This is a genomic window from Streptomyces sp. CG 926, assembly GCF_003148825.1.
In the GTDB taxonomy this organism is placed as follows: domain Bacteria; phylum Actinomycetota; class Actinomycetes; order Streptomycetales; family Streptomycetaceae; genus Streptomyces.
On the sequence record NZ_QGGZ01000008.1, the window covers coordinates 336,353 to 429,152 of the forward strand.

Genomic DNA, 92,800 nt, shown 5'->3' on the forward strand with positions numbered 1-92,800 from the left:
GTCACCGGCTCCTCCGATATGTGCGGTCACATCGTGACACGAGTGGGGGGACAGGCCTTCTCTCTCCCCAGGTGTCGGTCCGATAACGGACGCGGCACCCGCTCATTAGACCCTTGACACCCCTAAAGGTCTAGGCCAAGCTCCAGCTACTGGTCTAAACCAATATGGATCAGATCCCGGCCCCACGGCAGTACTTCGCGTATGTCACCGCGGCGGGCGAGGGAAGTGCAGGCAGGCATCCCTGAGGAGGGTGGCGTGAAGCGCAAGCTCATCGCGGCGGTCAGTGTCGCGGGCATGATGGTCGGAGTCGCGGCGTGCGGCAACGGCAGCGACGACAAGGCCAAGACCGACGCGGGTGGCGCCAAGGAGATCACCGTCTGGGTGATGGACGGCTCCGCTCCCAAGGCCTGGATCGACGAGGTCAACAAGGAGTTCTCGGCCAAGCACCCCGGTGTCACGGTCAAGGTCGAAGAGCAGAAGTGGACCGGCATCCAGGAGAAGGTCACCACGGCCCTCTCCGAGAACAACCCGCCGGACGTCCTGGAGCTCGGCAACACCCAGACCGCCGGCTACGCGGTCACCGGCGGCCTCGCCGACCTGACCAAGGACAAGGCCACGCTCGGCGCCGACGCCTGGCAGAAGAGCATGCTCGCCTCGGCCGAGATCGACGGCAAGCTCTACTCCGCCCCGTGGTACGCCGCCAACCGCGTCGTGGTCTACGACAAGAAGGCCTACGAGAAGGCCGGCGTCACCCCGCCGAAGACCCGCGACGAGTGGATCGCCGGTCTGGAGAAGCTGAAGGCGGCCGACCCGGCCTCGCAGCCGATCTACCTGCCCGGCCAGAGCTGGTACGTCCTCGCCGGCTTCATCTGGGACGAGGGCGGCGACCTCGCCGTCAAGGACGGCGCCAAGTGGAAGGGCGGACTGGCCACCCCGCAGGCCGCTTCCGCCGTGGAGTTCTACAAGAAGCTCCAGTCCTTCTCCACCGCCCCCAAGGACAAGGACGAGGCCACCCCGCAGCAGTCCACCGACATCGTTCCCAAGGGTGGCGTCGCCTCCTGGATCGGTCTCGGCTGGGAGGCCGGCGGCGCCGAGAAGGCGCTGAAGGAGGCGGGCAAGGAGGCCGACTTCGGCTACTTCCCGATCCCGGGCAAGACCGCGGACAAGACCGGCACCGTCTTCCTCGGCGGCTCGAACCTCGCGATCGCCGAGCGCTCCAAGAACAAGGAGCTCGCCAAGGAGTGGCTGGCCCTCGCCGCCGGCAAGGACCAGATGACCAAGTACGCCGCCGAGACCAAGGGCGCCCTGCTGCCCAACCAGGTCGGCGCGAACTTCACCCCGGCCGCCGGTTCCTTCGCCGAGGCCATGGGCAAGGCCGGCCTCAACGGCAAGATCACCCCGGTCACCGCGGGCTGGGCGAACGTCGAGACCGAGCCGAACCCCATCAAGGAGTTCATGACCAAGGTCCTGAACGGTGAGGACGCCGCCAAGGCGGGCGCGGACGCGGACAAGGAAATCGCGAACCGCATCAACAAGTAGCCCCACCCCGCAGTTCCCGCACCACCCAGCAGTGTGATCGCACCGGGGGCACGGCAGGCGCCATGCCGCATGCCGTGCCCCCGGTGGCGTATTTGACTCCACAGTCAACCGCGAGGAAGCCACGCCATGACCGTGCACTCCCAGGGAGCGATGACCGCCGCTCCACAGGACGCACCACACAAGCCCGCCGGACGGCCCGAGAGGACCGCGTCGCCGACCGGTCCCGGTCCCACGTCTCCTCGCGGGGGCAGAAAGTCGCTCCCCTCGGGGTGGCTGCCCTATCTGCTGGTCGCGCCGGCGGTGCTCGCCCTCGCGACACTGCTGCTGTACCCGCTGATCAAGAACGTGATCCTGTCCTTCCAGGACATCAACAAGATCGAGTTCATCCAGCGGAAGTACCCCTTCGCGGGGTTCTCCAACTACACCGAGCTGATCGGTGACGCGGACTTCTGGACCGTGGTCGCCCGCAGCTTCGCCTTCACCGCGGCCAACGTCGCGCTGATCATGGTGCTCGGCAGCCTCATCGGCATCCTGCTGAACCGGCTCGGCAAGAAGATGCGGCTGGTCCTGTCGATGGCGCTGGTGATGGCCTGGGCCATGCCGATCGTCGCCTCGGTACAGGTCTTCAAGTGGCTGTTCGACGAGCAGTTCGGCGTCATGAACTGGGTGATGCGCAGCGCCGGCTTCGCCGGATACGAACAGCACAACTGGATGCAGACCGGCCTGTCGACCCTGACGATCGTCACCGTCCTGGTGGTCTGGGGCTCCATCCCCTTCGTCGCCCTCAACATGTACGCCGGACTGACCACGGTCGGCGCCGAGCTGTACGAGGCCGCCCGGATGGACGGCGCCAACGGCTGGCAGACCTTCTGGAAGATCGTCTTCCCGAACCTCCGGCCGTTCTTCCTCATCACCACGTTCCTCGAAGTGATCTGGGTCTTCAAGGCCTTCACCCAGGTCTACGCGATGAACAAGGGCGGCCCCGACCGCGCCTCCGAGATCCTCCCGGTCTTCGCCTACGTCGAGGGCCAGAGCCAGGCCCACTACGGCCTCGCCGCCGCGATCTCCGTCCTGACGATCCTGATCCTCGTGGTCGTCATGTCCTTCTACTTCCGCCTGATCCTGAAGCAGGAGGAGGAGCAGTGAGCAGCACCACCACCACCGCGCCGAAGCCCGCGCAGCAGCTCCGCAAGCGCCGGCCGGTCCGCCCCGCCGCCGTGGTCAAGAACCTCGGCGCGCTCCTCCTCGCCCTGGTCTTCGTCTTCCCCGTGTACTGGATGTTCTCCTCGGCCCTCAAGCCGTCGAGCCAGATGCTCACGAAGGACCCGGTCTTCGTCTTCACCCCGACGCTCGACAACTTCACCAAGGCCACCGGGGTCTCCAACTTCTGGACGTACGTCACCAACAGCGTCCTGGTCACCGTCGGCGCCGTCGCGCTGGCCCTGCTCGTCGCCCTCGCCGCGAGCTTCGCCATCGCCCGGATGAGGTTCAAGGGGCGCAAGGGCCTCGTCCTCACCGTGATGATGGCCCAGATGGCCCCCTGGGAGGTCATGGTCATCGCGATGTACATGATCGCCCGCGACGGCGAGATGCTGAACAGCCTCCCGCTGCTCACCGCGATCTACTTCGTGATGATCCTCCCCTTCACCATCTGGACCCTGCGCGGCTTCATCGCCGCCGTCCCGGTGACCCTGGAGGAGGCGGCCCAGATCGACGGCTGCACCCGCGGCCAGGCCTTCCGCAAGGTGATCTTCCCGCTGCTGGCCCCCGGCCTGATGTCCACCTCGCTCTTCGGCTTCATCACGGCCTGGAACGAGTTCGCCATGGTCCTGATCCTGAACAAGGACAAGAGCGCGCAGACGCTGCCGCTGTGGCTGACCGAGTTCATGTCGGCCTTCGGCAACGACTGGGGCGCCACCATGGCCGCGTCCTCGCTCTTCGCGGTCCCGGTTCTGCTCATCTTCATCTTCCTCCAGCGCAAGGCCGTCGGCGGGATGACCGCCGGCGCCGTGAAGGGATAACGGCCGCCATGACTGTCCTTGCGCACCGCACCGATACGGTCACCCGCGACGCCCTCGCCGTCCTCCAGCCCGGCTTCGAGGGCACCACCGCCCCCGACTGGCTGCTCCGGCAGGTCGGCGAAGGCCTCACCGCCGTCGGCCTGTTCGGCCGCAACATCACCTCGCCCGAGCAGCTCGCCGCGCTGACCGCGCAGCTGCGTACCGAGCGCGACGACGTCCTGGTCGCCATCGACGAGGAGGGCGGCGACGTCACCCGCCTGGAGGTCCGCGGCGGTTCCTCCTTCCCCGGCAACCTGGCCCTCGGCGCCGTCGACGACACCGACCTCACCCGCGGCGTCGCCCGCGAGCTGGGCCGCCGACTCGCCGAGTGCGGGGTCAACCTCAACTGGGCCCCGTCCGCCGACGTCAACTCCAACCCGGACAACCCGGTGATCGGCGTACGGTCCTTCGGTGCCGACACCCACCTCGCCGCCCGGCACACCGCCGCCTACGTCCAGGGCCTCCAGGCCGCCGGCGTGGCCGCCTGCACCAAGCACTTCCCGGGCCACGGCGACACCAACGTCGACTCGCACCACGCCCTGCCGCGCATCGACGTGGACCTGGACACCCTCCAGGCCCGCGAACTCATCCCCTTCAAAGCGGCGATCGAGGCCGGCACCAAGGCCGTGATGAGCGCGCACATCCTGGTACCCGCCCTCGACCCGACCCGCCCGGCCACCCTCAGCCCGCAGATCCTGACCGGTCTGCTGCGGGGGGAGCTCGGCTACGAGGGCCTCATCGTCACCGACGGCATGGAGATGCACGCCATCGCCGGGACGTACGGGATCGAGCGCGGCTCGGTCCTGGCCATCGCGGCCGGCGCCGACGCCATCTGCGTCGGCGGCGGACTCGCCGACGAAGCCACCGTCCTGCGGCTGCGCGACGCGCTGGTCGCGGCCGTCCGCGAGGGGGCACTGCCCGAGGAGCGCCTCGCCGACGCCGCCGCCCGCGTCCGCGCGCTCGCCGCATGGACCCGCGAAGCCCGGCCGGACGCGCAGCCGGAGGGGAGCCGCGCGTCCGGCATCGGGCAGACGGCCGCCCGCCGCGCCGTGCTCGTCACCGGTTCGGCGAAGCCGCTCACCGCGCCCTACGTCGCCACGCTCGCGCCCGTCGCGAACATCGCGGTGGGGGACGAGACCCCGTGGGGCGTGGCGGCGGAACTCGCCGAACTGCTTCCGGGTACCGAGGCGGGCGTCTTCCCCGAGGGCTCCCGCGCCGGCGACGTACTGGCGGCCGCGGGGGACCGTACCGTCGTCGCGGTGGTCCGCGACGCGCACCGCCACCCCTGGATGGCGCAGGCACTCGACGCGCTGGTCGAGGCCCGGCCGGACACGGTCGTCGTCGAGATGGGCCTGCCGCGTGCCCGGCCGCGCGGCGCCCTGCACATCGCCACGCACGGCGCCTCGCGCGTCTGCGGCCGCGCCGCCGCCGAGGTGATCGCGGGAGTCTGATCCCGCCCCGAACCCCTGACCAGGGCGACAGCCCCCGCTCCGGCCACCTCCGGGGCGGGGGCTGTCGAATACCGGCCGCCGGATCTCGGGCGGGCGCCGCACGACGAAGGGCCGGACCGCCCCTGACGGGGAAGTCCGGCCCTTCGTGCGCGCGTGCGGCCGAGGCCTACAGCCCCTGCCAGGAGGGCTTTTCGGCGTAGGTGTGGCGGAAGTAGTCGGCCAGCTTCAGCTTCGAGGCGGCGGCCTCGTCCACGATCACGGTGGCGTGCCGGTGCAGTTGCAGCGCGGAGGCCGGCACCAGCGCGGACAGCGGGCCCTCGACGGTCTGCGCGACGGCCTCGGCCTTGCCCTCGCCGGTGGCCAGGAGGACCAGGTGGCGGGCGTCGAGGATGGTGCCGATGCCCTGGGTGATGACGTGGTGCGGTACCTGCTCCAGGTCGTCGTCGAAGAAGCGCGCGTTGTCCACGCGGGTCTGCTCCGTCAGCGTCTTGATCCGGGTGCGGGAAGCGAGGGAGGAACAGGGCTCGTTGAAGCCGATGTGGCCGTCCGTGCCGATGCCCAGCAGCTGGAGGTCGACGCCGCCGGCCTCGGCCAGGGCGCGGTCGTAGGCCTCGCACGCGCCGACGATGTCCTCGGCCGAACCGTCGGGGCCCATGAAGGAGGCCTCGGACAGACCCAGGGGCTCGACGACCTCCCGGAGCACGACCGCGCGGTAGGACTCGGGGTGCCCGGCCGGCAGGCCTACGTACTCGTCGAGCTGGCAGATCCGGGCCCGGGAGGCGTCGACCTGTCCGGCCTTCACCTTGGCGGCGAGGGCCTCGTAGACGGGCAGCGGGGTAGAGCCGGTCGCCACGCCGAGCAGGGCGTCGGGCTTGCGCCGCACCAGGGCGGCCATGGCCTCCGCGATGAGCTCGCCGCCTGCCTTGGCGTCCGGGACGATGACAACTTCCACGCGGGGCCTGCCGATCTGGAGTGGGTCGGGTGGTATAGACCAATCTACCAGAGGCCGCCGTCCATGACAGGGTCTCGTCGTCATCCATGGTGATCCGGATCCGGAGGTCCGGCCTCCTGTGACGGCGGGAGAACCTTCAACCTTTTGGTTGCCCTGTCTACAACTCCACGAGCGATTAGGGTGGTTTTGGGGAGTAAATCATGGTATGCGAGATTGGAGTGGTCGTCATGGGAAGGCACACCACCTACGCCTTCGAGACCTACAGAGCTGTCGCGGATGCCGGTCGCGCCGAGCTGCTCGCCGCGACCACCTCCCCGTTCCAGATCGAGGTGCGGTTCGTCGGCGGGCTGACGAGCAACCAGCGGAACGTCTTCGGCCAGGCCGCCGAACGCTGGGCCAGGGTCATCGTCGGCGACCTGGAGACCGCGATCCTGCGCGACTTCACGGGCGACGTCGTCATCGACGACCTGTTGATCGATGCCGAAGGCGTGGCGATCGACGGGGTCTTCGGCACGCTCGGGGAGGCGGGACCGATCCGCTTCCGGCGGGAGACGGCGGCCGCCGGAGCGCGCCTGCCCGCCACGGGCATCATGCGGTTCGACAAGGCCGACCTGGGACAGATGGAGGACGACGGTTCGCTGCTGGACGTCATCACGCACGAGATGGGCCATGTGCTGGGGATCGGGACGATCTGGGACACCTTCGGTCTGCTGAAGGACTTCCCCGGACCCAATCCCACCTTCGTCGGTCCCGGCGCCATGAAGGAGTTCGGCGCGCTCATCGGGGCCGGGCAGCCCACTCCCGTACCGGTCGCCAATGTCGGCGGCGCGGGCAGCGCGGGAGGCCACTGGCGGGAACGGGTCTTCGGCACCGAGCTGATGTCGCCCACGATCGGCGGCCCCGGCAACCCCCTGAGCCGGCTGACCGTGGCGAGCCTCGGGGACCTCGGCTACCAGGTCGACCTCGACGCGGCGGAGCCCTACGCACTCCCCGACCCCTTCGTCATCGCGATGGGCGGCGGCGGGGAGCCCGCACCGACCAGGGGCGTCATGCTCCCGACCGTCCCCAGCAGCATCCCCGCCGACCGGCCCTAGACCAGCGCGAGCTGCAGACCGCCCGTCGCGTCCATGTGTTGGCCCGTCACCCAGCGGGAGTCGGGCGAGGCCAGGAAGGCCACCACGTCGGCGACCTCCTGTGCCGTGCCCACCCGATGGAAGACGGAGCGGGCGGCCAGATGGGCCCGTGTCGCCCCGTCCGCGAGGAGGTCGGCGTTCAGGTCGGTCTCGGTGATGCCGGGACCGACCGAGTTCACGGTGATCCCGCGCGGGGCCAGTTCGGCGGCCAGCGACCGGGTCAGCGCGTTCGCCGCACCCTTGGCCATGACCGTGGCCAGGATGGCCGGCAGGGCGATCTTCGGGGTGCCGGTCACGTTCACGATCCGGCCCCCGTCGCGCAGCCGCTCCAGCCCGTACTTGATCACGAAGAACGGCGCCTTGGCGTTGAGCGCGTGCGCCCGGTCGTACATCTCCTCGTCGGTGTCCCCGATCCCCGCGAAGGTCGCCGCCCCGGCATTGTTCACCAGGATGTCCACCTCCTCGGTGTGGTCGGGATGGGCCGCGTACGCCGCCCACAGGGCCCGCGCGTCGCCCGGGACGCCCAGTTCGGCGTTGATCGCGAAGGCCCGTCCACCGGCCGCCGCGATGGCCGCGACCGTCGCGCCCGCCGCCGCCTCGTCGCGTCCGTAGTGCACCGCGACGAGTGCGCCGTCCCGCGCCAGTCGCTCGGCCACGGCCCGTCCGATGCCCCGACCGCCGCCGGTGACCAGTGCCGTCTTTCCCTCGAGCACGCCCATGACGCGCCCCCCTCCGGTAATCGCTAGTGGTCGCTACAGAAAGGAACGTATCAGATTCCCTAGCGCCCGCTATAGAATGCGGCCATGGTGACCGGACAGCGCGGCAGGCCCCGTTCCTTCGACCGCGACGCCGCCCTCGACAAGGCGATGCTCGCCTTCTGGGAGCGCGGGTACGAGGCGACCTCCATCGCCGACCTGACCGCCTCGCTCGGCATCGGCGCGCCCAGCCTCTACGCGGCCTTCGGCGACAAGCGCAAGCTCTTCGACGAGGTCGTGGTGGTCTACGGGAGCCGGTACGGGGACTTCGCGAGCGTGGCGCTGGCCGAGGAGCCCACCTCCGGGGCGGCCGTCGCCCGCATCCTGCGCGAGGCGGCCCACATCTACACCGACCCGGCCCACCCGCGGGGCTGCATGGTGATCAGCGCCGCGATCAACACCACCTCGCAGGAGGTGGCGCAGGCGCTGCGCGAGCGCCGCAATGCCAACCTGGCGATGTTCGAGAGTCGGATCCGGGCCGACGTGGCCGCGGGGGCGCTGCCCGCCGACACGGACGCGCGGGCGCTGGCCCGGTACGCCGGAGCGGTGCTGCAGGGGATGTCCCAGCAGTCGCGCGACGGCGCGAGCCGGGAAGAGCTGGAGGCGGTGGCGGAGCGGGCCCTGCTGGCCTGGCCCGCCGCGTAGGCGGCCGGCCACGTTCGGCTCGGCATGTCCGCGCGATGTCCGCGCAGGAATTCCTCTGGGCCACGGTGCAGGACGGGACCCTCGACCCGCCCGGCACCGTAGCCCGGAGTACTTACGGCCGACAGGTGTGCGGTTCCCGACGGCCGGTGGAGGTGCCTGCGCGGTCAGGGCAGAGCGCGCGGCTTACCTCGATCCGTCCTCCTGTGCGGGGAGGGCGGAGGTTGTGAAATCAATTGTGGACTAGACCATTCTGTTCTGTCCATCCAATGACAGTGCCTGGAAACCCGTCACTTCCTCCAACAGTACGCGGCCCGTGCCCCCCTTGGATACTCCTGAGTACCGCCGTGGGGAAAGTCATGGCACGTACCCGGGGTACGCTCGCAAGGTGCCCTCCATGAACGACCTCGTACGCCAGCACACCGCTCTCGGTGAAACCGACCTGGAGTGGCTCCACCTGCTGGTCTCGGAGTGGCAGCTGCTCTCCGACCTGTCCTTCGCCGACCTCGTCCTGTGGGTGCCCACCCTCGACGGGACGCGGTACGTCTCGGTCGCCCAGATGCGCCCGAACACCGGTCCCACCTCGTACCAGGACGACATGGTCGGCCACCTGGTGCCGCGTGGCCGCCGCCCGCTGCTGGACGCCGCGCTCGACGAGGGCCGGATCGTGCGCGAGGGCGACCCCGAGTGGCGCGAGGAGGTGCCGGTCCGCGTCGAGTCGATCCCCGTCCGCCGCGAGGGCCGGGTACTGGGAGTGATCGCCCGCAACACCAACCTGCTCACTGTGCGTACACCGAGCCGGCTGGAGCTGACCTACCTCCAGTCCGCCTCCGACCTCGCCCAGATGATCGCGGCGGGCTCCTTCCCGTTCCCCGGCCAGCAGGTCGACATGGACGCCTCCCCGCGGGTCGGGGACGGCCTGATCCGCCTCGACGCCGACGGCGTGGTCACCTACGCCTCCCCGAACGCGCTCTCCGCCTACCACCGACTCGGGCTCGCCTCCGACCTCGTCGGCCAGCACCTGGGCAACACCACGGCCGAACTGGCCCCCTCCCGCGGTCCGGTGGACGAGGCCCTGGTCAAGCTGGCCAGCGGCTGGGCCCCCCGGGAGACCGAGGTCGACGGCAACGGCGGGGTCATCCAGCTCCGCGCGATCCCGCTCAAGCCGAAGGGCACCCGGATCGGCTCCCTGGTGCTGTGCCGCGACGTCACGGAACTGCGTCGTCGCGAACGTGAATTGATCACCAAGGACGCCACCATCCGGGAGATCCACCACCGGGTGAAGAACAACCTGCAGACCGTGGCCGCGCTCTTGCGGCTCCAGTCCCGCCGGATGGATTCGGCGCAGGGTCGCGAGGCGCTGAACGAGGCCGTCCGCCGGGTCGGATCGATCGCGATCGTGCACGAGACGCTGTCTCAGAACCTCGACGAGCGGGTGGAGTTCGACGAGATCGCCGACCGCGTCATCGCGATGGTCTCGGAGATCTCCCCGGGCAAGGTGGACTGCCGACGCACCGGCAGGTTCGGGATCCTGGACGCGGAGGTCGCCACCCCGCTGTCGATGGTGCTGACGGAGATCCTGCAGAACGCCCTGGAGCACGCCTTCACCCAGGGGGAGCGGGGCACCGTGGAGGTGGCCGCGATCCGCACCGGAACCGGTCGTACCGACGGCCGGCTGCTGATCACCGTGCTCGACGACGGCCGCGGCCTGCCCGAGGGGTTCGACCCCCAGCGGGCCGGCAATCTCGGGCTGCAGATCGTACGGACCCTCGTGGAGGGGGAGCTCGGCGGCACGTTCGACATGCTCCGGGCCGAGCCGCGCGGCACCAAGGTCGTCCTCGACATCCCGTCCAGCCCGCAGAAGTAGCGCGAAAGCAGCAGCGATGCCGTGACTCAGCGTGACGTTCCGGCCGTCGCCCGGTCGAGACTGCTGTCACCGGCCGTCACATGGCCGGCACCCGTTTTTCGGTCCACCGGTCGGAATCGGACCCCGAACAGCACTGAGCCCCGGACCGAATGATTCGGTCCGGGGCCCAAGAGCACGGTGCTGAGCGCTTGTTCGGTACTACGCGCTGCGCGTCGAGGCTCGAAAGTCGTTTGTCAGGCGCTGGCGTTGCGCGCCCGGTTGCGAGCGGCGCGGCGCTTCATGGCGCGGCGCTCGTCCTCGCTGAGACCGCCCCAGACGCCGGAGTCCTGACCGGACTCGAGCGCCCACTGCAGGCACTGCTCCATGACGGGGCAGCGGCGGCAGACGGCCTTGGCTTCCTCGATCTGCAGCAGCGCAGGACCGGTGTTGCCGATGGGGAAGAAGAGTTCCGGGTCTTCCTCACGACAAACGGCGTTGTGACGCCAGTCCATGGCTGCTCCATCTCCTTGTATTGCGAACAGGTTGCTTGTGAATGTGAACGCTTTCACGAATCCCCCCGTGAGGGAAGCGCGACCGCCCGGTTTCACGCGGGTGATCAATCAGAGATTCGTGGAGGGGTTCTGGCGGTCTGTGTGGGTGCCGGGTGTTGCGGGCTGTCCCGATCGCCATGAAGAGATTCGCAAACCTCGGACGGGGATACAACCCCTTCCGGAAAGTTTTTTTTGATTCGTCGGTGTCTACTAGGTCACAGCCCTACATCGTGAGGGTGGACCGGCGTGTAAACGTTCGAGTGAAAGGCCTCAGGGCCCTTCTACTCACACAATCACACGCAGTGCCCGGCGTACGCCTGTGAACCGAACGCTGGTCCGCAGTCCGAGGTGATCGCCGTCCATCTGGAAGGGAAGCGGAACCTTCGAATGCAAGGTGAAGTCGGTCAGATCGTGCAGAGACACCGCATGCTTGCCGTGCGGACCTCGCTCAGGAGTGGAGGTCAGGAGCTGTGTCGCGTACCGCGCGACCGCCGGAGTTGACAAACGGTTCAGTGCCAATACGTCAAGCGCAGTATCGAACGAGGCTTCGGGAGAGGCGTAAAGGGGACGATTCCCCAGATACGTCCACGGTGACGTATTGCACACTATGGACAGCACCAGATCGGTCACCGGGTCCGCGCCGGGGCGCTCCAGCGTGACCGTCCCGTGATGCCGGTTCGGCTCCTCCCAGAACTGGCGCATCAGCTGTCGCACGTACAGGGCGTGCGTCGAACGCTTGCCGCGTTCGCGCTGCTGCTCCACCCGGCCCACCACACCCGCGTCGAAGCCGAAGCCCGCGCAGAAGGTGAACCAGCGGGCCGGGACCGACTCGTCCTCCGTACCCGGGGTGCCGGCCGCCAGACCCAGACCCACCGTCCGCTCGCGCTGCTCCCGCAGCGCGTCCAGCAGGGCGCCGGTCGCCTCGACCGCGTCGTTGGGCAGTCCCAGGGCGCGCGCGAACACATTGGTGGAGCCGCCGGGGACCACCGCCAGCCGCGGCAGCCGATCCGGATCGGGACCGTTGTGCAGGAGTCCGTTGACCACTTCGTTGACCGTGCCGTCACCGCCGAGGGCGACGACGAGGTCGAGCCCCTCGTGAGCGGCCTTGCGCCCCAGGTCCCGGGCGTGCCCGCGGTACTCGGTGGTGACCGCCTCCAGCTTCATCTCGCTGGCCAGGGCGTGGGTCAGGACGTCGCGCGTGCGCGCACTGGTGGTGGTCGCTGCTGGGTTGGCCACGAGAAGTGCACGCATGAGCGCCAGACTACCCACCCCTTCACATGCCGACCCTACTGCCCGTCCCCTCCGGGGTCCGGTGCGCGCGGCTACCCTGCTGGAGTGAGTAAGAAGCAGCCCGCGAATGCCCCCGCCCCCGCCGCCGACGTCCCGACCGCCGCGCTGCCCGGCCGGCTGACCGCGGCCGCCGCGCTCACCGCCCTGGAGGGCCTGGCTCTGGCCGGCCTCGGGCTCTACATGCTCTTCGTGGGGATCGCCGGTGACCCCGACTCCCCGCAGCAGGCCGAGACGGGTGGGATCACCCTGCTCGCGCTCGCCGCGCTGCCGTTGGTCGCTGCCCGTGGGCTGCGCCTGGGGCGCCGCTGGAGCCGCGGCCCGGCCCTGATCACCCAGCTGATGGCGCTGCCGGTGGCCTGGACCCTGTACAACACCGGCGGTGCGATGATCGCCGCCGCCGTGGCGCTGGCCGTGGCCGCGGTGGCCGTCGGGGCGCTCCTGGTGAATCCGACGGCGGCCGAGGCGCTGGGTATCGGGCCCGGGGAACAGGCCCGATAACCGGCCGTCCGGTTCTTCTCGCGCTCGCCTACTCCTCGACGAGGAGCTTCTCGCGGAGCTGGGCCAGGGTGCGGGCCAGCAGCCGGGAGACGTGCATCTGGGAGATGCCGACCTCCTGGGCGATCTGCGACTGGGTCATGTTGCCGAAGAAGCGGAGCAGCAGGATCCGCTTCTCCCTGGGCGGCAGCCCCTCCAGCAGCGGCTTGAGGGACTCGCGGTACTCGACGCCCTCCAGGGCCTCGTCCTCCGAGCCCAGGGTGTCCGCGACCGCCGGCGACTCGTCGTCGGTGTCCGGGACGTCCAGGGAGAGCGTGCTGTAGGCATTGGCCGATTCCAGCCCCTCCAGCACCTCCTCCTCGGAGATCCCCAGCCGTTCGGCCAGTTCGTGCACCGTCGGGGAGCGGCCGTGCTGCTGGGACAGTTCGGCGGTCGCCGTGGTCAGCGAGAGCCGCAGCTCCTGCAGACGGCGCGGCACCCGCACCGCCCAGCCCTTGTCACGGAAGTGGCGCTTGATCTCGCCGACCACCGTGGGCGTGGCGTACGTGGAGAACTCGACCCCGCGGTCCGGATCGAACCGGTCCACCGACTTGATGAGGCCGATCGTCGCGACCTGGGTCAGGTCGTCGAGTGGCTCACCGCGGTTGCGGAAGCGCCGCGCCAGGTGTTCCACCAGTGGCAGGTGCATCCGTACCAGCCGGTTGCGCAGCTCGGCCTTCTCCGTCGAACCGTCGGGCAGCGCCCGCAGTTCGATGAACAGGGCCCGTGCTCCGCTGCGGTCGCGCGGATCCGGCAGCGCCGCGGTCGCGGCGAACACCGGTGCCGGCGCCGGCGGCACCACGGGGGCCGTGGCCTCGGCCTCGGCTCCCGTCCCGGTCGGTCCGTCTGGTTGTGGTTGTTCCTGCTGGTTCTCGCTCATAGGGCCCGCCCGTCGCTCCGCCGAGTCCAAAAAGCCGTCTTCCGCATCCGCGTCAGCCGGGTGCGGCCGGGCGTGCTGCTGCTCCGGGATGCCGCCGTCGACCTCGTGCCGTACCCGGGGCCGATCCCCGCCCCGCACCGGGATCTCCCCGCCGCTCACGCCGGGCCTGGTCCCGCGCCGCGCTGTTTGTAGAGGCTGATGCTCACCGTCCGGTTCTCCTCGACCGTGGCCTCGACCTTGCCGGCCAGCGCCGACAGGACCGTCCACGCGAACGTGTCACGCTCCGGTGCCCGCCCGTCGGTGGTCGGCGCCGAGACGGTCACCTCCAGCGAATCGTCGATCAGCCGGAACACGCAACTGAGGACGGAGCCCGGCACGGCCTGCTGGAGCAGGATCGCGCAGGCCTCGTCCACCGCGATGCGGAGGTCCTCGATCTCGTCGAGGGTGAAGTCCAAACGTGCCGCGAGACCGGCCGTGGCCGTCCGCAGCACCGACAGGTAGGCACCCGCAGCGGGCAGCCGGACTTCCACGAAGTCCTGAGTCCCGGGCTCGCCTGCGATCTGGGACACCCTCACCTCCAAGGTGGTACGAGCTCTGTTCGCCGGTGACGCTATCGCGATCCGGGCGATCGTGTCGCGGCACCCCTCTTGGTGCCCGCTTCGAGCACCCCGCCTGCGAGCCAGTGACTGATGGTAAGCCCATGGGTACGCACAGTGGCTAGGGGTCTGCGGGGCCCAAATCAGGGGAACCGGCGGAGGGTTGAACTACCCCGGTTCAGACGATCGAACCGTCGACAAAACACCAGCGCCAGGTCTCACCCGGTTCGAAGCTGCGCATCACCGGATGGCCGGTCTCCTCGTGATGCGCGGTGGCGTGCCGGTGGGGCGAGGAATCACAGCAGGCCACATGCCCGCACCCCAGGCACATCCGCAGCTGCACGGGGTGGCTGCCGAGGGCCAGGCATTCGGGGCAGGTGTGGTGCGAGGGCACCGGTTCGGGACGCGGCAGTTCGGCAACGTGGGTGCACTCGCTCATCGCATTCTCCTTGTACCGGAACCCCGACCTTCAACCTCGGGGCGAACCGCGCGCAGGAGACGGAGCCGCGATGCGGCGGAGCGTCGTTGCGTCACGCTTTGACCGGAGCTTGATCTCGTACAGAATACGTTCCCGCCGTGCGAGTCCTGGGGATCTCCTCGGCCAAGCCCGCGCGTTCGGGGCGAGCGGCCGACGATTGAGGTGGATCTTCGATGGAGGTATTGCCGCTGGTGGCGCTGATCGCCGGCAGTGCGGCGGTCGCCGGGCTGGCGCGCCGGACCCCGGTGCCGGCGCCCCTGCTGCTGGTCGCCGCCGGTCTGCTGGCCGGGTACGTGCCGGGGGTGCCCGCGTACGCCCTCGACCCGCACATCGTGCTGCCGTTGCTGCTCCCGCCGCTGCTCTACACGGCCGCCGTGGACAGCTCGTACCTGGACCTGCGGGCGAACGCCCGCCCCATCGCCATGCTCTCGGTGGGCTACGTGCTCTTCGCGACGCTCGTCGTCGGGTACGCCGCGTACGCGCTGGTGCCGGGGCTCTCCGTGCCGGTGGCGTTGGTGCTGGGCGCGGTGATCGCCCCGCCGGACGCGGTCGCCGCCACCGCGATCGCCCGCAAGCTCAGGCTGCCGAACCGGATCACGACCATCCTGCAGGGGGAGTCCCTGGTCAACGACGCGACCGCGATCACCGCGTACAAGGTGGCGCTGGCCGCGGCCGTCGGGGTGAGCGCCGGCTGGGCGGGCGGGATCGCGGAGTTCCTGCTGGCCTCGGTGGGCGGCGTCGGCGTGGGCCTGCTGCTGATGGTGCCGATCCACCAGCTGCGCACCCGGCTGAAGGAGCCGCTGCTCCAGAACACCCTCTCGCTGCTGATCCCCTTCGTGGCGTACGCGGCCGCCGAGCGGGTGCACGCCTCCGGGGTGCTCGCGGTGGTCGTGGTCGCCCTCTACCTCGGGCACCGGAACTGGCAGGTCGACTTCGCCACCCGGCTCCAGGAGGAGGCGGTGTGGAAGGTGGTCGCCTTCGTGCTGGAGTCGGTGGTCTTCGCGCTGATCGGGCTCCAGCTGCCGGTGGTCCTCAAGGGGCTCGGCGAGTACAACGGCCTGCACGCGGCCTGGTACGCGATCGCCGTGTTCCTCGCGGTGGTGGTGGCCCGGTTCCTGTGGGTCTTCCCGGCGACCTTCGTGCCCCGCTGGATCTCGCCGCGGATCCGCGACCGGGAGCCGGAGACCGACTGGAAGGCCCCGGTGATCGTGGGGTGGGCCGGGATGCGCGGCGTGGTCTCGCTGGCCATCGCCTTCTCCGTGCCGATGTCGGTGCCGCACCGGAACCTGATCCTCTTCCTGACCTTCACCACCGTCATCGGGACGCTGGTGGTGCAGGGGCTGACGCTGCCGCCGCTGATCCGGGCGCTGCAGCTGCCGCCGAAGGACGTGCAGGCCGAGACCCTGGCGGAGGCGCAGGCACAGAGCGAGGCCTCGCGGGCCGCCGAGGAACGGCTGGTCGAGCTGCTGGAGGAGCCGGAGAACAGCACGCTGCCGCCGCCCCTGGCGGACCGGCTGCGGACGGTCATGGAGCGCCGGCGCAACGCGGTGTGGGAGCGGCTGGGCGAGGTCAACCCGGAGACGGGGGAGTCGGCGGACGACATCTACCGGCGGCTCGCCCGGGAGATGATCGCGGCCGAACGGGAGGTCTTCGTGACCCTGCGGGACCAGCGGCGGATCGACGACGAGATGCTGCGGGCCCTGCTGCGCCGGCTCGACTTGGAGGAGGCCGCGGCCTACCGCGAGGAGGGCTGAGCGGGGAGCGCGGTCACGGGCGGCCGGTGACGACGGCGGCGAGGGTCGTGCCGCGCGGGAACGCGCCCGACGCGGTGAGCTCGGTCAGTGCCCAGAGCAGCTTGGCCACGTAGATCCGCTCCACCGGGAGGCCGTGGCGGGACCCGAAGTCGGCGGCGAAGGCCTCCAACTCGACCGGGACCCGGCCGTAGCCGCCGTGGTGGAAGTCCTCGGCCAGGGTCCAGTCGCCGGCCGGCCCCCCGAAGGCGGCCGCCTGGAGGGAACGTATCTCCGCGGCCAGGAAACCGCCCGCCAGGACCGGGACCCCGAGCGCCCGCTGCCCGGGGGCCAGCCCGGCCGCGAGGCCCGCCAGCGTCCCACCGGTACCGCAGGCCACCGCCACCACGTCGGCGGTGCCGCGCAGTTCCCGGCCGAGCTCGGCGCAGCCGCCCAGGGCCAGGGCGTTGCTGCCGCCCTCGGGGACGACGTACGCGCCCTGCGCGCCGGCCGCGTCCACCAGGCGGGCCAGCTCCCGCGGCTCGGCCTTGCGGCGGTACTCCGACCTGGACACGAAGTGCAGCCGCATCCCGTTGGCGGCGCACCGGGCGAGGGAGTCGTTCAGGGGCCGTCCGGCGAGCTCGTCACCCCGCACGACGCCGACCGTCGCCAGCCCGAGCAGCCGCCCGGCGGCCGCCGTGGCCCGTAGGTGGTTCGAGTAGGCCCCGCCGAAGGTGACCAGCTGCTCGTGACCACCCGCCAGGGCGGCCCGGAGATTGGGCGCGAGCTTGCGCCACTTGTTGCCGGGCAGCTCCGGATGGACGAGGTCGTCCCGCTTCAGCAGCAGCCGTACGCCGTGCCGGTCGAACCTGTCGTCGCGGATCTCCCGCACCGGGGACGGTGGGCGCGGCTGCAGGAGGTCGTCAAGGTTCGCGGGGCGGTTCACCCGTCCATTGTGTATCCGTGCGGTGCCTTAGCCGCCAGGACCCCGGCGGCCCACCGACCCGCGCCGTACCTCGGCCGGTCGCGCGAGGGCTTCGGCGGGCTCGGCCGGGGCGGGGTGCGGGGCCTGAGATGTTCTTCACGCGCAGTGGGCCGTCGGTGATGATGGATCGTCAAATCCGTTGAGCATGGGGGGAATTCATGAGTACCGGTAGTGATGCGATTCCGTTCGGCGTGGTGGGGCTGTTGGTCGTCGTCCTGGCCTATTTCATTCCCACCGCCGTCGCCTTCGGGCGAGGGGTGCCCAACAAGGGCTCCGTGCTGGTGGTCAACCTGTTCCTGGGCTGGTCCGTCGTGGGATGGGTGATCGCGCTCGCCATGGCCGCGCGCAGCAGGTAGCGCTGCTCCGTCGTCCCCGGCGTGGTGCCGGGGGCGACGGCCCGGGAAGGGCGGTGGGGGCCGGCTACTTCAGGCGCTCGCCGATGCGGGCGCGCATGGCGTCCATCGTGAAGCCCCTGGGGTCGACCTTGCCCGGCTGCCACTCGCGATGGCCGATCACCGAGCGCTCCGTCCAGCGGTGGTACCGGCAGATGGCCGCCGAGACGCGGGCGATGGCGTCGAGCTGGACCGCCGGCCAGGGGTCCACGCCGTCGCCGAGGTTCTCGCACTCGAAGCCGTAGAAGTACCGGTTGCCGTCGGTGTCCGTCTCGTTGTCCAAGGGCAGCCGCTTCTCGGCGATCACCGCCGCCAGGACGTCGGAGTCACCCGCGCCCGCGTGGTTGGCGCGGCCGTAGCCCACGAGGTGGACCCGCCCGTCCTTGGCGATCACGCCGTGGCAGAGCGGGCCGGGCAGGGAGCTGTACCCGTCCCGGCACAGCTCGACGGTGTACGAGGTGCCGCGGGTGACGGTGTGGTGGATCATCACCCCGTGCACGGGCCCCCAGGGCCCCTTGTGGTTGCGGTTGTGGGTGCGCCAGGCGCCGACCTCGACGACGGTCAGTCCTTCGTTGCGCAGTGCGTTGATGAAACGGTCCGCGGACATGGGTGCGGCCATGGCCGCCTCCTTCGTGCGGGCGCGACGGGCACCCTGTGTACCCGTGTCGTCACCCTCCGGTTTAGTGGAGGCGGCCCTTCCGCGGCTAGTGCATTCGTACGGTGAGCGAGCCGATCCAGCCAACGACCAGGGATCAGGCCGACGCGAGCCACAGGTCCGGGCCGAAGACCTCGTAGTGGATGTCGGCTGCCGGCAGTCCCTTGGTGATCAGCTGCGCGCGCACGGCCCGCATGAAGGGCAGCGGTCCGCACAGGTAGGCCTTGGTGCCCGGGGCGAGGGGGACGGCCGACAGGTCCATGCGGCCTTCGCCGTCGCCCGGCTCCGCCGCCTCCTCGTACCAGAACCGGGCCGAGGCGTCGGCCAGCTTGTGGGTCAGTGCCCGGTGGTCGCCCCGCAGGGGGTGGTCGGCGGGGGAGCGGTCGGCGTGCAGCACGGTCACCGACGCGGGGTGCCCGGTGTCGGCCAGGTGCTCCAGCATCGAGAGCATCGGGGTGCAGCCGATCCCGGCCGAGGCGAGCAGGACCGGGGCGGCCGGGTCCGCCAGGACCAGGTCGCCGTAGGGGGCCGAGACCCGCAGGGTGTCGCCGGTGGTGATCCGGGCGTGCAGGTGGTTGGAGACCTCGCCGTCGGGGCCCGCGGCGGCCGCCCCGTGGACCCGCTTGACGGTGATCGCGCGCACCGCGGAGCCGGGGGAGGTGATGAGGCTGTACTGGCGGATCTGGCGGGCGCCGTCCGGGAGCTCGACCTGGACCGAGACGTACTGGCCGGGCCGGTGGGTGGGCGCCGGGGCGCCGTCCGCGGGGGCGATCCGGAAGGTGGCGCAGTCCGCCGTCTCCTCGGTCCGGCCGGTGACGGTCCATTCGCGCCACACGTCGCCGGCGACCACCCGCTGCTCGGCGTAGAGCCGTTCCTCCAGGGCGATCAGGGCGTTCGCCATCAGCCAGTAGACCTCGTCCCAGGCCTCGGCGACCTCGGGGGTGACGGCCTCGCCCAGGACCTCGGCGATCGCCGCGAAGAGGTGCTCGTGGACGACCGCGTACTGCTCGCGGGTGACGCCGAGGCTGGCGTGCTTGTGGGCGATGCGGCCGAGCATCACGTCGGGGCGGGTGTCCGGGTGGGCGAGGAGGTGGGTCGCGAAGGCGGCGACGGAGCCCGCGAGGGCCTGCTGCTGGAGGCCGGAGTGCTGGTTGCCCCGGTTGAACAGGTCACGGATCAGGGCCGGGTGCGCCGCGAAGAGCTTGGTGTAGAAGAGCTCGGCTATGGCGCCGATCGCCGCTCCGACGGCGGGCAGGGTGGCTCGTACGGTCGCGCTCGACTTCTCGGACAGCATGCAGAACTCCTCGGGTGATGGACGTGACTGTGTGAATTTGCATCTAAGATGCGTATTTTTGATCGCAGCAGACCGCCGGAAGGCGGACTTCTGTTCGGACTCCTTCGACCCCTGTCGAGGCCGACGGGCGGCGGTGGCCGGTCGTCCGACCGGACGGGTCAGGGGCCCCCGGGCCCGCCGGGTCCGGCGGGCGCCCTGCTCGAAATGCCCAGCAGGAGCGGTCCCGTGGGGGACGCCACCAGGTCGTTCACCGTGAGCGGGTCCAGCGCGGCGAAGAAGGCCTCCTGGGCCCGGCGCAGCGCGCCGCGCAGGACGCAGGCGCCGCGCAGCGGGCAGGGGGTGGTCCCCTCGCACTCCACGACGTCGCCCTCGCCCTCCAGCTCGCGCACCACCGCGCCGACCGGCGCGGCGCGCCCGGCGGCGGTCAGGGCGAGCCCGCCGCCACGGCCGCGCCGGGCCTCGACCAGGCCGAGATGCTGCAGCCTGGCGACCACCTTGGCGGTGTGCGTGTAGGGGACCTCCATGGTCGCCGCCACGTCACGGGTGGTCGGGAGGTCCGTCTCCTCGACGGCCAGGCGCATCAGGACGCGCAGCGCCAGGTCGGTGAATCGGGTCAGCCGCATGGGGACACCGTAGGAAACTTGCATATCTGATGCAAGTTAGAGTCCACGGGCCCGACCCCGGACCCCGAGGGCCTCGGATGGCGCACGCATGGCCGAAATCGGTGGGGTGCGTGGGGTCGGGGTGGCCCATGAGGGAGGTGGGTGACCCCAAAGAGTGCCCCGCACCCACACGGAGTAGTCCCATCCTTTTGTGTAATGGTCCCACCACTTTCCGTAGTGAAAGGCTGCCTTCGCAGATCCATGGAGTGATCGAAAGGGAAAGACATGTCGGTCCAGGCAGGTTCCGAGTCCGAGGCCCAGACACCGCAGCGCAGTCTTGGGACGACGGCCGCACGGAACTTGGCAACCACCACCAAGTCCGCGCCGCAGATGCAGGAGATCACCTCGCGGTGGCTGCTGAAGATGCTGCCGTGGGTGTCGGTGCAGGGCGGCACGTACCGCGTCAACCGCAGGCTGAGCTACTCGGTCGGCAACGGCGTCGTGGAGTTCATCAAGACCGGTACCCAGGTCCAGGTGATCCCGGCCGAACTGGGCGAGCTCCCGCTGCTGCGCGACTACGAGGACCTCGACGTCCTCGGCGAACTCGCCCAGCGGTGCCGCCAGATCGACTTCGAACCCGGCCAGGAGCTGACCTCCTTCGGCAGCCCCGCCGACCAGGTCTTCCTGCTCGCCCACGGCCGCATCGACCAGATCGGCCCCGGCCCCTACGGGGAGGACGCCGTCCTGGCGACCGTCGCCGACGGCGCGTACTTCGGCGACGACTCCCTCGTCGATGAAGAATCGATTTGGGAGTACACCGCCCGCGCCGCCACCTCCGGCACCGTGCTCACCCTGTCCCGCCAGGACTTCCAGCTCCTCGCCGACCGCGTCGAGTCGCTGCGCGAGCACGTGGAGGACGTACGGACCCGACCCGATCGGGACACCAACAGGTACGGCGAGGCCGCGATCGAGCTCTCCGCCGGCCACCAGGGCGAGGCCGTCCTCCCCGGCACCTTCGTGGACTACGAGGCCCGGCCGCGCGAGTACGAACTCTCCATCGCGCAAACGGTCCTGCGGGTGCACAGCCGTGTCGCCGACCTCTACAACCACCCGATGAACCAGACCGAGCAGCAGTTGCGGCTCACGGTCGAGGCGCTGCGCGAGCGCCAGGAGCACGAGATGCTCAACAACCGCGACTTCGGCCTGCTCCACAACGCCGACTACGACCAGCGCATCCAGCCGCACGACGGCGCGCCCAGCCCCGACGACATGGACCAGCTGCTCAGCATGCGGCGCGGCTCCAAGCTGTTCCTGGCGCATCCCAAGGCGATCGCCGCCTTCGGCCGCGAGTGCAACAAGCGCGGGATCTACCCGGAGTCGGTGGACATCGGCGGCAACCGGGTGCCGGCCTGGCGCGGGGTCCCGATCTTCCCGAGCAACAAGATCCCGATCAGCGACGCCCGCACCACGTCCATCCTGTGCATGCGCACCGGAGAGGACGAGCAGGGCGTGATCGGCCTGCACCAGCCGGGCATCCCGGACGAGATCGAGCCGAGCCTGTCGGTCCGGTTCATGGGCATCAGCGAGCAGGCGATCATCTCCTACCTGGTCACCGCCTACTTCTCGGCCGCGGTGCTGGTTCCGGACGCGCTCGGCGTGCTGGAGAACGTCGAGATCGGCCGCTGGCGCTGACCGCCGTGAACACCATCGCGACCGGTGAGGGCCAGGACGCCGCGGCCCTGCTGGAACGGACGAGAGAAGCGGTCGACCCGCAGTTGCGGCGCACGGTCGAGAGCCTGCCGGGTCAGATGCGGCGCGTGGCGATGTACCACTTCGGCTGGGAGCACGAGGACGGCAGCCCCGCCACGGGCGGAGCCGGGAAGGCCATCCGGCCCGCCCTGGTGCTGGCCGCCGCCCAGGCCCTGCGCGGCCCCGGGGCCGGCCCGGTCGAGGAGGCCGTCCGGGCGGCGGCCGCCGTGGAGCTGGCGCACAACTTCACCCTGCTGCACGACGACATCATCGACAAGGACGTCCGGCGCCGTGGCAGATCCACGGCCTGGACCGTCTTCGGGACACCGGACGCCCTCATCACGGGCGACGCGATGATGGCGCTCGCGCTGCGGCTGCTCGCGGAGGATCCGCATCCGGCCGCGGCGGCCGCCTCGGCCCGGCTCGCGGCCTGCGTCATCGAGCTGTGCGCGGGCCAGCAGGCGGACTGCGCCTTCGAGCAGCGCCCGCAGGTCTCGCTCGACGAGTGCACGGCCATGGCCACGGCCAAGACCGGGGCGCTACTGGGCTGCGCCTGCGCGCTGGGCGCCCTGTACGCGGGGGCCGGCCCGGACGAGGTCGACGCCATGGACGCCTTCGGGCGGGAGGCCGGGCTGGCCTTCCAGCTGATCGACGACCTGATCGGCATCTGGGGGGACCCGGGGCACACCGGCAAGCCCGCCGGGGCCGACCTGATCGCCCGCAAGAAGTCGCTCCCGGTCGTGGCCGCCCTCACCTCGGGCACCACGGCGGGGAAGGAGCTGGCCGAGCTGTACGCCGGCCCCATGACCGGGGACGACGTACGCCGGGCGGCCGACGCGGTGGACCGGGCCGGCGGGCGCGACTGGGCGCAGGCGCAGGCCGCGGACCGGATGGGGCGGGCGGTCCAGCAGCTGTCCCGGGCCGTACCGGACCTCGGGGCGGCGGGCGGTCTGCTGGCACTCGCGGAGTTCGTGACGCGCCGTACGAGGTGAGCCCGAGGGGGGGGCGAGGCCCGTTCCGGTACCGCACGGTGCCGGAACGGGCCTTACCGCATGTCTGCGCCAACTCTAGGATCACTCGCGGTTGTTGATACGCGAGTGAAGGGTGTGGCCAGTGGCACTGGAGATACGTCAGGCGGATCGGTCGGACCGGGACGCGGTGGCGCGGCTGCTCGACGAGGCCTTCCGCACCGACCCGGTGAGCAGCTGGGTCTTCCCGGACCCGGAGCACCGGGCCGCGGTGCACGGGAAGTTCCTGGGCGTCTTCGTGGACGTGGCGCTGGAGGAGGGCCGGATCGACTACGCCGTCGACGGTTCGGCGGCCGCGCTGTGGCTGCGGATCCCGGCGGGCGAGCCCGAGGGTGAGGACGAGGTTCCGGCGCGCATGCGGGCCGTGGCCGACCCGGACAACGAGCGGTGCGAGCTGGTCGGACGCCTCACGGGCGCGGTGCACCCGACGGCCGAGGAGCACGAGTACCTGCTGATGATCGCGGTGGCCCCGGGCCGGCAGGGGCAGGGGCTGGGCGGCGAGCTGATCGCGCCGGTGCTGGAGCGCTGCGACCGCGAGGGCGTGCCCGCGTACCTGGAGGCGAGCAGCGAGCGCAGCAAGGGGCTGTACGAGCGGCTCGGCTGGGAGCTCACGGGGGAGCCGGTGCGGCTTCCGGACGGGCCGCTGATGTGGCCGATGTGGCGCAAGCCGCGCGGCTGAGGGGCCGCGGCCCACCCCCGTCGGACCATGGCCCTTGCGTAACCACTGCAAGCGAAGTACTTTATGCGACGTGCCTCGATGCGATGGCACTCCCTGGTGAAAGAGAATCGCTTGCGCAAGCTCACGTACTTCGTCGCCACGTCCGTCGACGGGTTCATCGGAGCCCCGAACGGCGACGCCGATTTCTTCTTCAGCGCGCTCGACGCCGAGTTCGTCGGTCACCTGGCCGCCGAATATCACGAGACCGTCGCGGCGCAGGGGCGCGTCCCCCTGGGGATCGCCGACGAGGCGCCCAGGCGTTTCGACGCGGTGATCATGGGGCGCACCACCTACGAGGCGGGCCTGAAGGAGGGCGTGGTCAACCCCTACGGCCACCTGCCCGAGCAGTACGTGGTCTCGCACTCCCTCGCCACGTCGCCGGACCCGCAGGTCCAGCTGATCGGCGGGGACCTCGTGGCCCAGGTCCGCGAGATGAAGGCCCGGGACGGTCTCGGTATCTGGCTCTGCGGCGGAGCCGACCTCGCCACCCAGCTGATCGACGAGATCGACGAGATCATCGTCAAGACCTACCCGGTCTTCGCGGGCACCGGCATGCCGATGTCCCACGCGGGCTTCGGAGTGCGCCCGCTGGAGCTCACCGGGGTCAAGACCTTCGGCGGCGGCCAGATCATCAGCACGTACGCCGTCCGCCGGAGCTGACCCGCCGCAACGCACGGAACCGGCCTACCGTGGAGGTATGGCCGGTGAACAGCAGCACCACACGCACGAGACGGTGGCCCCGCAGGCCGGGCACGAACAGCAGACGTGCCCGGCGTGCGGGCGCCGCGTCGACACAGTGGTCAGGCGGCGCAAGTCCCTCGGGATCTTCATTCCGGTGTGGGGTCGGGGTCCCTGCCGGAACCCCGACTGCCACGACTACACGGACCCCGGGGAGCGGTGACTCAGCCCTTGGTGGCGAGGTCCTTCGCGCCCAGGCCCGAGGCGAAGCCGTTGGCCCAGAGCTGGTTGACGCGCGACCGCTCGGCGGAGTTCGGGTTGGCGTTCGTGCACGACGTGCCCGGGCCGCCACCCGACATCAGCTCGCTGCACGGGCCCGAGTAGTGGTCCGGCAGACCCAGCACGTGGCCGGTCTCGTGCGCCGTCACCCGGGTGGAGTTGTACTGCTGGTTCTGCCGGTAGTCCAGGAAGATGTAACCCCGGCCGTGCCCGTCCGTGCTCGCGTACGAGCCGCGTGAGTCGTTGCCCTCGCGGTACGAGAAGTTCCCGCCCGAGGACACCTCCTGCAGCTTGACGTTGGACACCGAGCTGTTCCAGATCTGCGTGGAGCGGGCTATCTGGCTGCGGAAGCTCGGGGCGCTGCGGGTGTTGTACGTGACGGTCACGGCCAGGACGCCGGGGTTGGCGGCGCGCTGTTCGGCGACCGAGCGCTGCACGGCCTCGAAGAAGGCGGCGTTGGCGGCCTCGTTCTCCGGGGAACGCTCGTACGCGGCGTAGCTCACGGCGTTCCCGACGGGGGCGGGCGCGGCGGTGGCGGTGGGGGCGACACCAAGGGCGGCGGCGAGGCCGAGGCCGACGGTCGTGGCCAGCATGGCCTTACGGGAGTGGCGCATGTGGGGGAGCTCCTACTCGTCCGGTGCGGTGGGGGGTGGTCTTTCGAACCGGAGTCTGCGGGAGCACGAGTGCCCGGCGGATGATGTCACTCCTCGATAACCCGGGCCTATCGGCAAGATTTCGGCAGCCCAACTAACATGAGAATGGCGGGATTCGGGGGGCTATAGGTGGCTGGTGCGGTCCACCGGGACCGGCCTACCCTCGGGTCATGGAGCTTGAGGTCAGGCATTTGCGCGCACTGTGCGCCATCGCCGACGCCGGAAGCCTGCACAAGGCCGCCCGGCAACTCGGCGTGAGCCAGCCCTCCCTGACGACCCAGTTGCGTCGCATCGAACGGGCCCTCGACGGCGAGCTGTTCCTGCGCGAGCGGACCGGCTGTCGCCCCACCCCCTTCGGCCGGACCGTGCTGGGCCGGGCCCGCCCGCTGCTCGCCGAGATGGCCGCGCTCGTCGCGGAGGCCCGCGAACTGGCCCACGCCTCGCGGCTGCGCATCGGCTCGACCGCCAGCAGCGCGCTGCCGGGCTGGCTGCGACGGATCCACCGGCGGCTTCCGGACACCGAGACCTCGCTGGTGGTGGACGTCTCCGCCAACGCGCTGCTGCGGATGGTCGCGGCGGGACAGCTGGACGTCGCGTTCGTGCACGAGGTGGAGGGCAGCCCGCTGCGGGTGCCGCCGGGCCTGCAGGTACGCGTCCTCATGGAACGGGAACCGCAGTTCGTATCGATGTCCCGGGACCATCCGGCCGCCGGGCAGGCGGTGGTCTCCTTACGGGACCTGGCCGCCGACCGCTGGATGGTCGACCCCTCGGTCGACGGCGAGTGGGACGGCCTGCGCCGGGTCTTCGCCGGGGCCGGACTCGACCCGCCGGTGCTGCACGCCGACTACCACACGGCGGCCTCGCTGATCATCTCCGGCGAGGCGGTCGCCCCCTGCCAGCCGACCTCCGGGCCGCGCGAGGACATGGCGATCCGGCCGCTCTGCGGGGACCCGCTCGCCGTACGGCTGCTGCTGGCCACCCGACCGGGCGCGCACGCGGAGGTCTACGAGGACCTGCGCGCCGCCTATCGCGAGGCCGCCCTGCGGACGCCCCCGTACCGGGCCTGGCTGCACCACCACGCGAGTCCGCTGCTGGAGGTGGCATAGCCCTGCCGCGGTCCCGAACGGCGCCTTTCAGGCCGCGCCTTCCTGCCCGACCGACCTGGACATGACCAGGGTCACCGGAAGTCGACCCCGGGCGGTCGTCGACCGGATCAAGGGGACGCCGCCCACGGCCCGCCGGCCGCCCGGGTCCGGTCGTACGCGAGGGCCGCCGTCCCCTGCGCCAGCAGGACCGCGCCCGCCGTCGCCCAGCCGGGGCTGCGACGGTGGGCCGCCCAAACCAGCAGGGGAGCTCCCGCCGCCACTTGGGCCGTGCCCATCAGCCGGGCCCGCGGGCCGCGGACCCAGGGGCCCAGCGGGCCCCGGTCCGCCGCGTCGAGTTCGGCCCGTACCGCGTCGCGCCAACCCGACCACTCCAGCGGTTCCACGTCGGGAGCCACTCGGGCCGCGGCCCGGAGCCGGTCGGCCGATTCGCCCGGGGCGAGGCCGGGCGGCAGGGTCAGTCCGGCGCGCGTGAGCAGGGCGACCAGCGCGAGCAGCCGGGCCTCCCCGTCCACGGCGGGATCGGCGTCGGCGCGGGTGAGGCGTTCCAGGTCCGCCAGGTCGAGCACGGGGTCCAGGCCGAGCCGCGCCGACAGGGCCCGCACGGCGTCGGGCTCGCCGACCGGGTGCCCGGCCGCGTCCCACGCGTAGGCGACGGTCCGCCGGAACCCGCCGGCCAGGGTGAACCCGGTCCGGCCGGCCTCCCACCACAGGCTCAGCACCGGCCAGGGGGCGCCCGTCGCGATCGCCGAGCCCCAGCCGGCGAGGACCTCCGTCACGGTCTCCGGGCCGTCCCGCCAGGGCTTGTCCTCGGGGACGAGCACGCTCCACCCGCCCGCGGGGGCGAGCAGCAGGCGTACGCGCAACAGGTGTGCCGGGGGCCGGACGGCACGGGGTTCGGCGCGGCAGAGCAGCATTCCGCCGGTCGCGGCCCTGGATATTGACATGCCCACACAATAGTGCAAAACACCCCTAAACGTGGGGTTTTGAAAGGGAGCTTGACTTCACTCAACCGCGATATATCGTGTTAGCAGAAGACGCGATATGTTGCGTGCGTCTGGCCCCGTCCGTGAACGCACGAGGAGGATCAGCACCATGGCAGAGCAGTCGCCCGAGTCGTCGTCGCAGGCGCAGGCGCAGGCCGCGTCGCCGTCACCGACGACGTGGCACTTCGCCGAACCGCAGAAGCTCACCTTCGGGGAGCCGGTGACCGAGCTCCGCGTCCGCCTCGTGAGCGGCACGGTGAATGTGGTCGCCGCCGAGGAAGGGCCCGCCCGCCTGGAGGTGACCGAGGTGGACGGACCGCCGCTGTACGTCGTGCAGGACGGCGGCACGCTGACCGTCTCCTACGAGGACCTGCCCTGGAACGGCTCCCAGGGCCTCAAGCAGTGGTTCGAGACCAAGCCCTGGAAGGCCTGGTCCGGGTCCGCCTCCGGCCGTAAGGCCTGGGAGCGCAGCGTCGCGATCACCCTCACCGTGCCCGCCGCCACCCAGGTGCACGTGGCGGCCGTCGGCGCCGCCGTCTTCGTCTCCGGCATCTCCGGCGGCACGGACGTCAACGGGGTCTCCGGCGACGCCACGCTGGTCGGGCTGTCCGGCCGGGTCAAGGCGCACACCGTGTCCGGCAGCGTCGAAGCGCAATCCGTCTCCGGCGAGTTCGGCTTCCACTCCGTCTCCGGCGGCCTGACAGTGGTCGACGGCTCGGGCGGCAACGTACGGGCCGACTCGGTCAGCGGTGACATGCTCATCGACCTCGCCGCGGACCCCGCCGCCCCCGAGCCGGTGGACATCTTCCTCAACTCCGTCTCCGGGCAGGTCGCGATCCGCCTCCCGCACCCCGCCGACGCCCGGGTCGAGGCCAACACCGCCACCGGCCGCGTCTCCAACGCCTTCGAGGACCTGCGGGTCTCCGGGCAGATGGGGGCCAAGCGGATCACCGGCACCCTCGGCTCCGGCGCGGGCACCCTGCGGGCGACCACGGTCTCCGGCTCGATCGCGCTGCTGCGCCGCCCGCAGGCCGACGCCGAGCACCCCGCCGCCCCCCTCACGCTCGACAAGAAGGTGCTCTGACATGCCGCCCGTCTTCGCCCACGGCCGACTCCGCCTGTACCTCCTCAAGTTGCTGGACGAGGCCCCGCGCCACGGGTACGAGGTGATCCGCCTGCTGGAGGAGCGCTTCCAGGGCCTGTACGCGCCCTCCGCGGGCACCGTGTACCCGCGACTGGCGAAGCTGGAGGCCGAAGGCCTGGTCACGCACGCCACCGAGGGCGGGCGCAAGGTGTACTCGATCACCGACGCCGGCCGGGCCGAACTGGCAGACCGTGGTGGCGAGCTGGCCGACCTGGAACTGGAGATCCGCGACTCGGTCACCGAGCTCGCCGCCGAGATCCGCGACGACGTCCGGGGCGCGGCGGGTGACCTGCGCCGTGAGATGCGGGCCGCGGCCTCGGCCTCGGCGACCCAGGTCGAGGACGAGTCCTGGAAGGCGGCCAAGGAGGACCTGCGCAAGGCGCGGCAGGAGTGGAAGGAACAGGCGCGCCGGGCGAAGGACGAGAGCCGCCGCGCCCGTGAGGAGGCGCAGCAGGCCCGCCGCCAGGCCAAGGAGGCCCAGGAGCGGGCCCGCGAGGAGGTCCAGCGCATCGCGGGCCAGCTCCAGGAGCAGTTCGCCAAGTCCGGCGGCGTCCTCGGCAGTCTGGCCGGAGCCTGGCTCGGTGGCGGTACGCCGGGTGCGGGCGCTGCCGCGGGCTCGGCCGGGGGTGCGGGCTCGGCGGGTGGTGCGGCGGCGGATCCGGTGGTGGACGGGGACTGGGCCGCCGACCTGGCGCCCACCGGTGACCCGGCCCGTGACCTGGACCGGCTGCTGGACCGCTTCCGCGACGAGGTCCGCGACGCGGCGCGGGACCGCGGGGTGACCGAGGCCCAGGTGGCCGAGGCCCGCCGCCACCTGGAGGCGGCCTCCGGCCGGCTGGGAACCACGTTCGGGTCCAGGCCGTAGCCCGTCCGCCGCACCGCGGCCGGGGCGCCGCCCCGGACCCCGCGCCTCAAACGCCGGCGGGGCTGTAGGTGCGGGCGCCGCCTCGGAGCCCGCGCCGCGAACGGCGGCGGGGCTGTGGGCGTGGGGCTCCGGCGGGTGGTCAGGCGGCCAGGCTGGTTTCGGCTGTGGTGTAGGTGACGCCGTGGTCCGAGAGGACCTCGGCGACGGTGCCGGGGCGGGAGAGCAGGGCCAGCAGGAGGTGCAGGGTGCCGATGTGGTGGTCCTTGCGGCCCAGCGCGATGCGCAGGGACTGCTCCAGCACCTTCTTCGCACCCTCGGTGAAGGGGACGTGGTGGTTGCCGCCGCGATCGTCCCGCTCCGTACGCCCCAGGGCCGAGCGGATCGAGGTGCCCAGGGTCCGCCTGCGGGGCGCCGGGGTCGCGAGGACGCCCTCGCCGTGGGTCTCCTCGACGCGGGCGACGATCTCGGTGAGGTCGATGCCGAGTCCGGCCAGCGCCTCCTCGTCCGCCCGGGACATGCCGCCCCGACGGCGGGCCGCCGCGAGGTCGGCGGCCACCGCCGTGCGGTCCACGCCGAGCGGGTCCAGGGTGCCCAGGGCCAGCAGGGAGAGCAGCAGGTGCTCCTCGGTGACGGTGGCGGCCCCGCTCTGCCGGGCCTCGGTCACCGCCCCGGTCACGGTCGACCGGGCGTCGCGGGTGAAGCGTTCGAACATCAGAGCCTCCCGTATTTCTTGTGCACGGCCTGCCGGCTGACGCCCAACTCGGCCGCGATCTCCTGCCAGGACCATCCCTGCGCGCGGGCACTGCGTACCTGTACGCCCTCCAGCTGCTCCAGCAGCCTGCGGAGGGCGGCCACGGCACGCAGACCCACGCGCGGGTCACGGTCACCGGCCCGCTCGGCGAGATCAGTGGCTTCGGTCATGGATGTCAATGTAGGTTGACGCGGGAGGTTCGTCAACCCTGGTTGACATCAAGGGGTGAGGACGATCTTTCCGAAGAGGTCGCCCGACGCGAGCTTCTCGAACCCCTCCCGCGCCCGGTCCAGCGGCAGCACCTCGTCGATGACCGGCCGCAGCCCGGTGGTCGCGCAGAAGGCGAGGAGGTCCTCCAGCTCGTCCTTCGAGCCCATCGTCGAGCCGACCACCTTCAGCTCCAGGAAGAAGATCCGGGTCAGCTCGGCGTGCGCGGGGCGGTCGCCGCTCGTGGCGCCGGAGATCACCAGGGTGCCGCCCGGGCGCAGGGACTTCACGGAGTGGGACCAGGTGGCCGCGCCCACCGTCTCGATCACCGCGTCCACCCGCTGCGGCAGCCGCGCGCCCGGCTCGAAGGCCTCCACCGCGCCCAGCTCCACGGCCCGCTTGCGCTTGGCCTCGTCCCGGCTCGTGGCGAACACCCGCAGGCCGGCCGCCTTGCCGAGGGCGATCGCGGCGGTCGCGACACCGCCGCCGGCGCCCTGCACCAGGACGGAGTCCCCGGGGCGTACCCCGGCGTTGGTGAACAGCATCCGGTACGCCGTCAGCCAGGCCGTCGGAAGGCAGGCCGCCTCCTCGAAGGTCAGCTCGGCGGGCTTGCGCAGCACGTTCCAGGCGGGGACGGTCACCTGCTCGGCGAAGGTCCCCTGGTAGCGCTCGGTCAGGATCGAGCGCGGCTCGTCCGGGCCGACCCCGTGGCCGCTCTGGCCGATCACGGAGTGCAGGACGACCTCGTTGCCGTCCTGGTCGATCCCGGCGGCGTCGCAGCCGAGGATCATCGGGAGTCTTTCCTCGCCGAGACCGACCCCGCGCAGCGACCACAGGTCGTGGTGGTTGAGGGAGGCGGCCTTGACGTTCACGGTCACCCAGCCGGGCCGGGCCTCGGGAGCCGGGCGGTCGCCCAGCTCAAGGCCGTTCAGCGGCTGGTCACGGTCGATTCGGGCGGCGTAGGCAGCGAACATGCGGCGACGCTACCGCTCGGTAGGGGCCGGGTTCCAGACCTCCCGGGACCGCACGGGTGAGGCCTTCGTCGCACCCGCGCGCCGCCGGGGCAACGCAGAGGCCCGGCCGGAGGGTTCCGGTCGGGCCTCTGCGCGTACAGCTCGGCTCCGGTCTCAGCCCAGGCGGGCGACTCCGTCGGCCTTGGCCGCGGCGGCCACGGCCGTGGCGACGGCCTCGGCGACGCGCTCGTCGAACGGCGACGGGATCACGTAGTCGGCGGCGAGCTCGTCACCCACGACGCCGGCGATGGCGTCGGCGGCGGCGATCTTCATGCCCTCGGTGATCCGGGTGGCACGCACCTTGAGGGCGCCCGCGAAGATGCCCGGGAACGCCAGCACGTTGTTGATCTGGTTCGGGAAGTCGCTGCGGCCCGTGGCCACGACCGCCGCGTACTTGTGCGCGACGTCCGGGTGGACCTCCGGGTTCGGGTTGGCCATGGCGAAGACGAACGCGTCCTTCGCCATCGAGGCCACCGCCTCCTCCGGGACCGTACCGCCGGAGACGCCGATGAAGACGTCCGCGCCGTTCAGCGCGGTCTCCAGGGAGCCCGTCTGCCCGGTCTTGTTCGTCAGGCCCGCGATCTCCGCCTTGACGTCCGTCAGGTCGGAGCGGTCCGCGGACACGACGCCCTTGCGGTCGGTGACGCAGACGTCGCCGATGCCCGCGTCCACGAGGATCTTGGCGATCGCGATACCGGCCGCGCCGGCGCCCGAGATCACGGCGCGCAGGTCGCCGAGGGTGCGACCCGTCAGCTTCGCGGCGTTGCGCAGCGCGGCGAGCGTCACGATGGCCGTGCCGTGCTGGTCGTCGTGGAAGATCGGGATGTCCAGCGCCTCCTGGAGGCGGCGCTCGATCTCGAAGCAGCGGGGCGCCGAGATGTCCTCGAGGTTCACGCCGCCGAAGGACGGGGCGAGACGGATGACCGTCTCGATGATCTCGTCCGTGTCCTTGGTGGCGAGCGCGATCGGAACCGCGTCCACCCCACCGAACTGCTTGAAGAGAATGGCCTTGCCCTCCATGACCGGGAGGGAGGCCTCGGGACCGATGTCACCGAGTCCGAGCACGGCCGTACCGTCGGTGACGACGGCGACCACGTTGGACTTCCAGGTGTACTCGTTCACCAGCTCCGGCTGCTCGGCGATGGCGCTGCACACCTTCGCCACGCCGGGCGTGTAGGCGAGGGAGAGGTCATCCTTGTTGGTGACCGGCACTGTGGCCTGGATGGCCATCTTGCCGCCCCGGTGCAGCGCGAACACCGCGTCCGGGTTGTTGTCCGTGACGCTGTCACTGCGAGGGTTGAAGATTTCCGCTGCCACTTCGTGTGACCCCTTAAGTCCTTTGAATCGTTGAGGGTGGCCACTCCTGGTTAAGGGGTGGGCGGGCACCGCGTCCGTACTCCGCGTCGACGGTTGGCCCGTCTCCGCGGAGGGGAGGTTCGTACGCGCGGGCGCGCCGCACGCGCGCCCTGAGCCCCGGATGAGGGGTGTAAGGATCTGTTCTACCCGAAGAACGCTCGCCCAGACGAGTCGATTCCCGCTCAACTGTAGGTCCCTTGCCCGGCTTTTGGCGAAAAGTCCAAACCTTGCCGTCCAGTGGGCGAGACGCCCCGTAGAAACTGCGGCAAAACCAGCAGGTCACAGCAGTATCTGCGGCCACGAACCCCCTTCTCCGCAGTCCTGTTGGGCTACCCCGGGCGCCCGTTATGCGATTTTGACCTGACGGGCACCCTGAATGTCTCAGTCCGAATGGCAAGATGCCGTAATCACACAAGGTCGCGACACTCGATGGTGCGTGTTCGACCGTTTTTCGTTGCTTTTCCACCAGCGCCGGAGGAACCAAGCCATGACCGCTAGCACCACCCGTCGTACGACCGCCGCACGGTCCCGGATCGCCGCGGTCGGCGCGATCGCGGTCGCGGGCACCCTGATCCTCACCGGCTGTGGTGACCAGACCGACAAGGCCTCCAGCACCCCGTCGGGCGCGGCTGCCAACAGCAGCGCGCCGCTCTTCTCCAAGCTCCCGAAGAAGATCCAGGACGCCGGTGTCATCAAGGTCGGCACGGACGCCACCTACGCGCCGATGGAGTTCACCGAGGGTGGCAAGATCGTCGGTGTCGACCCCGACGTGGCGGCGGCCATGGCCAAGCAGCTCGGCGTGCAGTTCAAGTTCGAGTCCGGCACCTTCGACACGCTGATCGGCAGCATGCAGACGGGCCGTAGCGACCTGGTCATGTCCTCGCTCACCGACACCAAGGCCCGTCAGGAGGGCCTGGACGACAAGGGCGCCAAGACCGGTGCCGGTGTCGACTTCGTCGACTACTTCTCCGCCTCCACCGGCATCCTGGTCAAGAAGGGCAACCCGGACGGCATCAAGACCCTCGACGACCTGTGCGGCAAGACGGTCGCCGTGCAGCGTGGCACCACGTACGAGGAGTCGGCCAAGACCCAGGCCGAGAAGTGCAAGACGGACGGCAAGGGCGAGCTCAAGGTCGAGTCCTTCCCGACCGACGCCGAGGCCCAGACCCGAGTGAAGGCCGGCGGCGCCGCCGCGGACCTGAACGACTCCCCGGTCGCCGCGTACATCGCGCAGACCGCCGGTGGTGGCAAGGAGTTCGAGGCCATCGCCAACCCGACCGACGCCGGTCTCTTCGGCATCGCGGTGGACAAGAAGAACACCCAGCTGCGCGACGCGCTCAAGGAAGCCCTTGACGCGGTCATCAAGGACGGCACCTACAAGACCGCCCTGGACAAGTGGAACGCGGGCTCCGGCGCCGTGACCGAGGCCAAGATCAACGCCGGTTCCTGATCTCCGCGTACCACCGCAGCACACTGAAGGGCAGTCACTGTGACTGACAAGCTCGACAAGGTCCCGGGCCCGGCGGACACCCCGCCGGCCGGGGCCGTACCCCCCGAGGCCATCCGCGCCATCCCGGTCCGCCACTACGGTCGCTGGATCAGTGCCGTGGTCGTCATCGGCCTGGTCGTGGCTCTCGTCGTCGCCTTCTCGCAGGGCAACGTGCGCTGGGCCACCGTGCCGGAGAAGCTGTTCGACCCGACGATCCTCCGTGGTGTCGTCAACACGGTCTGGATCAGCATCACCTCGATGGCCCTGGGCCTGGTCCTCGGTATCCTCTTCGCCGTCATGCGGCTCTCGAAGAACCCGGTGACCAGCACCATCGCCTGGTTCTACATCTGGCTGTTCCGCGGCACCCCGGTGTACGTGCAGCTGCTGATCTGGTTCAACCTCGCCCTGATCTTCCCGATCCTGAACCTCGGGTTCTACAAGGACGAGATGACCCAGGTCATGACGCCCTTCCTGGCCGCCCTGCTGGGTCTCGGCCTGAACGAGGGCGCGTACATGGCGGAGATCGTCCGCGCCGGCATCCAGTCGGTCGACGAGGGCCAGACCGAGGCCTCGCACGCCCTCGGCATGACCCGCACGCAGACGATGCGCCGCGTCGTGCTGCCGCAGGCCATGCGGGTGATCGTGCCGCCGTCGGGCAACGAGTTCATCAACATGCTCAAGACCTCGTCGCTCGTGGTCGCCGTGCAGTACTTCGACCTGCTGCGCGCCGCCCAGGACATCGCCTCGACCTCGTTCGCGGTGATGGAGATGTTCTTCGTCGCGTCGATCTGGTACCTCGCCCTGACCAGCGTCTTCAGCGTCGGCCAGTACTACCTGGAGCGCCGCTACGCCCGTGGCGCGCTCCGCTCGCTGCCGCCGACGCCGCTGCAGAAGATCAAGGCGAAACTGTCCAGCTTCTCGAACCGCAAGGCGGTGGCCTGATGACGACTGCCATGGTGAAGGCCGAGGGCGTCCACAAGTCCTACGGCGCCGCGCACATCCTCAAGGGCATCGACCTGGAGGTCGCCCCGCGTGAGGTCTTCTGTCTGGTCGGCCCGTCCGGCTCCGGCAAGTCGACCTTCCTGCGGTGCATCAACCACCTGGAGCAGGTCAACGCCGGACGGCTGTACGTCGACGGACAGCTCGTCGGCTACCGCCAGAAGGGCGACAAGCTCTACGAGCTGAAGGACAGCGAGGTCGCGGCCCAGCGCCGGGACATCGGCATGGTCTTCCAGCGCTTCAACCTCTTCCCGCACATGACGGCCATCGAGAACGTCATGGAAGCCCCGGTCATGGTCAAGGGCGAGTCCAAGGCGGTGGCGCGCGAGCGCGCCGCCAAGCTCCTGGACCGTGTGGGCCTCGGCGACAAGGGCGGGAACTACCCGACCCAGCTCTCCGGCGGTCAGCAGCAGCGCGTGGCCATCGCCCGCGCGCTCGCCATGGAGCCGAAGCTGATGCTCTTCGACGAGCCCACCTCGGCGCTCGACCCGGAGCTGGTCGGTGACGTCCTCGACGTCATGCGGGACCTCGCCGAATCGGGCATGACCATGATCGTGGTCACGCACGAGATGGGCTTCGCCCGCGAGGTCGGCGACAACCTCGTCTTCATGGACGGCGGCGTCGTCGTCGAGTCGGGCCACCCGCGCGAGGTCCTGGGCAACCCCCAGCACGACCGCACGAAGGCCTTCCTCTCCAAGGTGCTCTAGCTCGCACAGGCTGAGGGGCGGTACGGGTTCCCCGTACCGCCCCTCAGCTGTTTCCCGGGAACCGGGATTTCCTACTTCAGGCCTAGGACCAGGGCGTCCGAGGGGGAGCGCCAGACCGTACGGGCCTCCGCGAAGCCCACCGCGCGCAGGGTCTCGGCGTGCCAGGCCGCGGAGGGGGTGTCGCCGTCCGCGTGCTCCCCGTAGATCTCGAAGCGCCGCTCCACCTGCTCGGCCAGCGCCGGCTCGGCGCCCGCCAGGGCCCACCACTCGCGCCAGTCGACCGCCCCGGTCGCCTTGGCCCGGTCCATGCCGGCGTGCCGGTGCGCGTGCTCGGCGGCGTCGATGCGCGGGGTGGCCGGGTCGGGCATGTGGTCGGCGTTCATGAACACCCCGCCCGGGGCCAGGAGCGGTGCGAGCTGCCCGTACAGGACGGCCAGCTCCTCGCTCGGCAGCCAGTGCAGGGCGGTGGCCGTCAGGATCGCGTCGTAGGTGGTGTGGGGGAGGGCGGCGCGCCAGTTGGGGTCCTTGAGGTCGGCGGTGACGAAAGTGACGCGTGCGTCACCCGCGAAGTGCCCCTCGGCGATGGTCAACAGGGCCGGGTCGAGATCGACGCCCGTACTGGTGGCTTCCGGGAACCTCTTGAGGACGCGGTCCGTGATACTTCCCGTACCGCATGCGAGATCCAGCACCCGGGGGGCGGGTCCCACGAGTGCCTCGACCATGTCCAGCATCACGCGGAACCGCTCCTCGCGGTCGGGCATGTACCACTCCTGCTGCCGGTCCCAGCTGTCCTGCCAGGCCTGCCAGTCGGTCGTGCCCGCCGCTTCGGTCGTACCCGCCGTGGCCGCCGTGCTCGCCGTGTCCGCCGTGTCCGCCGTATCCGTCATCCCGAACCCCTCCACACGTAATACCCTCGAAGACGTCTCAGCCGTTACCGGAGACACTAATCCGCAGCCGTAAGGACTACAAGTGGAACTGGCCCATTACTCGGACTTCGCCGTGCGCCTGGTCAACACCGAGGAGCCGGCCCGCAACAAGGACGCGCTCACCTCGGTGGACGCCGTCCGCGCCCTGTTCGGCGCCAGTCAGCAGATGGCGCGCCGCGTCACCGACGGTGACGTCACCCGCTTCCGCAACGTCCGCGGCCGCCTGCGTTCCGTCTTCGAGGCCGCCGACGGTGGCGACGAGGTCCTCGCGGTCGACCTGCTGAACTCGCTGCTCATGGAGTTCCCCGTCAGCCCCCAGGTGTCCGGCCACGAGACCCTCGCCGACGACGGCCGCCCCGACTGGCACATCCACCTCGCCGAGCACCCCTCGAACGCCTCTGCGGGCTACGCCGCCATGGCCGCCATGGGCCTGGCCTTCGCCCTCACCGAGCACGGCCCCGACCGCCTCGGCCTGTGCCAGGCCGCGCCCTGCCGCAACGCCTACCTCGACACCTCCACCAACCGCTCCCGGCGCTACTGCTCCGACCGCTGCGCCACCCGGGCGAACGTCGCCGCCTACCGCGCCCGCAAGCGACTGGAGGCCGAGGCGTCCGCCCACAGCGGGCGCAGCGCCGAGGCCGCCCAGGACAGCCGGGCCCTCAGCGAACGCTGATCCTCCTCGCGCGGCCGGAACCGCAGCACCGCCGTGGCCAGCACCAGATCGGCGGGCACCGGCCCGAAGACGGTGCTGTCGCCGGGCACCTCGTTGAACGGGTTGTCGCCGAGCACCCACCAGCTGCCGCCCGGCCGCCGCTCCACCGCGCGCTTGACCACCAGCAGGTCCTGCTGGAGCGGATGCCGCAGCACCACCACGTCGCCCGGCCGTACGGCGGCCCCGTACCGGACCAGGAGCCGGTCCCCGTTCAGCAGCGTGGGCACCATCGAAGGCCCCGTCACCTCCACCACCTCGAACCGCTTGCGCGGGCGCCCGTTCTCCACCATGTGTGTCCTCCTCGTCACCCCCGCATGCTGCCGCACGGGTCCGTACATTCGCTCACCGGTCCGGCCGCGCCCCTGGACTTTTGTCCTAAGCCCATGGGGGCGCCCGCGAAATCCGGTTGTTCAGCGAGTAATCTCCCCCTTGAGAAGACGATCACGAGGAGGACAAACTCCATGCTTTCCCGCCTCTTCGCCCCCAAGGCGAAGGTCTCCGCCCACTGCGATCTTCCGTGCGGCGTGTACGACCCTGCCCAGGCCCGCATCGAGGCCGAGTCCGTCAAGGCCGTGCAGGAGAAGTACCAGGCCAACGAAGACGCCGACTTCCGCGCGCGCGCCATCACCATCAAGGAGCAGCGCGCCGAGCTCGCCAAGCACCACGTCTCGGTGCTGTGGAGCGACTACTTCAAGCCCCCGCACTTCGAGAAGTACCCGCAGCTGCACACCCTGGTCAACGACACCCTGAAGGCCCTCTCGGCCGCCAAGGCGTCGAACGACCCGGCGACCGGCGCGAAGGCTCTTGAGCTCATCGCCGAGATCGACCGCATCTTCTGGGAGACCAAGGCCGCCTGATCCTGGGTGCCCGAAGGCTTTCCCCGCGCTCCCTGCCGGAGCGCACACGACACCGGCCCGACCGCTCCGAGCGGCCGGGCCGGTGTCGTGCGCGGCCCCTTACGGGCTCAGGCCTTCTCGCCGAGGACGGTTCGCAACCAGTCGAGGGGGTCCTGGCCCAGCAGCTCGTCGGCCAGCCGCCGGCCGGTCTCCGTCGTGAGGCGGGCCCTGCTGTTGTCGATCCACCGCTGGGCGCCGGCGTACCCCTGAGCCCGGTACTCGATGCCCTGGAGCATGCACTCCAGCTTGTCGGCGTCGCGGGCGCACACGGCCTCCGGGGAGTCCTTGGCCTCGTACTCGGCGACGAGTTCCTGGATCACCGACGCGAGCCCGTCCGGCATGCCGACGGTCTGATCGGCCGTCACCGCGAACGGATCGGCGCCGGTCGCGTACTTCTTGCCGAGGTGGTTCACATCCCCTGTGCGGGTCTCCTGGGTGTCGTGCCACACCGCGAGGAAGGCAGCCCGCGCGGGGTCGGCGCCTTCCAGCTTCGCGATGATCGACGCGATGAGGGAGGTCCGCCAGGAGTGCTCGGCCACGCTCTCGGGATCGTTGACGCCGGCCATCCACCAGCCCGTGCGGCGCGTGTGCTTGAGCGTCCCCGCCTCGTAGAGGAAGCCGGCCACCGCGGACAGGTCGTCAGCCACTGTGTCTCTCCTTCATGCCTCGGTGAGGAAGCTCCGCAACCTCGCACATTCGCCCTATGCCTCCCGCTTCGGAACGAGATCGTCCATCGCGGTCAGAGCCAAGTCCCAGGGATACGCCTCCTTACGGCCCTGCCCGGGAAGGTTCGGCACGAAGCCGCCCTCGCCGTACAGCACCGTCACTCCCATTTCCCGAAGTTCCCGCACGGACCTCTCGAAGGCCCTGTGCTGTACGTAGGCCGCGTTGACGCACGGCATCACGGCCAGCGGGATTCCCTTGCCGATGCCTTCGGCGACCACGCCGACGATGAAGCGGTCGGTGAGGCCCAGGGCCCAGGCGTTGATGGTGTTGAAGGTGGCCGGGGCGACGAGGACGGCGTCCGCCGCCGGCCACACGTCCGGATCACCCGGCCGTTTGTAGCTGCTGCGGACCGGGTGTCCGGTGAGCGCGGCGAGGCCGTCGAGCCCTTCGCCGAGCCAGTCCGCGGCCGTCGGCGTCAATCCGAGACAGACGTCCCACCCGCCGGACTGCGCGTCCTCGATCACGCGGGCGACATCGAATACAGGCGGAGCGGCTGATCCGAAGAGGTACAAGGTGCGCGTCATGGCTCCCAGTTGACCACAGGCTCCGGCCCCGGATCCCAGGTGGCCCAAGGGCGGAGTGGGTAGTGTCCGGACGACGAGTCAGAAACGGGAGCGTCCGGCATGCCCACTTTCGACGACCATCCAGGATCGCGCATTCGCGCTCGGCGGCGGCTGGCCCGCCTCACGCAGAAGCAGCTGGCCGAGCTGCTTCCGTACTCCTACAGCCTGCTGAATCAGGTGGAGTGCGGCGCCCGACCGGCAACGGGTGCCTTCCTCGCCGCGGTCGCCAGAGCCCTGCGGGTCGATATCGCCGTACTGACAGGACAACCCCACGTCAGCACCATCCAGCATGATCGCCGAGAAGCGCTCGTGCGGCCCATCCGTGATGCGCTCACTCTCTACGACCTCGGGCATGACCCGGACGTCACCGCACGCCCGGTGGGTGATCTCGTCACCGCGGCCGACCGATTGTGTGCGACCGTCCGCGCGACCAAGCTGCGGGAAGCCTCCAGGGCCCTTCCCGGTGTGATCGCCGAGCTGACCTCGACCGTGTGGTCCGGTCCGTCCACCGAAGCCTGGAGGGCATTGGCATCGGCCTACCGGAGCGCCCACGACGTCGCCGTCAAGCTGGGGTTCTACGACCTCTCCACGGTTGCCCTCGACCGCATGGACTGGGCCGCCGAGCGGGCCGCGGACCCGTGCCTTGCTGCCGTGCGGCAGTACAAGCGAGCTCTCGTCCACTCGAAGAGCGGCGAGTACCGCACGGGCGAGAGGCTGATCGAGGCGGGACTCCGGATCCTGGAACAGGCCGAGGAGGGCCGGGAACGCCTCGCGGTAACCGGGCAACTGCATCTCGGTGCCTCCGTCATCGCGGCCCGTGCGGGCGATCGGAATGCCGTGGAACGACACATCACCGAAGCCCGCACATTGGCCAAGCGCACAGGAGACGCTTCAGCGGTGCACTGGCTGTCCTTCGGGCCCATGAACGTCGCGGTGCACGCAATGTCGGCACTTACCCAGATGAGGCAGTACGACGACGCACTCACGGCCGCCCGGAAGATCCGGCCGCCGACGGCCTTCGCAACGAGCCGGCGAGCCCACTTCCTGATCTACCGGGCGCGAGCCGAGATGGAGACGGGGAACGCGACGAGAGCCTTGGCCTCGTTGTCCGAAGCTCGCCACGTCGCCCCCGAACAGACCCGCTACCACCCGAGCACCCAGGAGACGATCCAAGGCTTGGTCCACATGGCTCGGCGCACCCCGGAGGCCCTCAACCACCTCGCTGCCTGGGTGGAGAAGTAGAGCGCTCACACGCTCACACGGTTGTGAGCATTCCGTCCCTTGCCACTCGCCAGTCTGGTCCCCTCACCCGCTGACGACGGTAGGGAGCCGCCGTGTCCTGGAAGAAGACGGCCGACTGGTACGCGCGCTGTCTGCCCGATCCCGCGGCGGCGCACGCCGCGTGGCGGGAGCACGGGGTCGCCGTACTGCCGCTCGGCGATCGGTTCGAAGCCGTACGGATTCCAGATGCTCTCGCGCACGCGGCGGTCGAGAGCTCCGAGGACCGTGTCGTGGACCTCTCGCTCACTCTGGCCCTGGAGGGGCCCGTGATCCACGACTCGCGCGGCCGTAACCGCTACGCGCTCGTCGAGCCGGGTACGGCGGAGGGCTGGCGCCGGCGGCCCCGGAGCGCCGTCGAGTGCCTCGGCCACGGCACCCACCTCGGGGTGCCCGACGTCGGCCGGGACCGGGTCGTGCCCGGCCGGCCCCTCTACTGGACCTCGGCCCCCGGCCCGGGGGCCTACTTCTGCCGGGTCGCCGCCGTGCGGCTGCTCGTACGGGTAGGCGCGGCGCGGCTTGCCGAGGGGGCCGCGACGTGACGGGCCGCCCCGAGGTCGAGGAGGCTCACGCGCACCCTGGCGGGGCGTGCGCGCGGGCGCACGTGCCCTGCGCCGGATGCGGCCTGCCCGCCCCGATCGCGATCAAGTACGGCGGTCCCATGGCCGACTGCCGGCCCTGCCGCTATGGATGGAGCGTCCACCACGACCCGGTGCGCTGCCGGCAGCGCACCCGTACGGACGAGGCCCTGATCGCACGGATCCGCGAGGTGGCGCCGCTTCTCGTCTCCGCCCGGGCCGTGCTGGACGGCATCGTCCGCAGGCTCTGAGGCGGTCAAGAGCCTGTGTCGGACGGTTCGGTCCGGGCCCTGTGGGCGGACGTGTGGGTAGCCCAACCGGTCCCACCAGCGCCGGTTGTGCCACCTGCGGGAGTGGGCCGGCGGCAGGCCGGGAGGGAGGTCCTTCACCGGGCCCATGGGGCGGGGAGGGGGCGCCGGAGGCTACGGAATTGCCCTCCGGCGGACAGAACCGGCCAGTAACGAGCGGGATCCGGGTCCGGCCCGAAGGGCGGGGCCCGGATCCCGGGGGGTCACTCGTCGTCCGCGTCCTCGTCGTCGTCCAGCCGCGCCAGCCAGGTGGCCAGGCGTTCCACCGGGACCTCGAAGTCCGGGTTCAGGTCGACGAAGGTGCGCAGCTGCTCGGCGAGCCACTCGAAGGTGACCTCCTCCTCGCCGCGCCGCTTCTCCAGCTCCTCGATGCCGCGATCGGTGAAGTACAAGTCGGGCTCCCGGCCGTGATGGGGGTGTGCAGGGGGTGTTTCCCGCCAGGATAATCCGCCTATCGGCGACACCTCCCGCACGCGCCACCCCCGGGTCTAGCCTGGATGCCCAACGAGCGGGGGGTGCGGATGACGGACGGGCGCACGACAGGGTCCGCGCGCGCCTTCGAGCTTCTGGAGCCCCTCGTCCAGGCGGCGACCGTACGCGTTCACGCCCCGCCGGGCGGGTATGAGAACCCTCGCAGTCATCGGACCGGTCCCACGTGGGGGAGCGGCTTCTTCGTCGCCCCCGGCTGGGTCCTGACGTGTGCGCACGTGGTCGGCGAAGGGGGTGCTGCGGTGCGTCTGACGGGACGCGAGGTCGGCATCACCTTTTCCGCCGGGAGTGTCACCGGCACGGTCACCGGGCGCGTGGAGTGCGTACTGCCCGATCGGCTGGAGCAACGGCGGCCCGCCCCGCACGCCCTGTGGGACCTGCCCGACCTCGCGCTGGTCCGGGTCCTGGCTCCCGTCACGCACGCCTGCGTGTGGTTGACCGACCGCTCCCGCCCCCGCTTCGACGAGGTCGCCTACTTCGGCTGCACCGAGGACCTCGGCGCCCCCGAGATCACCGGCCGCACCACCCGCCTGCGCGGTACCGCCGGGAACGGCGCGGCCATCCGGCTCGGCGACGACGACGAGATCGAGCCCGGCATGTCCGGCGGGCCCGTGGTGGACCTGGCCCGCGGCGAGGTCGTCGGCGTGCTCAAGGCCCGGCGCCGGAGCGGCGGCGGCGGCGTCGCCGTCTCCGTCGTGCAGCTGCGCACCCTGCCGATGGCCGCGCGGGGCCAGGTGGGGCTGTACCGCCGGATCATGCAGGCCCACGACCTGTACCACTACGACCAGCACCTCAGCGATCTCGACAACCGGCGGACCTGGACCGACGTGCACGGCGAGCTGCCGCCGGAGGAGGGCGACCCGTACGCCGGCCGGGGCCGGCTCACCCCCGGCGAGCGCACCACGCTGTGCGGGCTGCTGGCAGCGCTGCCCCCGCCGGGCTCCTCCGAGGTCGTACGCGCCCTCGTCGAGGCGGCGCGCGGCGAGGAGCCGGACCCGCTGCCCCCGGCCCCGCTGAGCTGGCGCGACGGACTGGGGCTGCTGCACGACCCGCCCGGCGGGACGGCGGAGGCCGCGGCCATGCTCCGGTACGCGACGGACGTGAGCGTGGCCGAGTACCGCGAGCCGGCCACACCGGGCGCGGACGAGGAGCTGTGGGACTGGGTACGGGCCACGGCCGAGCGGTTGTGGCGGCCGCTGAGGCGCGAGCTCGGCGAGCGCCACGAACGGGGCCTCGCCGAGCGGGAGCGGCGCCGTCGGGCCTCGGCCGGGCGGGCGGTGTACGAACCGGCGAGGCGGTCCGGCGCTCTGCCGACGGGGGCCTCGGTGCTGCTGGAGGTGTGGGCGCACGGCTGGGAGGACGTCTACGACTGGCGGGTCTCGGTGCTGGCCGGTCCCGCGCACGCCGGCCGGCTGACGCCGGTGGACTCGGGCGTACGGGCCACCCTGGCGGGTCTGCCGGAGGCGTTACGGGTGCCGCTCGCCGAGGGCTTCCGGCGCTGCGACACCCACGAGACGGTGGCCCTCCTCGAAGTGGCGGTGGCCCCCGCGCTGTTCGGGCTGGCGGTGGACGAATGGGTGGTGGTGGGCGGCGTACCGCTCGGCGTCCAGCGGCCGGTGGTCCTGCGCCACCCCGCCGGGTCGGGCCCGGGCACCGCGCGCCCCGCCGCGCCGAACCCCGGCGGCGCGCGCGAGCACCCCGCCGACCGCGAGGGCACCGAGGGGTCCGCCCGCTGGGCGCGGGTCCGGACGGGACCGCTGCAGGACGAACGGGCCGACTGCGTGGGGGGCCGCCCGCGCACCCCCGCCACCGAGTGGCTGACGGGACTGCCCGACAACACCGTGCCGGTGCACTGCCGGGCCGCCGACCAGGAGCCCACGCTCGGGTCGCTGCACGCGGTACGGGACGCCGGATACGGGGTGGTGGTGACCCGGCGGCCGCCTCCGGACCCGGCCGTCTCCTGCGCGCCCTTCCACCGCGGGCTGCGGGAGGAGCTGGCCGACGCCGGACGGGCGGAGGTGCTCCCGGAGCGCCTGCAGCACCTGCGGGGGCGGGCGTACGGGGCGGACCCCGACGCCTACTGGGCGGCCGGGACGGGGCTGGTGTGGGAGGACCCGGCGCGGCCGCTGCCGGACGAGGAGCCGCTCCAGGGCGACCTGTGAGGTGACCGGTGAGGTGACCGGTGAGGTGACCGGTGACGCGAGCTGTCACGCGAGCTGTGACGCCGGCTGTGACGGGTCGGCGCGGACGAGGCGAGGGAGGGAGCAGGAGCACCATGAACGACGAGTGGCTCATTTACCGCGGGGTGGGCGAACCCCACGACGGGATCGACGCCCTGCCAGACCCGCCGCCCTGGCGGGACTTCGACGGCGGCCCCGTGGCCGAGCCGGACGGCCCGGCCCGGGTCGCCGACGGCAACGTGGCCCGGCGGCTCGGAGCGCATCGGCAGGCCGCCGAGCTGCACCGGCCGGAACCGGAGGAGCTGGAGGCCATCAACGCGGCCCTGTACCTGCGCCGGCCGCTGCTCGTGACCGGCTTCCCCGGCACCGGCAAGTCCACCCTCGCGCACGCCGTCGCCCACGAACTGAAGCTGGGGCGGGTGCTGCGCTGGCCGGTCGTGTCCCGGACCGTGCTCCAGGACGGCCTCTACCGCTACGACGCCTTGGCCCGGCTGCAGGACGTACAGATCGCGGCGAGCAGCGGCAGCGGTACCGGCACCGGCGCCAGTACCGGCACCGGCAGTGGCACCGGCGCCGCGGACCCCGCGGTCCCCGGCATCGGGAAGTACATCCGGCTCGGGCCGCTCGGCACCGCCCTGCTGCCGACCGCCCGACCCCGCGTCCTGCTCATCGACGAACTCGACAAGAGCGACATCGACCTCCCCAACGACCTGCTGAACGTGCTGGAGGAAGGGGAGTTCGCGCTCCCCGAGCTGGAACGGGTCGCCGACGTCGAGCCCGAGGTGCAGGTGCTCACCGACGACGGGACCAAGGTCACCGTCCGCGGCGGCCGCGTCCGCTGTCGCGCCTTCCCGTTCATCATCCTGACCAGCAACGGGGAACGGGACTTCCCCGCCGCCCTGCTACGCCGCTGCATCCAGCTCAAGCTCGGCCAGCCCGGCGAGAAGCGGCTCGCCACCATGGTCCGCGCCCACCTCGGCGAGGAGGCCGCCCGCCTCGGGGCGGACCTCATCCGGGAGTTCCTCAGCCGCTCCCAGTCCGAACTGGTCGCCGCCGACCAGCTGCTCAACGCCGTGTACCTGACCCACTACGCCGCCCCGCCCACCCGGGAGGACCTCGCGGACCTGCTCATCCAGCGCCTCGACCGTCCGAGGTGATCGGCCGTGGCCTCCGCCGGCGCGCCCGGCGTCCGTGAACTGGCCGCGCTGCTGCGCGCCGCCGGGCTCGACCCGTCCGCCGGGGAACTCGCCGACGCCCTGTGGCTGGCCGGGCACATCGGCGGGCCCGAGCGGCCCACCCCCGGCGGGCCCGGGCCGGGGGCCCCGCCGCCCGTGGCCGAGGAGCCACCCGCGGAACCCGCCGAGCCCTTACGCCCGGACGCCGAGGCCGACGCCCCGGTCGGGCTCTACGCACCCGGGGCGGCCCGGCCCGACGGCGCCGACGGGGACCGGCCGGGGGAGTCGCCCGAGGAGTACGGCGTACCCGTACGGGTGCCCGGGGCCGCCGCGCTGCCCCGCATCCTGGACATCCAGCGGGCCCTGCGCGCCCTCCAGCGGCACCGCCCACCGGGGCCGCCCACCCGGCTGGTCATCGACGAGGCCGCCACCGCCGAGGCCAGCGCCCGAGCCCTCGGACTGGTCATCCCCGTACTCCGGCCGGAGAGCCGGCGCGAGGCGACCGTACGGCTGGTGATGGACGCCTCCCCGTCGATGGCCGTCTGGCAGGACATGTTCGAGGAACTACGGTCCGTGTGCGAGCGGTTGGGTGCCTTCCGGGACGTCCAGGTGCACTATCTGCACCGCCTCACCGACGGCACGGCCGCGCTCGGCCGCAGCCCCGCACCCGGCTGCGTACGCGCCTCCGGCCTGCGCACCGGGGACCAGCTGCGCGACCCGACCGGACGGGCCCTGACCATGGTGGTCTCCGACTGCGCCGGGCCGCTGTGGCGCGAGGGCACCGCGCAGCGGCTGCTGCACCGGTGGGCCGAGTGCACCCCGTGCATGGTCGTCCAACCGCTGCCGCAGCGGATGTGGGGGCGCAGCTGGCTGCCCACCGAGCGGGGCACGCTCACCCGGCCGGAGGGCGGCGGGCAGCGGCTGGTGTTCCGGCCGGACCGGCCCCCGCTGCCCGGGCGGCCCACGGGCGGGCTGACGGTGCCGGTGCTGCCGCCGAGCCCGACCGCCCTCGGGGCGTGGGCCCGGCTGCTGGCCGGGCTGACCGCCGGGCCCGTACCGGCCGAGGTGGGCCGGGTACGGGCCGACCATCCGGCCGCGCCCCTGCCGCCGCCGCGGGCCGTGCGGCCGCCGCGCGAGCTGGTGGCGCGGTTCCGGTCCTCGGCCGCGCCCCGGGCCGTACAGCTCGCGGTGTACCTGTCGGCGGCGCCGCTGACGCTGCCCGTGATGCGGCTGGTGCAGCGCACGATGCTGCCGGACTCCGAGCCCTCCGACCTGGCGGAGGTGCTCCTGAGCGGGCTGCTGCGGCGCAGCGGGCCTGGGTCGGGGCACTGGTACGAGTTCGTCCCCGGGGTGCAGGACGTGCTGCTGGGGCCGCTGGGGCGGGACGAGGCCGCGCTGGTGCTCAAGCACTGCTCGGAGTACGTGCTGGCGCACTTCGGCCGGGGCGTACGCAACTTCCCCGCGCTCGCGGTCTCCCAGCTGACCGGAACCCCGCCGACGGTCGCCGACCCCGGACCCGAGGAGGACGAACGGGCTCCGGAGGGGCGGCTCCCGCAGGCCTTCGCGCAGGTTTCGGCCAAAGTCGTACGCCGCTACCTGCCCGGGATGCCGGAGGAAGGTCCCGCGGTACGCAGGCCCGCCACGGCCCCGGTGCCCACCCGGGCCGGGGCGGTGCGCGCCGCCCGGGACCGGCTCGCGGACGCCGACGCCGCCGGGGACGGCGGCGCGCGGGCGCTGTACGAGGCTGTGGCGGTGCTCCGACGGGCGGTCACGGCCCCGCCGGGGCCCGGCGATCCGCCGGAGGAGGCGGAGACCGAACTGGCGGGGGCCCTGCTGCGGCTGTGGACGGCCCAGCGGGACCCGGAGCTGCTGGCCGAGGCGGAACGGGCGGTGACCGGGCTGCGGACGGCGCGCGCGGGGGCGGTGCTCGGCCGGGTGCTGTACGAGCGGGCGCTGGCCGCCGGACCGGACGCGGAGCTGCTGGCGGCGGCGGACATGCGGTTCGCGGCGGCCGGCGCCGCGGCCGACCCGGAGTTGCGGCGGGACTGCGCGGTGCGGCGGGCCGAGACCCTGATCCGCCTGAGCGGGATCCGCGACGAGGCGGGCGCGCTCCGCGAGGCCCGGGCGGCCCTCGAACCCCTGGCGGGCCCGGCCCCCGCCGCCGAGCCGGGCGCCGACCTCGCCGCCGACCTCGCCGCCGACCTCGATCCGGGCGCCGAAGCCGGCGCCGAAGCGGAAGGCCGCCACCCCGAACTGCACCTGGCCCTGGGGCGCGTCCTGCTGGCCCTACTGCCCCGCACCCCGGATCCCGCCGAGCGCACGGCCCTGGCCGGACAGGCCGCCGCCCGGCTCGCCGCGGCCCTGACCGCCGCGCCCGCCGCCCCCGGCCGCACCGGCCCGGGCACCGCCCAGATCCGGGTGGAGCTCGCCGACGCGCTGCGCCACCTCCCCGGCCGGCTGGAGGAGGCCGCCGGGCAGTTGGACGCGGCCCTGGCGGAGGTGGGCGGAGACCCGGAGCTACGGGTGACGGCCTTGGTGTGCCTGGCGCGTGTGCACCGGGAGCGGTACGCGCGGGACGCCGACCCGGCGGCCCTGGAGGACGCTGCCGAGGCGTACGCCCGGGCCCGGCGGTTGATCCCCCGCGACGCCGAGGCCTTCGGGGAACTCCTGCCCGAGTGGGGCGACGTACTCCTGGACCGGGCCCGGGCCACCGACGGGCGGCGGTTCACCGGGACGGCCGTACGCGTCCTGCGCGAGAGCCGGGCCGCGGTCCCGCAGTCCGACCCCGGTGCGGCCCACCGGCTGCTGCGGCTGGCCACCGGACTCCGGCTGCGACACACGTACGAGGGCGACCCGGTGGACCTGCGGGAGGCCGAGTACCTGCTGGAGCTGGCCGTCCGGCACAGCCGCGACCCGCTGGAGCAGGCCCGTATCTGGCGGGACCACGGCGACGTCCAGCAGGAGATCCACGGACACACCCGGGCGCTGGAACGCCTCGACCGGGCGGCGGACTCCTACCGGCGGGCCTGGCGGGCCGCCCTGGAGGCCGACGTGGAGGACCGCGAGGACACCGCCGTCCAGCTGGCCGCGCGCGTCCAGCAGTTGCGCGGTGACGTGCTGGAACGCCTCGCCCGGCCCCGCGCGGCCCTGGACGCCTACCGCTCGGCGCTGGAGCTGTGGACCCGGACCCACGAGGGCGCCGCAGGGCGCTCGGAGGCGGTCCGGGCTCGGATCACGGCCCTGGAGGCCGCGCTCTGACGCCCGCGCCGAGGGCGCGGCCCGGTCCGGGTACCGCTGTTTCCACGGACCGGGGGGCGGGAAAAGGAAGTGGACCATCCGGTGTGCGACGCGACAGGGGGCCCGGCGGCACATGGTGACGAAGCAGCAGGAAGTGGAGGCGACGACCCCGGGATGTCCGGGGCGGCTGCCGGATCTCTCCGGGCTGGACCTGGCGGCGCTGCGCGGGATCGACCATCCCGTGCTGGCCCGGGTGATCGAGGGCATGGTCGAGCGGGTTACCCATCCCGCGGAGATCCTCAACGCCTTCGACTCCAGCGTGGCCTGATCGCACCATGCCTGATCCGTCCTACCTTGAAACCGAGTTGACCACTTTCCGCCGTTAGCGGGGACCGTCCCCAGGGCAGGGATGGACCGTCCGCCGGGGTGTCCCCGGGGGTTGTCGTCGGGGGAGGGAGGTGCGGCGATGCGGCGAGCGGTCACGAGCGGAACCCCGCTGCCCGCACCCGACGTCCCCGACCCCACCCCACCCCGACCCCCGACACCCCCCGCACTCCCCGACCCCACGGTGCAGCCCCAACGCCGGGATCCAGCCGCGCGGGGCCGGCACCAGGCGTCCGCCGCGCAGGGCTTCGACCCCGCCGGGCAGCCCCCGCACCCGCAGTCCGGCGTGCAGCACCCGCACCAGGAGCCCGCCGCGCAGGGCCGGCACCCGGATCCCGGCGTGCAGGGCCCGCACCAGGCGTCCGCCGCTCAGGGCTCCGACCCCGCGGGGCGGCCCCCGCGCCCGCAGTCCGGCGTGCAGGGCCGGCACCCGGATCCCGCCGCGCGGGGCTTCGACGCGGGGCGGCCACCGCGCCCGGATACCGCCGCGCAGCCCCCGCATCCCGATCTCGCCGCGCAGCGCTCGCGCCACGCCCGGTACGCGCCCTGGCCGTACGCCCGGCTCGACGTGGCCGCCGCGCGGGCCGCCGGGCATCGTCCGCACCCGATCCGGCAGTTCGTCCTGAAGACCCGCAGCCGCTGCAACCTCGCCTGCACCTACTGCTACGTCTACGAGATGGCCGACCAGGGCTGGCGCGACCAGCCGCCCGCGATGACCCCCGCCACCATCGCCCGCGCCGCGCAGCGGATCGCCGAGCACGCCGCCGCCCACGACCTGCCCCGGATCGACCTCGTCCTGCACGGCGGCGAACCGCTGCTCTCCGCGCCCGCCCAACTGGCCGCGCCCGTCGACGCCGTACGGACCGCCGTGGCCGGGGCGGCCCCGACCACCCGGGTCACCGCCACCGTCCAGACCAACGGCACCCTGCTCACCCGCGGTCGCCTCACCGCCCTGGCCGCCGCCGGGATCCGGGTCGGCGTCAGCCTCGACGGCGGGTTGCCCGCGCACAACACCCGCCGGGTGGACCACGCCGGACGGCCCGGCTTCGCGTCCGCCGCCCGCGGTCTGCGGCTGCTGGCCCGCCATCCGCAGAGCTACGCCGGGGTGCTCTGCGTCGTCGATCTCGACCAGGACCCGATCGAGACCTACGAGTCCCTGCTCGCCTTCGCCCCGCCCAGCGTCGGGCTGCTCCTGCCGCTCGCCAACTGGAGCGCCCCGCCCCCCGGCCACCGCCCGGGCCGAACCCCGTACGCGGACTGGCTCCTCGCCGTTTTCGAGCGCTGGTGGCACGACGGCGTACGACGCACCCGGATCGGGCTCTTCGAGGAGATCATCGCCCTGTTGCTCGGCCTGCCCACCACCACCGAGACCCTCGGGCTCACGCCCGCCGCCACCGCCGTGATCGAGACCGACGGCTCCATCGAACAGGCCGACTCACTGAAATCCGCGTACGAGGGGGCCGCCGCGACCGGGATGACCCTCGACACCCACAGCTTCGACCAGTTCCTCGACCACCCCGGACTCGCCGCGCGCCAGCTCGGACGGGACGCGCTCGCCGGCTGGTGCCGCGCCTGCGAGCTCGTCGAGGTGTGCGGCGGAGGGCACTACCCGCACCGCTACCGCGCCGGCGAGGGCTTCCGCAGGCCGTCCGTGTACTGCGCCGACCTGCAGCGGCTGATCCGGCACATCGCCGCCGCCGTGCAACAGGCCGCGCGGCCCATCCGGACCACCACCGCCGAAGCCACCGACGCTACCGAAGCCACCGACGCCTACCCCGAAGCCCCCGCCGCCGCAGCCCCCGAGAACCCGGCCGCCGCCACCGACGTCGCCGCCGAAGTCCCCGCCGTCCAGCCCCCGGCGGTCGCCTCATGACCGACTCCCTCGCCGCCTTCACCGTCTCCTCGCCCACCCTGCGCGCCCTCGCCTCCACCGAACCCTCCATGGAGGGCACCCGCCTGGTCCGCGACGTACGCCGCTCCAAACGACTGCTCCTGCTGCGCGCGGTCCTCGACGCCGCCCCCGGCGGCCGCTCCGGGGAGACCGCCGACCACTGGGCCCTGCTGGAGGAGGCCGAGCGCCGCGACCCGGGCGCCGTACGCGACGTACTGCACTACCCCGCCACCGGGGTATGGGCCGAGGAGACCCTGCGCCGACTGCACGCCCCCTGCGGCCCCCCGCCCGACCTCGGGCACCTCGGGGCCCTCGCCGTCGCCGCCGCCCTGCGCGCCGGGATCCCCTTCAGCCACACCCTGCGACCCCTGCACGGCCGGCTCGTCCTGCCCACCCTCGGACTGCTGCGCCCTGACCGCCCCGGCCCGCTGGCCCTCTGCGAGCACTCCTGGGACCCCGACGACCCCGCCACCGTGCCCCTGCACGCCCTGCCCGGCGGCCGGACCGCCCTCGACGACCTCGACCCCTACCGGGCACCCGGCCCCGCGCAGCCCGCCCCGATCCGCCCCGCCCGCCGACTCACCCCCAAGGGCCACAAGCGATGGGACACCCAGTGGGCCGGCGCGCTCACCCTGCTCCAGCGCTACGACACCATCCGCGCGGAGGAGACCGTCCAACTGCTGCGCTCCGTCGTACCGCTGGCCGGCGGCTCCCGCTCCAACGGTGCCACCCTGCCCGCGGCGGCCGGTTCCGTACTCGCCCGCGCCCAGGCCCCGCCCGCCCTCGCCGCGACCCTCGTCCACGAGGTCCAGCACGGCAAGCTGACCGCCCTCACCGACGTCCTGACCCTGCACACCGCCGACCACACGCCCCGCCACTGGGCCCCCTGGCGCAGCGACCCGCGCCCCCTGGAGGGCCTGCTGCACGGCGCCTACGCCCATCTCGCGCTCGCCGGGTACTGGCAGCGCGCCGCCCTCTACGGGGCCCGCGGCGCCTGGGCCCAGCACGCCCGCATCCGCGCCCAGGTGGCGGCCGTCCTGCCCACCCTGCGGGGACACGAGCTACTGACCACCGCCGGACGGGAGTTCACCGACGCGATGGGCGCCGCCGAACGGGCCATGGACGACCTGCCACCGCCCGGCGACCAGCACACCGCGGCCCGCCGGGCCGTCGACCGTGAACGCCGCGCCTGGTGCGAGGCGCACCCCGAACTCGCGCCGTTCGCACAAGGGTGACGGACCGTCCGCTGCGGTACCTTTCAAGCCCGTCCACCGCCCGGATTCCAGGGAGACGGCCCGATGACCACCGGTAGTCGCCAGGACCGTGAACCGGCGGCGCAGCAGCCGCCCCAGCCGCCCCAGCCGCAGCGATTCGTCATCAGCTTCGCGGGCTTCAACCGCCCCTGGGCGGTGTGGATCGCGCACCGCCTGGAGGAGCACGGCCACCGCGTCGCCCTCCAGCGCTGGGACCCGCAGAACAGCCCCGGGATCGACCAGGCCCTCGACGACCTGGCCCGCTCCGGCAGCCGGGTCCTCCTCGTCCTCAGCGAGCGCTACTTCTCCGCCGGCACCCATACCGACGAGCAGTGGAACACCGCCCTGCGCGCCGTCACCGACCGCCACCCCGACCGGTTCGCGGCGGTCTGCCTCACCGACGCCCCGCTGCCCAGCGCCGTCGCCGTGCTGGAGAAGACCGACCTGTGGGGTCTGGACGCGTACGAGGCCGAGTACCGCGTGCTGCGCCGGCTGGAGCTGCCCACCGACCGGATCGGCACCGAGACCGGCCGCCGCGGGCCCCGCTTCCCCAACGACCCGCCGGAGATCTGGGGCCGCGTCCCGCGCCGCAACCCGCGCTTCACCGGCCGCAACGACGTCATCGGCACCCTGCGCCAGGCGCTGATCGAAGCCCCGCCCGGCGCGTCCACCGTCACCCTCCTCGGGCTCTCGGGCGTCGGCAAGACCCAGGTGGCCACCGAGTACGCCTACCGCTTCGCCTCCGAGTACGACATCGTGTGGTGGGTCCCGGCCGAGGACCGTCCCACCCTGCGCGAACGCCTCGCCGACCTGGCCCCCGCGCTCGGGCTGCCGCGCGGGGCGGGCAGCTACGGCGAGCAGATCCGGGCCGTGCTCGAAGCGCTGCGGCGCGGGACCCCGTACGGCCGCTGGCTGATGGTTTTCGACGGCTGCGACAACCCGGACGACCTGATCGACCTGCTGCCCTCCGGCGCGGGCGACGTCATCATCACCTCCCGCAACCGCGAATGGGCCGCCCGGCACACCAGCCTGGTCGAGGTCCCGCTCTACGCCCGCCCCGAATCGATCACCTTCATCCGCCGCCGGGCCCTGCGCCTGACCGCCGACGAGGCCGACCAGCTCGCCGAGGCCCTGGAGGACTACCCGCTCGCCCTCGACCAGACGGCGGGCTGGCTCGCCGACTCCCCGCTGCCGGTCGGCGACTACCTCCTCCTGCTCCAGCACCGGATGGACTCCCGCGAGGCCGTGGCCGTCTCCGACGACTACCCCCTGCCCTTCCCCACCGCCCTCGCCATACTGCTCAACAACGTCCGGGAGAACTTCCCCGACGCCCTCGCCCTGCTAAGGCTGTTCGTCTTCTTCGCCCCCGGCCCGGTGCCGCTGCGCCTGCTGCGCGAATTCCCCGCCGACGACGTGCCCGAACAGCTCGCCGGGCTGATCAACGACCAGATCCGGTGGAACGCCGCCCTCAACAAGCTCGTCCAGTTCTCCGTGGTCCGGCTGGAGTACTCCGACCTGGCCGTGGAGGAGGGCGGCGGCGGACTGGAGACCGTGCAACTGCACCGCATGGTCCACGGCATCGTCCGCGAGGACCTCTCCGAGGGGGAGGCCGAACCGCTGGCGCGCGCCGTACGCCAGGTCCTCGCCGCCGCCGACCCCGGCCGCCCCTCCGACTCCCGCCTGTGGCCCCGGTACGCCGAACTCATCCCGCACCTGGCCACCTCCGGGGTGCTCACCAGCAGCAACCCGCGCATCCAGAACTTCCTGCTGCACTGCCTGCGTTATTTGATCCTGTCCGGTGAGTACCGCACCTGCCTGCGGCTCTCCGAGGAGACCGACCTGATCTGGCGGGCCCTGCTCGGCGAGGACCACCCCAAGGTCCGCGAGCTCAGCTACCAGTACGGCGAAGCCCTGCGCAACCTCGGCCTGTTCCGCCGCGCCGAGACCCTCACCCGCGCCCGCGCCGACCGGCTCGCCGGGGAACGCGGCGACCGCGACCTGGAAACCCTGCGCGCCACCAGCTCGTACGGCGGGGTCCTGCTGTGCATCGCCCGCTTCGAACCGGCCCGCGAGATCTTCGAGCACTGCCTGGCCACCTACCGCGAACTGCTCGGCGAGGACGACTCCACCACCCTCGCCGCCCAGAACAACCTGGCCGCCACCTACCGCCTGCTCGGCCGCTACCAGGACGCCTACGACCTGGACCTGGACACCCTGCGCCGCCGCGAACGCGTCCTGAGGACCCACCACATCTCCACGCTCTCCTCCGGGATCGCCTGCGCCATGGGCCTGCGGCTGATGGGCCGCTACCACGAGGCCCAGACCCGACAGGAACAAGGCGTGAAGATCAACACCCAGGTGCTGGGCCTCGAACACCCGCAGACCCTGCGCGCCGAGCACAACCTCGGGATGTGCCTGCGCCGCTCCGGCGACATCCCCGGCGCGGGCCTGCGGCTGCGTACCGTGTGGGAGCGGGCCACCAGGGTGTTCGGGGCGGACTACCCGTGGACCTTGATGGTGGCCTCCGACTACGCCACCTACCTCAGGGAGTACGGGGACGTCGGCGAGGCCCGCCGGATCTCCGAGGACGTGGTCCGCGGCTACCAGTCCCAGCTCGGCCTCGCCCACCCGTACAGCATCGGCACCGTCGGCAACCTCGGCCTGGTCCTGCGGGCCCAGGGCGAACGCACGGCAGCCCTCTCCCTCGCCGAGCAGGCACTGGTGGGCATGCGGGGCGCGCTCGGCGACCGGCACCCCTGGACGCTCGGCTGCGCCCTGAACGCAACCGGCCACCGGAACATCACCGGCCGACTGGAGGACGCGCTGGACCTGAGCCGGGAGACCCTGCGCACGGCCGAACGGGTCCTCGGCCCGGACCACCCGATGTCGCTGAGCGCCCAGATCGCCTTGGCGGCGGACCTCCGGTCGGTACGGGAACACGAGGAGGCGGCGAAACACGAGGACGCGGGCATCAAGGGCCTCACCCGCACCTTGGGCGCGCAGCACGTCCACACGATCTCGGCGAAGCAACAGACAAGGCCGTACTGGGACTTCGAGCCCCAACCGTAGGGGCCGGACGCGGTACGGGTCCGGCCCCATCACGCCTGGCGCCCGGTCCCGTGGAGGTGTCTCCACGGGACCGGACCCCGGAGAGGGTCACTTGAGCTGGATGCTGGCCCCGAAAATGTTGCCGACCTCCGCGCATTCCTTGACGTCGTCCCGGCTGAAATACGGGGTACTGGCGGTGCCCGTCAGACCCTTGGCAGTCGCGGTGCAGTACCACTTGCGCGGCGTCTTGTAGGCCACCTTCCAGACCTCGCTCTTTCCCGCCGCCATGTTTCCGGAGCATTGCGTCGCGATGTCCGTGTGGACGCAGATGTTCGCGATGGTCGCCGAGAAGTTGCTGAGGCGGAAGGCCGCGAGCGGTGCCGCCTGGCTCGCCGGTGCGGTCACGATCATCCCAGCTCCGACGGCTGCCACCATCCCGGCGACCGTGGCCAGCCGGGTGGTCCTCTTGACGGTTCGGGACATGGTGCCTCCAGTTGTAGTAATTCTATGCTGCAATATAGGAATTGATCGGCCTGTGCGTGGGGACAGTCGAATCGGTGGAGCTCCGGCGAATCGTCGCATCGAAGTGTCAATGCCCCGATCGACTGCGTTGCATTTCGGACACCCTCTTATCGGATTCGCATTCCACGATCGCTCCGATATGCCCGTTGTCGTGCCGGCGGTAAAGTATTCAACTTTCCGGAACTCGACCCGTCCGTCCGGAGCCGGCGGACGTCGGAACAGGATCGGCACACGCGGCACTACGGAGAGTCAGGTCGGGAACGCGCCGTGACCGTTGTCTTGATCTTGGTGGTTCGCGGTCCGTCGTCACAGCGCGCACCGGTGCTGCTCGGCCTGCTGGGCGAGCTCGCCGCGCTCCCGGCGGGCCGCGTCCGCCTCCTCGCGCACCGTGTCGAGACGCTCCTCCAGTTGGGCGACCCGCTCGCGGTAGCGCCCCGGCTCGGCCCGTACGAACTCCACGTCGGCCACCTGCTGCGCGGACTCCTGGCGGATCTTGTCCGTGTCCTCCGCGAACCGGTGCTTGGCCCCGTCCAGCTGGGCGATGGCCAGGTCCGCGGCCTCCTCCGCCGACGCGGTGCGCCGTTCGGCCTTCAGGGTCCGCCGGGCCGCGGCCTCGGTCGCCGCCCGTGCGGCCTTCGCGGCCTCCGCCCGGCGCTTCTCGGCCCGGCCCCTCATGGGGCCAGGACAGCCGGAAGGCCCGGCCCCCGTGAGGGGCCGGGCCTTCCGTACTGCTGGGATCGGGGCGGTTACGCCTCGAAGACCTCGTTCATCAGCTGCTGCTGCTCCGCCTGGTGGCGCTTCGCGGAGCCCACCGCCGGCGAGGAGCCGTGCGGCCGCGAGATGCGGCGCAGGCGCTCGCCCGCCGGGACGTCCGCGCCGACCGCCAGGTCGAGGTGGTCGATCAGGTTCAGCGCGATGAACGGCCACGCACCCTGGTTCGCCGGCTCCTCCTGGGCCCAGATGTACTTCGCCGCGTTCGGGAACTTGGCGATCTCGGCCTGGAGCTCCGCGCCCGCCAGCGGGTACAGCCGCTCGATGCGGATGATCGCGGTGTCCGTGACGCCACGCTTCTCGCGCTCGGCCTCCAGGTCGTAGTAGACCTTGCCGGCGCAGAAGACGACCTTGCGGACCGCGTTCGCGTCCACCGTGCTGTCACCGATGACCGGACGGAACGCTCCGGTCGTGAACTCCTCCGCCTTCGACGCCGCCGCCTTCAGACGCAGCATCGACTTCGGGGTGAAGACGATGAGCGGCTTGTGGTGCGGGTTGTGGACCTGCCAGCGCAGCAGGTGGAAGTAGTTCGACGGCAGGGTGGGCATGGCCACCGTCATGTTGTCCTGCGCGCACATCTGGAGGAAGCGCTCGGGACGCGCGGACGAGTGGTCCGGGCCCTGGCCCTCGTAGCCGTGCGGGAGGAGCAGCGTGACGCCGGAGGTCTGGCCCCACTTCTGCTCGGCCGAGGAGATGAACTCGTCGACGACGGTCTGCGCGCCGTTGACGAAGTCACCGAACTGGGCCTCCCAGAGGACCAGCGCGTCCGGACGGGCCAGCGAGTAGCCGTACTCGAAGCCCATGGCCGCGTACTCGGAGAGCAGCGAGTCGTAGACGTTGTAGCGGGCCTGGTCGTCCGACAGGTACAGGAGCGGCGTGTAGTCCTCGCCCGTCTCCCGGTCGATGAGGACCGCGTGACGCTGACCGAAGGTGCCACGGCGGGAGTCCTGGCCGGACAGCCGGACCGGGGTGCCCTCCATCAGCAGCGAGCCGAAGGCGAGGGTCTCGCCCATGCCCCAGTCGATGGTGCCCTCGTCGATCATCGCCGCGCGGCGCTGCAGCTGCGGCAGCAGACGCGGGTGGACGGTGACGCCCTCGGGGATGGTGACCTGGGACTCGGCGATCCGCTTGACGACGTCCTGGGAGATCGCGGTGTTCACGGCGACCGGGAAGTCGGGCTGCGGGGTCGGGGACGGCGCCGCGACGGCGGGCTGCGTGGAGGCCTCGCGGACCTCCGCGAAGACCTTCTCCAGCTGGCCCTGGAAGTCCTGGAGCGCCTGCTCGGCCTCTTCCAGCGTGATGTCGCCACGACCGATGAGGGACTCGGTGTAGAGCTTGCGCACCGAGCGCTTCTTGTCGATCAGGTCGTACATCAGCGGCTGCGTGAACGCCGGGTTGTCGGACTCGTTGTGGCCGCGACGGCGGTAGCAGATGAGGTCGATGACCACGTCCTTGTTGAACGCCTGACGGAACTCGAAGGCGAGGCGCGCGACGCGCACCACGGCCTCCGGGTCGTCGCCGTTCACGTGGAAGATCGGCGCCTCGATCATGCGGGCCACGTCGGTCGCGTACATGGACGAACGCGAGGACTCCGGGGCGGCGGTGAAGCCGACCTGGTTGTTGATGACCACGTGCACGGTGCCGCCGGTGCGGTAGCCGCGCAGCTGCGACATGTTCAGCGTCTCGGCGACGACGCCCTGGCCCGCGAAGGCCGCGTCGCCGTGGAGCGCGAGGGGCAGGACCGTGAAGTCCGTGCCGCCCTTGTTGATGACGTCCTGCTTGGCGCGGGCGACACCCTCCAGGACCGGGTCCACCGCCTCCAGGTGCGAGGGGTTCGCGACGAGCGAGACCTTGATCTGCTCGCCGTCCAGGCCCGTGAAGGTGCCCTCGGCGCCCAGGTGGTACTTGACGTCGCCGGAGCCGTGCATGGACTTCGGGTCGAGGTTGCCCTCGAACTCGCGGAAGATCTGCGCGTACGACTTGCCGACGATGTTCGCAAGGACGTTCAGGCGGCCACGGTGGGCCATGCCGATGACGACCTCTTCGAGACGGGCCTCGGCGGCCGAGTCGATGACGGCGTCGAGCAGCGGGATGACGGACTCGCCGCCCTCCAGGGAGAACCGCTTCTGGCCGACGTACTTCGTCTGCAGGAAGGTCTCGAAGGCCTCCGCCGCGTTCAGCCGGCGCAGGATGCGCAGCTGCTCCTCGCGCTCCGGCTTCGAGTGCGGGCGCTCGATGCGGTCCTGGATCCAGCGGCGCTGCTTCGGGTCCTGGATGTGCATGAACTCGACGCCGGTGGTGCGGCAGTACGAGTCGCGCAGCACGCCGAGGATGTCGCGGAGCTTCATCATCGACTTGCCGGAGAAGCCGCCGACCGCGAACTCGCGCTCCAGGTCCCACAGGGTGAGGCCGTGCTCGGTGATGTCGAGGTCGGGGTGCTTGCGCTGCTTGTACTCCAGCGGGTCGGTGTCGGCCATGACGTGGCCGCGGACCCGGTAGGAGTGGATCAGCTCGAAGACGCGGGCGGCCTTCGTGACGTCGTCGTCGTGCGAGGCGTCGATGTCCCGGTTCCAGCGGACGGGCTCGTACGGGATGCGCAGCGACTCGAAGACGGCGTCGTAGAAGCCGTCCTCGCCGAGCAGCAGGTTCGCGACGATGCGCAGGAACTCGCCGGAGGCCGCGCCCTGGATGACCCGGTGGTCGTAGGTCGAGGTCAGGGTCATGACCTTGGAGATGCCCAGCTTGTTCAGGGTGTCCTGCGAGGTGCCCTGGAACTCGGCGGGGTAGTCCATGGAGCCGACGCCCATGATGACCGACTGTCCGGGCATCAGGCGGGGCACGGAGTGCACGGTGCCCAGGCCGCCGGGGTTGGTCAGCGAGACGGTGACGCCGGTGAAGTCGTCCATCGTCAGCTTGCCGACACGGGCGCGGCGGACGATGTCCTCGTAGGCCTGCCAGAACTCGAAGAAGTTGAGGGTCTCGGCCTTCTTGATGCCGGCGACGACGAGCTGGCGGTCACCGTTGGGCTTCACCAGGTCGATCGCGAGACCGAAGTTGATGTGCTCCGGCTTGACCAGGGTCGGCTTGCCGTCCTTCTCCGCGAAGGAGTAGTTCATGGCCGGCATGGCCTTGATCGCCTGCACCATCGCGTAGCCGATCAGGTGCGTGAAGGAGATCTTCCCGCCCCGGGCGCGCTTGAGGTGGTTGTTGATGACGATGCGGTTGTCGAACAGCAGCTTCACCGGGACGGCGCGGACGGAGGTGGCCGTCGGCACGTCGAGGGAGGCGTTCATGTTCTTGGCGACAGCCGCCGCCGGGCCGCGGAGCGTCACCAGCTCGGGGCCCGCGGGGGCCTCGGTGGCGGGCGCGGCCTTCTGGGGGGCTACGGAGGAGGGGGCGGGCGCGGCCGGTGCGGCGGCCGGGGCCTGGGAGGTGACAGTCACAGCAGGGGCACCAGAGGGGGTGGCAGGAGCAGGGGCAGGATCTGACACAGGCGTGGGCGCGGCCGTCGGGGCAGGGGCTGCGGCGCGCGCCGCCCCCGTGGCGGCGGCGTCGGTGACCTGCGGCGCCGCGGGGACGGCGGGGGCGGCCTGTGCGGAGGCGCCGTCCGTCGTCGCGGGCTTCTCGGGACCGTCCGACTTCACCGGAGCGACAGCGCCCCCCGGCTTGTAGTCGGCGAAGAAGTCCCACCAGGCCCGGTCGACCGAATTCGGGTCCTGGAGGTACTGCTGGTAGATCTCGTCGACGAGCCACTCATTCGCGCCGAAGCCTGAGGCAGGGTTCTTCCCGCCCTCTGCTGCTTCGGTCGTGGTGCTCGAGTTACTGGGGGACTGTGGCGACACGGCGGCAACCGCCCTCTTCCGCTTCACAAGGTATGGACAGCGGGAATAAAGGCTACGCCTCCTCGGGCGCTGCATGCAGGCCGGGCGGTACTTACGTCGCGCAGGTCACATCGAACGGCGGGTTTCGGCACGTGGAATGGCGGGAAACGAGCCTGGTTCGGGTAGGCGGCACCCAGGTTGCGGCCCCCTTGGCTTCGCACCCCTGACGGACCCCGGGTACGTGTGGCCGAGATCATGTCCTTCCCACTCGAACCCTACGTCAACACGACACCTACGAGCTGCCCGGAAGCGTGACGAGGATGCGGCAGCCACGTGACGATTCGGCCACTCCGATCCGGCCCCCGTGCAGCTCCACGGCCCAGCGGGCGATCGCCAGGCCCAGTCCGGTGCCTCCGTCGCCGCCGCGCGCGCTGCCCCGGTTGAACCGCTCGAAGACGCGGTGGCGCTCCGCCTCGGGGATGCCGGGGCCCTCGTCCCGTACCTCCAGCACCAGACTGCCGGGTGCGTCGCCGGTCCGGGCACGGACCGTGACCCGGCCGTGCGGCGGGCTGTGCTTGACCGCGTTGTCGATCAGATTCGCCACCACCTGGTGCAACCGCTCGGCGTCCGCGTGCGCCCACAGTTCGGGCGGGAAGACGTCCAGGTGCAGGTGCACGTCGTTACGGGTGTGCCCGCCCGAGCCGGAGAGCAGCCCCGGCCGACCGGCGGCCGCCAGCCGCGATTCCTTCAGGACGCCCGACAGGTACGGCCACACCTCGAAGCGGCGGGCGCGCAGCGGGACCACGCCGTTGTCCACCCGGGACAGGTCCAGCAGGGTCTCCACGAGCCCACCGAGCCGCTCGGTCTGCTTGAGCATCGTGCGCATGGTCTCGGGATCGGCGGCCGAGACCCCGTCCACCACGTTCTCCAGCACCGCCCGCAGTGCCGCGATCGGCGTGCGCAGCTCGTGCGAGACGTTGGCGACGAGCTCCTTGCGGTGCCGGTCCACGGCCTCCAGGTCGTCCGCCATCAAATTGATGGTGGCGGCCAGGTCACCGAGCTCGTCGCGGCGACCCGCCCCGCGTACCCGCCGGGTGAAGTCGCCGTGGGATATCGCCCGGGCCACCCTCGTCATCTCGTCCAGCGGCGCCGTCAGGCTGTGCGCCACGAACTGGGTGATCAGCATGGAGGCGATCACCGAGAAGACGGTGATGAAGCGCAGCTCGGTGTCGGTGCGCAGGGCGACCAGGAGCAGGCCCGTCGTGATGAAGACCGAGACCACCACGAGCGTGCCCAGCTTGGTCTTGATCGAGAAGGGCGAGAAGGGTCGCAGCCCCGCCACCGGCCGTTGCCGCGGCCGCAGCCGGTTCGGCTGGCCGCTCACGGCTGGGCCGGGGTCTCCAGGGCGTACCCGACGCCGTGGACCGTACGGATCCGCTCCGCGCCGATCTTGCGCCGCAGGGCCTTGATGTGGCTGTCGACGGTACGGGTCCCGGACGCGTCGGCCCAGTCCCACACCTCGGCCAGCAGCTGCTCGCGGGAGAGCACCGCCCGCGGGGTGCCGGCCAGGCACACCAGCAGGTCGAACTCGGTCGGGGTCAGGTGCACGTCCTCGGTGTGCACCCGGACCCGGCGCTGCGCGTGGTCGATCTCCAGATCGCCCAGTCGCAGGGTGGCGCCGCGCGGGGTGTGCGCGGCCATGGTGGCCCGCTCCACGCGCCGCAGCAGTACGTGCACCCGGGCGGCCAGCTCGCGCATCGAGAACGGCTTGGTCATGTAGTCGTCCGCGCCGACCCCGAGCCCGACCAGCAGGTCGGTCTCGTCGTCGCGGGCGGTGAGCATGAGGACCGGCACGGGCCGCTGGGCCTGGACCCGGCGGCAGACCTCCAGACCGTCGAAGCCCGGCAGCATGATGTCGAGGACCAGCAGCTCGGGCAGCCAGCTCTCGGCCGCCGTGACGGCCGAGGGGCCGTCGCCGGCGGTCTGCACCTGGAAGCCCTCGGCGCGCAGGCGGGCCGCGATGGCCTCGGCGATGGTGTGGTCGTCCTCGACGACCAGCACACGCCGCTGGGCGCCGGGTGTCGCCGCGGCGCCCTGATGGGTGGTGTGTGTCTGTTCCATGTCCGCCCCTGAAGATCCCGCGTGAATGGGGTGCAGCGTAGAGGAGGCGTCGGCCTGCGGCTACGTGGGGTTCGGACATGGCATATGTGCTTGACCACAGTAAACGGAATGTGACGTACCGGGTGCCGGTCCCCCCACGGGACCGACACCCGACGGGCGAGACCGGTCAGGTGCCTCGCCGTTGCTGCCCTCCGAGGGGCGTTCGGGGGGTGCCCGGGAGCACCTACAGGGTCAGCCCGTGACCGTGCGGGAAGACCGGGTCGAGCGTGTCGTTCGGCACATCCGGACGGGAGGCCTCGACGGCCTTCATCGAGCGCGGGAGCTCGAAGGGGAGCCGGCCCTCGGGCGTGGCGCGGCCGAAGGCCACGTCCAGGAGGGCGGCGTCGCCGGCCCCGTAGTCGGCGATCAGGGCCGCCGCGCGCTCGGCGATCTCCGGGATGACGGCGGCCCGCTCCAGGTTGATGCAGACCAGGGTCGGGACCTGGTCCAGGAGGGCCAGGATCTCCGCCAGCTCGGGCTCGGGGAAGGCCAGCGAACCCGAGTGGAAGTACGACTCGAAGATGTTCTCGCGCGGCTCGAACGGGGTCCGCAGCCGCAGCACGGCCAGATCCGCCGCGCCCGGGTCGGCGACGACCTCGCCGTACCCGGCGGCCACGGTCGCGTCGACGTTCCGCACGTACAGCTTCGGGCCCGTGGCGAGCGGGAGCAGGCCGTCCGGATTGGTCAGGACGGTGAGGGAGCGGCGCTGGGCCGCGGCCCCCAGGGCCGTGAAGTCGGACCGGCCGACGATCTCGGCCGCCGCGTCCGGGTCCACGTACGGGTCTTCGAACAGGCCGAGCGTGAACTTCTCCCGCAGCAGGCGGCGTACCGAGTCGTCGATCCGGGACTCGGCGACGCGGCCCGAGCGGACCAGCTCCACCACGACCTCGGGGCACTGCTCGCCGCCGAACTGGTCGCAGCCGGCCTCCAGGGCGCGGGCCGCCCGCTCGGCCACGCTCAGGTGCTCCAGGCCCCAGGCGCGCGCCGGGTGCACCTGCCCGAAGATCGTCGCGTCGTTCAGCAGCCCCCAGTCGCTGCAGACGATGCCCCGGAAGCCGAGCTCCTCCCGGAGCAGGCCGGTGACCACGCCCTTGTTGAAGCCGAAGCCGACCTCCTCCCAGTCGGTGCCCATCGGCTGCCCGTAGTACGGCATCATCTGCGCGCACCCGGCGGCTATCGCCGCCCTGAACGGCTCCAGGTGGTGCTCGCGCATGCCGCCCGGATAGACCTGCTCCTTGCCGTGCGCGAAGTGCGGGTCCTCGCCGTCCTTCTGCGGGCCGCCGCCGGGGAAGTGCTTGACCATCGCGGACACCGATCCGGGTCCGAGGGTCGCGCCCTGCAGGCCGCGTACGTACGCCGCCACCAGCTCGGCCGTCAGTCGTGCGTCGGAGCCGAAGGTGCCGGACTGGCGGGCCCAGCGGGGTTCGCTGGCCAGGTCGATCTGGGGATGCAGGGCGACGCGGAAGCCGACGGCGAGGTACTCGCGGCGGACGGTGTCCGCGAAGCGCCGGACCAGCGCCGGATCGCCGATCGCGGCCAGGCCCAGGGCCTCCGGCCAGGCGGAGAAGGCGCCGGAGTTGAAGGAGGCGCCGACGTTGTCGGTGAAGGTGTGCCGCGGGTCGGTGGAGAGGGTGACCGGGATGCCGAGCCGGGTGGCCGCGGCCATCTCCTGGACGGAGTTCTGCCACCGGGCCATCTCGTGGGGCCCGTAGGTGCCGAGCAGGTTGAAGTGGGTGAGGAAGCGGTCCTCGATCAGCTCCGGCGTGGTGAAGGGGAGCATCGAGCCGTCGGTCTCGGTGACCGGGGTGCCGTCCGCGTTCATCATCAGCATCGAGTGGAAGAGCTGACCGGCCTTCTCCTCCAGGGTCATCCGGGAGAGCAGGTCCTCCACGCGGCGCTCGACGGGCAGCGCAGCGTCTTGGTAATCGGGCGTCGCGTTCATGGCGGGGCTCCTGGAGCACGTGACCGGGCGGATCGGCTCGGCCACGGTAGAGTCGAAAACCTAGCACTCGCTAGGTTTTTGAAAAGTGACCCGGGTCACAGGGGTCGGGTGGCTCGAAAGGGCCCCCGCTTAAGGTGTCGGCATGGCACAGGACACGGGGCGGACGGAGCGCAAGGCCTCGAAGGGCGCGGCCCGAGGGACCTACGCCGTCGGCGACGCCCGGCGGCAGAAGATCCTCGACACCGCCGTCGAGCACTTCGCGCAGTGGGGCTTCAACGCGTCCTCGCTCGCCCGCATCGCCGCCGACTGCGGGATCACCCAGGGCGGACTGCTGCACCACTTCCGGGGCAAGGAGGACCTACTGCTGTCGGTCCTCGCACAGAGCGAACGGCACGACGTGGAGCGGCTCTTCGGCGAGCCCGCCGAGTCGGTCGCCGCCCACTTCGCCACCGTCGTGGAACTCGCCGCCGACAACGAACGGCGCCCGGGCATCGTCCGGATGTTCAACACCCTGGTCGGCGAGTCCGGCAACCCGGAGCACCCGGCGCACGCATACTTCAGCCGGCGCTACGCCCGGGTGCTCGGCTACACCGTCGACCTGCTGGAGGCGGGCGTCGCACGCGGCGAACTGCGCCCGGACACCGACTGCGAGGCGGTCGGCCGGGAGATCCTCGCCGTCATGGACGGCCTGCAGATCCAGTGGGTGCTCACGCCCGACAGCGTGGACATGCCGGCCCGGCTGCGCGGATTCCTGGACCGGCTGCTGCGGGACATCGCGGCCACCCGCCAGGCCGTCCTTCCGGATCTTGTCGGGCGTCGCGGGCCCGGCGGGGCTTCGACGACAGGGCCGGGGACGACAGGGCCTAAGGGGTCGCCGCACCGCCGGTGAACGGCGGCAGCGCGGCCAGCACCTTCGTCAGCGCCTCGGGCAAGGACCCCTGGTCGGCGGCCACCTCGTGGCCGTCGTGCACGAAGGCGTAGGAGAACCCGTCGTAGATCGTGGGCCCGCCCGTCACGGTCCGGGGCAGCCGGGCGAAGTCGGCCTCCCGCAGGGCGGTACGCAGGCCCGCGAGCTCCGCCGCGGACATCTTTCCGGTGCCCGTCGGCCGCGCCTGCACGTCCAGCCGGGTCCAGGAGCCGTCGCCCTTGACGACGAGCGTGTGGGTCTGCCCGGCGAAGCCGCCGGTCCGGGTGACCCGGACCAGGGTCTCGCCGGGGGCGGGGACCCGGCCGGCCGTGGGGCTCGTGCTCGGGTCGGCCGGCGCGCCCGTGCTCGTACCGGGGCCGGTGCTCGTACCGGGGCCGGTGCTCGCGCCCGGGCCGGGATCCGCGGACGCGCTCGCGCTCGTGCCCGGCTCCGGGGAGGCTTTCGGCGGCGCGTCGTCGCCTCCCGCGGGACCCGAGGGCCCGCAGCCCGCCAGGACCACCGTGCTCAGCACCGCCACCGCGGCCGCTCGTAACGCGTGCACACCCACCTCCGCAGGAAGTCCGGTCCACCCCCGAGTATGGAGTCCGCACCGCCGTTCCGACACCCGTTGCCACACCCGTCCCGACCGCACGCGGAGGCCGACATCAGCCGGATCGCCCCCTGGCGCCTGCTCCCGCCGCTGATGGCCGTGGTCCTCGGCCTGTGGGGCCTGGAGCGCGGCGGCAGCATGTGGCGCGACGAGTCCGTCACCTGGCAGGTGGCCCACCGGCCGCTCGACCAGATCGTGGAGCTGCTCGGTCGGGTCGACGCCGTCCACGGCCTGCACTACCTGCTCCTGCACGGGCTGTTCCAGGTGTGGGACGGCGGCCTGTGGGCGCTGCGACTGCCCTCCGTCGCCGCCACCGCCCTCGCGGCCGCCGGCGTGGCCGCCGTCGCCCATCGGCTCGCGGGGGATCGGGAGGCACTGCTCGCGGGCTGCGTGTACGCCGTACTGCCGCCCGTGCAGATGTACGCCCAGGAGGGGCGCTCCTACGCCCTGGTCGCCGCCGCCGTGGTGTGGGCGACGTACCTGATGCTGCGCGAGCGGTGGCCGGCCTACACGGTGGTGCTGCTGTTCGGCTGCTGGTTGCACGAGTTCGCCGCGCTGGCCCTGCTCGCCCATGCCTTCACCGCGGGGCGATCGCCCGGCTGGCGGCGGAGCGTCGCGGTCGTGGCGGCCCTGCTGCTGCCGCTGGCCGTGGTGAGCGCCCGGCAGGCCGAGCAGCAGCTGGGCTGGCTCGGGCGGCCGAGCTGGCAGGACTGGGCGGCGTACGGGGTGGTGGGCGCCGCAGCCCTGCTGCTCGCGCGGGGGGCTCCGGACGACCTCGTACGGGTGGCGCTCCCGCTCGTCCTGCTGCCGCCCGGGGTGCTGATGGTGATCTCCCTGGTCAACCCCTGGTACGTCGACCGGTACGTGATCTACGCGCTGGCCGGGCTCGCCCTGTTGGTCGGGGTCCGGCTCGCGCGGGCCCGTGGGTGGTGGCCGTGGCTGCCGGTTGCCGTGCTCCTGGTGCCCTTCGGCGTCTGGTCGGTGTGGCTGCGTACGCCGGAGAGCCGCAAGGACGACGTGCTCGCGGTGGCCGCCACGGTCCGGGACCGGGCCCGGCCCGGAGACGCGGTGGTGTTCATGCCCTCCCGCCGGCGCGAGTGGCTGCTGTCCTCGCCCGAGCTGTACGGGGAGCTGCGCGACGTGGCCCTGGACCGCTCCCCGGCGGCCTCGCACAGCCTCCAGGGCACCGAGCTGCCCCCGGACCGGATCCGCGCGGCGCTGCTGGCTTCGCCCCGGGTGATCGCCCTGCTGGACCCGGCGGACCAGCCGCTGGACCCGTACCCGAGGGAGGCGGCCAAGCGGGCCGAGCTGGCCGCCGGCTTCGACCTGTGCTCGGTGACCGGGGTGCGCGGCGCCCGGGTGGCGGTCTACGCCCGCCCCGGCACCTGCGACTGACCCCACCGCGACCCACCGGCCCGAGCACTGCCCAGCCTCACGCACACCGCGCCGACGCCCCCGTCCGGGGGTCGCACCGGACTGTGGGTCCGGGGGTCGGCCCGGGCCGCGGGCCGGCCAAGGCGAGCCCGGCCCGTCGGCCGGTGGCCGGGGAGGGTGCCGCCCCCGTTCGCCGGGGTGCGGGCTCGGGCCCGTGGGCCGCCCCCGCCGCGACCCTGTCCGACCCCGCCCCGTGAGCCGCCGCGGGGTGCGTCGGAGGATGGGGTCACCCGTGTCGTCCAGCCGGAGGTGCCACCCGCATGACCACACCGCAGAACGCGCCGCTCGAAGCCGAAGCCCTGCCCGGACCGCTCGTCGGGGTCGACTGGCTCGCCCGCCGGCTGGGCGCGCCCGGCCTGGTCCTCTTCGACGCCTCCGTCGGCGCCCACCGCGCCGCGGCCCACCGGATCCCGGGAGCCCGCCCCTTCGACCTCGACGGGGACCTGTCCGACCACACCGCGCCCGCCCCGCACACCATGCCCGGGGCCCCGGAGTTCACCGAGGCGATGCGCGCCCTCGGCGTCGAGGACCGCGACACCGTCGTCGTCTACGACGGGGCCGGCATCTACTCCAGCGCCCGCGCCTGGTGGATGCTGCGCGCCATGGGCTTCGACCGGGCCGCCGTCCTCGACGGGGGACTGCCGGCCTGGAGCGCCGCCGGACTGCCCGTCGAAGCCGCCGCCCCCACGTACGGGGGACCGCGCGGCTCCTTCACGGCCCGGCCCCGGGCCGGGCTGCTGGTCGACAGCGCCACCGTCGCGCGGGCCCTGACCGACCCGGCCGCGACCGTCCTCGACGCCCGCACCCGCGAACGCTTCGCCGGCACCGCCCCCGAACCCCGACCGGGCCTGCGCGGCGGCCACATGCCGGGCGCGCTCAACCTGCCCTTCGCCGAACTCCAGGACCGGGACGGGCTGATGCGGCCCGCCGGGGAACTGCGCGCGACCTTCCGGGCGCTGACGGGGGAACGGGAACCGGGTGGGGAACGGGAACGGGAGCGGCTCTACCTCAGCTGTGGCTCCGGGGTGACCGCCTGCGTCCTGGCCCTCGGCGCCGAACTCGCCGGGTACGAGGAGATCGCGGTGTACGACGGCTCCTGGAGCGAGTGGGGCATGCCCTCGGAACTCCCCGTGACCACCGACCTGTAGCGCAGTGGAGCGGGGTACGGGGGTTAGCCCCACCTGAGGTTCGGGTACGTGCACCATCGGCCCGGGGCGCACTCCCGGGCCAGACTCGGGCCATGACCACTCACACCGTCTCCGCCCGCACGGCCCGCACCGCGATCGTCGCCCTCGGCGCCGGCGTCCTCCTGGCCGGTTGCTCCTTCTCGGGCAGCGTCGTGGACGGCGCCTACAAGACGGCGACCGCCGATGCCACGGTCACCGAGGCGGTCACGGCGGTGAAGCTGACGGGCGTCCGGTCCGGCTCGATCGCCGTCACCCCCGGGACCGGCCCCGGGGTCACGATCCACCGCACCGTCCGCTACCGCGGGGACACCGTCCCGGAGACCGGCCAGCAGGTCACCGGCGGCGTCCTGACCTTCAGCAAGAACTGCTCCGGGGAATGCCGCGTCGACTACCGGCTGGAGGTCCCGGCCACGGCCACGGTCGACCTGGCGAGCTCCAGCGGCGACATCACGGTGACGGGCGTGGCGGGGGCCGAGGTGGAGGCCGACTCCGGCGAGGTCACGGCCGAGCGGATCGGCGGCCCGCTGAAGGTCCGTAGCTCCTCCGGCGACATCACCGCCACCGGGCTGACCGGCCCGAGCGCCGAGATCCGCTCCACCTCGGGCAACACCGAGCTGGACTTCGCGAAGGCCCCGTCGTCGGTGCTCGTCGAGGCCTCCTCGGGCGACGTCACCGTGAAGGCCCCCCAGGGGCCGTACCGGACCAAGGTCTCCACCGACTCCGGCGACCGCGACATCACCCTTCCCGACGACCCCTCCGCCCCCTCCCACATCTCGGTGAAGACCAGCTCCGGAGACATCCGCGTCTCCGCACTCTGACGCGTTCGCCCCGGGCGAACGGTCCTTGGGGAACATCAGGAGGCGCACATGCATTGAGTCGGCATAGCTCAACTTCACTGCCGGAGGGAAGATCATGGCTTCGACGTCCGTCACACTCACCCTGCCCGTGCTGCCGCTCGACGACGAGGTCGTGCTGCCCGGAATGGTCGTTCCGCTGGACCTGTCCGACGCCGAGGTGCGCGCCGCCGTGGAGGCGGCGCAGGCCGCCGCCGGCAAGAGCGGCAGCGGGAAGCCCCGGGTCCTGCTCGTGCCGCGCATCGACGGCACGTACGCCGGGACCGGTGTGCTCGGCACCGTCGAGCAGGTCGGCCGGCTCTCCGGCGGGGACCCCGGAGCGCTCATCCGCGGCCTCGGCCGGGTCCGCATCGGGGCCGGGACCACCGGCCCCGGGGCCGCCCTCTGGGTGGAGGGCGAGACCGTCGACGAGGCGGTGCCCGATCCGCTGCCCGGGGTGGTCACCGAGCTCGTCAAGGAGTACAAGGCACTCGCCACCAGCTGGCTCAAGAAGCGCGGCGCCTGGCAGGTCGTGGACCGGGTCCAGCAGATCGAAGGCGTGTCCGCGCTCGCCGACAACTCAGGCTACTCACCCTTCCTGACGGTCGAGCAGAAGGTCGAACTGCTGGAGACCGCCGACCCGGTCGCCCGCCTGAAGCTCGCCGTCAAGGCGCTCAGCGACCACCTCGCCGAGCAGGACGTCGCCGAGTCCATCGCCAAGGACGTCCAGGACGGCGTCGACAAGCAGCAGCGCGAGTTCCTGCTCCGGCGTCAGCTGGAAGCCGTACGCAAGGAACTGCGCGAGCTGAACGGCGAGAAGGACGGCGAGGAGTCCGACGACTACCGCGCCCGCGCCCTGGCCGCCGACCTCCCCGAGAAGGTACGGGAGGCCGCCCTCAAGGAGGTCGAGAAGCTGGAGCGGTCCAGCGACCAGAGCCCGGAGGGGTCCTGGATCCGCACCTGGCTGGACACCGTGCTGGAACTGCCCTGGAACGAGCGCACCGAGGACGAGTACGACATCCGGGGCGCCCGGGCCGTCCTGGACGCCGAGCACGCGGGCCTCAGCGACGTGAAGGACCGCATCACCGAGTACCTCGCCGTCCGCAAGCGGCGCGGCGAGCGCGGCATGGGCGTCATCGGCGGCCGCCGCGGCGGCGCCGTGCTGGCCCTCGTAGGGCCTCCGGGCGTCGGAAAGACCTCGCTGGGGGAGTCCGTCGCCCACGCCATGGGCCGCAAGTTCGTCCGGGTCGCCCTCGGCGGCGTCCGCGACGAGGCCGAGATCCGCGGCCACCGCCGGACCTACGTCGGCGCCCTGCCCGGCCGGATCGTCCGGGCGATCAAGGAGGCCGGGTCGATGAACCCGGTGGTGCTCCTCGACGAGATCGACAAGGTGGGCTCCGACTTCCGCGGCGACCCGGCGGCCGCCCTGCTGGAGGTCCTCGACCCGGCGCAGAACCACACCTTCCGCGACCACTACCTGGAGGTGGAACTGGACCTCAGCGATGTCGTCTTCCTGGCCACCGCCAACGTCCTGGAAGCCATCCCCGAGGCCCTCGCCGACCGCATGGAGCTCGTCCGGCTCGACGGGTACACCGAGGACGAGAAGGTCGTCATCGCCCGCGACCACCTGCTCCCGCGCCAACTGGAGCGCGCCGGGCTCGGCTCCGACGAGGTGGTCCTCGCGGAGGACGCCCTGCGCAAGCTGGCCGGGGAGTACACCCGTGAGGCGGGCGTCCGCACCCTGGAGCGGTCCCTCGCCCGCCTGCTGCGCAAGGTCGCCTCGCAGCACGAGCTGGGGGAGCGGGAACTGCCCCTGAACATCGGCGCCGACGACCTACGGGCCCTGATCGGGCGCCCCCACCACGTACCGGAGTCCGCCCAGGACCCGGCCGAACGGCGCACCGCCGTCCCCGGCGTCGCCACCGGCCTCGCCGTGACCGGCGCGGGCGGCGACGTGCTGTTCGTGGAGGCCTCGCTGGCCGACCCGGAGACGGGCGCGGCCGGGCTCACCCTCACCGGCCAGCTCGGCGACGTCATGAAGGAGTCGGCGCAGATCGCCCTGAGCTTCCTGCGCTCCCACGGCGCGGAACTGGAGCTCCCCGTCGCCGACCTGAAGGACCGGGGCGTGCACATCCACTTCCCGGCGGGCGCCGTGCCCAAGGACGGCCCGAGCGCGGGCATCACCATGACCACCGCCCTCGCCTCGCTGCTCTCCGGACGGCAGGTGCGCACGGACGTGGCCATGACCGGCGAGGTCTCGCTGACCGGGCGGGTCCTGCCCATCGGCGGGGTGAAGCAGAAGCTGCTCGCCGCGCACCGGGCCGGACTGACCACCGTCATCATCCCCAAGCGCAACGAGGCCGACCTGGACGACGTCCCGGCGGAGGTGCTGGAGACGCTGGAGGTGCACCCGGTGACGGACGTGCGCCAGGTGCTGGAACTGGCCCTGGCCCGGGCGGAGTCCCCGGTCGTCGCCGCGGCCTGATCCACGCACCCGCACGCACACGGCCCGGTGGCCCGCTCCGGCGGGGTACCGGGCCGTCGGCACACCCGCTGCGAAATACTGGCCCCGCACCCACCGGGGGTGCCGAACACCATCGAAGGAGCGGGACGTGCACGGGAGTGAAGACCAGGAGTTCCTTGCCCTGGAGCGGGAGCTGTCCGTCTTCCTCCGACGGGCCCGCGCCTCCTCGGGCGAGATGGCCCGCGAGCTCCACCCCGAGCTGGAGCCGGCCGCGTACGGGCTCCTCGTACGCCTGGAAGCGGCCGGGCGGCAGCGGGCCACCGAACTCGCCGCCTACTTCGGGGTCGGCAAGGCCACGATGAGCCGGCAGCTACGGGCCCTGGAGGTCCTCGGCCTGGTGGCCCGCGAACCGGACCCCGCCGACGGCCGGGCCTCCCTGGTCGGCCTCACGGAGGAGGGCCGGGAGCGGTTCCTGCGGGTCCGGGGGGCGCGGCGGGAGCAGTACATGCGCAAGCTCGCCGACTGGGACCGCGGCGAGGTCGCCGAACTGGCCCGGCTGCTGAACCAGCTGAACGCGGGCGGGGAGTAGGGCGCTTCGCCGCGGAACTCTGCCGGGCCCGCCGGCCCGCTCAGAGCTCCGCGTAGACCGCCGAGGCGTCGTCGTGCCGCTTGTGCCGGGCCGACGGGCGGGCCGGATCGCACTCCACGGCGCGCACCCGGTCGATCAGGCCCTGCGCGCCTTCCTTGCGCAGCACCGCCAGGCAGTCGGCCCAATCGCCCTGCCCGAACGTGTCCGTCCAGCGGCTCGCCCCGTCCGTGAGCGCGGCCACCGCCCGCACCCGCTCGCGCGGGGTGCGCCCGGTCAGCGCCCGGGCCGCCACCGCCGGGTCGGCGGCCGCCGTGAAGAAGCCGCCCTCGGCGTTGCGCAGGGCGTCCGTGGCCGCCACCGAGCCGAGCACTTCCCGTGGGATCCGGTCCAGCCGGTCGTCGAGCACGGCCGTCACCTCGCCGTCGGGCGCCTGCAGGAGCAGTACGGAGTCCGAGAGGACGAGGTGTTCCACGTACCGCCCGTCCCAGCGGACCACGACGACCGTCGCCTGCGGGGTGCGTACGTGAGAAAGGTCACAGGTGTCGCGGTGGGCGTCGGCCGTGGCGCGGACGGACTCGGTCAGAACCTGATCGAGCGGCATGTCCCGCCGCGATCCGGACAGTTCGGTCAATCGGCCGCCGAGGCGGGCCACGAACCAGGGCACTCCGTGCACGCATCCGTCGTCGCCGCGCGGCGGGGTGACCCCGTCCAGGACCACCAGGACGCCACCCCCCGAAGCGGGGGCCGCGGCCGACACCCAGTCCTCATTGGGGCGTTCCTGGTGGCCGGGGGTCGAGGCGAGGTCGATGCGCATCCCCGCATTCTGTCGCGGGGGAGGGGGCGGACGCGGGAAGGCCCGTACCGGATCGGGCGTGCCCGACGGTCGCCGCGCGCCGACCGTCCGGGACCGTCGGCGGGAGCCCGGGGGCCGGGGCGGTCGTGTGGGCGGGCATCCTGCCAAAGCCCGTATCGATCTTTCAACCACCTGTCCATGGCGAGGCTCCGGCACGGGGTGCCCGAGTTGGTCGGCAACTCATCCGTGATGTTCACTCGTTCGAGTGGCCGGTTGGGTGATGTGCGGCTCTCTCCCCAGCACGCTGCAAAGGTCTGAGGCGGTACGAGGGGGCAGGGGGCGTTTACTTGTTGACCGGCCGTTACCTCGGCCACACGAGTAGACGAGCTAGAGCACACGTACAGGATTGCGAGCACCGGTGCAGAAGAAGCGGTCTCGGAAGAACGGCACCGCCGCCGACGGCCCGGCCCCCGCAGGACGCCGCGTCCGCGTGCGCCGCAGGCTGGTCGTCGGCGTAGCCGTCGCCGGCCTCACCGTCCTCGCGGCAGGCGCGCCCGCCGTCGTCTCCGCGTCGAGGGAACTGAACGACTCACAGCGCCTGGTCACCCTCGCGGACTCGACCCGACAGACCCTCACCCTCGCGCACCTTCTCGGTGACGAGCGCGACGCGGTCGTCGAGTACGCCGCCAAGGGCCGGCCCGGCGCCGCCAAGGGGCCCGTCCAGGAGCGCGTCGCCGGGACCGACCGGCAGCTCGCCGAGGTCCAGGCCGAGGCCGACGAGGCGACCGCCCGGGCCCTCGCCCGGGTACGGGCCGTCCGCGCCGAGGCCGTCGACGGGAAGGGCAGCGCCCTCGCCGCCGAGCAGGCCTACGCCGGCGTCATCGCGGAGCTCCTCGCCCCGGGCCGCCGGCTCGCCGAGCTCACCCCGCCGCGCGCCGAGGCCGCCCTGGCCACCACCCGGCCGCTGGCCCCGCTGGGCCAGGCCGTGGAGCAGGCCTCCGCCACCCGTGGACTGCTGCTCGCCGCGCTGGCCGTCCCCCGCGGCGACCAGGCCCCCAACTCGGCCGTGGTCGACGAACTCACCACCGCCGCCCAGCGGGCGCGCGTACGGGAGCAGGCAGCCCTCGACGACTTCGCACGGGCCGCGCGGCCCGACGTACGCCAGACCCTGGCCGCCACCGTCACCGGCCCCGAGGTCAAGACGGCCGACGACTTCCTCAAGCGGCTCACCGACCGGCCCACCCTGACGTCGGCCGACCGCAAGAGCGACGGGGCCACCGTCGGCACCGCGCTGACCGCCCGCATCGACCGCATGCGCACCGTGGAAGCCACCCTCGCGAGCGAACGGGCCACCGCCCTGGCCGCTCAGCGCGACGACGACGTGACCCGGCTCGAAATCATGATCGCCCTGATGGGCGTGCTCTTCCTGCTCGTCGTCGGCGTCTCGACCGCCGTCGCGCGGTCGTTGACCCGGCCGCTGTCGGTCCTGCGCCGCGGCGCGGAGCGGCTGGCCACCCCGGAGGGCTCGGTGGAACCGGTGCGGTTCACGGGCCGCAACGACGAGTTCGCCGAGGTCGTGCGCCACCTGAACGCGGTGCGCGACCAGACGGTCTCCCTGCACACCCGGATCGCCGGGCTCGACGCCGACCGGCGCCGGATCATCGGCCGCAGCGAGGCCCTCGCCGCCGGCCGGGACGTGCTTGAGGAAGAACTGACGAAGCTGCGGGCGGGGCTGGAGGAGCACCGGCGCATCATGTCGACCACCTCCGTCTCGCTGTCGCTGCGGACCCTGGGCCTGGTGGAGCGCCAGCTCGCGGTCATCGAGGAGCTGGAGTCCAAGGAGCAGGACCCCGACCGGCTGGCGACCCTCTTCAAGCTCGACCACCTGGCGACCGTGATGCGCCGCCACAACGAGAACCTCCTGGTCCTCGCCGGGCAGGAACACGGCCACGGGCAGGGCATGCCGGTGCCGCTGGTCGACGTGATGCGGGCGGCCGTCAGCGAGATCGAGCGCTACGAGCGCGTCGACCTCGCCGCGCTGCCCTCGTACACCCAGATCGCGGGACACGCCGCCGACGACATCTCGCACGTGCTGGCCGAGCTGCTGGAGAACGCGACCACCTTCTCCCCGCCCGAGGTCAAGGTGAAGGTGTCCGGCTGGCTGCAGGGCACCGGTGACGTGGTGCTGTCCGTCGTGGACGAGGGCATCGGCGTCACCGAGGACCGCCTCCAAGCACTGAACGCCCGACTGTCCACGCCCGATGCCTACGACGAGGAGACCGAGGCGGAACACGGCCTCGGCCTCGGCCTGTACGTGGCCGGGCGACTCGCGGCCCGGCACGGGGTCACCGCCGAGCTGCGCACCCCGAAGCACGGCGGGACCGAGGCCCTGGTGGTCGTCCCGGCGGCGCTGCTGCCCACGACCCCGATGGTCTCCCCGGTGCACACCCTGGCCATGCCGGGCGGGCCCGCGCTGCGGCTGCCCGGAGTGATAGCGGAGGCGAACGAGAACACCCTGCCGACGCGACGGCGCGGGGCACATGCCGCTCCGGACCCGGACGAGGCGCCGTCGGGGGAAGCGGCCGTGGAAGCGGCCGTGCGGACCGAAGCGGAGGTCGAGGCCCAGGCCACGGGCGCGGCCGCTGCCGAGGTCGTCGCCGAGGAGCCGCTCGTCCCGGCCGCCGTCGAGCCGGAGCCGGAGCCCGTCGTCACGCCCGAGCCGGAGCCCGGGCCCGCCGTCGCGGCGGTCCCGATCACCCTGGCCGAAGCACTGGCGGGCCCCGCCGTCGTCGCCGAAGCCCCGGCCGACCCGGAGCCGAACCCGGAGCCGACGCCGGCCCCGGCCCCGGAACCGGCGCCCGCCGAGGCGGAGCCGCTCCAGGGCGCGCCCGCCGCCGCCGGACTGCCGCCCGCCGAGCAGGTGTTCGTCGCCGCGCCCCGCGCCGCCGAGCCCACCCCCGAGGAGCAGCTGCTCGCGCGGGTCGTCCCCGACGCGCAGCCGGCCGCCCCCGGCGTGACGGACCCCGCCGAGGAGATCCCGAGCGCGGCGCACACCGCCGCACCCGTGGTCGACGTACCGGAAGCCGAACGGGAGACGGAGCCGCACACCCACGCCCCGGCCGAGGGCAACTGGCTCCCCCGCCAGGGCAGCCACCCGGCCGACCGGGCCGAAGGCGAAGGCGCCGTCACCGACAAGGGCCTGCCCAAGCGGACCCCGCGCACCGTCCCCGCCAAGAGCGCGGCCCGTGCCGACGGACCGCCCGAGCCGCCACGCAAGGTCGACGCCGAGGAGTTGCGGCGCCGACTCGGAGGCTTCTACCAGGGAGCCCAGGACGGACGGCGCGTCGTCGCCGCCGAACTCGCCCAGGAGCAGGGGCCCGACCGAGCCCCTGACCAGGCGCTCGACGAGGCCCTCGACCAAGGGCGGACGCAGCGGCCGGGCCAGAGCAAGACCGACCGGGGGGACACCGCACAGGAGGCACGCACATGACCGCGCCCAGTACGTACGGACTGAGCACCCAGGCCCGCAACCTGCAGTGGCTGCTGACCGACCTGGTCGAGGAGGTGCCCGGCGTCAACTCCGTCGCCGTCGTCTCCTCGGACGGGCTGCTGCTCCTGTCCTCGGACCCGGTGGCGGGCACGGCCGAACCGGCCGACCGGCCCAGGCCCCGGGGCCCGCGCGGCGCGTCCGCCGACCTGGCCACCATCGTCTCCGGCCTCGGCAGCCTCACCACCGGCGCGGCCGCCCTCATGGAGACCGGATCGGTCAAGCAGACCATGGTGGCGATGGAGCACGGCTCCGTCTTCGTCATGGCCATCAGCGACGGCTCGCTGCTGGGCGTGCACGCCACCCCCGACTGCGACATGAGCGTCGTCGCTTACCACATGGCCTTGTTCGTCGGCCGCGCCGGCCACGTCCTGACCCCCGAAGTCCGCAGCGAGCTGCGCCAGTCGATGGAGAACACCCCGTGAGGAGTACGGCCTCCGACCGGCTGCCGATACGCGGCGCCGACCGCCGCCCCGCCCGCGTCCGCCCGTACTCCCTCACGGGCGGCCGCACCCGCTTCACCCAGGTCCTGCACGTCGAGACGTTCGTCGCCGCCCTGGACACCAAGGTCTCGGAGCCGCAGAAGCCCGACCGCATGCCCGAGATGCCCGCCATCGTCGAGGTCTGCCGCCGCATGCGGACGATCGCCGAGATAGCCGCCCTGCTGAAGCTTCCGCTCGGCGTGGTCCGCGTCCTGGTCAGCGACCTCGCCGACCAGGGCCGGATCCGCGTCTACGCGACGGGCCACGGCAGCGGCCGTCCCGAACGCGCGCTGCTGGAAAGGGTGCTCAGTGGTCTTCGCCGTCTCTGACACACCGGTGTCCCTGCCGCAGTCGGACGACGAGCCGGCCCAGCCCTGGCAGTACGACCGCTCCCGCGCACCCGTCGCCGTCAAGGTGCTGGTCGCCGGCGGCTTCGGCGTCGGCAAGACGACCTTCGTCTCCTCCGTCTCCGAGATCACCCCGCTGCGTACCGAAGCGGTGATGACCCAGGCGAGCGTCCCGACCGACGACCTGTCCGGCACCCCCGACAAGAGCACCACCACCGTCGCCATGGACTTCGGCCGCGTCACCCTCGACGACGACCTCGTCCTCTACGTGTACGGGACCCCCGGCCAGGAGCGGTTCTGGTTCATGTGGGACGACCTGGTGCGCGGCGCCATCGGCGGTCTGGTCCTGGCCGACACCCGCCGACTGCGCGACTGCTTCCCGGCCCTCGACTACTTCGAGACCTGCGGACTCCCGTACGCCGTCGCCGTCAACCACTTCGACGGCTCGCAGTCGTACGAACCCGACGACGTGCGCGAGGCGCTCAGCGTCCCACCGCACGTACCCGTCGTGATCATGGACGCGCGGCGCCGCGACACGGTGGTCGAATCGCTGCTCGCCCTGGTGGGCCACGCCCTCGACACCACTCCCGAAGAGAGAGCCTGAGAGATGCGCAAGATACTTGTCGTAGGAGCCGGCCAGTCCGGTCTCCAGCTCGCCCTCGGACTCCAGTCGAAGGGGTACGAGGTCACCCTCATGTCCAACCGGACGGCGGACGAGATCCGCACCGGGCGGGTGATGTCCACGCAGTGCATGTTCGACTCGGCCCTGCAGCACGAGCGTGATCTCCAGATCAACTTCTGGGAGCAGCAGGCCCCGAAGATCGAGGGCCTCGGCGTCTCCGTCGCCACCCCCGACGGCGGTCGCGCCATCGACTGGCTCGGCCGGCTCAAGGGCTACGCGCAGTCCGTCGACCAGCGCGTGAAGATGGCCGGCTGGCTCGACACCTTCGTGCAGCGGGGCGGCCAGCTGGTCATCCACGGCGCCTCGGTCGCCGACCTCGACTTCTTCTCCCGTACCTACGACCTGGTGCTGGTCGCCGCCGGCAAGGGCGAGCTGGTCTCGATGTTCGGGCGGGACGCGGCGCGTTCCCCGTACGACGCCCCGCAGCGCGCGCTCGCCGTCGCCTACGTGCACGGCCTCGGCCCGCGCCCGGAGCACCCGGAGACCGAAGCGGTCCGCTGCAACCTGGTCCCGGGTGTCGGCGAGCTGTTCGTCATGCCCACCCTGACCACCTCGGGCCGCGCCGACATCCTGTTCTGGGAGGGCGTCCCCGGCGGTCCGCTGGACGTCTTCCACGGGGTCAAGGACCCGGCGGAGCACCTCTCGCTCACGCTGGAGCTGATGGAGAAGTTCGTGCCGTGGGAGTACTCCCGCGCGACGAAGGTGGAGCTGACGGACGCGGGCGCCACGCTCGCCGGGCGCTATGCGCCGGTCGTCCGCAACCCGATCGGACGCCTCCCGGGCGGCGGCCTGGTGCTGGGTGTCGCGGACGTGGTCGTCGCCAACGACCCGATCACCGGGCAGGGCTCCAACTCGGCCGCGAAGTGCGCCGCCTCGTACCTGTCGTCGATCCTGATGCACGGGGACAAGCCGTTCGACGAGGCGTGGATGAAGGCCACCTTCGACAAGTACTGGTTCACCACCGGCAAGCCGGTGACCCGGTGGACGAACGCGATGCTGGGCGTGCCGCCGGAGCACGTACTGAACCTGATCGGCGCGGCCGGGCAGCTCCAGCCCGTGGCGAATCGATTCGCCAACGGCTTCGACAACCCGGCCGACTTCGACGCGTACTTCTACGACCCCGAGGACACGGCCGACTACCTGGCGGAGGTCGCCTCCTCCGTCGGAGCCTCCTCGGCCGAGTAGCCCGTGTCGTCCCCCGCCTGCGCCGCCGGTGCCTCCGGCAGCGTGGGCGGGGTGAACTCCGCAAGCGGGGCCCCGTCCGGGTCCGGCCGGACCGCCCCCAGCAGCGGGTTCGCGGCGATCGGCGAGACCTTCACCACCGCCCCCGGCCGGGGTGCCTGGATCACCTTGCCGTCGCCGACGTACAGGCCCACATGGGTGGCCTTCGGGAAATAGACCACCAGGTCCCCGGGCCGCAACTGCTCCAGCGGCACCTTCGGCAGCTGGGCCCACTGCTCCTGGCTGGTCCGCGGGATGGCGCGCCCGGCGTGCGCCCAGGCCTGAGAGGTCAGCCCGGAGCAGTCGAAGGACCCCGGCCCCTCGGCGCCCCAGACGTACGGCTTGCCGATCTGGGCCGCCGCATAGGTGAGGGCGGCGCCACCGGCCGCCGTGGGGGTGCCCGTACGGGTCGGGAGACGGCCCGAATCGACCAGGCTGCGCTGCGCGACGGCGGTGTTCTCGGCCTCCTGCGCGCCGAGCCGGGTGAGCTGGTCCGGGGTCAGGGCGGCGAGCACCCGCTCGACCTCCTTGAGCTGCGCCGCGACCTCGCCTTGGTGTTCCTTCTGCTGCGCGGCCAGGGTCTGCCGGGTGTCCAGGGCCTCGCGGGCCCGTGCGGCGAGCGCGTCGGCCTTCTTCTCACCCCGCGCGAGCCGGGCCAGTACACCCGCCCGCCGGGCACCCTCGCGGGCGGCGAGCCGACGCTGGTCCAGGGCGGCCTGCGGATTCCCGGCGAGCAGCATCCGGGCGTACGGGGACAGCCCCTGGCCGCCCTGGTACTGCTCCCGGGCGAGCCGCCCGGCGACGGCCCGCTCGGAGTCCAGCGCCGTACGGGCCCGGCCCAGCTCGGCGGCCCGCAGCCGCTCCTCGGCCTGGCCGGCCCGTAGGGCCACGTCGGTGGCGTTGTAGGCCTCGGTGGCCTCCTCGGCCTTCTGGTACAGGCCCTGCAGGCGGGTGAGCAGCACCCCGACGGACTCCCCTTCGGGCAGCCCCGGCTCGGCCCCGGCCCTTGGGACCGGCCCGGCGACGACGAGCACCGCGGCGATGCAGACGGCGCGAAGCGGCCGCTGTGACAGTCGATGTGACATGGGATCACCTCCGAGGCGGCCGATGCTGCCACGCCCGGTATGACAAATCCCCCAACGGAGTCGGCCGGTCGCGCCCCCTCACCCGGTTGGGGGCGGGGCGACGACTCCGGAGTCACCTCGACGCGCGGCGGGCCTCACGGACCTCACGGTCGACGGCCCAGGCGTCGGCGACCGGGCCCAGGTGGGCGAGCTTGTCGGGGTTGACCACCGAGCGGATGGTGCTGATCCGCCCGTCGAGCACCTCGAAGGACATGATGTGGAGCACCTGGCCGTCCTGGTCGCGGACGATCGCGCCCGGCTCGCCGTTCACGTCGTGGGGCTCGGCGGTCACACCGATGCGCAGCAGCCAGGGGAAGAACGCGGCGAGCAGACGGGCCACGTTCTGCGCGCCGGTGATCGCCTTGGCCAGCTGCGGGGCCTTGCCGCCGCTGTCCCCGACCAGTTGGACGTCGCCGGCCAGCAGCCGCTGCAGCCCGGTGAGGTCGCCGTCCTTCAGCGCGTCCAGGAACCGCGTCGCCAGTTCCTGCCGCTCCTGGCCGTCCGCCCGGAACCTCGGCCGGCCGGCCTCCATGTGCCGCCGCGCCCGCACCAGCAGCTGCCGACAGGCGGCCTCGGACCGGCCCACCGCCTGGGCGACCTCGTCGAAGCCGAAGGCGAAGACCTCCCGCAGGACGAACACCGAGCGCTCCAGCGGGCTGAGCCGCTCCAGGAGCAGCAGCGCGGCCATGGACACCGAGTCCGCCAGCTCCACCGACCGGGCCGGGTCCTGGTAGGGATCGTTCAGCAGGGGCTCGGGGAACCACGGCCCGACGTACTCCTCGCGCCGCACCCGCGCGGAACGCAGTACGTCGATCGAGAGTCGGGTGACGGTCGTGGAGAGGAAGGCCTTGGGGGACGTGGGACTGGTCGGCGAGGCGTCGAAGCGCAGCCAGGCCTCCTGCACCGCGTCCTCGGCCTCGCTCACGCTGCCCAGGATCCGGTAGGCGATCGAGAACAGCAGTGACCGCAGATCCTCGAATTCCTCGACCTTGCTCATGTCGGCTTTCCTCCCCAGGTGACCGTTCATGATCGTCAGCGTGACGGCGGGGAATGGCAACCCCCGCCGGCCCCGTCAGTGCAACTGCCCGACCTCGTAGGTGCCGCCCGGCTGCTGGGTGATGACGTTGATCCGGTTCGCCAGGTTCATGAGGGCGATCAGCAGCACCAAGGCGTTGAGTTCGCCCTCGTCGTAGTGCTCGGCGGCACGTCCCCACACCTCGTCGCTCACCCCGCCGGCCCCGTCCGCGGTGCGGGTGCCCTCCTCCGCCAGTTCCAGCGCGGCACGCTCGGCCTCGGTGAAGACCGTGGCCTCGCGCCACGCCGCCACCAGATGCAGCCGCACCGGGGTCTCACCGGCGGCCGTGGCCTCCTTGGTGTGTATGTCGATGCAGACGGCGCAGGCGTTGATCTGGCTCACGCGCAGCGAGACCAGTTCCTGCGTCGCGGCCGGCAGCGCCGAGTCCTTGATCACCTTCCCGGCCGCCATGAGGTGCTTGAAGGCCTTGCCGGTGGTCGGGTCGGCGAAGAGGTTCAGTCGCGCGTCCATGGGGTGCTCCTCGGGGGTCGTCGTCGGCTACATCCCTGGGACGAGGTGGCCCGACCCCCTGTGACACGGGCGCGTGTGACCTACGTCTCCCGCTTCGCGGACTGCGCAAGGTCGGAGGAGGACACCCGGCCGCCGGCCGATCCGCTCGCCTTGCCGGAGGACATCGAGGACCTGGACGGCTGCACTCTGCACCGGCTCCGGCACTCCGCGCTCACCCACGACGCCGAGGGCGGCACGTCCACCCGGATGCTGCTCGCGCGTTCCCGGCACGCCTCCGTCCGCTCCCTGGAGCGGTACTCCCGTCCCGGCGTCGACGCGGTCGCGCGGCACGTCGCCGAGCGTGACCCCACTGCCCGCAGACGGCGTTGAACCGGGCACCGCGGCGGGCGCGCGTCATCGTCCCTGGCATGGGCCGGTCACCTGTCATGCAGTCGGCGATGGCGACAAGCTTTTCGGCGTCGGAGTGATGGTGCCGTGTATGTGCTTTGAAACCCTTCGAAGGTCGGACAAGGTCATTGGCTGAGTGTCCCCATCTGATGACGGTGTGACAGCCGTGCCGAGGAGTGCCCATGACCGAGAAGGTCCTCGCGAGCTGGAGAGACGGCTCGGCCAGGCAGGCGATCGTGGATTTCGTCCACGCGGCGACGGCGCCGGGGGCAGCGTTCGTCGATGTGGCCGATCGGATCGCCACGTTCGACAACGACGGCACGCTATGGGTCGAGCAGCCACTGCCACCGCAGTTCGACTTCGTCTTCCGCACGTGGGCGCAGGAGGTGAAGGCCGACCCCGCGCTCGCGGCGCAGCAGCCGTACAAGGCGCTCATCGAGAAGGACCCGGAGTTCTTCAAGGGCCTGGCGGCGCAGGACCCCAAGGTGGTGGAGACCTTGCTGGAGGGGTTCACCCGCTCGTGGGCCGGCACGACACCTGAGGAGTTCGACGCGCAGGTACGCGAGTGGATGACGACGGTGAAGCATCCGAAGCTCGGTGTCCCGTACGTGGAGCTGGTCTACCGCCCGATGCTGGAGCTCTTCGACCTCCTGCACACGAACGGCTTCCGGGTTTTCGTGTGCTCCGGCGGGGGCCGCGACTTCATGCGCGTGCTCGCCGAGCAGACCTGGGGGATCCCCAAGGAGAACGTCATCGGTACGGCGGCCGCGTACACCTACGCCGACGGGAAGCTCGTCCGCTCCCACGAGCTCCTGGGCAGCCTGGACCTGGGCGCGGGCAAGCCCGAGCACATCTTCGCCCACACCGGCCGGCTGCCCCTCTTCGCGGGCGGCAACGCCGACGTGGACATCGAGATGCTCCAGAGCGCGCGGTTCGCGCTGCTCGTCAACCACGACGACGAACAGCGCGAATTTTCCTACACCACCGGTGCCGAGGCGTCGCTCGCGAAGGCCAAGGAGCTCGGCTGGACGGTCGTGAGCATGAAGAACGACTGGGGCACCGTGTTCTGACCGGCAGGCCGCGAGCGTGACCTGCCCGTCGACGTGCTCGTCGACCGGAGAGCGGACGCTCCCACAGTCCAAGTCGCCCCATCAACCAGCCCGCCGTGTCCGTCCCTTGTGGAGTCCGAATGAACGACCTCATGGCAGTCGACGTCCTGCTCAATCCGGACGAGAGTATGATCGCGCTCGCGAAGCAGGTCAACGCGCGCATGCTCACCAGCGTCCCCGCACCGACGGGATTCGCTCTCGACGAGCACCACCAGCCGCACATCACCGCGCTGCAGCGCTACGTGCGAACCGCCGCTCTGGACCAGGTCTACGCGGCGATCGACGACGTGGTCGCCTCCCTGGACCTGTCGACCCTGAAGCTGACCACCCACCGCATCGCCCACATGGAAGTGCAGCCGTCGATCGGGCTGGCCGCGATCGTCGTCACACCCGGGCCCGAGGTCATCGACTTCCAGGCGCGTCTCATCGACGCACTGCGGCCGTACACCGGCAGCGGCGGCACCGCGGACGCCTACGTCCGCACCGACGCCGAACCGGACATCAACGCCGCCACTCTCACCTACATCGAGAACTACGTCCCCGACCACAGCGGTGAGAACTACCTCCCCCACGTCACCGTCGGCCTGGCCACCCTCAGTGACTTGAAGACCGTCGAAGCCGAGCCGCCCGCCCCGCAGGCCTTCTCCGTGAGCGGCGTCAGCATCTACCAGCTCGGCAACAACGGCACCGCCGCCAAACCACTCAGGAGCTGGGGCATGTAGCGCGACGGTCCACGGCCAGGCCTCCGTTCACGCGGGGGTCGCCACCGTCCGTGGCCGGGCGGTGGACCTCCCTCAGCCCCGCAGCAGGCGGGCCTTGGCCGTCGTGAACTCCTGGGGGGTCAGCAGGCCCTCGCGGGCGAGGCCGGCCAGCTGGGTGAGCTCCGCGACCAGGCCGGCCGGGGCCGGGTGGTCCGGGCCGACCGCCGCCACCGCCGGCTCCGGCCCTGTCGGCCGGCCGGGCTCGGGCGGCCACCCGTCCGACGGTTCGGTCCGCGCCCCGGTCCGCGCCCCGGTCCGCGCCCCGGTCCGCGCCCCGGTCCGCGCCCCGGCCGGCGCCCCGGCCGGCGGTCCGGACCGCTCCACCGCGCTTGATGTCGCCGAGCCCGACGTGTCCGGGCCCGACCTGTCCGGGCCCGACGTCTCCGGGCCCTGCGGCCCCACCGAGCCCGCCGTCGCCTCCGCCGCGCCCGACGCCCGCGCCAGCAGGCCCCGTAGCAGCGGGTGTCCCGGCGGGCGGTTCGCCGCGTGGACCGTTACTCCCATCGGGCGGATGAACATCAGGCCACCCCCGCCCGTGGGTCCGCCGGCACCCGGTCCGGCGGGATGCGGACCGAGCCCACGATCCGGCCGCCCGCCGCCCGTACGGCGATCGCCGCGTCCTCGGCCCACAGGTGTTCGACCACGAGCAGCAGCGCGCAGCTGCCGCGTTCCAGCAGCCCCGCCGCCTCCTGGATGTCCTCCGGCCCGATCAGCCGCGCCACGTCCCGGCCGGTCAGCAGGCCGTTCAGCTCCACGAACTCGTCGAACTCGGCCGCCAGGACATCCCCCGACGCCGTCCTCGTCGCCACGATCCCGTCGATCAGCCGGACCACCCCGGTCTTGCGCAGCCCCATCACGGCCTCGACCGCCGGAGCCCGCAGCTGCTCCTCCGGGAAGGCGAGGACGATGAATTCCACAGGTCCCATGCGCCTCGGCTCCTCACTTTCGACACTTCCGACCGTTTTTGACGACTCTTCGGCACACTATGACATAAGCGGACATATCATCCGTCTGCTTGCTACGTTTCGGTCTATGACCGCTCTGACGGCGAAGGTGACGGAGCCCGCCCCGCCCCCGCCCCCCGGCGCCGGTGCCCCCAAACGGCGCGGCGTCGAGCTGACGCTCCTCGCCGGAGCCGTCCTGATCTCCGTACTCGGTCACCTCTACGTCGGCCTCGCGACCACCGGCCACCTCCCCGGCCCCGCCGCCCGCTACGCCACCGGCCTGTGCGTCGCCGCCCTGCTCGCACACCTCGCCGTCCGCCTGCGGGCCCCGTACGCCGATCCCCTCCTGCTCCCCATCGCCGTCCTCCTCAACGGCCTGGGCCTGGTCCTCATCCAGCGCCTCGACGTGACGACCCCCGGCCATCTCACCGCCGGCGACCAACTCCTCTGGTCGGCCCTGGGCGTGGCGCTGTTCGTACTGGTCGTCGCGCTGCTCGGCGACCACCGGGTGCTCCAGCGCTACGCCTACCTCTCCGTCGCCGTGGCCCTCGTCCTGATGCTGGTCCCCGTCTTCTTCCCGGCGGTCAACGGCGCGCACATCTGGATCCGGTTCGCCGGGCTCTCCTTCCAGCCGGGGGAGTTCGCCAAGATCCTGCTCGCGGTCTTCTTCGCCGCCTACCTCGCCGCGAACCGCACCGCGCTCGCCCTCACCGGGCGCCGGCTGTTCTGGAAGCTCCGGCTCCTGCCCGGCCGCGTCCTCGGCCCGATCCTCGCGATCTGGCTGCTCAGCGTCGGCGTCCTGGTCCTGGAGCGGGACCTGGGCACCTCGCTGCTGTTCTTCGGCCTGTTCGTGATCATGCTGTTCACCGCCACCGGGCGGATCGGCTGGATCGCGATCGGGCTGCTGCTCGCCGCCCTCGGCGCGTACGCCGTCGGGACCTTCGAACCGCACGTGCACAGCCGGGTGGACGACTGGCTGAATCCTTTCGCCTCCATCGAGCGCGGCGAGGGCCCCGGCCAGCTCGCCCAGTCCCTCTTCGCCTTCGGCGCCGGTGGTCTCCTCGGCGCCGGGCTCGGCCACGGCCAGTCCTTCCTCATCGGCTTCGCCGCCAAGTCGGACTTCATCCTCGCCACCGCCGGCGAGGAGCTCGGCCTCGTCGGCCTCGCCGCGATCCTGCTCCTCTACGGGCTCCTCGTCGCCCGGGGCTTCCGCGCCGGGCTCGCGCTGCGCGACCCCTTCGGGCGGCTCCTCGCCACCGGGCTCGCCTCGATCGTCGCCCTCCAGGTCTTCGTCATCGCGGGGGGTGTCACCGGCCTGATCCCGCTCACCGGCATGGCCATGCCCTTCCTCGCCCAGGGCGGCTCCTCCGTCGTCACCAACTGGATCATCGTCGCGCTGCTGGTCCGGCTCAGCGACAGCGCCCGCAGACCCCGCCCCGCGAAGGAGCCGGCCGAGTGATCCGCTACATCCGCTGGTGCGCGTACTTCTGCGCCCTCCTGCTGGTCGCCCTGCTGGTCAACATCGCCCGTGTGCAGGTCTGGGAGTCCGCCGCCTACGGCGCGAACCCGGCCAACAAGCGCCCCGCCATCGAGCGCTACGCCGAACCCCGCGGGGACATCCTGGTCGACGGCCGCCCCGTCACCGGCTCCCGCGACAGCGGCCAACTACTGCGCTACGAACGCACGTACACGAACGGCCCGCTCTACGCGCCCGTCACCGGCTTCTCCTCCCAGACCTACGGGACCAGCTTCGTCGAGCGCGCCGAGGACCCGATCCTGTCGGGCACCGACCCGGGACTCTCGGCCTTCCCGCTCTGGTACGAACTGGCCCGCGGCCGTCCCGCCGGCGGGAACGCCGCCACCACCGTCCGCGCCGGCATGCAGCGGGCCGCGTACGCCGGACTCGCCGGCAAGCGCGGCGCGGTGGCCGCCGTCGAGCCGGCCACCGGGAAGATCCTCGCGCTGGTCAGCAGCCCCTCGTACGACCCGTCCGTGCTCTCCGGTACGGGTGCGAAGGTCAAGGAGGCCTGGACCGCCCTGAACGCGGACCCCGCCCGGCCGATGCTCAACCGGGCCCTGCGCGAGACGTACCCGCCCGGCTCCACCTTCAAGATCGTGACGGCGGCGGCCGCCCTCGACGCGGGCGTGGTCACCGATGTGGACGCGCCGACCCGGACCCCTGACCCCTACCCGCTGCCCGGGACCAGCACCCTGTTGCCGAACGCGGGCACCGGCTGCGAGGACGCCTCGATGGCGGAGGCGGTGCAGTGGTCCTGCAACACGGTGATGGCGAAGATCGGGGTGCAGGTCGGGCTGCGCGCCATGGTGGAGGCGGCGCGGCGCTTCGGCTTCAACACCGAGGGGCTACGGGTGCCCTCGTGGGTGTCCCGGTCCAACTTCGACACCGACATGAGCCAGGACCAGCTGGCCCTTTCCTCGATCGGGCAGTTCAACACCAAGGCGACACCGCTGCAGATGGCCATGGTCGCGGCGGCCGTGGCGAACGGCGGCGAGCTCAAGTACCCCTACCTGGTGGACGGGACGACCCAGGACGACGGCTCCCAGGTCCGGCGCGGCGACCGGCGCAGCCTGGGCCGGGCGATGAACCCGGCCACCGCGCTGCGGATGCAGGAGCTGATGGTCAAGGTGGTGGAGGACGGCACCGGAAAGAACGCCGCGATCCCGGGCGCCGTGGTCGGAGGCAAGACGGGCACCGCGCAGCACGGGGTCGGCAACGCGGGGACCCCGTACGCCTGGTTCATCTCCTGGGCCAGGGCCGAGGGCACGCCCCTGCCGCAGGTGGCGGTCGCGGTGGTGGTCGAGGACGCCTCCGCCGACCGGGGTGACATCAGCGGCAACGGCGCGGCGGCCCCGATCGCGCGGGCGGTGATGGAAGCGGCGCTGGCCACCGGCTGACACCCGCCGAGGCCGGGGCCGAAGCCGGGGCCGAAGCCGAAGCCGGGGCCGTCGACCGGGCGGCGTCTACGGGGCGTCGGCCCCCTCGGCGATGGCGGACTCGACCTCCGCCACCCGCGCCGACTCCTCGGCCGCGAACCGCTCGCGGTCCAGGGCCTCGGCGATCTCCTCGTCCTGGCTCATCAGCAGGTCCAGGTTCGAGTCGCCCATGTCGAAGACGCCGAGGTCCAGGTAGGCGCGCTGCAGCCGCTCGCCCCACAGCCCGATGTCCTTCACGCACGGCACGATCCTGCTGAACAGCAGCTTGCGGAACAGGTGCAGGAACTCCGACTGCTCGCTGAGCAGCGTCGCCTCCGCGGCCCCGATGCCGAAGTTCTCCAGCACCTCCACCCCGAGCAGCCGGTCCCGCATCAGGTAGCAGCCCTCGATCACGAACTCCTCGCGCTCGCGCAGCTCGGCGTCGGTGAGCTGTTTGTAGTAGTCGCGCAGCGCCATCCGCCCGAAGGCCACGTGCCGGGCCTCGTCCTGCATCACGTACGCCAGGAGCTGCTTCGGCAGCGGCTTGGTGGTCGTGTCGCGGATCATGCCGAAGGCGGCCAGGGCCAGCCCCTCGATGAGCACCTGCATGCCCAGGTACGGCATGTCCCAGCGGGAGTCGCGCAGGGTGTCGCCCAGCAGCCCCTGGAGACTGTCGTTGATCGGGTACAGCATCCCGACCTTCTCGTGCAGGAAGCGCCCGAAGATCTCGGCGTGCCGGGCCTCGTCCATGGTCTGCGTGGCGGAGTAGAACTTCGCGTCCAGGTCCGGCACCGACTCCACGATGCGCGCCGCGCACACCATCGCGCCCTGCTCGCCGTGCAGGAACTGGCTGAAGTTCCAGGAGGCGTAGTGCCGGCGCAGCTCGCCCTTGTCCTTCGCGGTGAGCTTGGCCCAGTGCCGCGTCCCGTACAGCGGCAGGGCCTCCTCGGGAGTGCCCAGCGGATCGTAGGGGTCCACCTCGATGTCCCAGTCGATGCGCTTGCCGCCGTCCCACTGCTTGTCCTTGCCCTTCTGGTAGAGCGCCAGCAGCCGCTCGCGGCCGTCGGCGTACTCCCAGCTGAAGCGGGCGGAGCCGGCGGCGGGGACCTGCCAGACCGGCTCGCCCGGATTCTCGGTGTAGAGCTCATGCGTCGACACTGACGCCCCCTCGTCTCACGTACTGCCGTGTGGGACCGGACAGTTGGCAGCGTCACACGTTGGTAGACACGGGGTCAACAAGTCGTGCGCGAGGGATTGACGACCTTGCTGACAGGCAGTCTCATAAGAGGAGACAGCCGGTAACTCGACGACGAGGTGTCCGAACCCATGACCACCGTGACCGAACGAGCCGCGCTCCAGGACGCCCTCGGCCTGCTCAAGGACCGTGAGCAGATAGCCGAGCGACTGCTCGAATCCTCGGCCAAGCACTCCTTCGACCCCGACAAGGAACTCGACTGGGACTCACCCCCCATCGAGGGCAAGTACTACTGGCCGCCGGAACTGCTCTCCCTCTACGACACCCCGCTGTGGAAGAAGATGGGGGAGGAGCAGCGCATCGACCTCTCCCGCCACGAGGCGGCGGCGCTCGGCTCGCTCGGCATCTGGTTCGAGATCATCCTCATGCAGCTCATGGTCCGGCACATCTACGACAAGTCCCTGACCAGCAATCACGTCCGCTACGCGCTTACCGAGATCGCCGACGAGTGCCGCCACTCGATGATGTTCGCCCGCATGATCCAGAAGGCCGGCGCCCCCGAGTACCCCGTCTCCCGCCTCAACCACAACCTCGCGCGGATCCTGAAGACCGTCTCGACGACCCCCGGATCCTTCGCCTGCACCCTCCTCGGCGAGGAGATCCTCGACTGGATGCAGCGCCTGACCTTCCCGGACGAGCGCGTCCAACCGCTGGTCCGCGGCGTCACCCGGATCCACGTCATCGAAGAGGCCCGACACGTCCGGTACGCCCGCGAGGAACTGCGCCGCCAGATGCTGACGGCCCCGCGCTGGGAGCAGGAACTCACCCGGATCAGCTGCGGCGAGGCCGCCCGCGTCTTCTCACTGGCCTTCGTCAACCCGGCCGTCTACGACAACGTCGGCCTCGACCGCCGCGAGGCCGTCGCCCAGGTGAAGGCGAGCGGCCACCGCCGCGAGGTCATGCAGAGCGGCGCGAAGCGGCTCACCGACTTCCTCGACGACATCGGCGTGCTGCGCGGCGTCGGCCGCAAGCTCTGGCAGAGCTCGGGGCTGCTGGCCTAGGCCGCTTCGGGCCGGCCCGGTGGTCGACCGCGGGATCCTGCCCGATCGCCGGGACACCCACCCGGCGGACGTACGCGGGGCTACCCTGCGGACATGACCGTACGCGCGTACCGCAGGCTGAGCGTCGAGGAGCGGCGAGCCCAACTCCTCGACGCCGCCCTTTCGCTGTTCGCGCACCGGGCACCGGAGGAGGTCTCGCTCGACGACGTCGCCGAAGCCGCCGGCGTGTCCCGCCCGCTCGTCTACCGCTACTTCCCGGGCGGCAAGCAGCAGCTCTACGAGGCCGCCCTCCGCTCGGCCGCCGACGTCCTCGAACTGTGCTTCGCCGAACCCCAGCAGGGCCCCCTGACCCGGCGCCTGTCCCGCGCCCTGGACCGCTACCTCGCCTTCGTCGACGAGCACGACGCCGGTTTCGCGGCCCTCCTCCAGGGCGGCAGCGTCGTCGAGACCTCCCGCACGACCGCGACGGTCGACGGCATCCGGCGGTCGGCGGCCGAGCAGATCCTCTTCCACCTGGGCGTCCCGACCCCCGGCCCCCGGCTGCGCATGATGGTCCGTACGTGGATCACCGCCGTCGAGGCCGCCTCCCTCATCTGGATCGACGAGGGCAAGCAGCCCGAGGTCGAGCACCTGCGGGACTGGCTGCTGGACCAGTTCATCGCCCTGCTGACCGCCACCGCCGCCACGGACCCGGAAACGGCCGCGGCCGCCCGGGCCGCCCTCGCGCTGGAATCGCCGGACGGCCCGGTCGGTGTGCTGGCCCGCCGCGTCGTCCCGGTGGTGTCCGAGGCCGCCCACCTGCTGTGACACTGGTGGGGTGAGAAGCCAACCGACCCCGTTCGAGGGCGGCCCGATGGACGGCCGGGTCCTTCCCGTCCTCCTCGGCCCGACCGGACACCCCCCGAAGTGGTACGAGATCCCCGTCCCGACGCCGGACGGCGGCCCGCCCACGGTCCTGCTGTACGAACGTGTCCCAGCGGGGTACTCCAAGCGGCTCGGCCTGCAGAAGGGATGGAAGTACGACTTCCGCCCCACGGGCACCAAGCCGAAGCCCCGCTGGCCTTGGACCAAGACCCCGCGCCAACCCTGAGCCGGGGGCGAGGAGGCTCCGGCCGGGGTCGGTCGGGTGCGTCGGGCCGGTTCCGGCCGGGGCCGGGCGCGCGCCGCGGTGTCTCCTCGGGCGCCGAACGTGACGCAGGGTCGGCAAGCGCGGCGGCAGTGCGTTCGGCGCCCTGCGGGGACACCCCGCCCCACACCCGCCCCCGCCCTCCACCCACTCCCACGCCGGACGAGCCACCGGGCCCCACCTCCGACACCGGCGGTGCACGAGGATCCGGTCCCGGAACGTGTCATGGGGCTCCCGCAGGGCGCCCAGGGCCGAGGTGCTGAGGTCGGGGGCGCCCCCCGCAGGGCGGCCCTGGGGCCGGGTGCAGGGAGGTCCGGGCCTGGGGACGTGTCGTGGCGCTCCCCGCAGAGCGGCTCTGGGGTCGGGTGCAGGGAGGTCCGGGCATGGGGACGTGTCGCGGCGCTCCCCGCAGGGTGCCCTTGGGTCGGGGGTGCTGAGGTCGGGGCCGGGTGTGTGTCGGGGCGCTCCCCGCAGGGCGCCGAACACACTGCCGCCCGACGTTCCGACCCCTCGTCACGTTCGGCGCCCGAGGAGACGCCCCGGCGCGCGCCCGGCCCCGGCGGAACC

Annotated in this window: 87 protein-coding genes and 1 pseudogene; 52 read left to right on the forward strand and 36 right to left on the reverse strand. The window is 72.1% G+C overall.

The genetic code is table 11. The annotated features are described in order from the left end of the window. Positions 1–255 precede the first annotated feature (255 nt). The 4 genes from BCL76_RS22940 to BCL76_RS22955 all read left to right on the forward strand — a co-directional run bounded on the left by BCL76_RS22940 (position 256) and on the right by BCL76_RS22955 (position 5,050). A complete protein-coding gene (locus BCL76_RS22940; protein ID WP_030764501.1) occupies positions 256–1,539 on the forward strand; it encodes an extracellular solute-binding protein in 1,284 nt (427 codons plus the stop codon). Positions 1,540–1,665: 126 nt separating this feature from the next. Next, complete coding sequence (locus BCL76_RS22945) at positions 1,666–2,685, forward strand: carbohydrate ABC transporter permease (protein ID WP_109781299.1); 1,020 nt, start codon at positions 1,666–1,668, stop codon at positions 2,683–2,685. Next, the gene (locus BCL76_RS22950; protein ID WP_078850988.1) at positions 2,682–3,560 is read left to right on the forward strand and encodes a carbohydrate ABC transporter permease; all 879 of its coding nucleotides are present in this window, start codon (positions 2,682–2,684) and stop codon (positions 3,558–3,560) included. Before BCL76_RS22945 ends, BCL76_RS22950 begins: the two co-directional genes overlap by 4 nt. Positions 3,561–3,568: 8 nt before the next feature. After that, positions 3,569–5,050 (forward strand): glycoside hydrolase family 3 protein, encoded by a 1,482-nt coding sequence (locus BCL76_RS22955; protein WP_109781300.1) that lies wholly within the window; start codon positions 3,569–3,571, stop codon positions 5,048–5,050. Positions 5,051–5,216: 166 nt separating this feature from the next. Here the strand turns inward: BCL76_RS22955 and nagB are convergent, their stop codons facing one another. Continuing rightward, positions 5,217–6,002, reverse strand: a complete 786-nt coding sequence (nagB, locus tag BCL76_RS22960; protein ID WP_109781301.1) for a glucosamine-6-phosphate deaminase — start codon at positions 6,000–6,002, stop codon at positions 5,217–5,219. Between the two features lie 227 nt (positions 6,003–6,229). Between nagB and BCL76_RS22965 the strand changes: the two genes are divergently transcribed. Then, positions 6,230–7,096, forward strand: coding sequence for a leishmanolysin-related zinc metalloendopeptidase (locus BCL76_RS22965; protein WP_109781394.1), 867 nt, complete (start codon positions 6,230–6,232; stop codon positions 7,094–7,096). Here BCL76_RS22965 and BCL76_RS22970 read toward each other — a convergent pair. Next, positions 7,093–7,854, reverse strand: a complete 762-nt coding sequence (locus tag BCL76_RS22970; protein ID WP_109781302.1) for an SDR family oxidoreductase — start codon at positions 7,852–7,854, stop codon at positions 7,093–7,095. The genes BCL76_RS22965 and BCL76_RS22970 overlap by 4 nt on opposite strands. A gap of 84 nt (positions 7,855–7,938) precedes the next feature. Here BCL76_RS22970 and BCL76_RS22975 point away from each other — a divergent pair, with 84 nt between their 5' ends. Both BCL76_RS22975 and BCL76_RS22980 read left to right on the forward strand, forming a co-directional pair. Next, positions 7,939–8,535, forward strand: coding sequence for a TetR/AcrR family transcriptional regulator (locus BCL76_RS22975; RefSeq protein ID WP_109781303.1), 597 nt, complete (start codon positions 7,939–7,941; stop codon positions 8,533–8,535). Positions 8,536–8,929: 394 nt separating this feature from the next. Then, complete coding sequence (locus BCL76_RS22980; protein ID WP_181382672.1) at positions 8,930–10,399, forward strand: sensor histidine kinase; 1,470 nt, start codon at positions 8,930–8,932, stop codon at positions 10,397–10,399. Between the two features lie 233 nt (positions 10,400–10,632). Here BCL76_RS22980 and BCL76_RS22985 read toward each other — a convergent pair whose 3' ends face one another. Both BCL76_RS22985 and BCL76_RS22990 read right to left on the reverse strand, forming a co-directional pair. Next, a complete protein-coding gene (locus BCL76_RS22985) occupies positions 10,633–10,890 on the reverse strand; it encodes a WhiB family transcriptional regulator (protein WP_003953983.1) in 258 nt (85 codons plus the stop codon). Between the two features lie 324 nt (positions 10,891–11,214). Continuing rightward, positions 11,215–12,180: a diacylglycerol/lipid kinase family protein gene (locus BCL76_RS22990; RefSeq protein ID WP_030764478.1), complete on the reverse strand. Its 966-nt coding sequence runs from the start codon at positions 12,178–12,180 to the stop codon at positions 11,215–11,217. 84 nt (positions 12,181–12,264) lie between these two features. Between BCL76_RS22990 and BCL76_RS22995 the strand changes: the two genes are divergently transcribed. Further along, positions 12,265–12,717: a hypothetical protein gene (locus BCL76_RS22995; protein ID WP_109781305.1), complete on the forward strand. Its 453-nt coding sequence runs from the start codon at positions 12,265–12,267 to the stop codon at positions 12,715–12,717. Positions 12,718–12,745: 28 nt separating this feature from the next. Here BCL76_RS22995 and BCL76_RS23000 read toward each other — a convergent pair whose 3' ends face one another. The 3 genes from BCL76_RS23000 to BCL76_RS23010 form a co-directional block, all read right to left on the reverse strand. Further along, positions 12,746–13,792: an RNA polymerase sigma factor SigF gene (locus BCL76_RS23000; RefSeq protein ID WP_109781306.1), complete on the reverse strand. Its 1,047-nt coding sequence runs from the start codon at positions 13,790–13,792 to the stop codon at positions 12,746–12,748. Next, entirely contained in the window at positions 13,789–14,202 is a 414-nt protein-coding gene (locus tag BCL76_RS23005; protein WP_030012703.1) for an anti-sigma regulatory factor, read from the reverse strand. The genes BCL76_RS23000 and BCL76_RS23005 overlap by 4 nt, the downstream gene beginning before the upstream one ends. Positions 14,203–14,407: 205 nt before the next feature. Continuing rightward, a complete protein-coding gene (locus BCL76_RS23010) occupies positions 14,408–14,668 on the reverse strand; it encodes a UBP-type zinc finger domain-containing protein (RefSeq protein WP_030764468.1) in 261 nt (86 codons plus the stop codon). A 212-nt stretch (positions 14,669–14,880) separates the two neighbouring features. Between BCL76_RS23010 and BCL76_RS23015 the strand changes: the two genes are divergently transcribed. Next, positions 14,881–16,461, forward strand: a complete 1,581-nt coding sequence (locus BCL76_RS23015) for a Na+/H+ antiporter (RefSeq protein ID WP_109781307.1) — start codon at positions 14,881–14,883, stop codon at positions 16,459–16,461. Positions 16,462–16,474: 13 nt separating this feature from the next. Here the strand turns inward: BCL76_RS23015 and BCL76_RS23020 are convergent, their stop codons facing one another. Continuing rightward, complete coding sequence (locus tag BCL76_RS23020) at positions 16,475–17,383, reverse strand: 1-aminocyclopropane-1-carboxylate deaminase/D-cysteine desulfhydrase (RefSeq protein ID WP_109781308.1); 909 nt, start codon at positions 17,381–17,383, stop codon at positions 16,475–16,477. Between the two features lie 197 nt (positions 17,384–17,580). On the opposite strand from BCL76_RS23020, the gene BCL76_RS23025 reads away from it, so the two are divergent. Next, positions 17,581–17,778: a superinfection immunity protein gene (locus BCL76_RS23025; RefSeq protein ID WP_109781309.1), complete on the forward strand. Its 198-nt coding sequence runs from the start codon at positions 17,581–17,583 to the stop codon at positions 17,776–17,778. A 64-nt stretch (positions 17,779–17,842) separates the two neighbouring features. On the opposite strand, the gene BCL76_RS23030 is transcribed toward BCL76_RS23025, so the two are convergent. The 3 genes from BCL76_RS23030 to BCL76_RS23040 all read right to left on the reverse strand — a co-directional run bounded on the left by BCL76_RS23030 (position 17,843) and on the right by BCL76_RS23040 (position 20,386). Beyond that, positions 17,843–18,433 (reverse strand): N-acetylmuramoyl-L-alanine amidase, encoded by a 591-nt coding sequence (locus BCL76_RS23030; RefSeq protein ID WP_109781310.1) that lies wholly within the window; start codon positions 18,431–18,433, stop codon positions 17,843–17,845. Between the two features lie 133 nt (positions 18,434–18,566). Then, a complete protein-coding gene (locus tag BCL76_RS23035; RefSeq protein WP_109781311.1) occupies positions 18,567–19,763 on the reverse strand; it encodes a globin domain-containing protein in 1,197 nt (398 codons plus the stop codon). Between the two features lie 158 nt (positions 19,764–19,921). Then, complete coding sequence (locus BCL76_RS23040; protein WP_109781312.1) at positions 19,922–20,386, reverse strand: RrF2 family transcriptional regulator; 465 nt, start codon at positions 20,384–20,386, stop codon at positions 19,922–19,924. 264 nt (positions 20,387–20,650) lie between these two features. Here BCL76_RS23040 and BCL76_RS23045 point away from each other — a divergent pair, with 264 nt between their 5' ends. The 5 genes from BCL76_RS23045 (at position 20,651) to BCL76_RS23065 (ending at position 24,761) form a co-directional block, all read left to right on the forward strand. Next, positions 20,651–22,057 carry a family 2B encapsulin nanocompartment shell protein gene (locus tag BCL76_RS23045; RefSeq protein WP_109781313.1) on the forward strand — a complete coding sequence of 469 codons (1,407 nt, stop codon included), beginning with the start codon at positions 20,651–20,653 and terminating at the stop codon, positions 22,055–22,057. Continuing rightward, positions 22,054–23,106 carry a family 2 encapsulin nanocompartment cargo protein polyprenyl transferase gene (locus BCL76_RS23050; protein ID WP_375137957.1) on the forward strand — a complete coding sequence of 351 codons (1,053 nt, stop codon included), beginning with the start codon at positions 22,054–22,056 and terminating at the stop codon, positions 23,104–23,106. The genes BCL76_RS23045 and BCL76_RS23050 overlap by 4 nt, the downstream gene beginning before the upstream one ends. Before the next feature lie 121 nt (positions 23,107–23,227). After that, positions 23,228–23,821 (forward strand): GNAT family N-acetyltransferase, encoded by a 594-nt coding sequence (locus BCL76_RS23055; protein ID WP_109781314.1) that lies wholly within the window; start codon positions 23,228–23,230, stop codon positions 23,819–23,821. Between the two features lie 111 nt (positions 23,822–23,932). Next, positions 23,933–24,520 carry a dihydrofolate reductase family protein gene (locus BCL76_RS23060; RefSeq protein ID WP_109781315.1) on the forward strand — a complete coding sequence of 196 codons (588 nt, stop codon included), beginning with the start codon at positions 23,933–23,935 and terminating at the stop codon, positions 24,518–24,520. Between the two features lie 37 nt (positions 24,521–24,557). After that, the gene (locus tag BCL76_RS23065; RefSeq protein ID WP_109781316.1) at positions 24,558–24,761 is read left to right on the forward strand and encodes a hypothetical protein; all 204 of its coding nucleotides are present in this window, start codon (positions 24,558–24,560) and stop codon (positions 24,759–24,761) included. A gap of 1 nt (position 24,762) precedes the next feature. Here BCL76_RS23065 and snpA read toward each other — a convergent pair whose 3' ends face one another. Next, entirely contained in the window at positions 24,763–25,431 is a 669-nt protein-coding gene (gene snpA, locus BCL76_RS23070; RefSeq protein ID WP_181382673.1) for a snapalysin, read from the reverse strand. Between the two features lie 209 nt (positions 25,432–25,640). Between snpA and BCL76_RS23075 the strand changes: the two genes are divergently transcribed. Beyond that, a complete protein-coding gene (locus tag BCL76_RS23075) occupies positions 25,641–26,576 on the forward strand; it encodes a LysR family transcriptional regulator (protein WP_030711543.1) in 936 nt (311 codons plus the stop codon). Positions 26,577–26,683: 107 nt separating this feature from the next. Here BCL76_RS23075 and BCL76_RS23080 read toward each other — a convergent pair whose 3' ends face one another. Continuing rightward, on the reverse strand, positions 26,684–27,514 hold the full coding sequence (locus tag BCL76_RS23080) for a hypothetical protein (RefSeq protein ID WP_181382682.1): 831 nt from the start codon (positions 27,512–27,514) through the stop codon (positions 26,684–26,686). Between the two features lie 154 nt (positions 27,515–27,668). On the opposite strand from BCL76_RS23080, the gene BCL76_RS23085 reads away from it, so the two are divergent. After that, positions 27,669–28,643, forward strand: coding sequence for a DUF4097 family beta strand repeat-containing protein (locus BCL76_RS23085; RefSeq protein WP_109781318.1), 975 nt, complete (start codon positions 27,669–27,671; stop codon positions 28,641–28,643). A gap of 1 nt (position 28,644) precedes the next feature. Then, entirely contained in the window at positions 28,645–29,568 is a 924-nt protein-coding gene (locus tag BCL76_RS23090; protein ID WP_109781319.1) for a PadR family transcriptional regulator, read from the forward strand. 139 nt (positions 29,569–29,707) lie between these two features. Here BCL76_RS23090 and BCL76_RS23095 read toward each other — a convergent pair whose 3' ends face one another. The 4 genes from BCL76_RS23095 to BCL76_RS23110 all read right to left on the reverse strand — a co-directional run bounded on the left by BCL76_RS23095 (position 29,708) and on the right by BCL76_RS23110 (position 32,856). After that, positions 29,708–30,280, reverse strand: coding sequence for a Clp protease N-terminal domain-containing protein (locus BCL76_RS23095; protein WP_109781320.1), 573 nt, complete (start codon positions 30,278–30,280; stop codon positions 29,708–29,710). Then, the gene (locus BCL76_RS23100; RefSeq protein ID WP_109781321.1) at positions 30,280–30,489 is read right to left on the reverse strand and encodes a helix-turn-helix domain-containing protein; all 210 of its coding nucleotides are present in this window, start codon (positions 30,487–30,489) and stop codon (positions 30,280–30,282) included. The genes BCL76_RS23095 and BCL76_RS23100 overlap by 1 nt, the downstream gene beginning before the upstream one ends. Before the next feature lie 48 nt (positions 30,490–30,537). Continuing rightward, entirely contained in the window at positions 30,538–31,500 is a 963-nt protein-coding gene (locus BCL76_RS23105) for a zinc-binding dehydrogenase (protein WP_030764417.1), read from the reverse strand. Between the two features lie 153 nt (positions 31,501–31,653). Then, positions 31,654–32,856, reverse strand: coding sequence for an NAD(P)-dependent malic enzyme (locus BCL76_RS23110; RefSeq protein WP_109781322.1), 1,203 nt, complete (start codon positions 32,854–32,856; stop codon positions 31,654–31,656). 526 nt (positions 32,857–33,382) lie between these two features. Between BCL76_RS23110 and BCL76_RS23120 the strand changes: the two genes are divergently transcribed. The 3 genes from BCL76_RS23120 to BCL76_RS23130 are packed head-to-tail and all read left to right on the forward strand — an operon-like array spanning position 33,383 to position 36,090. Continuing rightward, positions 33,383–34,345, forward strand: coding sequence for an ABC transporter substrate-binding protein (locus BCL76_RS23120; protein WP_109781324.1), 963 nt, complete (start codon positions 33,383–33,385; stop codon positions 34,343–34,345). 39 nt (positions 34,346–34,384) lie between these two features. After that, a complete protein-coding gene (locus BCL76_RS23125; RefSeq protein WP_030764408.1) occupies positions 34,385–35,326 on the forward strand; it encodes an amino acid ABC transporter permease in 942 nt (313 codons plus the stop codon). Next, positions 35,326–36,090 (forward strand): amino acid ABC transporter ATP-binding protein, encoded by a 765-nt coding sequence (locus BCL76_RS23130; RefSeq protein WP_030386003.1) that lies wholly within the window; start codon positions 35,326–35,328, stop codon positions 36,088–36,090. Before BCL76_RS23125 ends, BCL76_RS23130 begins: the two co-directional genes overlap by 1 nt. A 71-nt stretch (positions 36,091–36,161) precedes the next feature. Here BCL76_RS23130 and BCL76_RS23135 read toward each other — a convergent pair whose 3' ends face one another. Further along, entirely contained in the window at positions 36,162–36,977 is an 816-nt protein-coding gene (locus tag BCL76_RS23135; protein WP_109781325.1) for a class I SAM-dependent methyltransferase, read from the reverse strand. Between the two features lie 82 nt (positions 36,978–37,059). Here BCL76_RS23135 and BCL76_RS23140 point away from each other — a divergent pair, with 82 nt between their 5' ends. Then, the gene (locus BCL76_RS23140) at positions 37,060–37,689 is read left to right on the forward strand and encodes a CGNR zinc finger domain-containing protein (RefSeq protein WP_030764402.1); all 630 of its coding nucleotides are present in this window, start codon (positions 37,060–37,062) and stop codon (positions 37,687–37,689) included. Here the strand turns inward: BCL76_RS23140 and sodX are convergent. Next, entirely contained in the window at positions 37,593–38,018 is a 426-nt protein-coding gene (gene sodX / locus BCL76_RS23145) for a nickel-type superoxide dismutase maturation protease (protein ID WP_109781326.1), read from the reverse strand. The genes BCL76_RS23140 and sodX overlap by 97 nt on opposite strands. 171 nt (positions 38,019–38,189) lie before the next feature. Here sodX and sodN point away from each other — a divergent pair, with 171 nt between their 5' ends. After that, positions 38,190–38,585 (forward strand): superoxide dismutase, Ni, encoded by a 396-nt coding sequence (gene sodN / locus BCL76_RS23150; protein WP_030009413.1) that lies wholly within the window; start codon positions 38,190–38,192, stop codon positions 38,583–38,585. A gap of 107 nt (positions 38,586–38,692) precedes the next feature. Here the strand turns inward: sodN and BCL76_RS23155 are convergent, their stop codons facing one another. Next, entirely contained in the window at positions 38,693–39,271 is a 579-nt protein-coding gene (locus tag BCL76_RS23155) for an HD domain-containing protein (RefSeq protein WP_109781327.1), read from the reverse strand. Between the two features lie 54 nt (positions 39,272–39,325). Next, positions 39,326–39,874, reverse strand: a complete 549-nt coding sequence (locus BCL76_RS23160) for a flavoprotein (RefSeq protein WP_109781328.1) — start codon at positions 39,872–39,874, stop codon at positions 39,326–39,328. A gap of 99 nt (positions 39,875–39,973) precedes the next feature. On the opposite strand from BCL76_RS23160, the gene BCL76_RS23165 reads away from it, so the two are divergent. From BCL76_RS23165 to BCL76_RS23175, 3 genes are all read left to right on the forward strand, one after another. Beyond that, positions 39,974–41,155, forward strand: a complete 1,182-nt coding sequence (locus tag BCL76_RS23165) for a helix-turn-helix domain-containing protein (protein WP_109781329.1) — start codon at positions 39,974–39,976, stop codon at positions 41,153–41,155. 92 nt (positions 41,156–41,247) lie between these two features. After that, positions 41,248–41,733, forward strand: coding sequence for a hypothetical protein (locus tag BCL76_RS23170; protein ID WP_109781330.1), 486 nt, complete (start codon positions 41,248–41,250; stop codon positions 41,731–41,733). Continuing rightward, on the forward strand, positions 41,730–42,020 hold the full coding sequence (locus BCL76_RS23175; protein ID WP_109781331.1) for a hypothetical protein: 291 nt from the start codon (positions 41,730–41,732) through the stop codon (positions 42,018–42,020). The genes BCL76_RS23170 and BCL76_RS23175 overlap by 4 nt, the downstream gene beginning before the upstream one ends. A 260-nt stretch (positions 42,021–42,280) precedes the next feature. On the opposite strand, the gene BCL76_RS23180 is transcribed toward BCL76_RS23175, so the two are convergent. After that, entirely contained in the window at positions 42,281–42,469 is a 189-nt protein-coding gene (locus BCL76_RS23180) for a DUF6104 family protein (protein ID WP_030009408.1), read from the reverse strand. 129 nt (positions 42,470–42,598) lie between these two features. Between BCL76_RS23180 and BCL76_RS23185 the strand changes: the two genes are divergently transcribed. From BCL76_RS23185 to fxsT, 7 genes and pseudogenes are all read left to right on the forward strand, one after another. Then, positions 42,599–44,728 carry a serine protease gene (locus BCL76_RS23185; protein ID WP_258309862.1) on the forward strand — a complete coding sequence of 710 codons (2,130 nt, stop codon included), beginning with the start codon at positions 42,599–42,601 and terminating at the stop codon, positions 44,726–44,728. A gap of 113 nt (positions 44,729–44,841) precedes the next feature. Beyond that, positions 44,842–45,903, forward strand: coding sequence for an AAA family ATPase (locus BCL76_RS23190; protein ID WP_109781333.1), 1,062 nt, complete (start codon positions 44,842–44,844; stop codon positions 45,901–45,903). Positions 45,904–45,909: 6 nt separating this feature from the next. Then, the gene (locus BCL76_RS23195; protein WP_109781334.1) at positions 45,910–49,179 is read left to right on the forward strand and encodes an SAV_2336 N-terminal domain-related protein; all 3,270 of its coding nucleotides are present in this window, start codon (positions 45,910–45,912) and stop codon (positions 49,177–49,179) included. A gap of 112 nt (positions 49,180–49,291) precedes the next feature. Next, entirely contained in the window at positions 49,292–49,486 is a 195-nt protein-coding gene (gene fxsA / locus BCL76_RS23200) for an FxSxx-COOH cyclophane-containing RiPP peptide (protein ID WP_030730904.1), read from the forward strand. Between the two features lie 624 nt (positions 49,487–50,110). Then, a pseudogene (locus tag BCL76_RS23205) lies at positions 50,111–51,259 on the forward strand (FxsB family cyclophane-forming radical SAM/SPASM peptide maturase); the annotation flags it as partial. Between the two features lie 152 nt (positions 51,260–51,411). Continuing rightward, entirely contained in the window at positions 51,412–52,668 is a 1,257-nt protein-coding gene (locus BCL76_RS23210; protein WP_109781335.1) for an HEXXH motif domain-containing protein, read from the forward strand. A gap of 63 nt (positions 52,669–52,731) precedes the next feature. Next, on the forward strand, positions 52,732–55,755 hold the full coding sequence (gene fxsT / locus BCL76_RS23215; protein WP_109781336.1) for an FxSxx-COOH system tetratricopeptide repeat protein: 3,024 nt from the start codon (positions 52,732–52,734) through the stop codon (positions 55,753–55,755). An 87-nt stretch (positions 55,756–55,842) separates the two neighbouring features. On the opposite strand, the gene BCL76_RS23220 is transcribed toward fxsT, so the two are convergent. The 6 genes from BCL76_RS23220 to BCL76_RS23245 form a co-directional block, all read right to left on the reverse strand. Next, a complete protein-coding gene (locus BCL76_RS23220; protein ID WP_109781337.1) occupies positions 55,843–56,217 on the reverse strand; it encodes a hypothetical protein in 375 nt (124 codons plus the stop codon). A 345-nt stretch (positions 56,218–56,562) separates the two neighbouring features. After that, positions 56,563–56,931 (reverse strand): hypothetical protein, encoded by a 369-nt coding sequence (locus tag BCL76_RS23225; protein ID WP_109781338.1) that lies wholly within the window; start codon positions 56,929–56,931, stop codon positions 56,563–56,565. A gap of 71 nt (positions 56,932–57,002) precedes the next feature. Then, positions 57,003–60,869 carry a multifunctional oxoglutarate decarboxylase/oxoglutarate dehydrogenase thiamine pyrophosphate-binding subunit/dihydrolipoyllysine-residue succinyltransferase subunit gene (locus BCL76_RS23230; protein WP_109781398.1) on the reverse strand — a complete coding sequence of 1,289 codons (3,867 nt, stop codon included), beginning with the start codon at positions 60,867–60,869 and terminating at the stop codon, positions 57,003–57,005. Positions 60,870–61,140: 271 nt separating this feature from the next. Beyond that, the gene (locus BCL76_RS23235) at positions 61,141–62,211 is read right to left on the reverse strand and encodes a HAMP domain-containing sensor histidine kinase (protein ID WP_109781399.1); all 1,071 of its coding nucleotides are present in this window, start codon (positions 62,209–62,211) and stop codon (positions 61,141–61,143) included. A 17-nt stretch (positions 62,212–62,228) separates the two neighbouring features. Next, entirely contained in the window at positions 62,229–62,969 is a 741-nt protein-coding gene (locus BCL76_RS23240) for a response regulator transcription factor (RefSeq protein ID WP_030772571.1), read from the reverse strand. 223 nt (positions 62,970–63,192) lie between these two features. Further along, positions 63,193–64,950, reverse strand: coding sequence for a glycoside hydrolase family 3 protein (locus tag BCL76_RS23245; protein ID WP_109781339.1), 1,758 nt, complete (start codon positions 64,948–64,950; stop codon positions 63,193–63,195). 142 nt (positions 64,951–65,092) lie between these two features. On the opposite strand from BCL76_RS23245, the gene BCL76_RS23250 reads away from it, so the two are divergent. Beyond that, positions 65,093–65,839, forward strand: a complete 747-nt coding sequence (locus BCL76_RS23250; RefSeq protein ID WP_109781340.1) for a TetR/AcrR family transcriptional regulator — start codon at positions 65,093–65,095, stop codon at positions 65,837–65,839. On the opposite strand, the gene BCL76_RS23255 is transcribed toward BCL76_RS23250, so the two are convergent. Next, positions 65,814–66,419 (reverse strand): hypothetical protein, encoded by a 606-nt coding sequence (locus tag BCL76_RS23255; protein WP_146228414.1) that lies wholly within the window; start codon positions 66,417–66,419, stop codon positions 65,814–65,816. The two genes, BCL76_RS23250 and BCL76_RS23255, sit on opposite strands and share 26 nt — an antisense overlap. A 66-nt stretch (positions 66,420–66,485) precedes the next feature. On the opposite strand from BCL76_RS23255, the gene BCL76_RS23260 reads away from it, so the two are divergent. From BCL76_RS23260 to BCL76_RS23280, 5 genes are all read left to right on the forward strand, one after another. After that, positions 66,486–67,862: a glycosyltransferase family 39 protein gene (locus BCL76_RS23260; protein WP_258309852.1), complete on the forward strand. Its 1,377-nt coding sequence runs from the start codon at positions 66,486–66,488 to the stop codon at positions 67,860–67,862. A 299-nt stretch (positions 67,863–68,161) separates the two neighbouring features. Continuing rightward, positions 68,162–69,049: a sulfurtransferase gene (locus tag BCL76_RS23265; RefSeq protein WP_109781342.1), complete on the forward strand. Its 888-nt coding sequence runs from the start codon at positions 68,162–68,164 to the stop codon at positions 69,047–69,049. 92 nt (positions 69,050–69,141) lie between these two features. Beyond that, positions 69,142–69,906 (forward strand): DUF4097 family beta strand repeat-containing protein, encoded by a 765-nt coding sequence (locus BCL76_RS23270; RefSeq protein WP_109781343.1) that lies wholly within the window; start codon positions 69,142–69,144, stop codon positions 69,904–69,906. Positions 69,907–70,000: 94 nt separating this feature from the next. Further along, positions 70,001–72,406 carry an endopeptidase La gene (gene lon / locus BCL76_RS23275; RefSeq protein WP_109781344.1) on the forward strand — a complete coding sequence of 802 codons (2,406 nt, stop codon included), beginning with the start codon at positions 70,001–70,003 and terminating at the stop codon, positions 72,404–72,406. Between the two features lie 127 nt (positions 72,407–72,533). After that, positions 72,534–72,974: a MarR family winged helix-turn-helix transcriptional regulator gene (locus BCL76_RS23280; protein ID WP_033218751.1), complete on the forward strand. Its 441-nt coding sequence runs from the start codon at positions 72,534–72,536 to the stop codon at positions 72,972–72,974. Between the two features lie 40 nt (positions 72,975–73,014). On the opposite strand, the gene BCL76_RS23285 is transcribed toward BCL76_RS23280, so the two are convergent. After that, complete coding sequence (locus BCL76_RS23285) at positions 73,015–73,788, reverse strand: protein phosphatase 2C domain-containing protein (protein WP_109781345.1); 774 nt, start codon at positions 73,786–73,788, stop codon at positions 73,015–73,017. A 397-nt stretch (positions 73,789–74,185) separates the two neighbouring features. Here BCL76_RS23285 and BCL76_RS23290 point away from each other — a divergent pair, with 397 nt between their 5' ends. Genes BCL76_RS23290 through BCL76_RS23310 form a run of 5 tightly spaced genes read left to right on the forward strand, consistent with a single transcriptional unit; the run spans position 74,186 to position 80,010 of the window. Then, a complete protein-coding gene (locus tag BCL76_RS23290) occupies positions 74,186–77,257 on the forward strand; it encodes a sensor histidine kinase (protein ID WP_109781346.1) in 3,072 nt (1,023 codons plus the stop codon). Next, positions 77,254–77,739 (forward strand): roadblock/LC7 domain-containing protein, encoded by a 486-nt coding sequence (locus BCL76_RS23295; RefSeq protein WP_109781347.1) that lies wholly within the window; start codon positions 77,254–77,256, stop codon positions 77,737–77,739. Before BCL76_RS23290 ends, BCL76_RS23295 begins: the two co-directional genes overlap by 4 nt. Further along, entirely contained in the window at positions 77,736–78,125 is a 390-nt protein-coding gene (locus BCL76_RS23300) for a DUF742 domain-containing protein (protein WP_109781348.1), read from the forward strand. Before BCL76_RS23295 ends, BCL76_RS23300 begins: the two co-directional genes overlap by 4 nt. Further along, the gene (locus tag BCL76_RS23305; RefSeq protein WP_109781349.1) at positions 78,106–78,747 is read left to right on the forward strand and encodes a GTP-binding protein; all 642 of its coding nucleotides are present in this window, start codon (positions 78,106–78,108) and stop codon (positions 78,745–78,747) included. Before BCL76_RS23300 ends, BCL76_RS23305 begins: the two co-directional genes overlap by 20 nt. 3 nt (positions 78,748–78,750) lie before the next feature. Then, complete coding sequence (locus BCL76_RS23310) at positions 78,751–80,010, forward strand: styrene monooxygenase/indole monooxygenase family protein (RefSeq protein WP_109781350.1); 1,260 nt, start codon at positions 78,751–78,753, stop codon at positions 80,008–80,010. Here the strand turns inward: BCL76_RS23310 and BCL76_RS23315 are convergent. The 3 genes from BCL76_RS23315 to BCL76_RS23325 form a co-directional block, all read right to left on the reverse strand. Then, on the reverse strand, positions 79,962–81,131 hold the full coding sequence (locus BCL76_RS23315; RefSeq protein WP_375137956.1) for a C40 family peptidase: 1,170 nt from the start codon (positions 81,129–81,131) through the stop codon (positions 79,962–79,964). The two genes, BCL76_RS23310 and BCL76_RS23315, sit on opposite strands and share 49 nt — an antisense overlap. A 112-nt stretch (positions 81,132–81,243) precedes the next feature. Beyond that, positions 81,244–82,167 (reverse strand): RNA polymerase sigma-70 factor, encoded by a 924-nt coding sequence (locus tag BCL76_RS23320; RefSeq protein WP_109781351.1) that lies wholly within the window; start codon positions 82,165–82,167, stop codon positions 81,244–81,246. A gap of 75 nt (positions 82,168–82,242) precedes the next feature. Then, positions 82,243–82,716, reverse strand: a complete 474-nt coding sequence (locus BCL76_RS23325; RefSeq protein WP_109781352.1) for a carboxymuconolactone decarboxylase family protein — start codon at positions 82,714–82,716, stop codon at positions 82,243–82,245. A 75-nt stretch (positions 82,717–82,791) separates the two neighbouring features. Here BCL76_RS23325 and BCL76_RS39885 point away from each other — a divergent pair, with 75 nt between their 5' ends. The 3 genes from BCL76_RS39885 (at position 82,792) to BCL76_RS23340 (ending at position 84,934) form a co-directional block, all read left to right on the forward strand. Beyond that, positions 82,792–83,085, forward strand: coding sequence for a site-specific integrase (locus tag BCL76_RS39885; protein ID WP_146228416.1), 294 nt, complete (start codon positions 82,792–82,794; stop codon positions 83,083–83,085). Positions 83,086–83,285: 200 nt separating this feature from the next. Then, positions 83,286–84,173: an HAD family hydrolase gene (locus BCL76_RS23335; protein ID WP_109781354.1), complete on the forward strand. Its 888-nt coding sequence runs from the start codon at positions 83,286–83,288 to the stop codon at positions 84,171–84,173. Between the two features lie 131 nt (positions 84,174–84,304). Continuing rightward, positions 84,305–84,934 (forward strand): 2'-5' RNA ligase family protein, encoded by a 630-nt coding sequence (locus tag BCL76_RS23340; protein WP_219933976.1) that lies wholly within the window; start codon positions 84,305–84,307, stop codon positions 84,932–84,934. A gap of 72 nt (positions 84,935–85,006) precedes the next feature. Here the strand turns inward: BCL76_RS23340 and BCL76_RS38605 are convergent, their stop codons facing one another. Beyond that, positions 85,007–85,492: a hypothetical protein gene (locus tag BCL76_RS38605; protein ID WP_146228417.1), complete on the reverse strand. Its 486-nt coding sequence runs from the start codon at positions 85,490–85,492 to the stop codon at positions 85,007–85,009. Continuing rightward, the gene (locus BCL76_RS23345; protein ID WP_033218774.1) at positions 85,492–85,899 is read right to left on the reverse strand and encodes a DUF6325 family protein; all 408 of its coding nucleotides are present in this window, start codon (positions 85,897–85,899) and stop codon (positions 85,492–85,494) included. Before BCL76_RS23345 ends, BCL76_RS38605 begins: the two co-directional genes overlap by 1 nt. Positions 85,900–86,005: 106 nt before the next feature. Here BCL76_RS23345 and BCL76_RS23350 point away from each other — a divergent pair, with 106 nt between their 5' ends. Together BCL76_RS23350 and BCL76_RS23355 are read left to right on the forward strand one after the other, a co-directional pair. Then, complete coding sequence (locus BCL76_RS23350) at positions 86,006–87,376, forward strand: FtsW/RodA/SpoVE family cell cycle protein (protein ID WP_258309853.1); 1,371 nt, start codon at positions 86,006–86,008, stop codon at positions 87,374–87,376. Further along, positions 87,373–88,833: a penicillin-binding transpeptidase domain-containing protein gene (locus BCL76_RS23355; protein WP_109781356.1), complete on the forward strand. Its 1,461-nt coding sequence runs from the start codon at positions 87,373–87,375 to the stop codon at positions 88,831–88,833. Before BCL76_RS23350 ends, BCL76_RS23355 begins: the two co-directional genes overlap by 4 nt. 66 nt (positions 88,834–88,899) lie before the next feature. Here the strand turns inward: BCL76_RS23355 and BCL76_RS23360 are convergent, their stop codons facing one another. Continuing rightward, positions 88,900–90,009 carry a ferritin-like domain-containing protein gene (locus BCL76_RS23360; protein WP_109781357.1) on the reverse strand — a complete coding sequence of 370 codons (1,110 nt, stop codon included), beginning with the start codon at positions 90,007–90,009 and terminating at the stop codon, positions 88,900–88,902. 168 nt (positions 90,010–90,177) lie between these two features. Between BCL76_RS23360 and BCL76_RS23365 the strand changes: the two genes are divergently transcribed. The 3 genes from BCL76_RS23365 to BCL76_RS23375 all read left to right on the forward strand — a co-directional run bounded on the left by BCL76_RS23365 (position 90,178) and on the right by BCL76_RS23375 (position 92,197). After that, positions 90,178–91,107, forward strand: coding sequence for an AurF N-oxygenase family protein (locus tag BCL76_RS23365; RefSeq protein ID WP_109781403.1), 930 nt, complete (start codon positions 90,178–90,180; stop codon positions 91,105–91,107). 93 nt (positions 91,108–91,200) lie between these two features. Beyond that, positions 91,201–91,914, forward strand: a complete 714-nt coding sequence (locus tag BCL76_RS23370; protein ID WP_109781358.1) for a TetR/AcrR family transcriptional regulator — start codon at positions 91,201–91,203, stop codon at positions 91,912–91,914. A 10-nt stretch (positions 91,915–91,924) separates the two neighbouring features. Continuing rightward, positions 91,925–92,197 (forward strand): hypothetical protein, encoded by a 273-nt coding sequence (locus tag BCL76_RS23375; RefSeq protein WP_109781359.1) that lies wholly within the window; start codon positions 91,925–91,927, stop codon positions 92,195–92,197. Positions 92,198–92,800: the final 603 nt, after the last annotated feature.

Bases quoted from the DNA above. Each gene is read 5' to 3' on its own strand.
- BCL76_RS22945 (WP_109781299.1), top strand. From the start codon at position 1,666: ATGACCGTGCACTCCCAGGGAGCGATGACCGCCGCTCCACAGGACGCA.
- BCL76_RS22955 (WP_109781300.1), top strand. From the start codon at position 3,569: ATGACTGTCCTTGCGCACCGCACCGATACGGTCACCCGCGACGCCCTC.
- BCL76_RS22965 (WP_109781394.1), top strand. From the start codon at position 6,230: ATGGGAAGGCACACCACCTACGCCTTCGAGACCTACAGAGCTGTCGCG.
- BCL76_RS22970 (WP_109781302.1), bottom strand. From the start codon at position 7,854: ATGGGCGTGCTCGAGGGAAAGACGGCACTGGTCACCGGCGGCGGTCGG.
- BCL76_RS22975 (WP_109781303.1), top strand. From the start codon at position 7,939: ATGGTGACCGGACAGCGCGGCAGGCCCCGTTCCTTCGACCGCGACGCC.
- BCL76_RS22980 (WP_181382672.1), top strand. From the start codon at position 8,930: ATGAACGACCTCGTACGCCAGCACACCGCTCTCGGTGAAACCGACCTG.
- BCL76_RS22985 (WP_003953983.1), bottom strand. From the start codon at position 10,890: ATGGACTGGCGTCACAACGCCGTTTGTCGTGAGGAAGACCCGGAACTC.
- BCL76_RS22990 (WP_030764478.1), bottom strand. From the start codon at position 12,180: ATGCGTGCACTTCTCGTGGCCAACCCAGCAGCGACCACCACCAGTGCG.
- BCL76_RS23010 (WP_030764468.1), bottom strand. From the start codon at position 14,668: ATGAGCGAGTGCACCCACGTTGCCGAACTGCCGCGTCCCGAACCGGTG.
- BCL76_RS23015 (WP_109781307.1), top strand. From the start codon at position 14,881: ATGGAGGTATTGCCGCTGGTGGCGCTGATCGCCGGCAGTGCGGCGGTC.
- BCL76_RS23025 (WP_109781309.1), top strand. From the start codon at position 17,581: ATGAGTACCGGTAGTGATGCGATTCCGTTCGGCGTGGTGGGGCTGTTG.
- BCL76_RS23030 (WP_109781310.1), bottom strand. From the start codon at position 18,433: ATGGCCGCACCCATGTCCGCGGACCGTTTCATCAACGCACTGCGCAAC.
- BCL76_RS23035 (WP_109781311.1), bottom strand. From the start codon at position 19,763: ATGCTGTCCGAGAAGTCGAGCGCGACCGTACGAGCCACCCTGCCCGCC.
- BCL76_RS23040 (WP_109781312.1), bottom strand. From the start codon at position 20,386: ATGCGGCTGACCCGATTCACCGACCTGGCGCTGCGCGTCCTGATGCGC.
- BCL76_RS23045 (WP_109781313.1), top strand. From the start codon at position 20,651: ATGTCGGTCCAGGCAGGTTCCGAGTCCGAGGCCCAGACACCGCAGCGC.
- BCL76_RS23065 (WP_109781316.1), top strand. From the start codon at position 24,558: ATGGCCGGTGAACAGCAGCACCACACGCACGAGACGGTGGCCCCGCAG.
- snpA (WP_181382673.1), bottom strand. From the start codon at position 25,431: ATGCGCCACTCCCGTAAGGCCATGCTGGCCACGACCGTCGGCCTCGGC.
- BCL76_RS23075 (WP_030711543.1), top strand. From the start codon at position 25,641: ATGGAGCTTGAGGTCAGGCATTTGCGCGCACTGTGCGCCATCGCCGAC.
- BCL76_RS23085 (WP_109781318.1), top strand. From the start codon at position 27,669: ATGGCAGAGCAGTCGCCCGAGTCGTCGTCGCAGGCGCAGGCGCAGGCC.
- BCL76_RS23090 (WP_109781319.1), top strand. From the start codon at position 28,645: ATGCCGCCCGTCTTCGCCCACGGCCGACTCCGCCTGTACCTCCTCAAG.
- BCL76_RS23095 (WP_109781320.1), bottom strand. From the start codon at position 30,280: ATGTTCGAACGCTTCACCCGCGACGCCCGGTCGACCGTGACCGGGGCG.
- BCL76_RS23100 (WP_109781321.1), bottom strand. From the start codon at position 30,489: ATGACCGAAGCCACTGATCTCGCCGAGCGGGCCGGTGACCGTGACCCG.
- BCL76_RS23105 (WP_030764417.1), bottom strand. From the start codon at position 31,500: ATGTTCGCTGCCTACGCCGCCCGAATCGACCGTGACCAGCCGCTGAAC.
- BCL76_RS23120 (WP_109781324.1), top strand. From the start codon at position 33,383: ATGACCGCTAGCACCACCCGTCGTACGACCGCCGCACGGTCCCGGATC.
- BCL76_RS23130 (WP_030386003.1), top strand. From the start codon at position 35,326: ATGACGACTGCCATGGTGAAGGCCGAGGGCGTCCACAAGTCCTACGGC.
- BCL76_RS23135 (WP_109781325.1), bottom strand. From the start codon at position 36,977: ATGACGGATACGGCGGACACGGCGGACACGGCGAGCACGGCGGCCACG.
- sodX (WP_109781326.1), bottom strand. From the start codon at position 38,018: ATGGTGGAGAACGGGCGCCCGCGCAAGCGGTTCGAGGTGGTGGAGGTG.
- sodN (WP_030009413.1), top strand. From the start codon at position 38,190: ATGCTTTCCCGCCTCTTCGCCCCCAAGGCGAAGGTCTCCGCCCACTGC.
- BCL76_RS23160 (WP_109781328.1), bottom strand. From the start codon at position 39,874: ATGACGCGCACCTTGTACCTCTTCGGATCAGCCGCTCCGCCTGTATTC.
- BCL76_RS23165 (WP_109781329.1), top strand. From the start codon at position 39,974: ATGCCCACTTTCGACGACCATCCAGGATCGCGCATTCGCGCTCGGCGG.
- BCL76_RS23185 (WP_258309862.1), top strand. From the start codon at position 42,599: ATGACGGACGGGCGCACGACAGGGTCCGCGCGCGCCTTCGAGCTTCTG.
- BCL76_RS23190 (WP_109781333.1), top strand. From the start codon at position 44,842: ATGAACGACGAGTGGCTCATTTACCGCGGGGTGGGCGAACCCCACGAC.
- fxsA (WP_030730904.1), top strand. From the start codon at position 49,292: ATGGTGACGAAGCAGCAGGAAGTGGAGGCGACGACCCCGGGATGTCCG.
- BCL76_RS23210 (WP_109781335.1), top strand. From the start codon at position 51,412: ATGACCGACTCCCTCGCCGCCTTCACCGTCTCCTCGCCCACCCTGCGC.
- fxsT (WP_109781336.1), top strand. From the start codon at position 52,732: ATGACCACCGGTAGTCGCCAGGACCGTGAACCGGCGGCGCAGCAGCCG.
- BCL76_RS23220 (WP_109781337.1), bottom strand. From the start codon at position 56,217: ATGTCCCGAACCGTCAAGAGGACCACCCGGCTGGCCACGGTCGCCGGG.
- BCL76_RS23225 (WP_109781338.1), bottom strand. From the start codon at position 56,931: ATGAGGGGCCGGGCCGAGAAGCGCCGGGCGGAGGCCGCGAAGGCCGCA.
- BCL76_RS23240 (WP_030772571.1), bottom strand. From the start codon at position 62,969: ATGGAACAGACACACACCACCCATCAGGGCGCCGCGGCGACACCCGGC.
- BCL76_RS23245 (WP_109781339.1), bottom strand. From the start codon at position 64,950: ATGAACGCGACGCCCGATTACCAAGACGCTGCGCTGCCCGTCGAGCGC.
- BCL76_RS23250 (WP_109781340.1), top strand. From the start codon at position 65,093: ATGGCACAGGACACGGGGCGGACGGAGCGCAAGGCCTCGAAGGGCGCG.
- BCL76_RS23265 (WP_109781342.1), top strand. From the start codon at position 68,162: ATGACCACACCGCAGAACGCGCCGCTCGAAGCCGAAGCCCTGCCCGGA.
- BCL76_RS23270 (WP_109781343.1), top strand. From the start codon at position 69,142: ATGACCACTCACACCGTCTCCGCCCGCACGGCCCGCACCGCGATCGTC.
- lon (WP_109781344.1), top strand. From the start codon at position 70,001: ATGGCTTCGACGTCCGTCACACTCACCCTGCCCGTGCTGCCGCTCGAC.
- BCL76_RS23285 (WP_109781345.1), bottom strand. From the start codon at position 73,788: ATGCGCATCGACCTCGCCTCGACCCCCGGCCACCAGGAACGCCCCAAT.
- BCL76_RS23295 (WP_109781347.1), top strand. From the start codon at position 77,254: ATGACCGCGCCCAGTACGTACGGACTGAGCACCCAGGCCCGCAACCTG.
- BCL76_RS23310 (WP_109781350.1), top strand. From the start codon at position 78,751: ATGCGCAAGATACTTGTCGTAGGAGCCGGCCAGTCCGGTCTCCAGCTC.
- BCL76_RS23315 (WP_375137956.1), bottom strand. From the start codon at position 81,131: ATGTCACATCGACTGTCACAGCGGCCGCTTCGCGCCGTCTGCATCGCC.
- BCL76_RS23320 (WP_109781351.1), bottom strand. From the start codon at position 82,167: ATGAGCAAGGTCGAGGAATTCGAGGATCTGCGGTCACTGCTGTTCTCG.
- BCL76_RS23325 (WP_109781352.1), bottom strand. From the start codon at position 82,716: ATGGACGCGCGACTGAACCTCTTCGCCGACCCGACCACCGGCAAGGCC.
- BCL76_RS23335 (WP_109781354.1), top strand. From the start codon at position 83,286: ATGACCGAGAAGGTCCTCGCGAGCTGGAGAGACGGCTCGGCCAGGCAG.
- BCL76_RS23340 (WP_219933976.1), top strand. From the start codon at position 84,305: ATGGCAGTCGACGTCCTGCTCAATCCGGACGAGAGTATGATCGCGCTC.
- BCL76_RS38605 (WP_146228417.1), bottom strand. From the start codon at position 85,492: ATGTTCATCCGCCCGATGGGAGTAACGGTCCACGCGGCGAACCGCCCG.
- BCL76_RS23345 (WP_033218774.1), bottom strand. From the start codon at position 85,899: ATGGGACCTGTGGAATTCATCGTCCTCGCCTTCCCGGAGGAGCAGCTG.
- BCL76_RS23350 (WP_258309853.1), top strand. From the start codon at position 86,006: ATGACCGCTCTGACGGCGAAGGTGACGGAGCCCGCCCCGCCCCCGCCC.
- BCL76_RS23365 (WP_109781403.1), top strand. From the start codon at position 90,178: ATGACCACCGTGACCGAACGAGCCGCGCTCCAGGACGCCCTCGGCCTG.
- BCL76_RS23370 (WP_109781358.1), top strand. From the start codon at position 91,201: ATGACCGTACGCGCGTACCGCAGGCTGAGCGTCGAGGAGCGGCGAGCC.